Below are 115343 nucleotides of genomic sequence, written 5' to 3'. Positions count from 1 at the left end.
CGCGGAAGTCCAGGAATTCGGGCAGCTGGCGGATTCCATCAGGCAGGCTATCAGCGGGTGCGAGCTGTCCCTGGCGGCAAACCAGCACGTAGTGCTTGCCGCACAGTACCCGCTGGCCCTGCTCGCCCATGAGCTGCGCCATGAACCGGCAATGCAGCGCCTGCCTCAGCAGGTGCTCGCCCCCATCCTGGCCTTGGAGCCTGCCCGGCGCACCGAATGCCTGCGGGTGCTCCAGGCCTATCTGGTGTCGCCGACCAACCGCTCCCAGGCGGCTACCCGCTGCCAGCTCTCCCGATCGGTGTTCTACCAGCGGCTCGGGCTGCTCGAGTCCCTGTTGGCGATGGATCTGAATGATGCGCAGTCCCTGACCATCTTGTCGCTGGGCCTGGCCGTCTACCAGCAGAGCGTGGCAAATTGAGGGCCCAATTAGCTAGCCACGGGCGCGCGATTCGGGGAAATCCTCGGACCAGTCGCAGGGCTTGCGCAGGGCGGACACCATGTCTTCGGAAACCTGGTGGAAGCGCTGCGCGGCCACATGTGCCTCGAACCGGTCGACAACATCATTGATCAGCTGCTCTTGCGGCATGCCGGTAATGTCATAGCCGCAACCGCCCTTCACGGAGAAGACCTCCAAGCGCACCGTTTCCTCGTGCCGGCGTCCCGAGCCGTCGCCGCGGGAAACCAATTGCAGCACCGGGTAGATCTGGTAGCGGAAGGGCAGCTGCCCTTCCAACTCGATCACCAGATCGAGCTGGCGGACCCCGGTCTCGGCCACCTGCCCGGTGGCCACGGATATCCGGGTGCCGAACCCGGCCAATTCCCTGGCCACTTCCAGCAGGGCTGGCTCCGCGACCCCGTCCATGTATTCAGCCGCTTCCTGTGCGGTGCATGCCGCCACTGTTCGGGCCAGCCGCTCCCGCCATTTCCGGTGCTTGCCTCTGGACCTGGCAACTGCCGCGTCCTGCGGGACCGGAGGTTCCTGCCGCAGGGATCTGTACAGCGAGATCATGATCAGGTAGAGGATCACGGTGAACGGCAGGGCCATGATGATGGTCATGTACTGGATGGTCGCGAAGCCGCCCACGAAGAGCATCGCCAGGGTCAGACCGCCCACGGCGAGTGCCCAGAAGATCCGCGACCATTTCGGGCCGTCCTGCCCATTGTGGCTGGTGTAGGAGGTCAGGTTGCTCATCATCAATGCACCGGAATCTGCGCTGGTCACATAGAACAGCAATCCGGTGAAGGTGGCCAGGCCTGCTATGAAAGTCGCCGCCGGATATTGGTCCAGCAGCATGTAGAAGCCCTGCTCTGGCGCGTTCATCGCGATGTCCCCGAATTCTGTGGCGCCGGAGCGGACAGCATCCACCGCGGAATTGCCGAAAATCGAAATCCACAGCAGCGTGAACAAGAACGGCACCACCAGCACCCCGCAAATGAACTCGCGCAATGTCCGGCCGCGGGAGATCCGGGCCAGGAACATGCCCACAAAGGGCGACCAGGCGATCCACCAGGCCCAGAAGAACAGCGTCCAGGAGTTCATCCAGTCATCGGGCCGGTCCATGGCGAAGGTATCCAGTGCCATTCCCGGGAAGCTGGAGATGAAGTCGCCGAGATTCATCACCACGGAGTCGATGAGCATAGTCGTTTTCCCCGCTATCAGCACGTAGCCCATGAGGACCACGGCCAGCAGGAAGTTCAGCTCGGAAAGCCGCCGGATGCCCCTGTCCACTCCCGAGACGCAGGAGACCGTAGCCATGCCCACGCCCAGCAGGACCAGACCGATCTGCACGGAGACCGACTGCGGCAACCCGAAGAGGTAGGTCAACCCGAAGTTCAGTTGGATCACCCCGATGCCCAGCGAGGCGGTGAGCCCGAAGACCGTAGCCACCGTGGCCGCCACGTCGATGGCATCGCCCATCCGGCCGTGCACCCGCTTGCCCAGGATCGGGTAGATGACAGCCCGGATGCCCAGCGGCAGCTTGTAGCGGTAGGCGAAGTACCCCATGGCCGCTCCCACCAGGGCATACAGGGACCAGCCGCTGATGCCGTAGTGGAAGGTTGTCCACACCACCGATTGCCGGGCAGCATCGAGCGTTCCCCCGGGGCCTTCGGGCGGTGCCAGGTACTGCGCCACTGGTCCGGTTACCGCATAGAACATCAAATCCACGCCGATCCCTGCGGCGAAGAGCATGGCCGTCCAGGTGCCCAGCTTGTACTTGGGCCGCGAATGATCCGGCCCCAGCCGTACCGACCCGTAGCGCGAAGCGGCGATGAAGACCACGAAGCCCAGCACCACGCTGAGGGTGACGATATAAACCCACCCGAGCTTCTCCGAAGCCCACTGCACCGCACTGCCGATGACTGCCTCGGCGGACTCCGGCGCTGCCATTGCCCAGCAGGTGATGCCCAGGATCACGCCCGCGGAGGCGAGGAAGACGCGCCAGTTGGTGCGCGGCGGGGGAACTGCATCGGTCGTGCTCAGAACGGTGGTCCCGATGCTTTCAGGCTTTGCTACGCGAACAGGGGTTTTCATGGGTTGCACCTCGCTGTGGCAGGTCATTCTGGGATCGGGCCATCCGCAGCACCTGGGCGCTGCGGATGGCGGGGGAGGCAGGCTGCGCCTAGTGCGCCTGGGCCTGCGTCTGCGTCTGGTGGCGGTAGAAGTCGGCGTATTCCGGATCCATGGGAGCCTTGCCCAGGATCAGGTCGGCGGCCTTCTCCGCGAGCATCATCACCGGAGCGTAGATATTCCCGTTGGTGACATAGGGCATCGCCGAGGCGTCGACCACGCGCAGCCCCTGGACCCCGTGAACCTTCATCGTCAGCGGGTCCACCACCGCAAGCCGGTCGCTGGCCGGGCCCATCTTCGCGGTGCCGCAGGGATGCAGCGCCGTTTCCGCATCGCGCTTGACCCAATCCAGGATCTGCTCGTCGGTGCGCACTTCCGCTCCGGGAGAGAGCTCCCCTGAATTGTAGGGGCGCATGGCGCCCTGGGAGAGGATTTCACGCGAGACCCGGATGGCTTCGACCCATTCGCGCCGGTCCTGCTCGGTGGACAGGTAGTTGAACAGGATGCTCGGATGCTCGCGCGGATCGGTCGAGCGGATCTTCAGGCTGCCACGGCTATCGGAGTACATCGGGCCCACATGCACCTGGAAGCCATGCGGCGCGTCCGCCTTCTTCCCGTCGTAGCGCACAGCCAGCGGCAGGAAGTGGTACATCAGGTTAGGGTAAGCCACCTCCGGGTTGGAACGGGCGAACCCGCCACCCTCGAAATGGTTGGTCGAGGCCGGGCCCTTGCGGGCCAGCAGCCACTGGGCACCGATGAAGGGCATCCGCCAGCGGCTCAGGCTCGGCTGCTCGGAGACCGGCAGCGGACAGCCATGCTGGACGTAGACTTCCAGGTGGTCTTGGAGGTTCTCGCCGACCCCGGGCAGGTCGACCACCGGGTCGATGCCCAGGGTGCGCAAGTGCCCGGCATCCCCGATCCCGGCCAGCTGCAGCAATTGCGGGGTGTTGAAGGCGCCGCCGCACAGGATCACCTCGCCGGCCTCCACTTGGTGCTTGCGGCCGCGGCGCACGTAGTCCACGCCGGTAGCGCGCTGCTTGTCCATGCGCAGGCCGGAAACGAAGGCCCCGGTGAGCACCGTCAGATTCTCCCGGCGCCGCAGCGGATGCACGTAGGCGCGGGCGGCATTGAGCCGGCGGCCGTTGCTGATATTGCTGTCGAAGGGGCCGAAGCCCTCTTGCCGGTAGCCGTTGACGTCCTCGGTGCGCCCGTAGCCGGCCTGGTCCGCGGATTCGAAGAACGCCTGGAACAGGGGGTTCTTGGCCGGGCCGCGGCGCAGCACCAGTGGGCCGTGCTGCCCGCGCCTCGGATCATCCGGGCTGCCGGTGGCGGTTTCCATCTTCTTGAAGTAGGGCAGGCAGTGCGCGAAATCCCAGGATTCCATGCCCGCATCAGCGCCCCAGCGCTCGTAGTCCAGCGGGTTGCCGCGCTGGAAGATCATTCCGTTGATGGAGCTGGATCCGCCCAGCAGCTTGCCCCGGGCATGCTTGATCCGCCGTCCGCCCATGTGCGGTTCCGGGTCGGACTTGTAGATCCAGTCGTGGCTCTTGCGTCCGGCCGGGAACATCAGCGCCGCGGGCATCTGCACGAACAGGTCCCACCACCAGTCCTTGCGCCCGGCTTCCAGCACCAGCACCGAACGGGTGCCGTCGGCGCTGAGCCGGTTGGCCAGCACCGACCCGGCACTGCCTCCGCCGACAATGACGACGTCGTATTTCTTGGTTGCGGTATTCATCGGGTTCACGCTCCTTCTGCCTGGAACCACCGGGCGGGGGCAGGCTGGATATTCTGGTAGATATGCCGGGTCTCGCGGTATTCGTTCAGGCCCTGGATGCCGTTTTCGCGGCCGAATCCGGACTTGCCGAAGCCGCCCCATTCGGCCTGCGGCAGGTAGGGATGGTAGTCGTTGATCCAGACGGTGCCATGGCGCAGGCTTTGCGCCACGCGTTGGGCGCGGGACGCGTCATTGGTCCATACCGCGCCGGCCAGTCCGTATTCGGTGTCGTTGGCCAGGAAGACCGCTTCCTGCTCTGTGCTGAAGCGCTCCACGGTGACCACCGGCCCGAAGACCTCTTCGCGCACGATGCCCATGGTGCGCTCGCAGTCGGCGAAGACGGTGGGACGCAGGAAGTATCCGTCGGCCAGCTCAGGTTCCGGCGGCCGGTGGCCCCCGGCAACCAGCCGTGCGCCCTCGGCGATGGCCCGCTCGATATGCCCTTCCACTGCCTCGCGGTGCTCTGCGGTGGCCAGCGGGCCGCATTCTGCGGAAGGATCAAATCCATTGCCGAGCCGGATCAGCTCGGCGCGGCGGGCCAGTTCGGCGACGAAGCGATCGTAGATTCCCTCGTGCACTATCAGCCTCGAACCGGCCGAGCAGACTTGGCCGGAGTGCACGAAGGCTCCGCTCAGGGCGTTGTCCACGACTGTTTCGAAATCCGTGTCATCGAAGATGATGTTCGGGTTCTTGCCGCCCAGCTCCAGGGCCACCTTCTTGATGTCGGCCGAGGCCGCGGCCATGACCTTGCTGCCAGCTTCCAGCCCTCCGGTGAAGGAGATCAGGTCCACCTCGGGGTGCGAGGTCATGGCCGCCCCGACCCGCGAACCGGGTCCCAGCAGCAGGTTAACCGTTCCGGCGGGCAGTTCTGCCTGCTCCATGAGTTCCACGAGCTTCATGGTGGATAGCGGGGTGACCTCGCTGGGCTTGATGACCACGGTGTTGCCGGCGGCCAGGGCGGGGGCCAGCTTCCAGGAAATGGTCTGCAGCGGATAATTCCACGCCGCGATCAGCGCGCAGACCCCGACCGGCACGTACCCGATGCGGCTGATGATCTTCGGATCCCCTGCATCCACCATCCGCCCGGAGTCCAGATCCGCGGCATTGGCGAAGTAGCGGAAGGCAGAGACGGCGTCATCCACATCCAGGCGTGCTTCGCGCAGGGTCTTGCCGGCATCCAGGCTTTCGATCCGGGCCAGTTCCTCGCGGTGCTCAAGCACGATCTCGGCGATCCGGGCCAGCTTCTGGCCGCGCTCGCGGATGGGCAGTTCGGACCATTGCCCGCCGTCGAATGCGGCGCGGGCGCTGCGCACGGCATTGTCCACATCGTCGGTGGTGGCCACGCATACGGTGGCCAGGACGCTGCCGTCTGCGGGGTTGAGCACCTGGTGCGGCGGGTTCTGTCCCGAGGACCGAATCCAACGTCCGCCGATGTAGAGGTTCTCCAAACTGGTCAACAAATCTTGCATTGAATATGCCCTTCCTCACATTTGTGCACTACATTTGAAGACGAGCGTACACAAAGTGTGTACTTGTGTACAGATATTTTTTTAACAGACCGCCGCGGGCCCTGGACCCGGGGCAGGATGCGCCGTCGGGTTACTGCAGGAGCAGGCCAACGACAGCAAGAGATTGCTGAAGAGAAAGGGAGGCTACATGCCCGAGAAGACGGATCAGGGCTCACGCGCGAAGAGGGTTCGTGGACCCGGGGACCCGAACCGCCGGGTGCGCATTGCGGAGGCAGCCATCGCGGTGGCCATGACCGAGGGTCTCGATGCGGTCACCCATCGCCGGGTCGCCGCAGAAGCCGATGTCCCGCTGGGATCCACGACCTACTACTTCCGGACGATTGACGACCTGCTGGCCGTGGCCATGGAAATGGCCGCCCAACGCGGCGTCGAAGCTCTCCAGCTCTGGGAAAGCCAACTGCCGAAGGATGCGGATATGGCCGAAGCGCTCACCAGCTATGTCATGGATCTGCTGGGCGATAACCGCAGCGCCACCGACTTCGAATCGAACCTCTATGCCCTGGCCTATACTCGCCCGGCGTTGCGCAAGGCTGCCGCCGATTGGGATCTCGGATTGACTAAGGTGCTATGCCACCGCACCGATGAAGTCACCGGCAAGATGCTTGGCGTGGCCCTGTGCGGCCTTCAGCTGCAATTGGTCTTGTCCGATGAAATGCCCAAGCGGGAAGAAATCCTGAGGATCTTCCGCCGCGCATTGGCCGGAGGGCTGGACTAGGCCCGGAAGCGCAAAATAGCCCGGCCAACGGCCGGGCTATTGATGCGGGAAGCAACTAGCGCAGCACCACGGTGCGCGAACCGCTGAGGAAGACCCGGTCCTCGCAGTGCCAGCGCACCGCATCGGACAGCGCCTTGCACTCGGTATCGCGGCCGGCTGCCACCAGGTGCTCGGGCTCGTAGCTGTGGTCCACTTCCTGGACCCGCTGGGTGATGATCGGCCCCTCGTCCAGCTCCGAATTCACGTAGTGCGCCGTGGCGCCCACGGTCTTCACCCCGCGCTCGAAGGCCTGGTGGTAGGGCTTGGCGCCCTTGAAGGAGGGCAGGAACGAGTGGTGGATGTTGATGGCCCGGCCGGTGAGCTTGCGGGTGAGGTCATCGGAAAGCACCTGCATGTAGCGGGCCAGCACCACCAGGTCCACCTCGAAGCGGTCCACCAGGTCCATCAGCTTCGCCTCGGCCTCGGGCTTTGTCGCAGGGGTGACCGGAATATGGAAGAACGGAATCCCATTCCACTCGACCTGCTGCCGGTGATCCGGGTGGTTGGAGACTACGGCCGCGATCTCCACTGGCAGCTCCCCCATCCGGGCACGGAACAGCAGATCGTGCAGGCAGTGGCCGAACTTGGAGACCATCACCACCACGCGCTTTTTATTTCCGGCTGGGCGCAGGCCCCAGGTGGCCTGGTGCTCATCGGCGAGCTGGCCGAGGCTCGATTCGAGTTCCGCGATCTCGGCGGGGATATCTTCCGCCGCGGCGACCTCGAACTCGATGCGCATGAACAGCGTCCCGGAGCGCTGGTCGTCATGCTGCTTGAGCTCCCGGATGTCGCCATGGTGCTTGAGCAGCAACCCGGTCACCGCATGCACGATGCCCGGGCGCTCGGCGCAGGTGAGGGTCAGGACATATTTGTTATTCGGTTCGGTCATCGTGCCGCTCCTTGGATTCGCCGAGGTGGCGATAGCTTCGCCATGGCTCGTGGTGGTTTTTCGGGGAAATAATGCGGTTGCGCTTGGCCTCCGCGTGGTGGATTTGCGCCGCGGGATCGAAGCCGCTTCACCGGGGGTTCTTCCGGGCCCAATGCCCGGCAGCCTCTGGCCGGATACTGATATATCAATTGCTGATCACAATACTATGTGTGCCGCAGCACAGCGTCAACAACTTTTCCGGCGGTTTTCCAGACGGTTTTTCCCAACGCTGCCCGTCCGGCTTTCCGGCCTGCCGCTGGCCGGCATCCCAGGGCCTGTTGGGCGCATTGGCGCCGTAAAGGCGCCCAAATAGGAGACGGGACGATACCCTTTGTTTGTCGGCAAGTGATTTTTGACCAGTGAAGAGAGCGATATGCCAAGGCCCATCGAATTGACCAGCGCTGCAGCGGAGCCAGGATCCATGGCCGCTCGCGCCTACAACGCGCTGCGCGACCGGCTGATTCTGCTCGAAATCGCCCCGACGCACCCGATCCACGAACCCCAGCTGGCCGAGGAGCTCGGCGTCGGACGCACCCCGATGCGAGAAGCCCTCAAGCGGCTGGAAACCGACCATCTGGTAGTGTCCTATCCGCGCCGCGGCACCTTCGCTACCGCGGTGGATATCCACGAGCTGAACTACATTTCGGAGATGCGCCAGGTGCTCGAGCCGCTGGCCGCCCGCAACGCCGCCGCCAACAAGGACCCGCAGATCCGCCAAGAGCTGGCCGGCTACCTGGAGCAGATCGACACCCTGGATCCCTCCCTGGACCAGCGGTCGCTGCTGCTGCTGGATGTACGCATCCACCGGCTCATCTACAAGGTGGCGGCCAATAAGCACCTGGAGGAAACCCTGGTGCGCCTGGATAACCTGGTGACCCGGATCTGGTGCCTGGTCATCGACCAGATGCCGCCGATCGCCGAGCATATTTCCGAGCATTCGGCCCTGCTGCGCGCCATCCTCGACGGCGACGCGCAGCTGGCGGCGCGGCTGGTCTCCGAGCATGTGGCCCACTTCGAGCAGGCCCTGCGCCGCGCCCCTTAGCCGAATTAGTTCCGGGCGCCCCGGACGCTAGCGTCCGGCGGCCTCGGGTTCCAGGTCCGTATCGAGCTGCGGCTGGGAGCCGCCCGGCCGGGAATCCAATTCTCCGGACACTGGTTCCGGGCGGCTGGCAGGCGGCGCCGGGGTTGCCGCGACAATGGAATTCTCCCTGGTCATCAGGCTGAACTGCTCGCCCTCATGGCGGTCGATCCCGTCGTCCACTGCCTGCTCGAGCACCTCCATGGCCACCTTGCCACGCAGCACCAGGGGGTCACGGCTCAGGTCTTTCCACAGCGCCACGCACAGCAGCAGCATCACCAGCACAAAGGGCAGGGCCGAGACGATGGTGATGTTCTTCAGGCCGTTCAGCGCCTCCGCCGGATGGTCCCCGCCGGCCAGCAGCATCACGGCCGCTACCGCGCCCACCGAAACGCCCCAGAACACCACCGACTTCTTCGAGGGTTCCTCGGCGCCGCGCTCGCTGAGCGCGCCCATCACGATCGAGGCGGAGTCCGCTCCGGTGACGAAGAAGATGGCAATCAGCACTACGGCCAGCCCCATCAACGCGAGGGAGAACCACTCGGGGAACGGCAGTGCGCCCAGCAGCTCGAAGAGCACCGAGTTGAAGTCGATATCCGGTGCCCCGTCCACCATCCTGGCCAGCGCCTGGCCCATGTCCCCGTTGCGCTCGGCTCGTTCCTGCAGGCCGATGGCGCCGCCGCCGAAAATGGCGAACCAGATCAGCGTGACCGTGGAGGGAACCAGCAGCACGCCGGTAACGAACTGGCGGATGCTGCGCCCGCGCGAGATCCGCGCGATGAACAGGCCCACGAACGGGGTCCAGGAAACCCACCAGGCCCAGTAGAAGATGGTCCACGACGAGAGCCAGGTGGCCATTTCGCCATCGCCGGAGGACGCGGTGCGCGATGCCATCTCGGGCAGGTCCGCGATGAAGGAGCCCACGGCGTTGGGGATCACGTTCAGGATGAACAGCGTCGGCCCGCCGATGAAGACGATCAGGGCGAGAATGACGGCCAGCACCATGTTGATATTGGAAAGCCACTGGATGCCGCGCTCAATGCCGGAGACGGCCGAAGCGACAAACAACGCGGTCAGGATCGCGATGATCAGCACCAGGATCCCTGAGCCCACGGACGGCAGGATGCCGGCGGACTGGATGCCGCCGCCGATTTGCAGCGCGCCGAGCCCCAGCGAGCAGGCCGAGCCGAAGAGCGTGGCCAGGATGGCCAGGATGTTGATGGTCTTCCCGCCCCAGCCGTGGACTACTTTTTCGCCGAAGATCGAGGTGAACATCGAGGAGAACAGCTGCGGGCGGCCCAGCCGGAAGCTGCCGTAGGCCATGCCCAGGCCGACAATCGCGTACATGGCCCAGGGGAACAGCGTCCAGTGGAACATCGTGGTGCCCATGGCGGTGCCTACCGCGGCCGAGGTCTGCCCGCCGACGGTTTCCGGCGGCGGGGACATGTAGAAGAACAGCGGTTCGCCCACCCCGTAGAAGACCAGCCCGATGCCCATGCCGGTGGCAAACATCATGGAGATCCAGGAAACCGTGCTGAACTGCGGCTTTTCCCCGTCCTTGCCCAGCGGGATGCGCCCGAAGCTTTTGGCCGCGACCACCAGCACGAAGAGGGTGAAGACGGTCGCGGCGATCACGAAGACCCAGCCGGTATTCGTAATGACCCAGTCCAGGGCTTTGCCTGCCGCGGTTCCCAAACCGGCAGGCGAGGCGAAGCCCCAGGCGATGAAGGCCAGGGCGAGGATTCCGGCGATGCCGAAAACCCAGTAGTCCGTGCCGGAGGACAGATATCTCCTGGGCCGGCGCCGGCGGGCCGAGTGCAGCTCGCTGACCAGATCATTCACGGGTTGCTCAGTGCGTTTCATGTTGCTTTCCTTCAATAAGGGAAATAAGCGGCTGGCCTGCAGCAGAATGCGGGCACGCCGAATCAGCCGGGGTCCCCGGGGTTGATCGAATGCGGTGGCCGGGGCCGGCGAGTTGGCCGGGCCAATTGGCCGGCCGGAAGTCCGCCGTGCCGGCCAGGAGCAGTTCCTGGCCAGCACGGAGGGCAGCGGATCATCTGGGGATCAGGCGCTGATCAGCCCATGCGGGTCGAGCACGAATTTCTGCGCGGCGCCTTCATCGAAGGCCGCGTAGCCTGCCGGCGCGTCTGCCAGGGCGATGGCCGTGGCGTTGACGTTCTTGGCAATCGAGACCTTGTCCGAAAGGATCGCCTGCATCAGCCCGCGGTGGTACTTCATGACCGGGCACTGGCCCGTGACGAAGGTGTGGGACTTGGCGAAGCCCAGGCCGAAGCGCATGGACAGCGAACCGACCTTGGCCGCTTCGTCGGTGGCGCCCGGATCCCCGGTGACATACAGCCCCGGGATGCCCAGGCTGCCGCCGGCGCGGGTGATTTCCATCAGCGAATTGAGCACCGTGGCCGGCTGCTCCTTGCCGGCGTCGTGCCCGTGCCCGCGGGCCTCGAAGCCCACCGCGTCGATGCCGCAGTCCACTTCCGGCACGCCCAGGATCTGGGCGATCTGCTCGGCCGGGTCGCCCTGCGAGACATCCACGGTTTCGCAGCCGAAGCTGCGCGCCTGGGCCAGGCGGTCGGCGTTGAGGTCACCGACGATCACGGTGGCCGCGCCGAGCAGCTGGGCCGAGGTGGCCGCGGCCAGGCCCACCGGTCCGGCACCTGCCACATAAACGGTGGAACCCACAGTCACCCCGGCGCCGATGGCTCCGTGGTAGCCGGTCGGGAAGATGTCAGAGAGCATGGTCAGGTCGAGGATCTTCTCCATGGCCTGGTCGCGGTCCGGGAATTTCAGCGCATTCCAGTCGGCGTAGGGAACCAGGACGTATTCGGCCTGGCCGCCAACCCAGCCGCCCATGTCAACGTAGCCGTAGGCGGAGCCCGGACGGTCCGGGTTCACGTTCAGGCAGATGCCGGTCTGGCCGGTCTTGCAGTTGCGGCAGCGGCCGCAGGAGATGTTGAAGGGCACCGAGACCACGTCGCCGACCTTGAGGAATTCGACGTCACGGCCGACTTCCACGACTTCGCCGGTGATTTCGTGGCCGAGGACCAGGCCCTCGGGTGCGGTGGTGCGGCCACGGACCATGTGCTGGTCGGAGCCGCAGATGTTGGTGGCGATGGTCTTGAGGATCACGCCGTGGTGGACTTGGCGTCCGATGTTGGCCGGGTGGACGCCCGGGCCGTCTTTCAATTCGAACTCCGGGTACGGGGTGTCGATCAGTTCGACCTTGCCCGCTCCTGCATAACTCACTGCTAAGTTGCCCATGCCAGACCTTTCGCATGAAATATCAGTTGGATACTAATCGGATGTAGGAAAGTCTCCCCATGAGTGTGAGCCATGTCAATAGCCCGGGCGGGTAATCAACCGAAGATGTCGTGAGTCCTGCCGGGTCTATCAGTCCAGTTCTTCGGCGGAGCGCTGGGAAATAATCCCCTTGGCGGTGTCCTGCAAGATTTTCAAGGATTCCTCGATCATCGGAGAACCCAGCGAGCCCTTGCGGGTCACCGCGACAATGCGGCGTGAAGGCTTGGCCACGCCGGTGATGCGGCGGCGCACCACATTGTCCACATTGCCCAAGGTGGCCAGCCGCGGCAGCAGCCCGACCCCGAGCCCGGCGCCGATGAAGGCGATCATGGTTTCCCACTCCACCGCCTCATGGGCGATATGCGGGGTCACGCCCAGCGAGGTGAAGGCGGCGACAAACAGCGCGCGGTACACCGACTGCTCGGATTCGGTGATCCACGGGTCCTCGGCCAGCTGCTCCAGGGACACCGACTTGTTCATCGCCAGGCGATGGTCGGCCGGCAGCACCACATCCAGCGGATCATCAAGCAGCACCGTCTGCTCGAAGCGGGCCTGCACCAGGGTGCCGGTCTGCGACTGGCTGGCCACGATCACCGCCAGGTCGATGCGCTCGGAGAGCAGCAGGTTCAGGCAGCGCTGGGGCTGGGCCTCGACCAGGCGCACTTTCATCTCCGGCCGGCTGGTGCGCAGCTTCGCGGCCAGCGGGGCGAGCAGCTCGGCCGCGGCGGTGGAAAAACCGCCCAGGCCGAAGCTCGACTGCAGCTGCCCGGAGGCAGTGCGGGAGGAGGCCATCAGCAGCTCCCACTGCGTCACAATCGAGTCCAGCCCCGCCACAAAATGTCGGCCGGTGGCGGTCAGCCGCACCCCGCGTCCGTCCTTGACCAGCAGCTCGATACCGAGGGTGCGTTGCAGTTCGCGCAGCTGTGCCGAGACCGCCGAAGGTGAATAGCCGGTCAGTTCCGCGGTTCGCGCTACATTGCCGGTGGAAGAGAAGACCCTGAGGGTGCTGATGCGTGGATCGATCATGCAATTATTCTGCATGATTACATCCAAAATCTTGCGCTTTTCATGGACACTAATTCTTCCTAGTCTCGATGCATGCGGTTGATCACCCTGGTGATCCAGTTCACCGCCTAACCACATCTCAAAAAGCGCCTCGGCGCTGTGTTTCTAGGAGTAACAGATGACTGCTTCGGTAAGTGCCGCGCGGAGCACACGCGGCAAACTCTCTTCGACAGTTCAGGACCAACAGCTCGCCGAGATTACCGAACTTTTCCAGAACCGGCGCAAGGGCTACTCCCTGGAAGCACCGTTCTACACCGACCCATCCATCTTCAAGGTGGAGATGGAAGCCATCTTCGGCACCCACTGGCTCTTCGCCGCCAGCGTGGCCGAAGTTCCAGAGCCAGGCGACTACGTCACCTTGGACTACGGGCCGCACTCGCTGATCGTCCTGCGCAACGACGACGGCGGAGTCAACGTCCTGCACAACGTCTGCCGCCACCGCGGCGCCCGGGTGCTGACCGAAAATTCGGGCAGCACCGGCAACCTGGTCTGCGGCTACCACTCCTGGACCTACTCGCCCGAAGGCGATTTGATCCACGCCTCATCGCCAGGCGAAATCGACTTCGACAAGAACTGCTTCGCCCTCAAGCGCGCCCACGGCCGCATTGTCGCCGGGCTGATCTTCGTCTCCATCGCCGCCGAGCCACCCACCGACTTCGACGAGGTCTCGAAGATCTTCGAGCCATACCTGGCCCCGCATGACCTTGGCAGCGCCAAGGTCGCCTACCAGCAGGACATCATCGAAGAAGGCAACTGGAAGCTCGTGATGGAGAACAACCGCGAGTGCTACCACTGCGACGGCCACCCGGAACTGGCCTGCTCGCTGTTCCCCACCTGGGGCCTGACCGACGAGCTGGTCCCGCCGCACCTCGAAGAGGTCTGGGAGCGCAACAAGAACGCGCAGTCGGCACTGGAAGAACGCTGCCGCCGCTACTCACTGCCCTACGAGGTCGTCGAGGAGCTGGACACCCGCATCGCCGGCATCCGCATCTCCCGCGAATCCCTGGACGGCGACGGCGAATCCTTCTCCGCCGACGGACGGCGCCTGTCCAAGAAGCTGCTCGGCGATCTGCGCGACTTCCGCCTGGGCCGCTGCTCCATGCACCTGCAGCCCAACTCCTGGTTCCACTTCCAGTCCGACCATGTGATCACCTTCGCCGTCTACCCGATCAACGAACACCAGACCCTGGTGCGCACCACCTGGCTGGTGGCCGATGACGCGGTGGAAGGCCAGGACTACGATCTGGAAAAGCTGACCTACACCTGGAAGCAGACCAACCTGCAGGACAAGGCCTTTGTCGAGCTGTGCCAAACCGGCGCCGGCAGCCCCGCCTACCAGCAGGGCCCGTACATGAAGAGCGAATACCAGGTCGAGGCCTTCATCAACTGGTACACCCAGCGCGTGCTGGAGCACCTGGCATGAACAAAGGCACAATCGTCGTAGGCACCTCCACCGCGCAGCGCATCCGCGGGCTGGAAATGCCATGGAACCGGGTGCTGCGCAGCACCGAGCAGCCGGCGAACGCCGCCAAGGCTCTGGGTCCATGGCACCCGCAGGAATTCTTGGCCGAGTGCGTGCAGAACATCGAGGAAGCCGGCGGGCTGATGACCTTCGTCTTCCGCCGCCTCGACGGAGCGCCCCTGGCCTTCCGCGCCGGGCAGTACCTGAACATCGCCTTCCCGGTCTACGGCGAGGGCGAAGAGACGGTGGACCGCAGCTACTCGATCTCCTCGGCTCCGACCGTGCCGTGGACCTTCAACGTCAGCATCAAGCGCGACCCCAAGGGCCTGGTATCCAACTGGGCTCATGAGAACCTGCGCCCGGGCATGGTGCTGGATATGCTCGGACCGGTCGGCGCCTTCCATTTGGGCGACTCGGACCGCCGCGCCCGCTACCTGTTCCTTTCCGCCGGCGCCGGGATCACCCCGATCATGTCCATGGTGCGCACCATCCACTCGCTGCCGGGCCAGGCCGACGTGATCGTGCTCTGCCACGGCACCGTGCCCGGGGACTTCCCCTTCTGGCAGGAACTGGAATACATCTCCAAGGTCGATACCCGGATCAAGGTCTACTACTCGCTGGGCGACCGCGAAAAGCCCAAGAGCTGGAAGGGCTACACCGGCCGGCTCTCGGCGCAGATGATCGACGACGTCGCCCCGGATGCCAACGGCCGCAAGGTCTTCGCCTGCGGGCCGGAAGGCTACCTGAACTCCGCCACCGAGCTGCTGCGCCAGGTCGGCGTGGATGATACCTCGGTATTCATGGAGTTCTTCTCGGGCGACCGCAAGACCCTGCTGGAATACCAGCAGGAAATCGTGCTCGCCGAGTCCATCGCCGAGGAAGTGGCCGAGTCGGTGGAGGAGTTCTACGAGAGCCAGCCGCCGGAATTGGGCATGTACGAACCGGAGTACGACGAAACCGGCACCATCGAGGCCGTGGGCCAGGAGCTGATCGCGGTACCCGCCGATGCTCCGATCCCGCCACCCGAACCGGCCGGCGAGCACCTGCCGCCGGATACCTCCGGTTACCAAACCGTGGGTGAAGGCAGCATCACCATGAGCTTTGTGCGCACCGGGCTCAACGTCAAGATCAACCCCGACGAAAAGATCCTGGGTGCGGCCAAACAGGCCGGAGTGCGCATCGCCGCCAACTGCCAGGAAGGAATGTGCGGCTCGTGCAAGGTCGTCAAGCTTTCCGGCGAAGTGAATATGAACCACCAGGGCGGCATCCGCGCCCGTGAAATCACGGCCGGGAAATTCCTGCCCTGCTGTTCCACCGCCCAATCAGATCTGGTCATCGACGCCTAGCCGTCGCCCCCCATAGCCACCCAGTATTAAAAGGAGTCACCATGTCCCCCGCTTCCCCTCGGGTCATCATCATCGGCGCCGGCATCGTCGGCGCCAACCTGGCCGACGAACTGGCCCTGCTGGGCCACACCAATACCCTGGTCATCGAGCAAGGGCCACTGAACATTCCCGGCGGCTCCACCTCGCATGCTCCGGGCCTGGTGTACTCCTCCAACTCCTCCAAGTCGATGACGGAGTTCGCCCAGTACACCATCAAGAAGCTCAGCTCCCTGATCGGTGCCGACGGCACCAGCTCCTTCCTGCCGGTGGGCGGACTGGAAATCGCCACCGCCGAGGACCGCCTGGCCGACCTGCACCGCCGTGCCGGCTGGAACCGCTCCTACGGGGTCGAGGCCGAGGTCATCGATGCCGAGGCGTGCCTCAAGAAGTTCCCGATGCTCGCCGAAGGCAAGGTCCTAGGCGGCCTGTACACCCCGGGCGACGGCCTGGCCTTGGCCGCCAAGGGCACCGCGCTGGTCATGGAACGCGCCAAGGCCGCGGGCGTGGAATTCCGCGACCGCACCATCGTCACCGACATCGAGCAATCCGGTGGCAAGGTCACCGCGGTGATCTGCGGCGAAGAGCGCTTCGAAGCCGATATCGTGGTTTCCTGCGCCGGCTTCTGGGGCCCGAAGATCGGCGAAATGGTCGGCACTTCCATCCCGCTGCTGCCACTGGGCCACCAGTTCGTCTGGACCACCCCGGCTCCAACGCTCGCCGGTGTGAACGAGCTGCCCAACGGCGCCAGCCGCCCGATTCTGCGCTACCAGGACCGCGACCTCTACTACCGCGAATGGGGTGACCGCATCGGCATCGGCTCCTACGCGCACCGCCCGATGCCGGTCGATCTGGACACCCTCAAGACCTACCGCCCGGAAGAGATCACCCACGAGCGCATGCCATCCTCGCTGGAATTCACTCCGGAGGACTTCGCCGCCGAATGGGAAGCCACCCAGGAACTGCTCCCGGATCTGCGTAACACCCAGATCCAGCGCGGCTTCAACGGCATCTTCTCCTTCACCCCGGACGGCGGCTCGCTGGTCGGCCAGTCCAAGGAAGTCGACGGCTTCTACGCCGCGGAGGCCGTCTGGGTCACCCACGCGCCGGGCATTGCCAAGGCCGTGGCCGAACTGATCCTCACCGGCACTTCCAAAACCGATCTGTCCGACTGCGACCTGAACCGCTTCGAGGACGTGCAGACCACCAAGGAGTACGTCAGCGAAACCTCGCAGCAGAACTTCGTGGAAATCTACGACGTCCGCCACCCGCTGGAGCCACGCACCAAGCCGCGCGCCGTGCGCACCTCCCCGTTCTACTCCCGCCAGCAAGAACTCGGCGCTTTCTTCCTCGAAGGCACCGGCTGGGAACGCCCGCACTGGTACGAAGCCAACGCCGCGCTGCTCGAGTCGCTGCCCGAAGAATGGGCCGCACCGGAACGCGATAGCTGGTCAAACAAGTTCCACTCGCCGATCGCGGCAGTGGAAGCTTGGAAGACCCGCACCGCGGTGGCCATGTTCGACATGACCCCGCTCAAGCGCGTCGAGGTCACCGGACCGGGAGCCGGCGAAATGCTCCAGGGCTTGACCACCGCCAACATGCTGCGCGCCCCGGGCATGGTCAGCTACACGCTGCTGCTCGACGCCGCCGGCGGCATCACCAGCGACATCACCGTGGCCCGGCTCTCCGACGAGGTCTACCAGGCCGGCATCAACTCGAATGTGGATGTTGCCTACCTGAACCGCGAGGCCAAGAAGTTCAACGCGGCCAATCCGGGCCAGTGGGTGTCGGTGCGCGATATCACCGCCGGCACTTCCTGCATCGGGCTTTGGGGCCCATTGGCTCCCGAGGTCATGGCCAAGGTGTCCGCGGACGACATGAGCAATGAGGGCCTGAAGTACTTCCGCACCAAGCAGATCTCCATTGCCGGAATCCCGGTCACCGCCATGCGCCTGTCCTATGTGGGCGAGTTCGGCTGGGAGCTCTACGCATCGGCTGATGTCAGCGCCAAGCTCTGGGACGTGCTCTTCGAGGCAGGGCAGGAGCAGGGCATCATTGCCGGCGGCCGCGAGGCCTTCAACTCCATGCGCCTGGAGAAGGGCTTCCGCTCCTTCGGCACCGACATGACCAGCGAGCACGAACCCGAGCAGGCCGGCCTGGGGTTTGCGGTCAAGGCCGCCAAGAGCGTGGACTTCGTGGGCAAGTCCACCCTGGCCGAGCGCGCTGCGGCGGCTACCAAGCGCCTGCGCTGCCTGACCGTTGATGACGGGGTCTCAGTGGTCCTGGGCAAGGAACCTGTGTACGTCGAGGGCAAGCCTGCCGGCTACGTTACCAGCGCCGCCTACGGCTACACGGTTCGCAAGCCGATCGCTTACGCGTGGTTGCCAATCACTGTTGAAACCGGCGACTCGGTTCAGATCGAGTACTTCGGCAAGCCAATCGCCGCCACCGTGGTTGATGATCCGCTGTACGATCCGCAAATGGACCGCCTGCGCGGTTTGACGCTGGCCACCTCGGCCAGCTAGTCCAAGCCAGCCACGGAGGCCGGGCAGCTGTTCAATGTGGACAGCTGCCCGGCCTCCTTTTGCGTGCGCGCATCCCTATATATAGGTACAGGAATCGCACTGCGTCCAGAGGTTCGCCGTGCGCATTCCGTGTTGAAGTACTCAGGAGATTCCCGATGCCAGGTGCTGTCGTTTCCTTGCGGCAACTAGCGCCGAACTATGTGGGCATGTTCAGGAAATTAAAACCTTCCGCCGACTGCGGACTAACGCTACGGAGTATCGACACTACGGAACTGCGCGATCGATTCGCCCAGCTCCTGGAAGACGGCGTCAGCCGCGAAATAACCATCGAAGCATTGCAGTCCTTGAAGTTGCACTTTCCAGAAGGTCCGAACGCGCCGGGTCTGCTCATGGCAGGCCGCGCAGAATCAGGCCTCGGCGATCCACAGCAGGTTGCTCTCTCGACAGCATTCCTTGCAGAGGATCTACTGCAGGCCCTCGCCGAAATCGGGTTTAGCAAAGGATCGCCTGACCGCGGTAGCAGCGAGCCAGGCCGCTTCCGGTCTCCAAGTCCAGCGCCATACGCGAGAACAAACTGCGGCCCAGCTGGACGCATAAACAGGGTGTGCATGTTCAGTGCGGGAACACCTGCACGATCAACCAGCTGCCTGCCTGGGCAGGATCTTGCCGATGGCTGCAACGCAGAAAGCCGCCGCATCATCGACACTCCTATCGATGATGCGGCGGCGGCACGGCTGCATCGAACCGGCGGCAGATCCCATTTCTTGTTCCCCGTCGGCATGCACCGTGCCCATGAATCGCTTCGCCATGGCAATTGCGGTTCCGCCCTCCCGGCCCCCGCTGCATGCTGGCTTGCCTGCCGCGGATCCCGGAACGCCGGCCAGCCAGCTACCGGCGTCCGGCCATCTGCGCTCCCTTCGCCGGGGCCAGCTGCAGACTTGCCTCCGCAGCCTGCGCCGCATGAAGAACCAACAACGCCGTGGTGACCGTGCCGACTCCGCCGGGGACCGGGCTGAGGGCCCGCACCAGCGGGCGCACCGAGGCCGCATGGACATCCCCCACCAGCTTGCCTTCGGCATTGACATTGGTTCCGACATCGATCACCACGGAAGTTTCCCCAGCCTCATTGGCAGTGAGCAGGTCCGCCTTGCCCACGGCCATCACGATCACCGAGGCGGACTTGGTGATTCGTCCCAGATCGGCGGTCTTGGAGTGGCAGATGCTCACCGTAGCATCACGCTGCAGCAACAGCTGGGCCAGCGGCTTGCCTACTACCGCCGAGCGCCCTACCACTGCGACATGCTGCCCGGACAGCGGAATCCGGTAGTGCTCCAAGATCTCGATGACCGATCGCGCGGTAGCCGGTGCAAAGGCCGGCTGGCCGACGCTGAGCCGGCCCAGGCTCAGCGGGTTCGCCCCGTCGACATCCTTGGCCGTATCGATCAGCGCCACCAGCGCCGCCGCATCCACCGCTGGCGGCAAGGGGGTCTGCAAGATGATGCCGTGCACCGAGGTATCTTCGTTCAATGCGGTGATCATATCGGCCAGCTGCTGGTGCGTTGCACCGGCCAGGTCCACCACCTGACACTCCACCCCCAATTGCGCGGCGGCACGCCCGATGGAGCGCACATACCAGGCGGTGGCCTCGTTGTCAGTGGCCACCACTACCGCGACCCGGACGGTGGACCCGGCGTCGGCCAAGCGCATCACCAGTTCTGCGGTGCGGTGGCGGATCGCTTCGGCCACTGGCGCTCCAGACAGGTCCCTTGCCGTCATGCGGCCACCACCGTCCGGGCGCTAGCGCTGAGCTCTTCAGCGCGGGCGATTGCCTCGCTGGCCCGGTTGGCCACCTGCACCAGCCGGTCCCGCTGGGCAAAATCGTTGATAGCGCCAATGTTCATTTCCAAGGTGGCCAGCGCGGTGGCCAGGGCCGCCCGCGCGGCTTCGGCAGCGGCCGCCACGTCGCTGAGCACTGAACGGTTGCCAATGGGCAACAGCCGCTGGCCCAAATCGATCACCTCAATCGAGGCCTCGACGGTGGTAACCAGTGGCGTCGCCGCGGCGATGGTGGCGTCTTGGATCGCCGCACTGCGCAGCGACTTCTGCTCTGCGCCGTCCTTGGGCAGCTTGTACGCAGCGCCCAAGGCGCCGAACAGCCGCTCGTCCTCTTCGGCAGCGAAAAGTCCCTGCTGCATCATCTGCTTGGCTTGCTTGGCAATCTGCTGGGCTTGCTCCCGGACCGCCTCGTATCGTGGCCCGGAGGTGAATTCTGCAACCATGGAGATCAGGGCCGCGGCCTGCGCCGCATGCAATCCTGCGGCCGCGCCTCCTCCCGGCGTCGGGGCGCCTGAGGCAAGCCGCTGGAGATAGCTGAAGACGGTTTCATTGGAGATCAATGGGGTTTCCCCTCGCTCGGGACACGTGGCAGTTGATCCCTGCACCCTTCGGCGGGATTTCATGGCGCGCAGGACTCAGGTCCGGGCCATCGAACCCCCTTGGTATCCGACTGGTATATCAGGTTATCTTGAAGCCTAGAGCACCTCCCGAACTCGGGTCAAGGGTTTTTTGGACCTGGGGCACTCCGCGGACCCACTGGCGCAACGACCAGTATTGCGGCTAGTCGATCCAGGTCTTGCCCATATCGACGAGCAGCGTCTGGAAGGCATTTTCCGCCGGAGCACGCACCCGGTCACGGCGCTGGGCCAGCAGCACGCTACGCGAAGCCGCAGCTTCTCCCAGGGAGAGGACCTTGACCCCCGGATGATGGTTCACCACCGCGGATTTCGGGGCCAAGGCGATGCCCAGCCCCACTGAAACCATTGCCTGGGCTTCCTGGTAGTCGTTAGCCTGGAAGGAGATCTTCGGGGAAAATCCCGCCGCATTGCAGGTGCGTTCCAGCAGCTCGGCAACCGGGTGCTCGTTGGCGCGGACGATCCACTGCTCATGGGCAGTGGCCACCACATCCACTTCTTCGAGCTGCGCCAGCGGATGCTCGGCCCCAACCACGAGCACCGTGGGCTCGGTGAACAGAGTGGTCAGCTCGAAATCGTCACGTTTGAGCCGCATCCATTCGTATTCCCACAGTAGGCCCATCGAAATCTCGCCCTTGGCGAGCAGTCCAATGAGTTCGCTCAGTCGGGTACTACGCACGTCAAGCTTGATGGACGGGTACATCTTGCGGAAGCGGCTGATGACCAGCGGAATGAACGAGCTGCCCAGCGTAGGGAAAGTGCCCAGGCTCAGGCTTCCGCTTTTCAGGCCGGCCAGCTGATCCAGGTCCGCCATGGCTGCGTCCATTTGCTGCAAGATGGCGCGGGCATGGCCAGCTAGGACGTGGCCAGCATCCGTGGGCACCATGCCACGGGCATGGCGCTGGAGCAACGGCTGCCCCACTTCCTCTTCGAGCTTGCGCAGCTGCTGCGAAACCCCCGACGGGGTGTAGAACAGCTCATCGGCAGCCGCGGTGACCGAACCCCCTTCGACGACGGAGAGCAATATTTGCAATCTCTTTGCATCGAGCATGGATCCTCCTTGCAGTAGAACTTCACTATATTTCATCAAGCGCACATTTGCTGGATTCCTGCGGATGTTTGGACGAAACGCACGGCTCTGCCGTGAAGAAATCACCTGTCTGACACGCTTTTCCTCCTAGCAACAATGCTGAATTAAGCAAAGCTTCAATTTATTGAACTAAGGGTAACTACTAATTAAGTGTCGACTGTCTCATTATCGATACAGGCATAAGTGCCCGGCGTCACATCTAACGCAGGCGCTACGTTCTCGATAGATTAGGTCCGTCCAATGAAACACACGGTTAAGGCCACCTGGATGCGCGGGGGTACCAGCAAATGCTGGGTCTTCGAGCGAAGTGCGCTCGAAGTCCCAGGCTTCACCACCGACGAGGTGCTGCTGCGCCTCTTCGGCTCCCCCGACCCGCGCCAAATCGATGGTGTCGGCGGCGGCAGCTCGACGACGAGCAAGGCTGTCATCCTCAGCCCCAGCGAGGAACCCGGCGTCGACGTCGACTACACCTTCGCTCAGGTGGGCATCGAACAAGCCGTGGTGGATTGGGGCAGCAACTGCGGAAACTGCTCGGCAGTCATCGCTCCCTACGCGCTCAAGCACGGATGGGTCCACGCCGATGACGGCCAGGCCACTGTGCGCATCCGCAATACCAACACCGGGCAGTTGCTCATCGAGCGCATGAACCTGGACGGAACGCAATCCGCCGAGTTCATTCCCGGGGTCCCTTTCCCGGGTCAAGCAGTGGAGATCGGCTTCCTCGATCCGGCCGGCGGCACCACCGGCCAGCTCTTCCCAGCCAGCGAGCCGCTCAGCACCCTGCAGGTTGCCGGCAACGCTACGCACCCGGGGTTCGAGGCCGAGGCCACGCTGCTCGATGCCGGAGCTCCCCTGGTCATCATCACCGCCGCCCAGGCAGGTCTGGATGCCGCGGACTTCTCCGACTGGCCGACCCAGGCGCTGGCCGAGTCCGAACGTCTGGAGCGGATCCGCCGGGCCGGCGCCGTGGCCATGGGCCTGGCCGGCAGCGCCGAAGCCGCGCAACGGGCCATCCCGAAGCTGGCCATCGTGCAATCTCCGGGCCAGGGGGACGAGGAAAATTTCAGGGTCATGATGCTCTCCATGGGAGCGCCGCACCCGGCTTTGGCTATCACCGGCAGCGTTGGGCTGACCATGGCCGCGCGCCAGCCGGGTACAGCTGTCGCCAATCTGCTCTCCACGGAACCAGGCGAGGTCCTGTGCATGCAGACCCCTGCCGGGCAGATCCGGACCTGGCAGCGCCAGATCGAAGGCAGGACCGCGGTGGGCACCACCCGTACCGCCCGTGAGCTGGCCGAGGCGCAGCTGAGCTTCGACCCGGTCACCCACCCCGAGGCGCAGGCCACCGCATTGCTGGCTGGCGAACCGGTGCTCGCCACCGAATCCGCGCAGTTGCTCGATGATCCGCCGCCGCACAAGCGCCGAACCGTTTTCGCCTCCGTGGCGATCTTCGCGGCCTTGGGCCTGGGCGCAACGCTGGTTGGCGGCGGACTGCTGAACCCTCCGGCGACCACCACCGATGGCGACTACGCCGGGGAAACACTGCAACTGGTCATCCCGCTGGCCGAAGGCGGCGGCACCGATACCTGGGCCCGCTTCATCGGCCAGGAACTGATCCACGAGATTCCCGGCGTCCCGGGTTTCGCCCCGACCAACGAGTCCGGCGGCGAGGGAATCACCGGCAGCAACCGCTTCGCGGCATCCGCTAACGACGACGGAACCGAACTGCTGGTCAGCACCGCCACCACGGTGGTGCCGTGGGTACTGGATCGCGACGTGGTCAAGTATTCCTTCGACAAGCTGGAACCGATCATGGTCAACGGCACCGGCGGCGTGATCTACGGACGCACCGATGCCGGGCTGAAGGACGTCAAGGACCTGGTGGACCGCAAGAAGCCGCTGGTCTTCGGCGGGATCGCGGCAACCGGCCTGGATCTGACCACCCTGGTGGCCTTCGATCTGCTGGATGCCGACGTGACCTCGACCTTCGGCTTCGAAGGCCGCGGCCCGGTGAACTTGGCGCTGCAGCGCGGCGAAGTCGACCTCGACTACACCACCACCTCGTCCTACGACTCGGCGGTGCGCCCCATCGCCGAGGACGGCTCGGCGAAGATACTGATGTCCTTCGGGCAGCTGGACGGCCAAGGCGGAATCGTCCGGGATCCGAACTTCCCGGAGGTCCCGACCGTGATCGAGGCCTATGAGCAGATCCACGGCACGAAGCCCGAGGGGCCGAAGCTCGAAGCCTACCGGACGCTGCTGGGCCTGACCTATACCTACCAGAAGGGCCTGTGGGCACCGAAGGATGCGCCCGAAGAAGCGGTCCAGCTGCTGCGCGAATCGGCGCACGAGCTCTCGCAGAACGAAGAGTTCAACGAACGGGCCGAAGCGGTGCTCGGCGGCTACCCGGTAGTTGCCGACGAACAGCTTTCCCAACGGATCAAGGAAGCCTACACCGTCAGCGAGGAGACCAAGAGCTACGTCACCAGCCTGCTCAAGGACTCCTACAAGATAGAAATCAACTAAGGAGCGAACAATGCTAGATTCCGCAATGTCCGCATTGGCTTCGCTGACGGACCCCGGCTTGCTGCTGATGCTGCTCGTCGGCGTGGTCGCCGGCCTGGTCATGGGACTCATCCCCGGCCTGGGCGGCACCGCCGCCGTAGCCATCTTGCTGCCGATCACCTTCGGCATGGAGCCGGCCCCCGCGCTGGCCATGCTGATCGGCGCGCTGGCCGTGGTCCACACCTCGGATACCGTCTCCGCGGTGCTCCTGGGCGCCCCGGGTTCCGCCTCGGCATCGGTGACGATGCTCGACGGCTACTCCATGGCCAAAAAGGGGCAGGCGAAACGGGCACTGAGCCTGGCCTTCCTGTCCTCCATGGCAGGCGGCGTGATCGGCGCCATCGGCCTGACCCTGGCCATCCCGCTGGCCCGCCCGCTGGTCCTTTCCTTCGCCAGCCCGGAGCTGTTCATGCTCACCGTGCTCGGCGTGGCCCTGGCCGCCGTACTCTCCCGCGGAAATGTCATCAAGGGCCTCACCGCCGGCGTGCTCGGCCTGATGGTCGGCATGATCGGCACCTCCCCCACCACCGCCGAAGAGCGCTTCACCTTCGGTTCGCTGTTCCTCGGTGATGGGCTCTCCCTGGTCGCAGTGGCCCTGGGCGTCTTCGGCCTGGCCGAGATCGCCTCCCGCGCCAGCCAGCGCCGCGGCGACAAGCAGCAGGTCAAGGTCGATGGCGGCTGGGGTTCGGGCATCCGTGAATGGCTGACCCACTGGAGCCAGGTACTGCGCGGCGGCATCATCGGCATCTGGGCCGGGATCCTGCCCGGGGTTGGCGCCACCGCTGGCACCTGGCTGGCCTACGGACAGGCCGTTGCCACCGCGAAGGACAAGACCAAATTCGGCAAGGGCGATCCGCGAGGCATCGTCGGCCCGGAAAGCGCCAACAACTCGGTGGAAGCCGGCGACCTGATCCCGACCTTCCTGTTCGGCATCCCCGGCGGCGTACCCTCGGCCATGCTGCTTGGCATGCTGCTGACCTACGGCATCCAGCCGGGCCCGAGCATCATCAACGAGCACCTGGACCTGATGTACCTGATCATCTGGTCCTTCGCGATCGCTTCGGTTCTCGGCGCGCTATTCTGCTTCCTGACCGTGCGCCCGCTGTCCTCGCTGACCAAGGTTCCCTTCGCGGTGCTGGCGGCCGGCCTGGTTGTCGTGATGCTGCTCGGCTCCTTCCAGGACGGCGGGCAGATCGGCGACCTGTGGATCATGGTGCTGCTTGGTGTGGCCGGATGGCTGCTGAAGTCCACCGGCTTCCCGCGCGCACCGTTCCTGATCGGCTTCGTGCTGGCCATCCCGCTGGAGCGCTACTACTTCCTGACCGACAGCCTCTACGAAGGCTTCGAATGGATGCTGCGCCCGGGCACCTTGGTGTTCATCGCCATCCTGGTCCTGCCAATCCTCTGGAATGCCTTCAAGTGGTTCCGTGCCCGCCGCAAGCTCAACTCGGACGACGATCCGAAGTCCGAAAGCGCACCGGATGACGAGGCACCGCTGAAGAATTCCATCTGGTCACTGGTGACCTCCGCCGCGCTGCTGGTCATCTTCGCCAGTTCACTGGTGCTCTCCGCAGAATACTCCCCGGATGCCCGACTGGTACCTCAGCTTGTCGGCTGGATCGGCGTCATCATGACGGTCGTCCTGCTGCTCCAGGAGCTCCATTCGCGCAGGCTCGCCCTGGCCTCGATGCGCCGGATCTCGGTACATGCCACGGTCTACGCCACCGCGCCAAGCCCGGCGCTGGCGCTGGCCACGGGGGCCTCCGGCTCGGGTTCGGCCAAGCACGCTGCCGTCGGCGAAACCGCAACGCCAGATGCTGCCGGAAATGGCGGTTCCGCCGCCGGCGGCCATCGCGCTCCAGGCAGGATCGGCAGATTCGGCTGGGGCGCGGGCTGGACGCAGGATGCATCCTTCGCCTTCCGCACCTTTGGATGGATGGCCGGGTTCCTGGTGCTGACCGGGCTGGTCGGCTACCTGGCAGCCATCTCGATCTTCATTCCGGCGTTCTTGCTGCTGGTAGCCCGGGCGAAGATCAAGACCACGATCATCTACACCATTGTGTTCTTCATTCTCATGCTGGCCCTGCCTTCCCTGCTGCCGATCGACCTCCCGCAGGGGATACTGACCTCATGGATCTAGGAACACGCTGTCGAAAAGGAGAAATACATGGCAATCCTGGCTTGCTATAGCGATACCGAGTCCGGCCGAGCCGCCATCCGGCGGGGCCTGGCCGAGGCCCACAAGTCCCAAGACTCCCTGCTGGTGGCAAACCTCGAAAAAGGCCCGCTCACCGATGACCAGCTGGGCATCGATCTGGACACGCTGATGGATTTCGGCGTTCCGGTGCGGATTCTGCCTCCCACCCAGACGGTCCACGACGCGGCCGACTTCGTGCTCCAGGCCGAGCAGGAACACGCGGTGTCGCTGATCGTGCTTGGGCTGCGCAAGCGCTCCCGCGTGGGGAAGTTGCTCATGGGAAGCATCGCGCAGCGCATCCTGATCGAAGCGGACTGCCCGGTACTGGCGGTCAAGGCCAAGGACTAGGCGCTGCCCGCACAAAGCAGGAAAGCAAGACAGCCCCCGCCCGCATCGCCACCAGATGCGGGCGGGGGCTGCCTTTTGCGTCTTGGATCCAGCGGTGGTGCCCAGTCTCACGAATATTCCACAAGACACTTGTACAAGTTAATTGTATTGTGTAGCTATGGAAATTGAGCCCGAACCCGCAGACCTTCCCCAGCAGATGCTCGAGGCGCTCTCGCCGTTGCTGAACCTGATGCGCGCGGCACGATCCATTTCCCCGGGCAAACTGGAGATCCTCAACACCCTGGCCACCGAAGGCCAGGCCAGCGCCACCGGGCTGCGGCAGGCCATCGGAGTCAGCCAGCAGGCCATCTCGCTGACCACCAAGGAACTCGAATCGCTCGGGCTGATCCAGCGGCACCGGGATGAAGCCGACCGCCGCAAGCTCTGGTTCCAGCTCACCGACGCAGGCCGGCAAAAATTGGATCACGAAATCCAGCTTGGCCAGACGGCGTTGATGCAAGCCATAGGCGAGAACCTGAGCAACGAGGAGCTCTCCTTGATCCGCGCCGCCTTGCCCGTGCTCAAGAAAATCACTACGGCGGTCCGCCCATGAAGAGCACCGCAACCAACCGAAACCCGCTGGTGCCCACCTTGGTCTTTGCAGCGTTGGCCACGGCCATCGTCTCCTCGCTGGGCATGCTGCTGGTCCCCTCGATTTCCCAGCGGTTCAGCGTCGATATTGCCGCCGCCCAGTGGATGCTCACCGTGAACCTGCTGGCCGGAGCCGTGGCGACTCCCATCATGGGACGCCTCAGCGATGGTCCGCACAAGAAGCGGCTGCTCCTGGTCTCGCTGGCGGTCATGTTCCTCGGCTCGGTCATGGCGGCCTGCGCACCAACCTTTGGCGTGTTTCTTGCCGGTCGCGTGCTCCAGGGACTGTCCTACGGCATTGTTCCTGTCACCATCGCCATCGCCCGCCGCTATGTAGCGGCCGAGCACGTGCAGAACACCATATCCACCCTGTCGGTCACGGTGGCCTCCGGAATCGGCATCGGCTACCCGCTGACCGGCATCATCGCCGGAATTTTCGACTACTCGTACGCCTTCTGGTTCGGCGCAGCATTCGTGCTGGCCACCATTATCGTGGTGTGGAAAGTAGTTCCCGCGGGTCCCGACACCCTCGCAGAGAAGCGGCCTTTCGACTACGCCGGTTCCGGCTTGCTGGCCCTTGGGCTCGCTTCCCTGCTACTGACCATATCCGAGGGTCCCAAATGGGGCTGGTCATCTCTCCTCACCCTTGCGCTGGGCGTCTTTTCCATCATCGTCCTGGTCCTCTGGGTACGGATGGAAATCCGCCTTGACCACCCTTTGATCAACCTTCGCACGCTGAAGCAGGGCGAGGTCCTCTTGGCCAATATCTCGGCCATCGCCTTGGGCGCGGCACTGTATATTGCCATGTCCGTCTCGTCTCTGGTGGCCCAAGCAGATGCCGCGACAAGTTACGGGCTGAGCCTCCCGGTCTTCTGGGCCGGCTTTGTCATCTTCCCGCTCTCGGCAGGCAGCTTGGCCGCCAACCGCACGGTGCGGTTAGTGGCAAAGCGCGTAGGCATCCAGGCCATGCTTCCCATTGGAGCGATCATCATGGCAGCTGCCGGCACCATGCTCTGGTTGCTGCACTCGGCGCTCTGGGAGATCCTGCTGAGCATGCTGGTCTTCGGCATCGGCATGGGCGCCAGCTATGCGGCCATGCCGGCATTGATTGCCCGCAGCGTGGCAGCCCAGGAACTCGGCAGCTCCGTGAGTTTCAACCAGGTGCTGCGTACCGTGGGTTCATCCTTCGGCACTGCGATTGCCGCCGCCATCATCGCCACCCACCCCGGACTCCTTGGCGAAGCCAGCCCCGAAGGCATCAACATGACCTTCCTGCTCGGCGCCCTGCTTTGCATCGTCCTCGGAGCGGCGTTGCTGGCCGATTCGGCACGACGCCGGTTGAGGAAGAACAGGTAGGAAAGCCCTGGATGCAGCAAACGCCTCGGTGCCGTGATGGCAACGAGGCGTTTTCCCGATTTCGAAATGCCTAGAGCTCGACGATCTCGAATTCCAAGAGCTCAGCCCCGGACGCGACCGGCTTCTGGCCTGCGGCGCCGGAATGGGCCGCATCGGCGCGCTGCTCACGCCAGTTCTCGAAGTCCTCGCGCGTTGCCCACTGCGTGTAGACAAAGTACTTGTCTCCGCCGTTGACCGGGCGCAACAGCTTGAATCCCTCGAAGCCCGGCGAGGAATCCACCGAATGCTTGCGTGCGGCGAAGCGCTTTTCCAGTTCCGGTCCGGCGTCGCCGGGAACCGACAGGGCATTGATGACGACAATCGACATATTCAACCTTTCGTGACGGGGCTTCGTTCTGCCCGAAACCCCCGTATCCCAGCCTACGCCCGGGCCAAGGACGCTCCTGGAATTCATGACGGCCATCGCCACGCACAAGCTCATCGGCCGCTGGCACCGGCAAAGAACCATTGGCTGTTGCGCTGATTACCTGCCGGTGGCCTGCTAGCTCTCGCGGCAGATCAGCTTCCCGTTCGGCGCTTGGAAGTCCACATCATTGCCGGCAATGATCGAACGGCGCACCACGCCGTGCAGGGTCTTGCCCTGGTACGGGGAGATCGGGTTCTTGTGGTGCAGGCTCTGGACGTCCACCTCGAAGCTGTCCTCCGGGGCGAAGACCGCGAAGTCCGCATCCTTGCCCTCCTCGATGCTGCCCTTGGCGCTCAGGCCGGCGAGCTTGGAGGGATTCGCACCCATCCACTGCACAACCTGTTCCAGCTTCAATCCGCGCTGCTTCGCCTCGCTCCAGATCAGCGGCAGGCCCAGCTGCAGCGATGCCACCCCGCCCCAAGCCACGCCGAAGTCGCCGTTCTCCACGTCTTTCAGGTCGATGGTCGATGGCGAGTGATCCGAGACGATGCAGTCGATGACACCTTCTTCCAGGCCCTTCCAGAGCAGCTCGCGGTTGTCGTTCTCGCGGATCGGCGGGCAGCATTTGAAGGCCGTGGCGCCGTCGGGGATTTCCTCCGCCAGCAAGGTCAAGTAGTGCGGGCAAGTTTCCACAGTGAGTTTCACGCCCTCGGCTTTCGCCTCGCGGATCATTTCAAGCGCATCCGAACTGGACAGGTGCAGCACGTGCGCGCGCACCCCGGTGGCGCGGGCGCGCTCGATGACCTGGGCGATGGCGGTGTTCTCGGCATCGCGCGGGCGCGAATCCAGGAAGCCGGTGTATTTGCCTCCCACCGGCTGGGGCGAGCTGTCGATGATCTCGGCGTCCTCGGCGTGCACGATCATCAGCGAGTCGAAGGAGGCCAGTTCGGCCATGTCCTCTTCCATCTCGTCAACGCCCAGTGAAGGGAATTCGTCCACCCCGGAGTGCAGCAGGAAGCATTTGAAACCGAAGACCCCTGCCTCGTGCAGCTCGCGCAGATCGCTCTTGTTCCCTGGAATGGCGCCTCCCCAGAAGCCTACGTTGACATAGGCGTTCTTCGACGCGGCTGCGCGCTTGATCTCCAGCGCTTCGAGGTTCACCGTGGGCGGGATGGAATTCAGCGGCATGTCCACAATGGTGGTCACGCCACCGGCGGCCGCGGCCTTGGTGGCCGACTCGAAGCCTTCCCACTCGGTTCGTCCCGGCTCGTTCACGTGCACATGGGTATCAACGAGTCCGGGGAGCAGCACCTCGTCGGCTGCCATTTCGATCACGCGGGCACCGGCCAATCCGGTGCCGTAGGGCTCAACGGCCAGGATCTTGCCGTTGCGCACGCCGATTTCGCGCGGGGCGATGGCCTGCCCCGCCAGCACTTGCTGGCCGCGCAGCACCAGGTCATAGACGGTTTCGGTGATGGCTTCGGTCGATGTGTGGCCAACAGCTTCGTTGATGCTCATGCGGTGTTCCTACTCGTTAATAGCTAAGTGTTCTGGGGGCTTGGCAGCTCTAGGCCAAACGCAGATTGCTGTGGCGCGGGGCACACCCGAATTGGTGAACCGGTGCCCCGCGCCAAGTTTACGGGTTGCAGGTCAGCGACGACTGCCCTTTCACGCACCCACGGTAGCTGAGGCGGCCATCGGCATCAACGCGGTAGGCGCATCGCCAGGCTCCAAAGCCAGGTCTTCGAATTCATTGACGGCGTCCAGTTGCGCACCCATGGCAATGTTGGTGACCTTTTCCAGGATCACTTCCACCACGACCGGCACCTGATGCTGCTCGGCCAGCGCGTTGGCCTGCGCGAATCCGGCAGCGAGCTGGCTCGGATCCTCGATGCGCACGGCCTTGCAGCCCAAGCCTTCGGCGACCTTCACATGATCCACGCCGTAGCCCTTGGTTTCCGGGGAGTTGATGTTATCGAATCCCAGGGAGACGTGGTAGTCCATCTCGAAGGCGCGCTGCGACTGGCGGATCAAGCCCAAATAGGAATTGTTGACCACCACGTGCACGTACGGCAGCTTGAACTGCGCGCCGACGGCCAGCTCCTCGATCATGAACTGGAAGTCGTAGTCGCCGGAGAGGGCCACGACCTTTTCCCCGGGCTTGCCACGCACCACGCCCAGGGCCGCCGGTCCGGTCCAGCCCAGCGGGCCGGCCTGCCCGGCATTGATCCAGTTGCGCGGCTTGTAGACATGCAGCATCTGCGCGCCGGCGATCTGGCTCAACCCGATGGTGGACACGTAGGTGGTGTCCTGTCCGAAAGCGGCGTTCATTTCCTGGTAGACGCGCTGCGGCTTGATCGGGATGTTCTCGAAGTTGGTCTTGCGGTGCCCGGTGGACTTGCGTGCGGTGCACTCATCGGCCCACGCCGAATAGTCGGGCAGGGTGCCGGCGGCCTTGCGCTCGCGCACGACCTCCAAGATGGCGTCGATGGCGGCCCCGGCATCCGAGGTGATCCCCAGATCCGGGGAGAACACACGGCCGATCTGCGTGCCTTCGATGTCCACGTGGATGAACTTGCGTCCCGCGCGGTAGGTGGCCAGATCTCCGGTGTGGCGGTTGGCCCAGCGGTTGCCCAGGCCCAGCACCACATCCGATTCCAAGAATGTCGCGTTGCCGTACTTGGTATGGGTCTGGATGCCCACCATGCCCGACTGCAGGCGGTGGTCATCAGGGATGGAACCCCAACCCATCAGGGTCGGGGAAACCGGGATGTTCAACTCTTCGGCCAATGCAACCAATTGCCCACTGGCGTTGGCGTTGATAATGCCGCCGCCAGCGATGATGATCGGCTTTGCTCCCGAAAGGAGCAAGTCCACGATCTTCTCGGCCTGGCCCCGGGTGGCCGCCGGCTGCTGGACCGGCAATGGCTCGTAGGCGTCGATGTCGAAGTCGATTTCGGCCATCTGCACGTTGATCGGCAAATCGAGCAGTGCCGGGCCGGGCCGGCCCGAGCGCATGATCTGGAAGGCCTTGGCGAAGGTGCCCGGAACCAGTCCCGGCTCCAAGATGGTGGAGGCGTATTTGGTGACCGGCTTGGCGATGGACTCGATGTCCACTGCCTGGAAATCTTCCTTGTGCAGCACATTGGTCGGAGCCTGCCCGGTGATGCACAGCATTGGAATGGAGTCGGCGATCGCGGCATACAGCCCGGTGATCATGTCGGTGCCGGCCGGGCCGGAGGTGCCAAGACACAGGCCGATCTTGCCGGTGGCCCGCGAGTAGCCGTCGGCGGCATGGCTGGCACCCTCGACGTGGCGGTGCAGGGTGTGGCGGATTCCGCCGTGGGCCTTCATGGCCGAATACAGCGGGTTGATGGCAGCGCCTGGCAGGCCGAACGCCTCGGTGGCGCCTTCCTTGGCCAGGATCTGCACGACGGCGTCGATTGCGCGCATTTTAGGCATGGGAATACATCCTTTGGAGCAAGAGTGGGAGAAAGAAAAGATACCTGCGGCGGGAAGCCAAGGTGCATGAGTCACCACAACACCGCTTCCTTGAGCACCAGCTGCCGGCGATGAACTGGAACAAAGCCCATTGCGCGTCGGGTGCGGCGCTCCGGACTCTTGCCGTGTACCAAGGGCCAGAACGCGTCGTGCTGCAACCGATAAGTGCGCAGCCGCCAGCTGAAGAAGCGGGTTACCTCGTTGTTCCCGCCGCAGGAAGATTGGGTGGTTCTAGGCGGGGACCGGTACGTCGATCTTTCCGGCCAGGCGCTGCACGCCGCGGAATAGTCCGGAGTGGTCCAGCGCCCCGTCGCCGCTGGCTACAGTGGAGGTGACCAGCTGCGCGACCAGTGCGCCTAGCGGCAACACAACCCCGGCTTCGCGGGCCGCGGAGGTCACGATGCCCATATCCTTGTTGTGCAGGGCCAGTCGGAAGCCCGGGGCGAATTCGCGGTCCAGGATCTTCTGGGCCTTCTGGTCCAGGACCTTGGAGCCGGCCAGTCCCCCGCCGAGCACCTTGATGGCCGCGTCGGTGTCCACGCCATAGGCTTCGAGGAAGACTACAGCTTCGGACAGGGCTTGGATGTTGGCCGCGACGATCAGCTGGTTGGCCGCTTTGACGGTCTGCCCGGAGCCTGAAGGCCCGACCAGCACGATGGTCTTGCCCACCGCTTCGAGCACCGGCTTGGCCTCTTCGAAGTCCGCTGGCTCGCCGCCGACCATGATGGACAGCATGCCCTCGATGGCTCCGGCTTCGCCGCCGGAGACCGGGGCATCCAGCGGGCGCAGCCCGGCATCGCGGGCCGTGGCGGCCAGTTCGACGGCCACGTCGGGGCGGATCGAGGAGTTGTCGATCCATAGCGCGCCGGGCTTCGCGTTCGCGAAAACGCCGTCCGAGCCGAGAGCGACAGCTTGGACATCAGGGGAATCCGGGACCATCGTGATGATCGCATCCGCGTCGGCCACGGCTTCGGCGATGGAAGCGGCCTTGGTTCCGCCAGCGGCGGCCAGCTCGTTGCCCGCCTTGTCGCTGCGGTTGTAGCCAGTGACGTTGTAGCCGGCGTTGATCAAGTTCTTGGCCATCGGCAGGCCCATAATGCCCAGTCCGATGAAGGCGATGTTCTGCGACATGTGATTCTCCAAAATCTGTAGTGGGGTAGGCGGTTAGGCGTTGGCGGTGGCCAGCCAGTTGAAGGCGGTAGCCGCATCCTGCTTGTACTCCAGGGCCACCTTGCCGGTGTAGCCCAGTTCCATCGAGCGGCTGATCCACTGCTGCAGCGGCAAGTTGCCGGTTCCCGGGGCTCCGCGGCCTGGCGCGTCGGCAATCTGTATATGCCTGAAGTCCTTGGCGTGCGCTTCGATGACCGCAGGGACATCATCGCCGTTGACCGCCAGGTGGTAGAAGTCGGCCAGCAGTGCGATATTTGCCGCACCCTGCGCCTTGACCGTGTTGATGACTTCCAAGGCCTGGGCCGCGGTTTTCAGCGGATAGGCCTCGGTGCCAGAAACCGGCTCAATGAGCACCGTGCCGCCGACCTCGGCGACGCCCTGCGCTGCCGCGACCAGGTTTTCCAGGGCCAGTTCGTCTTGGGCGGCCGGGCTGGCGCCGTCGATGCGATTCCCGTATAGGGCGTTGAAGGCTTTGCATCCGGTGGCCTGGGCGATGGCCACAACCACGTCGATATTTGCCTTGAATTCCGCTTCGCGCCCAATCCAGGAGACAAGGCCCCTGTCCCCTGCCGGCATGTCGCCGGCGAAGAAGTTCAAGCCGTCGAGCTGGACGCCGGCGTTCTTGAGGGAGGCAACGAAATCGTCGACCTGCTTGTCGCTTGGTGCCGCTTCGCTAAATGGCCACCAGAATTCAACGCTGTCGAATCCCGCCTGCTTGGCGGCTTGTGCGCGCTGCAGCAATGGCAGCTCGGTGAGCAGGATCGAGCAGTTCAGAGTGTATGGCACTGGCTTTCCCTTCGAAAACAGCTTCCAAGTATTCCGCTTTATGGAAGTCCACTTTTGCTTTACGAAAACTCTAGGACGAGACGCCAATCACTGTCAAGGTATTTCAACCCCCCTTCACTCAAGCTTGGATACCAGCCCTTCCGCCCATGAATTCCATCGCTTCTTCCTTCTCGGCGCCATAGCAAAGTCCGCCACAAGCACGCCACATTGCGCAGGTTTTCCGTCATCTGCTTCATAAAATCTCTACCCAAAAAATATCGCTGGGTGAAAATCGCATATTCTATTGCGATAATGTGATGCACCGCATACAGTGGTGGCTACTCACCTGGCAAATATCTCGGAGTGCCCCCTTTAGCTCAGGAGCAGCCATCCTTTCACCACAGTGCCTCATGCGCCCCGCGCGGCACGCAGTTCGACTGCCTCGGCCAGCCATGCCCTTGCTTGGTTCGCCGGCAGAGTTCTATGTCAATTTCGGGCAGCCAATTTACCCTTAAGCGGGCCATGTCCCGGTCCAGCGCCTTCGCGCCCGGGAACAGAACGTCTCACTAACCCAAATTCCGTCACCCCGAATTCCCACTACGGCATCGCCATGTCCGGAAGCGAATCAGTGACTCTTTGACAAGGACGTCAACATGCCGCAGGCAACCCCCGAGATGCTGCCCGTTTCGCAGGCCGCACCTCAAAAGACCCCCAAAGCAATCGACCAGGCCAACCCCTTCGAGCTGAGCGCTTCGCTCTACAACAAGGACTTGGCGCCGGCTACCCGCAAGGGACGCACCTGGAACGCCTACAGCATCTTTACGCTGTGGGCCAATGACGTGCATTCACTGGGAAATTACGCATTCGCCATCGGCCTCTTCGCCCTGGGCATGACCGGCTGGCAGATCCTCGGTGCTCTGGGCATCGGTGCGGTGCTGCTCTTCGCCCTGCTGAATCTATCCGGCTTCATGGGCGAGAAGACCGGGGTGCCCTTCCCCGTAATGAGCCGTATCGCCTTTGGCATTACCGGCGCCCAGATCCCGGCCTTGCTGCGCGGAGCGGTGGCCATTGCCTGGTTCGGCATCCAGACTTATCTGGCAGCGCAAGTGCTCTCGGTCATGGTGATCGCGGTTGCGCCGGGAGCCGCGAGCCTTGAGCTGACCAGCTTCCTGGGCCTCAATACCCTCGGCTGGTTCTGCTTCGTGGCCCTGTGGGCCATCCAGCTGGTGATTGTCAGCTACGGCATGGAAATGATCCGCAAGTACGAGGCCTTCGCCGGTCCGGTCATTCTGGTGACCTTCCTGTCCCTGGCCATCTGGATGCTCTTCGAATCCGGCTTCAACGTGTCCATGAGCACCGGGGTGCCGAAGTCCGGCATCGAAATGTGGACCGCCATGTTCGGCGCCGCTGCCCTCTGGGTCTCCATCTACGGCACCTTCGTGCTGAACTTCTGCGACTTCACCCGCGGTGCCGCTACCAAGCAGGCCATCGTCAAGGGCAACTTCTTCGGCATCCCGCTGAATATGCTTTTCTTCGGAGCCATCGTCGTGGTCCTGACCGGAACGCAGTTCTCCATCAACGGCCAGGTCATCACCTCGCCGTCCGATGTTGTCGGGGCAATCCCGAATACCGTCCTGCTGCTGTTGGCTTCGGCCGCACTGCTGGTGCTGACCATCGCGGTGAACCTGATGGCCAACTTCGTTGCACCGACCTACGCGTTGACCAACCTGTTCCCGAAGAAGCTGGACTTCCGCGGGGCCGCTTTGATCTCCGGTACCATCGGCTTGGTCATCTTGCCTTGGAACCTCTACAACTCGCCGGAAATCATCAATTACTTCCTGGGCGGCCTGGGCGCGCTGCTCGGCCCGCTGTTCGGGATCATCATGGCCGACTACTGGCTGATCCGCAAGGCCCGGATCAACGTCATGGACCTGTACCGCTCGGATGCCAAGGGCACCTACTACTTCACCCGCGGCGTGAACTACCGCGCCGTGATTGCTCTGGCCATCAGCTCGGTCATCGCGCTGCTGCTGGCCTTCGTCCCAGCCATGCACGTGGTCGGTCCCTTCGCCTGGTTCCTCGGATCCGCCGCGGGCGCCTTAGCCTACCTGGCGCTGGCCAAGCGCCAGCACGACCTGGCCGACATCGATGGCGAGCCGATCGCCGTGACACCAACCCACTAGGACGGCATCATGCGAATTCTTATTTTGAATGTCAACACCACCGAATCAATGACCCGCGCCATCGGCGACTCGGCCCGCCAAGCCGCGTCCCCGGGCACCGAAATCGTGGAACTGACCCCGGATTTCGGGGCCGACTCCTGCGAGGGCAACTTCGAGAGCTACCTGGCGGCCATGGCCGTGATGGACAAGGTGATGAGCTACCGCGAGCCGTTTGACGCAGTCATCCAAGCCGGATACGGCGAGCACGGGCGCGAAGGGCTGCAGGAACTGCTCGATGTCCCCGTCGTAGACATCACCGAAGCGGCCGCTTCCACCGCCCAGTTCCTCGGTCACAAGTATTCGGTGGTCACCACGCTGGATCGCACGGTGCCGCTGATCGAAGACCGGCTGAAGCTCGCCGGGCTGACCGATCGACTGGCCTCGGTGCGTGCCAGCGGCCTGGGCGTGCTGGAGCTGGAATCCGATCCGCAGCGTGCGGTCGCCGCCATTGTCGAGCAGTCCAAGCAGGCGGTGGAACAAGACAAGGCCGAAGTCATCTGCTTGGGGTGCGGTGGCATGGCCGAGCTCGAAGAACAGGTCAAGGCGGCCACCGGCGTGCCGATCGTCGACGGGGTGCGCGCCGCGGTGACCATCGCCGAGTCCCTGGTGCGCCTGGGACTGAGCACTTCCAAGGTCCGCACCTACGCTCCCCCACGTCCCAAGAAGGTCACTGGCTGGCCGATATCTGTTGAGTCGGCGAGTCTGGCTGCCCGCTAGCTGATGCCAAGCTAAACAGCAGTTACAGCTAAGTGGAACCACAGCCTGCCGACTTAGAGTTGTAAGTACCTCATGAAGGTGCGAGTGATGACATGAGAAACCCCGATGCTTCGGCATCGGGGTTTCTTTCGTCTGAAGTTGTTTTCAAAATTTGCTGCACGCACCAGGAAAGGAATTCCACCAGCAAGCTTCGTTGGGCTGCCGGGGTCCAGGTTCCCTTGTTCAGCTCCGGATGTTGGGCAGACAACCGGTCCGGCCTCCCCGTGAATCAAGAACGCTTCGATCGTTTACCGCTCTTGCAACTCGGCTGAGCAGTGAAGCGTGTGGCTTTAGTCAGCGAAGGATGGTGGCCAGCAAATTTCGAATCGTTCCTTGATCAGTTCCCCACCGGGCTTCGTCGTTTCTTCGGGAGTCCAATCAATACCGATTGATTTCTGGGTTCGACGCCAGAACTTGTCGTGTTCACGACGCCAGTGCTCCAGTGACTGATCACCCTCGCCCTCGGCCGCGGCGAAGTCCGCATCAACGTCAAAGAAGGAAGATCGTTCCACGGAAAGCACGCGGAAGATCATTCGGGGCTGACCTTTTCCATCGCAGACGATGCAGTGGTCGCCAACCTGCGGGACACGCTCGTTATAGAAGGCATAGTCACTGGCTAAAGACGAGGTGGCACGCTTGGTTCCGTAAAGCATTTCATGCAACAGCTCATCGGCAAGCGCAGGGTTATCACCGAAGGACTCTGCAACATGGAACGGCTCCTGGTCCGTTGCAATGCCCGCGCTGGCTAGATACTCCGCCCACATCTCTTGCGAGGCTTCAGCGTTAACCGGCGGCAATTCTGCAACGGAGTTTTCAGTCATGGCTTGATCCTAGCCGGATATTCTTGTCCGCAACCGACCAATTCCTAATCCAGGAAGTGCCGAACTGCTGCAGTTCCTCGCATCTGCCCAAAAGTAGTCCGCGCTTCGGATCGCGAAGAAACCGGTGCCGGAGTTTTCTCATCGCCATCCACGGGTTCTGGAGCCAGTTCTTCCCTGCGCGCATGAGTATTGGTTGAAACAGTCCGTCGTCGCCAGTGAACATAGGTCTTGATGCCGAATATCAGGACGACGGCCAAAACGATCGCCATGATAACGACAGATACCTGCACAACTTCGCCGATCCCGAGCTTGCTGACGTCCTTGGTGACGATGGATGCTGCAGAAATCAGATTCATTTCAGGTCCCGCATTCGACTCGTTGCCCGGTCAGTTCTTCTTCTGCCTGCCAGTCTATGAAGCCGATGCGCTGGATAAAGGAAATTGAGCGAATCGATACGAGTTTGTTACCCGACTCCCAGAATTCTGCAGGCGAGGATGCGGGAACTTGATCGGACGCCGACCTGCCGTTATATCTCGCTTTGGCCCGGTTCCAGTTATCACCTATCCGGCCATCGCAAGACGTACGAAGCTTTGCCCATTCAGGGCCCAGGATGCAACCCCGAGCATCTTTGGGAGAGCACTTGTTCTCGAAGATCCGCGGGCTTTCGAACATTCCAACAGAAATTTTTGCGGTGACTGATTGCCAGGTCCAGCTGTTCTCGAACCACTACCCAGAGCATCGCACCTTGGCGAAAGTCGACCCGTGTACCCAAAATACGAGCTTCGGTGCGCCACCTGCATCGGAATCACGACCAGCAAGCGAAGGCGGATTGGCTGGATTATTCACTTACCAAGCCAAATAGCAGTTCGATCCCAGCGCGCTCACAGTGAAGGGTTCTAGAGTTAAAAGTACCTCATGAAGGTGCGAGTGATGACAAAGAAAACCCCGATGCTTCGGCATCGGGGTTTTCTTATTTCTCCGGCACTACTGACAGATCTGTGCCTTTAACACATGCTGGTGTTACGCAGAGCGTGAAGCCTTACTCTGGGCTAAACGATCGCTTCTAGGATCGGCATTCCACCGTCGTAGAAGTTCACCGTTGCCCGGCGAGCTGCGTTGTTGGCCAGCACGTGCGTGATGACCTCGGCGACATTTTCGCGCGAGGTATTCGGCGTCTCGCCCTGGGCTGGCTCGCCACTGAGGTTGCCTTCCTGATCAGCCAAGACCACCTGCTTGCTGGCCGGCTGCAGGGTCAGGACGCCTGGGCCGAGAATCGTGTAGTCCAGCTCGGTCTCGCGCAAGAAGGCATCCGCGTCATGCTTGGCCTTGGCATAGGTGTAGAAGGAATTCTGCGGATCCAGAGTATCCACATCTACCAGCGCGCGGCTATAGGAAACCATCACATAGCGCTTGACTCCTGCCTGCTGCGCGGCTTTCATCGAGCGCACGGCACCCTCGAAATCCACTGCGCGGGTGCGCTGCTCATTGCCGCCACCTGCACCGGCTGAGAAGACCACGGCGCTGGCTCCCTTGAAGACATCTGCCAGCTGGTCAATATCCGAACTTTCAATATCCAGCACTACCGGATTAGCTCCGGCAGCCTCCACTTCTGCGGCGTGCTCGGCATTGCGGATCATTGAATCCACCGCATAACCACGCTCAACAAGCTTTGGGGCGGCCAGCAAGGCTACCTTGCCGTGACCTCCAATAAGGACTACTCGATTTTCTTCAGCCACTTGGGCCTCCTTCTGATCGGTACTCGTATCTCTCACAACAGCCCTGCCTACTGCACTATTCCTCATAGCTCGGCAATCAGCACGAGTCTGGGCGCTCCCTCAATGCCGGTTAACTTTTCCATCGATGAGCGTACGCTCGGGTGCAAAGCAATCGCACCCGATGACAGGACCGGCTCATGAAGCAGAAAACCCTGAACTTGGAACTAAGCAACGACCAGTTCGCTGATCTCACAAACGCCCTGGAAGACCATCGGGAGTACTTCAAGAAACGTGCCAGCGAAGCCCTGCTGGGCTTCGGACTTGATACCGGCTATTGGCAGTCCCGCGCAGCCGAAGTCCAAGAGCTGCTGCAACTGTTGCAAAGCGCTGCCAAGCAAAAGCAGCAATCCTCAGAATAGGGATCACTGATGGCAGAGATCTTCACCGTGGGCCATTCCGATCGCACGATTGGTGAATTCATCGACTTATTGACCCAGCAGGGCATCGAGCATGTCTTGGATGTACGCAAACTTGCCGGATCCAACAAGTATCCGCATTTCAATGCGGACACCCTGGCCCAGTCGCTGGCGCAATCAAGCATCGGATATTCCCACGCCCCTAAGTTGAGCGGTCGCCGGCCGGTGAGCAAGGAGGTGGATTTCGAGGTCAATGCGTGGTGGACCAACCGCAGCTTCCACAATTACGCAGACTACGCGTTGAGCCCGGACTTCTCCGCCTCCCTTGACCAGCTCATCGAGCTCTCCGCCCAAGAACGCACGGCCATCATGTGCGCCGAGGCCGTGTGGTGGCGTTGCCACCGGCGGATCATCGCCGATCATCTCATTGCTCGCGGCCAGAACGTCCTGCATCTAATAGACGCCCATGAACCGAAACCCGCACAGCTCAGCGATGGCGCACAGCTAGATGAACAAGTGACCTATCCGCGCAAGCCATAGCCTTATTTTAGGTCCGCTCCTTTTATGACGGCCATTTCTGGCACTTTTGCATGCCGCAGCCAAATCAATTAGCGAAGACATCTGGGCGTTATTTGCTCCGAAAATCCCCCAGTCAGATGGGGTAACACTCACCAGGGAGAAATTACATAGCGATACTTTCATTCAAAACCGCTAATTCAGTGACCTAGCTAACACAACTCTGGCTTAGCCTAATTCACTCAGATAAGGCTAAGCTAATAATCAGATCACTCAATAGCGCAACCAATGAAGGTTGCAGTTCGAAGAAGGAACACATGTCCTCCATGAAGCTTCGCGCCGCAGCTCTGCTGAGCATCGCCGCACTCTCCCTGACCGCTTGCGGTTCCGCAACCGACACCGTCTCGGAGGCCAAGGCCGGCGACAGCAAGACTGTCACCATCACCGACAACGAGGGCGAGAAGAAGATCGAGGTTCCTGCGAAGTCTGTCGTAGCCACCGACAACCGCACCTTCGAAACCCTGGATGCATGGGGCGTAAAGCTGACCGCAGGCGCTGTCACCCTGATGCCGGACACCATCTCCTACACCAAGGATGAAAAGGTTCTGGACCTGGGCAGCCACAAGGAACCAAACCTGGAATCGGTCGTTACCGTTGACCCGGACCTGATCATCAACGGCCAGCGCTACGCCCAGCACGCCGAGAAGTTCAAGGAACTGGCTCCAGAAGCCACCGTCGTTTCCCTGGATCCACGCGAAGGCGAGCCATTCAACACCGAGCTGGAACGCCAGGTCACCACCCTGGGCGAAATCTTCGGCAAGCAGGCCGAAGCCAAGAAGCTCGTTGAGGACTTCGAAGCCGCTGAAAAGCGCGTCACCGATGCCTACGACAAGGACCAGACCGTCATGGGCCTGATCGCTTCGGGCGGCGAGCTGGGCTACTCCGCTCCAACCACCGGCCGCACCGTTGGCCCGATGTTCGACTTCCTGGGCCTGACCCCGGCACTTGAGCTTGAAGAGTCCTCCACCGACCACGAAGGCGACGATGTTTCGGTAGAAGCCATCGCCAAGTCGAACCCGGACTGGATCATCGTCATGGACCGCGACGCAGCAGTTGCAGCCGATGGCGCCGAGTACCAGCCAGCCAAGGAACTTCTGGAGAACTCCGAAGCCCTGCAGAACGTCACTGCCGCCAAGGAATCCCAGGTCGTAGTGATGCCAGCTGACACCTACACCAACGAAAGCATCCAGACCTACACCGAATTCCTCAACGATTTCGCTGACGCTCTGGAAGCTGCCAAGTAAGCGTCTTGGACCCCTGGCCCCTAGTGGCGAAGCCGAATTCCGGCTTCGCCACTAGAGCTATTTTCCCACCACATATTTCCACGGCGGCATTATGACAAGCATGACCTCCCCGGCCAGAACCAAGAGCAAGGTTCTCACGGGCAAACTCGCACTGGGCATCCTCGGGGTGCTGGCGCTGCTGGCGATCTCCCTGTTCACCGGCGTCTACGACATCTTCGGCAAGGAAGACGGGGCGACGATGTTCGCCGTTACCCGCATTCCGCGCACCATTGCATTGGTGCTGGCGGGCGCGGCGATGGCCATGAGCGGATTGGTCATGCAGCTGCTGACCCAGAACCGCTTCGTGGAACCCACCACCACCGGCACCACCGAATGGGCCGGCTTGGGCCTTTTGACCATGCTGGTGCTCTTCCCCACCGCCTCGCTGCTGGCCAAGATGTCCGTGGCGATCCTCTTCGCCTTCATCGGCACCATGATCTTCTTCCTGTTCCTGCAGCGGGTTTCGCTCAAGGCCTCGCTGACCGTGCCGATCGTGGGCATCATGCTCGGCTCCGTCGTCGGCGCCTTCTCCACCTTCTTCGCCCTGTCCACCGACAAGCTGCAGTCCATGGGCATCTGGCTGGCAGGATCCTTCACCTCGGTGATCCGCGGGCAGTACGAGGTGCTGTGGATCGTGGCCATCGTGGCAGTGGCCATCTACATCGTCGCCGACCGCTTCACCGTAGCCGGGCTGGGCGAGGAAATCGCCACCAACGTCGGGTTGAACTACCGCCAGGTGATGCTGCTGGGCACCGCGCTGATCGCGGTAGCCACCGGCGTGGTCACCGTGGTCATCGGCAACCTGCCGTTCCTCGGGCTGATCGTGCCGAACATCATCTCGATGGTCCGCGGCGACGACCTGCGCAGCAACCTGCCGTGGGTCTGCCTGCTGGGCATCGCGATCACCACGGTCTGCGACCTGATCGGCCGCACCATCATCATGCCGTTCGAAATCCCGGTCTCGCTGATCCTGGGCGTGCTCGGCGCGGTCGTCTTCATCTTCCTGCTACTGAGGCAGCGTAAAGTTGGCTAATCTCATGACTCACCCCGCCTTGGGCACCCATCACGCCGGACGCTCGGCAGGGCCGCTTCCCACCAAGCAGGTCCGCAAGCGCTACTGGATCACCCTGTCCATCATGATCGGGCTGGCCCTGTTCTTCGGCATCGGCCTGCTCGCGTGGGATAACCCCATGCCATTTGGCTCCGACGGCTTCTGGATCATCGCCAAGCTGCGCGCCAGCAACATCCTGACCATGGTGATCGTGGCGGCCTGCCAGTCCATCGCCACGGTCGCCTTCCAGACGGTCACCAACAACCGCATCATCACACCCTCGATCATGGGCTTCGAAGCCCTGTACCGCGTGGTGCAGACCGGTGCGATCTTCGTGCTGGGCGTTGCCGGGGTGACCTTCTTTACCGGGGTCAGCCAGTTCGTCCTGCAGGTGGCGATCATGGTGGGTCTGTCGGTGGCGCTGTACGGCTGGCTGCTGTCCGGCAAGCTGGGCAACATCCAGATCATGCTGCTGGTGGGCATCATCATCGGCACCGGGCTGGGCTCGATCTCGACCTTCATGCAGCGCCTGCTGACCCCGAGTGAATTCAACGTGCTCACCGCACGCCTGTTCGGCTCGATGGCCAACGCCGACATGAGCTACATGCCGGTGGCCATCCCGCTGGTGCTGATCGCCGGCGGCTACCTGGTGCTGTCTTCCAAGAAGATGAACATCCTCGCCCTGGGCAAGGAAACCACCATCAACCTGGGCATCAACCACCGCCGCGAGGTCATGAAGTCCCTGTTCTTCATCTCCATCCTGATGGCCGTGACCACTGCGCTGGTCGGCCCGCTGACCTTCCTCGGCTTCCTCGTGGCCACCTTGGCCTACCAGCTGGCCGACACCTATGACCACCGCTTCATCTACCCGATGTCGTTCCTCATCGGGTTCGTGGTCCTGGCCGGCGCCTACTTCATCATGAAGAACATCTTCTACGCCGATGGCGTGGTGGGCATCATCATCGAAGCCGTCGGCGGCATTACATTCTTGATCTTCATCCTGCGAAAGGGCCGGCTGTGATTACCCTCAAATCCGTCAGCAAGAAGTACAGCGACACGGTCTCCATCGGCCCGGTTACCCTGGAAATCCCCACCGGCGGCATCACCGCGCTGGTGGGACCCAACGGCGCCGGCAAGTCCACCATGCTCACCATGGTCGGCCGCCTGCTGGGCATCGATGAAGGCTCCATCGAGGTCGCCGGCTACGACGTGTCCAAGACCAGCTCGAAGAACCTGGCCAAGATCGTCTCGATCCTGCGACAGGAGAACCACTTCGTCACCCGCCTGACCGTGCGCCAGCTGGTGGGCTTCGGCCGCTACCCGCACTCCAAGGGACGGCTGACCCAGGCCGACGAAGAAATCATCTCGCGCTCCATCGACTTCCTGGATCTTGGCGAGCTGGAAGGCCGCTACCTCGATGAGCTTTCCGGCGGCCAGCGCCAGCGCGCTTATGTGGCAATGGTCCTGGCCCAGGACACCGATACGGTGCTGCTCGATGAGCCGCTGAACAACTTGGACATGAAGCACTCGGTAGTGATGATGCAGCACCTGCAGCGTGCTGCCCGCGAGCTGAACCGCACCATCGTGATCGTGCTGCACGATATCAATTTCGCCGGGCACTACGCTGACTACATCTGCGCCATGAAGCAGGGCAAGGTGGTGCACTTCGGCACCCCGACGCAGATCATGCAGGACGAGATCCTCAGCGAAGTTTTCGAGACCCCAGTCAACGTCGTTCCGGGCCCCAATGGCCCGCTGGCGGTGTACTACTGAGTTCGCGAAATTTCAGTACAGCAAGACCCCATGACCGTCAGTGGTCACGAGGTCTTGCTGTGTCTCGGCAACTTTGATGAGGTTCCTATGCTAAAACTCGAAGAGCCCCTTCAGCAGGAAGTCGAGTCCGTCCATTCCTCGGCCAACAGCGCATAGGCCATGGAATCCATCCATTCCCCGTTGCGGTGCAGGCTGTCCTTGCGGCCGTAGAATTCCTTGCGCATCCCCACGCGCTCCATCAAATTCCACGATGGCTCATTGGCAGCGAAGCATTCGGCAGTAACCCGGCGCAAGCCAAGAGGGCCGAAGCACAGGCCGATGGCAGCACGGATGGCTTCGGTGGCGTAGCCCTTGCCGCCGTAGGCCGGGTCGAAGCTCCAGCCGAGGTTTCCCTCAACGCCTTTGGCACTCTGCTCAACTTCGCTTTGGCCCCAGCCATCCACGATATTCAGCATGACCGTGCCAATCAGCTCGGTCCCCTGGCCGGTATCCAGTTCCACGGCCAGATCCTTCAGCGGATAGTCCTTCGCGAAGAACATGGCGCGGAAATCTTCCAGTGTCCCAGGACCAGCGGTGATCCACTGCGTAACTTCAGCAAGCTGCCGGTAGCGCCAGATTGCTTCCACATCATCCGGCGTCACCCGGCGCAAGCTCAGCCGCTCGGTGCGTACCGGCCAGCTGATCTTCTTCAGCGCATCTTCCATGTTCCAAGCCTATCCGCAGGTATTCGAGATGAGCGCTAGTCGCGACCGCTTTGCTGCACGTCCCCGTCCTCAGGTGATTTCTTTCCGCGCAGCACCGGCGAGCAAATCAGCACTACCAGACCCGCAATGGGGAAAACCAGCAGAGCCAGCCGCAACCCGATGTTCTCTGCAAGGAATCCGACCAGTGGCGGCGCGAGCAAGAAGCCCAAGCGCATGAGCCAGGAAACGATGCTCAGGCCAGTTCCCGGGGATAAGCCCGGCAGCTTGTCGGCTTGCTCCATCACCGCTGGGACCAGAGTTGCCGATCCGAATCCAGCCGCGGCGAAGCCCAGCAAGGTGCCCGGCACACTGGGGAACAGCAAAGCCAGCCCCATGCCAAGCGCTATCAGCGCTCCGCCGAACTGGGCCATGCTGCGTTGGCCAAAGCGATTGACCATCCCATCACCCAGGATTCTGCCAACGAACTGGGCACCAACCAGGGCGATGAACCCGCTGGCTGCCAGCGCCGCTGGTGCCCCGAGCTCGCCCAGATACAGTGTCGACCAGGAATTTCCGGCATCCTCGACCATAACTCCGGCTACAGAAATCAGCACCAGGGCGCTCATCATCAGCAGCATCCGGCCGCGGGATCCTGCTGGGCTCGCGGTCCGGACGGTTCCGGCAGCCGGTGGAGCAACAGGTTCGACGACTGCCTGTTCAGCGGTTCGAGGCAGGCAGAATTTCAATGCGATCAGTGCCACCACTGCAAACAGCGCCATCGATATGCCCAAATGCACCGGCAGCGACAGGTTCAGCTGGATCGCTCCGGCGGCCATCAAGCCGCCAAGCACCGCTCCTACAGACCATAAGGCGTGGAAGGAGTTCAGTATCGAACGCCCATAGCGCCGTTGCACCACCAGTCCGTGCGCGTTCTGCCCGACATCCGTAATCGAGTCCATGGCACCGCCCACAGCGAAGGCCAGCACCACCCAGACCACCTCCGCGGCGCTGCCGGCGGCGAGCAGCGCCGTCCCGGTAGCCATGGTGCCGAAGACGGCGACCCGGGCCGAACCGAAACGGCGGACCAGCGCACCTGCGGCCAACCCGGCAAGGATCGCCCCAATGGGCCACGCGGTAACCAGCAAGCCGTAGCTTGCAGTGTCCAAGCCCAGTTCCCGCTTCAACTCGGGAAGACGCGGCGCCATATTGGCAAAAAGCGCTCCATTGGTGAGGAACAGGGCAGCGACTGCTGCACGGGCGCGGGAGTTTGCACTGGATTCGGTGGCTGTCATGGGGCCTTTCACCGCAGCTGGCTGCGGACTGATCACTGGCGAATGCTGCAATGGCATCCAGCGTCGAGAGTACCAGTGCCGCTGCGGCTGCATGGCGGCACCGTGCCGATAAGCCCGGGAGTTGGATTTCTCCGGATGGTCAGCCCTCCAGCCAGCTCACCTCTCCGGTCTCCAGGTCGTAGACCGCCGGCACCACCCGGGTCCGCTGTTCTTCCACCGCCTTGCGGATGATGGCAGAGCGCTCGAGCAGCTGCTCAACCACGGCGTGGGCATTGGCCTGCACCACCGTGTCCACCGCTTCGCTTCCCGAACCCTCGACTCCTGCTGTGCGGGCTACGGGTGCAATCTGTGCTGCGAAGTCTTCCATCTCGCCAGGCAAGCGCGGATTCCCGGCGTCTTTCTCCATCGCCTTCAGCGTGCCCGTCACCGCGCCGCAGGCGGTGTGCCCGAGGATCACCAGCAGCGGTACCGAATACGGACTGGAGACAGCGAATTCCATGCTGCCCACCAAGGTGTCATCGAGCACGGCACCGGCTGTCCGGGTGACGAACAGGTCTCCGATCCCCTGGTCGAACAGGAGCTCGGGGGTGACGCGGGAATCCACGCAGCCGTGAATCAATGCGAAGGGGCTCTGATGCTCGGCTTGCTCGCTGCGCCGGTCAATTGCCTGGTTGGGGTGCTCCGGCTTGCCGGCGCAATAGCGCTGGTTTCCGGCGCGCAGCACCTGCAGCACTTCGTCGGGGGCCTGCGGCGGTTCGGCCAGATGCGCGCGGTCCGCGTCGGGGGCTTGCGGCGAAGCGCAGGCTGCCAGTCCGGCCAGGGCAAGGAGCCCGGAAGCGCCGGCGAGCAGACCGCGGCGCGAAGGGCCGGTCGAGGTTGCATCGTTGCATTTGGGGGTTGCTGATTCGGGTTGCGGCATCATGCCTTCCTGTGGCGTCTGATGAGCTGAAAAGCCGGATTATCTTTAGCTTGTCAGTAAATAACAACAAGCAGTCTATTGTTATGCATTTGATTCATGAATAGCAGGCGTCATATTTCGGCGGGATTCAATATGCCAGCAACTGGAGGCTGTGATTGACACCACAGCCGTTCTTCGGTTGGATGGAGACTGTCAATCGATTGATTGGCTTCTGAGTCACAGGGTGGTGTCCATGGAACTGGGAAAGGTCCAGCAAGCAGCCGTAGCCTGCTTTGCCCAGCGTGGCTTCGCTGCCACGGGCATCCGCGAACTGGGCAGCGCCGTGGGACTGAACTCGGCCACCCTCTACCACTACGTCGGCGGCAAGGAAGACCTGCTGCTGGGCATCATGAACGACTGCCTGTCCGCCATGATCTCCGGCGCCAAGCAGACGCTGGACGGCAGCACCGATCCGGTGCGCCAGCTCGCCTTGCTCGTTGCCTTCCACGTCGGATTCACCGCCACCAACCCCAGCACCGCACGCGTCACCGAATACGAGATGCGCGCGCTGTCACCCGCCGCCCGCGAGCAGATGCAGGCGCTGCGCGACGCCTACGAACAGCTCTTCGCTGACGCGCTGCAGGCCGGCGAGCGCCAGGGCAGCTTCAACACCGTGGATCTGGGCATCGCCCGCCTGGCCCTGATGGAAATGGGCACCGGCGTCTCGCACTGGTACCGCAAGGACGGGCGGCTTTCGCTGTCCGAGGTGCAGCTGAACTTCATCTCCCTGGCCATGCGCATCCTCGCGGTACCCGACGAATTCCCGCTGCCACCGCAGCAGCTGCCCGTACCCCAGGTAATCGCCAGCGAACCGAGAAGCAAGGACTGACTTCGTGAAGACCCTTTCCTCCCAACTGAACCCCGAGCAGTTCGAACGCAACGCCGCCGACCAGGCGCCGCTGCTGGCCGAACTGCATGAACGGCTGGAACGCGCCGCGCGCGGCGGTTCCGAGAAGTCCCGGCAACGGCATGTGGATCGCGGCAAGCTGCTGCCCCGCGAGCGGGTGGACGCGCTGCTGGATGACGGTTCGCCCTTCCTGGAAATCGCCCCGCTGGCCGCCGAGGACATGTACGACGGCGCGAGCCCCGGTGCCGGAGTAATTGCCGGCATCGGCCTGGTGCATGGGCGGCACGTGCTGGTCATCGCCAATGACGCCACGGTCAAGGGCGGCACCTACTTCCCGATGACAGTCAAGAAGCACCTGCGCGCCCAGGAAATCGCGCTGGAGAACAACCTGCCGTGCATCTACCTGGTGGATTCGGGCGGAGCCTTCCTGCCGATGCAGGACGAGGTGTTCCCGGACCGCGAGCACTTCGGGCGCATCTTCTACAACCAGGCGCAGCTTTCGGCCCGCAAGATCCCGCAGCTGGCAGCGGTGCTCGGTTCCTGCACCGCCGGCGGCGCCTACGTCCCGGCGATGAGCGACGAGACGGTGATCGTGCGCAACCAGGGCACGATCTTCCTCGGCGGCCCGCCGCTGGTGAAGGCTGCCATCGGGGAAATTGTGACCGCCGAGGAACTGGGCGGCGGCGACCTGCATGCCAAGACCTCCGGGGTGGTGGACCACCTGGCCGAGAACGACGAGCACGCGCTGATGATCATCCGCGATATCGTCTCCACCCTGCCGGCCAACCCGGCCCCAGCCTGGTGCATCGAGGAGCAGGTGGCCGAGCCGCTGTACCCGGGCAGCGAACTGGCAGGTGTGGTGCCGGTGGATGTCAACGCCCCCTACGACGTGCACGAGGTCATCGCCCGCATCGTCGATTCCAGCAAGTTCCACGAGTTCAAGGCCGAATACGGCACCACCCTGGTCACCGGCTTCGCGCGCATCCACGGCCACCAGGTGGGCATCATCGCCAATAACGGCGTGCTGTTCTCCGAATCCGCGATGAAGGGCGCGCACTTCATCGAGCTGTGCGACCAGCGCGGCATCCCGCTGCTCTTCTTGCAGAACCTCGCCGGGTTCATGGTGGGCCGCGACTACGAAGCCGACGGCATTGCCAAGCACGGGGCGAAGATGGTCACCGCGGTGGCCACCGCCCGGGTTCCCAAGCTGACCGTGATCATCGGCGGCTCCTTCGGGGCTGGCAACTATTCGATGTGCGGCCGGGCCTATTCCCCTCGCTTCTTGTGGATGTGGCCGGCTGCGCGCATTTCGGTGATGGGCGGCAATCAGGCCTCCTCGGTGCTCTCCACCATCAAGCGCGATGGCATCGAAGCGGCCGGCGGCAGCTGGAGCGCCGAGGAAGAAGAAACGTTCAAGGCGCCAATCCGCGAGCAGTACGAAACCCAGGGCAACCCGTACTATTCCACCGCCAGACTATGGGACGACGGGGTCATCGACCCCGCCGATACCCGCCGGGTACTCGGCCTGGCCCTGGATGTCTGCGCCCGCCAGCCACTGCCGGAGACCCAATTCGGCCTGTTCCGGATGTAGCGCGAGGAAATCATGATGAAGACGAAACTTTTTGATACGGTCCTGATCGCCAACCGCGGGGAAATCGCGGTGCGCATCATCCGCACCCTGCGCCGCCTGGGCATCGAATCCGTCGCCGTGTACTCCGACGCCGATGCCGGAGCCCTGCACGTGGCCGAAGCCGACCGCGCGGTGCGCATCGGCGCGGCACCGGCCAACGAAAGCTACCTGGATATCGACGCGGTGATCTCCGCCTGCAGGCGCACCGGCGCCCAGGCGGTCCACCCGGGCTATGGTTTCCTTTCCGAGAACGTGGACTTCGCTCGGGCCTTGGAAGCTGCCGGCATCACCTTCATCGGCCCGCCGGTGAACTCGATCAACCTGATGGGCGACAAGATCCGCTCCAAGAACCACGTGCTCTCCCACCAGGTGCCGGTGGTTCCCGGCATCGCCGAACCCGGCCTGGACGACGAGCAGCTGCTCGCGGCCGCCGCGGATGTCGACTTCCCGCTGCTGATCAAGCCCTCGGCCGGCGGTGGCGGCAAGGGCATGTTCGCGGTGGAATCTGCCGAACAGCTGCCCGAGGCGCTGGCCAGCGCCCGGCGCACCGCACGCAACGCCTTCGGCGATGACACCCTGTTCCTGGAACGGCTGGTGCGCAATCCGCGCCATATCGAAGTGCAGATCCTGGCCGACGCGCACGGGAACACCGTGCACCTGGGCGAACGCGAATGCTCCTTGCAGCGCCGCCACCAGAAGGTCATCGAGGAAGCCCCGGCCCCGTTGTTGGAGAACCTGGAGCGCGGCGTGCAGATCCGCGAGCGGATGGGCGCCGCCGCGGTGGCCGCCGCGCAATCGGTGGGCTACGTCGGGGCCGGAACCGTCGAGTTCCTGGTCAGCGACCAGAACCCCGACGAGTTCTTCTTCATGGAAATGAATACCCGCCTGCAGGTGGAGCACCCGGTCACCGAGGAAGTCGTGCGGGTCAATGGCGAGAAGCTGGATCTGGTCCAGTGGCAGGTGCGCATCGCGGCCGGCCAGGCGCTGGACTTCACCCAGGACCAGGTGGCGCTGTGCGGCCATGCAATCGAGGCCCGGCTCTACGCCGAGGACCCGTCCTCCGGCTTCCTGCCTTCGGTGGGCACCGTGCTGCGCGTGAGCGAGCCGGGGAATGTCCGCGTGGATTCCTCGCTGCGCGACGGACTGGAGATCAGCGCCCACTACGACCCGATGCTCTCCAAGCTCATCGCCTGGGGCGGGGACCGCACCGAGGCGCTGGCCCGGCTGGATAAGGCCCTGGCCGGCACCGTGGTGCTGGGCGTGCTGACCAACAGCGAATACCTGCGGCTGCTGCTGGCCGACGAGGATGTGGCCGCCGGGCGTCTGGACACCAACCTGATCGAGCGGAAGCTGGACCAGTTCGCCTTCCGCCAGATCAGCGAGCGCGAACTGGCACTGGCAGCTCACCTTGAGGACCAGCGGATTCCTGCGGAGAATACGCCGTGGGGCCTGCGCGATGGCTGGCGGGCCCAGCAGCGCCAGGCCAGCATCCAGCACTTCGACGCCGAGGCGGCCGAGGGCAGGACCGCGCTGCTCAGGGATCCGGATGCGAGCCGGGTGCACGTAGGCGGCGAAGAATTCACGGTGCGCCAGGAACCGGATGGAGCCCTGTCCGTCAACGGCCAGCGCACAGCACTCCAGCACGCCTTCGCCGAAGACGGCACGCTGTGGCTGTGCGAGGACGGGTGGACCGCGGCGGTGCGCAAGCTTTCCCGCGAAGAAGTCCTCGAACGCCAGCTGGCCACCCTCGCCATCGAGTCCGGGGCCTTCTCCCCGCATGTCGAATCCCCCATGCCCGGCACCGTGATCAGCGTGCAGGTTGCCGATGGCGATGAGGTCGCCGCCGGCCAGCTGCTGCTGAGCATCGAGGCGATGAAGATGGAGCACCAGCTGATCTCCCCTGCCGATGGCATCGTTCGGATGACCGGCCTGAAGTCCGGGGATCTGGTCAAGGCCAAGCAGGTCGTGGCCACCGTGGAAGCCACCGGGACAACCAAGCCAACCGAAGCACAGCAGCAGGAGCAGGACGCATGAGCGAGAAAACCCCTACCCGCGTCGAGCAGCGCGGCCTCTACTTCGACGAGCTGCAGCTCGGGGCCACCTACGTGCACAAGCCCGGGCGCACCCTAACCGAGGCGGACAACGTCGCGTTCACGACGATGACCATGAACAACCAGGGCCTGCACCTGGATGCCGCGTGGGCTTCCACCCAGCCCTTCGGCAAGCCGCTGGTCAATTCGCTGCTGATCCTGAGCACCATGATCGGCCAGTCGGTGGGCCAGCTGACCGAAGGCACCATTGTGGGGCAGCTGGGCATCAATGACGTGCGCTTCCCGCACCCGATGTTCCACGGCGATACGCTCTACACCGAAACCGAGATCACCGCACTGCGCGAATCCAAGTCCCGCCCCGGGCAGGGCCTGGCGTCCATGACCCACACCGGCCGCAACCAGAACGGCGACATCGTGGCCACCGCCACCCGAACCTGCCTGATGTGGACCCAGCAGGCGCACCTGGATTCGCTGGAAGCCAAGGGGGAAAGCTCCAATGGCTAGCTTCCTGATGGGTCCTTCCCTGCTGTTCTGCCCGGCCGACCGGCCCGAGCGCTATGCCAAGGCGGCGCAGCGTGCCGATGCGGTCATCATCGATCTGGAAGATGCGGTGGCACCGGCTAAGAAGGAGGCTGCCCGCAGAGCCTTGGTGGAGACCCCGCTGGATCCCGAACGGGTGATTGTGCGCGTGAACCCGGTGGACAGCGAGCACTTCACCAAGGACTTCGAAGCGCTGGAGCAGACCTCCTACCGCACCGTGATGCTGCCCAAGTGCGAGTCCGCGGAGGAACCGTCCGCGCTGGCCGGATACGACGTGCTGGCGCTATGCGAAACTGCCAAGGGCATCACCAATGCCTCGGACATTGCCGGGGCGCAGAATGTCGTCGCGCTGATGTGGGGCGCCGAAGACCTGATCGCCTCGCTCGGCGGCACCTCCTCCCGTGGCGAGGACGGCAGCTACCGCGAGGTGGCGCGGTTCGCGCGATCGCAGGTGCTGCTGCATGCGGCCACCCACGGCAAGGCGGCAATTGATTCCGTGTACCTGGACATCCCCGACCTGGAAGGCCTGGGCGCAGAGTCCCGCGATGCCAAGGCCTCGGGATTCGCGGCAAAGGCCTCGATCCACCCCAACCAGATGCCGGTCATCCGCGGGGCGTTCGCACCGACCGAAGCAGAACGGGAACGCGCACGGCGGATCCTTGAAGCCGCAGAGGCAAATCCGGGAGTTTTCGCTTTCGAGGGGCAGATGGTCGATGAGCCGCTGCTGCGCCAGGCCCGGGCCACCTTGGGCAAATAAGCTGTTTCCCTCCATGGGCTAAAGTGTGTAGCAATTACAGCCGACAGCTGGCCAACGGAGGTTCACATGCCTGTCGTGAAGAAACCCGGAGCCGATACCCTGGTGTATTTCTGGTTTGCGGTTGGACTGGCCGTGTTCGGCATGGTCATCCAGCAGATCGGCGCCATCATGATGCTCAAGGGCGCGCTGGAGCTGAACATCCTGGAAGTGACCACGCTTCACCTGGTCGCATGGGGCTGCTACACCGGAGCCCTCATCTTCACCATCGTGGTCATGCACAAGGCCATTGCCATGCTGATTTACCTGGTGCATCACCATCGTCCGCTGCCGCCACGAACGGGGGCGGTGATCCGCGATGCCCCGGTAACGGCCCAGACCCCCGATACGGCCACTGCCGGGCAGGCACCCGGTGCGGCAAAGGCCATGGAAGATCCACTGGGCAAGGAAGAGCCGCCCTCCGGGGCCAAGCTAAAAACCTTTCCGCGGCAGGCGCTGGGTGCAGTGCAACCACAGGACCAGCAACAGGGCGCCAAGCACCAAAACACCCGAAACGGCAAAGACCTCGCGTAGCGAGTAAGCGGAGGCAACCAGACCCAAGACCCATGCGCCCACGGCGGTGCTCACATCCAAAGCGAAGAAGTACGTGGCGCTGGCCCTGCCGCGGGCTTCCGGTTTAGCGCTGAGTACCGAAATTGAATTCATCGCCGGGCTGACCACGCCAGCGCCGAGGCCAAAGCAGGCCCCGGCGATAATGAGCATGGCCATGGAGGCCGAAAAGTAGATCAGCGCCATCGAGCCGGCCGAGAACAGCACGCCGAAGCACACGATCGCAGTCAACGACATGCGACGGCGCAACCACCCCATGAGCAAACGGGAGATCGCCAACGCAACACCGCTGGCGACGAAGAATAACCCCACATTGCCCAGCCCTTGCTGTTGCCCATAAGCGGCCAAGAAGGTGTTCACGCAGGTCGTGCCGAACATGAAGCACAACATGACGGTGGCAGGACGCGAGGCATCCTTTTCCACCAGTTGCAAGAATCCGCGATTGGCCGCCGAGCCTGCATCGCGAATCATCCCCTTTTACGGCGAATTCGAGCTGAACCGGTAGTTCCACTGTACGCCCGCTGGCGGCAAATGGATCCCGGTGATTTTCCGCTGCTTTCGCCCCTCACCGGCACGCAGCCGCTAGTTCGGGCCGAGCACCAGGAACAGCGCAGATCCGCCCAGCGCACAAAGCGCCAGCGTGGTCATCAGCACCGCCACCACGTCCGCCTGGACCTTCTCGTGCTTGACCCCGAGGGCCATGCGCCGATACCGCGCACGCTGCGAGAGCAGGATCCCCAGAGCCATCGACGAGGACACCGCGATCAGCAGGATCATGCCGATGCCGTAGTGCGGCAGCCAACGCAGGAAAACGGCCGAGACCACGAGAAAGGAAACCATCGTGCGATTCCACGCGAAGATGGTCCGCTCGGGCTGCAGGCCCGCATCGGCGATCTCGATGGGCTCGTCTTTCACGAGCCGAGGGACCAGAAGATCATGGCGATGGCCGCCAGCGAGGCCACCACTGCACCGAAGGCCAGCAATGGGACAATGGCGGGAATCGGCAGCGGGCGCCCGGTGCGCATGCTGCGTTCCACGCGGACCCAGCGCACGGCAGCTCCTGCGGCGATCAGGATGCCGACGCCGATCACCAGCACCGCCAGCCAGGTGCGCAGCGGCGAGGGGAAGGCCTCGGCAGCGAAGGCCTCCAGCGCGGTGCCGCCCGCGAGGAATGCCAATGAGGTGCGGATCCAGGCCAAGAAGGTGCGCTCGTTGGCAAGGGTGAAGCGCGGGTCAGGTTCACTGCCCTGCGGCAATAGCCAGCGTGAAATCCGGCTGCGTTCTGGCTCGGCCATGACCCTCCTTGGTTTGCATCGTTGCTATGAGCATACCCAACCGATTATCGGTTAAACCTATTTAGTTGGTTGATAAAAACAGTTTTACGAATGTGATCCAGCGCATAAGAATGGAATGCAGCACTTGAACCAAAGAAAGGGCGCATTCCATGGCCTCCACCAATCTCAATCCCCGCGTCGTTACGCTGGGCACCGCCGGCGGACCACGCTGGTGGACCGGCGAGAACGCAGGCAAGCGCGCGGGAATTTCCACCGCAGTAGTCGTGGGCGAGAGCGTCTACCTGGTGGATGCCGGAACCGGCGTGGGCAACCAGCTGATGAAAGCCGGCTTCACCCCTGCGAACCTGCGCGGCATCTTCCTCACGCATTTGCACTCCGATCACACCATCGATCTGGCTTCGCTGGCCATCTTCGGGATGTTCACCCTGCCAGCCGGCAAGGCTCCGATTTCCATCATCGGCCCGGGCGACCGCGGCGCCCTGCCGCCAGCGTCCCCGCGCGCCGCCACCGCCCCGCGGCCGCTCTACCCGCAGAACGCGACTCCGGGAACCGCCTCGATGTTCGACCACCTGATGCAGGCCTACGCCACGGACTTGAACGACCGCGTGATCGACGCCCTGCGTCCCTCCCCGCTGGACCACTTCATCGCCTCGGACATCGAGCTTCCGGCCGGCACCGGGTACCACCCCAACGAGAACCCGACGCCGAAGGGGTTCACGCCGTTCGAGATCTACCGCGACGAGCTGGTCACGGTGACTGCAACCCTAGTCAAGCACCCGCCGATCGCTCCGGCCTTCGCCTTCCGCTTCGATACCGCAGAAGGCTCGGTGACCATTTCCGGAGACACCGCGCCCTGCCAGAACCTGGTGGCCCTGGCCCGGGATACCGACCTGCTGCTTCATGAGGCCATCGACTTCGACTGGGTGCAACGCGCCTACGGTTCGGTTGGCACCTTGGAAGCCCAGGCTTCGATGGACCACCACCGCGCCTCGCACACCTCGCCGGAGCAGGCGATCGAGATCGCGCACCAGGCCGGGGCGAGCACCCTGGCCCTGCACCATCTGGTCCCCGGAACTACGCCTTTGCAGGTCTGGGAAGCCCACGCCGCGAAATTCTCCGGCAACTACCTAGTGCCCAACGATCTGGACACGATATCCTTTTCCCGCGTCAACAGTGAAATGGCGGCAGTACGATGAGCAGCACCCTGAATAATGGCAACGGCGTGGAGGCACAGGCGTTGGTTCCCTCGCTGAAATCCCCGCAGATGCGCCGGATCCTGGCTTCCAGCTTCATCGGCAGCGCAATCGAATTCTACGATTTCATCCTCTACGCCACGGCGGCCTCGCTGGTCTTCAACAAGGTCTTCTTCGTGGGCCTGACCCCGGGCGTAGCCATCTTCGCTTCCTTTGCCACCTTGGCCGTGGGCTATCTGGCCCGACCGCTGGGCGGCATCGTGTTCGGCCACTTCGGCGACAAGATCGGCCGCAAGGGCGTGCTGATCACCTCGATGGCGATGATGGGCGGTGCATCGACACTGATCGGCCTGCTTCCTCCCACCGCGCAGATCGGCATGCTGGCCCCCATCGCACTGATCACCCTGCGCATCGTCCAGGGCCTTGCCGTGGGCGGCGAATGGGGCGGCGCCATGCTGATGGCCCTCGAGCACGCACCGAAGGAACGCCGCGGTTTCGCCGCGAGCTTCGCGAACATGGGCGGCCCGGCCGGCGCCGTGATGGCTACCTTGGCGGTCTCCGCCGTCTCCATCATGCCCAATGAGCAGTTCCTGGCCTGGGGCTGGCGGATTCCGTTCCTGATCAGTATCGCGCTGGTGGGCATCGGGCTGGTCATCCGCCTGAAGGTCACCGAATCCCCGCTGTTCCTGGCCCTTGAAGACAAGGCCGAAGAGCGCAAGACCCCATTCATGGAGGTCATCACCAAGTACCCGAAGTCCGTCATCCGCGGAACCTTGGTGGGCATGAGCTCCTACACGGTGCAGGGCCTGATGACCGTCTGGGCCATCTCCTACGTGGTCGAGGAAGTCGGCATGGACCGCACTGCGGTGCTGAACATCAAGGCCATTGGCGCCGCGTTGACCGTGGTGGGCATCTGGGTTTCATCGCGCTATTCAGACAAGCTGGGCCGCCGCCCGGTCATGATGGTCGGCATCCTCGCCGGCGCCGTGGCCGCCCTGCCGATCATGTGGATGCTGGAACTGGGCCAGCTGTGGCTGTTCGCCATCGCCCTGTTCGTGGCCAACGGCATCATCCAGGCGTTCATCTTCGGGCCGTTCGGCGCGTTCACCGCCGAGCTGTTCCCCACGCGCATCCGCTACACCGGCGCCTCGCTGGTCTACCAGCTCTCCTCCACCGTCGGCGCAGGCTTCACCCCGATGATCGTCGCCGGACTGGTACTGCTGGGCGGCGGCTCACTGTGGATCGCCGGCGCCGTCTGGGCTGGAGCGTTCATTGTCGCTGCGCTGGCCATGCGCGGCATCAAGGAAGGCCGCGATGCCGACCTCGAAGCCGAGGAGATGAGCCACTAGCCTCCTGGCTGGCTAAAGCGCGAGGCCGGTTGGAACCTACGGGTTCCGGCTGGCCTCGTATTCTTTCTCGGCCCCGGTTTCCTCGCAGAAATCCAACAAGGCGCGCAGCCGCAGGCTCGGGCGTTCCGAAGCGGTGTAGGCCACGCAGATGTCGCTGACCCCGACCTCGCCCTCGATCTCCAGCACCGACAACGGCAACCCGTCGTAGCTCAGGTTGACCGGCGGGCGCTGCACCAAAACCGTGTAGCCCAGCCCGCGGGCCACCAACCCGCGCACGGCCTCGAAGCTCTGCGAACTCCAGCGCACCTTCGGATCAAGGCCCGACATGCGCAGGTTCACCAGCTGGTTATCGCGCACCGTGGGAATGTCCAGGGAGACGAAATCGTCGTCGGCCAGCTCGGCCAGCGCGACGGATTTGCGGTTCGCCAGCCGATGATTGCCGCCTACCAGCACATAGGGGCGGCCCGACATCACCCGGCGCCAGGAAACCTGCGGCAGCAGGTGGCGGGTGTGGGTGAGCACCGCATCCAGATGGCCCTTGAGCATGCGCTCCTGCAGCTCGGCGCCGTCGCCTTCCACCAAGGTCACCTGCAGGTCCGGGTGGACATTGGTGAAGCGTTCGCAAATCACCGGGATCCAGAAGGCGGCCAGCGAGGAATAGCAGCCGATCACCAGCGGACCGGAGAGCTTGGTCTGGCGTTCGACAATCAGGTCCTGCACCTCTTCGGCATGGCGCACCAGCGCCCGCGAATCCAGCAGGAAGTCGGTGCCGACAGCGGTGAGCACCACCCCTCGCGCCCGGCGGCGCACCAGCAGCTGGGAGCCGACGGCGCGTTCCAGCTCGTCCATCGACTGCGACATGGCCGCCTGGGAAATATGGCACTGCTTCGCCGCCGCGGAAATGGAGCCGAGTTCCGCTACGGCGACGAAATATTGCAGCTGGCGCAGGGTGTAATTGATCACCCACACAGTCTAGCCAGCGGGCGATACTGCAGCGGCAAAACAGCAGGCCCGGCATCGGCAAAGGACGCTGGACCTGCTGGGGAAATGGAAACTACTTCGAGGCGCCGATCGCCCACACCCGTGGAAGCTCGGTGCCATTGACCGCCAGATCGCCAATCAACCGCGCCTTGAATACCCAAGGGTTGTGGTTGCCGGCGGTACGGGCATTGCGCCAGTGCCGGTCCAGGTTCTTGCTCACGCTCGTGGCGCTGGCAGCCAGCGCATCGAAGGCATGGGTGATGGCGTTGAGCACCAGCGGGGTCAGCACCACCTGCGCCTGGGCGCTGGCGAGTTCGGCGGCGTCATTGGCCGCTTCGTCTGCTTCCGCGCTCGCCTCTCCGGTGTGCAGTGCCAGCGCAGTTTCATAGGCTTCCTGCAATGCTGCCGAAACGCGTTGAACCGTCGCCGCGGCGGCGAAGGATGCAGCGGAGACCTCGCCGATCACCTGCAGCAGCTGCGGATCTTCGGCCGCCACATTGGCCGCTGCATGGCTGAAGGTCCGCTTGCGCGCTTTCAGCTCGGCGGCGAAGTCCCGCTCTGCCGCCTTGGCGGAGCCGGCCAGGACCGCCAGCAGCACCTGCTGGTAGAAGGCGGTCTGGTACTTGAAGCGGGTGTCGAAGTCGATCAGGTCTTCCTCGGCCACAATCGCATCGGTGAAGGTGGAGGTTCCGGTACCCGTGGTGCGCTGGCCGAAGCCATCCCAGTCATCTGCCAGCTCGACACCGGGCTGGTGGCGGTTGACCGCGGCGATCACGCGTTTTCCGGTGTCGGTGCGCTCGGCATAGGTGTCCAGCCAGTCAGCGAAAATCGAGCCGGTGGAATAGTACTTGGTGCCGTTGATCTTGAATCCGCCCTTGCCGTCCGGGGTGACCTTGGTGATCACGTCCCCGACCTTCACCGTTCCAACCTCGGTCCACGAGTTGCCCACCAGTTCACCGGCGGCGAAGCGGGCCAGCCACTTGTCACGACCCGGACCCGGCTCTGCCACCAGCCGATCCTCGACAAACGCGAAGTGCGCGCGCAGCGCCTGGGCGATATTTGAATCAGCGGCCGCGAGCTCCACGAACAACTCGAAGAGTTCGGGCAGGCTCGCCCCGGCCCCGCCGTGCGATTCAGGGACCCGGACTGCGCCGAAGCCGGCGGCAGCCAGGTCGGCCACCGCCTGGTAGGGCAATTCTCCGGTACGGTCGCGTTCGGCAGCGCCCTGCGCGATGTCCGCGAAGAGCGGGTCAAAACGGGCCTTGAGCCCTGCGAGCCGAGTGCCAGTTGCATGTACAGTCATCGTTGAATCCAATCCGTGGGAATTTCTAGGTGTAGAGCGAGAGCGGCTGGGATTCTCCGCGCAGGAAGTACGCGCCGACCTCGATCTTCTTGTAGTCCACCGGGTCATGCAGCGAGTGGGTGCGCACATTGCGCCAATACAAATCCAGGCCCACCGAGCTCGCGGTCGAGGATGATCCGGTCACCTCGAAGACCCGGTTCGCCACCTCGACGCCCACCTCGGTGGAGACCACCTTGGCTTCGGCGATTTCCACCGCCAGCGCCGCCCGCTCGGGCTGGGTGACGTCTCCGGCCTTGGACAGCAGTGCATCGAATTTCCGGCCGAGCTTCTCGACCAGCGCCGCCACTGCGGCGGTGCGGGCCTTGAGCTCCCCGACGGTGCGCTGGAAAATCGGGTCCTGCGAGTAGGTATCTGCCTGCGAGAACAGCCAGGCGTTCTTGCGGCCCAGCAGGATCTGCTTGCCGCGCTCCAGCGCTCCTTCGGCGATGCCCAGGTAGAAGTTGGCGAATGCCAGCTGGATGCCCGGGGTCAGCAAAGTGGACACCGGTTCGTCGGTGACCTCGCCCAGCAGATCCTGCGCTTCGATACGCACGTTGTGGTACTTCAGCGAGTTGGATGCACTGAGTCTCTGTCCCAGATAATCCCAATCATCAACCAGTTCCAAGCCTTCGCGGTCGCGCGGAATGACGAAAGCCAGTATCTGCCCTTGACGCTCTCCTTCGGTGACTTCAGCATTTACCACAATGACTTCACCCACGCCGGAGCCGGTCGAGAAGCGCTTGGAGCCATTCAGGCGGAAACCATCGCCCTCCGGAACGAGGGTCAGCGTTGGATCGACCGGGTTGACCGAGTCGCCCCAAAGCCATCCGCCTTCGACGGTACGTTGCCACCACAGAGCCTGGCATTCCGGGACCGAGTAGAAAGCTATCCCCGACTGGTTCACGTAGTGGTAGGCCAATAGCTGCGAAATGGAGCCATCCGCGGCGGCCAAAATGCGGACTACCTCAAAAGCAGTTTCCCAGTGAGCCCCTGCTCCGCCGCATTCTGCAGGCACCAGAAGGTTCAGCAATCCTGCTTCGCGCAACGCCTGCACTTCGGCGAAGGGCTGGGCGTTCTCGCGATCGCGCTCTAACGCGTCAGTCGCCAGATGCTCAGCCACTTGCTGGGCGACGTCACGCCAATGAGCGAGTTCTGCTTCATCGGCAGTGCCGGTGTATGGAACGCGGGGTAATTGTGTACTCAGGACAGTCATCTTCGTTCTCCTCTTGAGCTATGGATTCCGAAGGATGCAGAAAATTCTGCAGATCCATCGAACCTGGCGTTAGCACTATCTGCGGGAAGCAGACTTGCTGCGGCGTCGCGGAGCCAGGTCTCTCAGCCGCTCTGGATGGGTAGCAGTATCAGTGAAACACCGCAGGGAACATCACGGAAGGAATGCCGTCATCTGGCGGAATATCGTCATTGTTCGACATCTTCAGCGCCCTGCGAATCGGTGAAAGCACCGTCATATTTCCTCATATGTCACCGGGAGCCGAGTACTGCTTCAGGTGTTTGGCTCGCCTTTGACTCTGCTGCCGAGGCCTTTCCTGCATAGGCACCGCGGTAGGCAGCGGCCGGGTGATGGTCAGCTACCCGCGTCTTGCCGGTACCTGCCAAATATTCGCGTAGGGTGTTGCCCTCGTAACCAGCCCATGCCCGTCCGCGCTTTTGCAGTTCGGGAACCACAAGATCGGTGAATTGCTCAAAAGAACCTGGGGTGATCGCGTAGGCCAAATTGATCCCGTCTAGCCCGGACTCGTCCATCCAACGCTCGATTTCATCTGCGACCGTTTCTGCAGAGCCCACGAGCACCGGCCCGATCCCACCCACGCCAAGATAGTCGGCAATGGTGTTTGGGGTCCATTTCTGCTGTGGATTCGCAGTGGTGAAAATCGAGACAGCCGAACGGGCGGCATTGGTTTCCAAATACTGTAGCTCCGCATCGGGTGCATACCGGCTTAAATCAAGACCGGACCAGCCTCCGTAGAACGTCATGGCGCCCTCGCGCGAGGCATAGGACTGGTATTCGCGGTAGAGCTTCTCTGCTTGGGCATCCGAGTCGGCCACCACGGTGGTCATCAGCGCGTAGAACTTGGCTGCGTCCCGGGGCCTGCCCACCAGCTCGAACTCGTCACGGATGGCATCGGTCTGACGGCGGGTGACCGCAGTATTGATCGAATTCAGGAAGATGCCCTCGGCATGCTGCGCCCCAAAACGTCGCCCACGGGAAGAAGCGCCAGCTTGGAAGATCGCTGGAGTGCGCTGGATGGAAGGTTCGGACAGATGAATGCCCGGCACATTAAAGTACTCACCGTGGTGGTTGATCGGGTGCACCTTCGAGGGATTGGTGTAAACACCACGTACGCGATCCTTGATGACTGCGTCTTCTTCCCAGGACCCCTCCCAGAGCTTATAGACCACGTCCATGAACTCATCGGCCACATCGTAACGGGCATCGTGATCCAGCTGACGGGCCAACCCCAGATTGCGGGCCGCTGACTCCAGGTAGCTAGTCACTACATTCCAACCGATTCGTCCACGGGTGAGGTGGTCCAAAGAAGAGAACTTCCGGGCCAGCGCGTAGGGCTGTTCATAGGTCAGCGCGGAGGTCACGGCAAAGCCGAGATTCTTGGTGGCCGCGGCCATGGCTGAAACCTGCATGAATGGATCATTCAACGGCACCTGGTCGGCATCGAGCAGGGCTGGACCGCTGGAATTCTGGTACACGTCATAGATGCCCAGCACATCGGCGAGGAATAGGGCATCAAAGCCGCCGCGCTCCAGTGTCGTGGCCAGTTCCACCCAGTATTCGAGGGTGTTGTACTCATCGGCGCGATTCTGCGGATGACGCCAAAGTCCCGGACTTTGGTGGCTAACGCAGGTCATGTCAAAAGCATTCAGGTGGATGCGCTTGCCCATTATTCACTACTTCCTTTCACGGAGATGGTTCGCGGCTGTTGTTTGACCCCGCGTAGTAACGCGAAGACACCGGTAGCCTTTGGCCCCTTATTACGTCCAAGCACCACGGCTGCGAGCAATATCGCCAGCAGAACCAACCCGCGGGCCAGGTCCTGCCAGAAGAACGACAGACCGATCAGGTTCAGCCCGTTATCCAGTAGGCCGAAGATCACCACACCGATTAGCGTTCCCCCCACGGATACACGCCCGTAACGGCTAATAGTTGCCCCGATAAATACCGCACCGATAGCGTCCATTAAGTAGGCCTGGCCGCTGCCCGGAACATACCCATTGGAACGAGCAGCCAGCACCACTCCTGCGAATCCGGCAATCATCGCGCACAAGAGGTATGCACTGGAAATCAATGCATTAATCCGCAAACCGGAGATTTTCGCGGCGCTCGGCTGCTCGCCAGCCATGGTCAGCTTGCGCCCGTATCGGGTGATCCCAAGCAACAAGGCCACCACGCCTGCAATGGACACGGTGTTGATGATTGCGGCATCAACGTTCAGGAAGTATCCCCTCCCGATCACCGCAAAGCCGTCCGGTACCAGCGGCGCCGACAAGTAAATCGGTGCACCGCCGCTGGTGAGCAACTGTTGCACGCTGGTCCCGACAAACCACACGCTCAGCGTGGCCAGGAAAGCCGGGATCCGCAAGATCACGATCAGTAGTGCGTTCACCAGTCCCACGGCCAGAGCGAACAACAGACCGCCAACCACTGCCACCCAAGCACGATAGCCGTCATGGATTAGCCAAGCGCTGGCCAAAGCACCCAGGTCGAGGGCCACGCCAATGGACAGGTCAATGCCGCCAGCCCGCACCACCAGAGTCAACCCGATAGCGACCAAAGCAAGCAAGGCCACCTGTCCAAGGATCCCAACGAGGTTTCCAACGGTGAAAAACACCGGGCTGAGCAACGAGAAAACGATCAGGATCAGGGCCAATGTGGCCGGAGCCACGAGCCGTGACACCTTGATCGCATGACGGTTCTTCCTGCTTTCTGGCTCAGACGGGCGAGGGGCCGGAGCTGAGGGCGCGGCAAGAATTTCTGTGGCGGTCATCGGTTCTTCCTTCCGCGCAGGGTCACGCTAGCCAGTACCAGCAGGATCAACATGCCCTTGGCCGCACCAACCCACTGGCTAGCGACGCCGAGCGAGGTCAGTCCGTTATCCAGGGCGGCGATGAGCACCGCGGCCAATACGGTGCCAACTACGCTGACCAGTCTTCGACGAGAGAAAATGATGGACATGTAGGCCACCAGAATGATGTCCAGCAGAATTTGCGTACCAATGCCCGGGACTGCGGCCGAAAGCCTCGCCACCATTAGCGTTCCGGCCAGGCCAGCCAGTGCCGAGCCGAGTACATAGCTGGCTAGCCGGTATTTCCGCGGGTCAAGTCCCGCCACTTGGGCTGCGGTAGGGTTCTGACCCACGGCGTAGGAGTTCACTCCCCAGCTGGTTTTGCCATATACCCACCAGCCCAGTGCCCCGATGAGCAGCATGATCCAGGCAGCCAACGGGATCCCCAGGAACACAGTGCCCCGTGCAGTCTCAAAGAAGCCACTGGTCACCGCGATCTTCAGATTCTGGTTGAAGACTAGTTCGAGTGACGCGGCTACACCCATAGTCGCCAAGGTCGCCAGCAGCGGGCGCAGGCCCAGAGTGACCGAGAGGCCGTTGATCACGCCGATCACGGTGGCAACCAGCACTCCATAGAGCACCGCCAGCAAGCCCGGGGTTCCGGCTGATGCGGCCAGAGCGGTCACCGTTCCAGATAGTCCTGCCACCGCACCGGTGGAAAGGTCGATTCCTCCGTTGAGTACATCGTCGCCTCCAGCGATGATCACCATCGCGAGTCCCACTCCGGCAATTCCGAAGACCGAAGCCTGTGTCAGGATGGTGGCGATATTCGACGCTGTCAGGAAAAATGGTGAGCCAAAAGCAAACATCAGCAGTACCGCGGCAATGCCGGCGTAGCCGGTCCAAGCGGCCAGGTTCGGCTTTTTACGCCGTGTACCAAGCGCAGGTGCATCGTTGATAGGAGCGAGCGTGGCGCTCATGCGTTCACCTCTTCGCGTTGTGTTCCGGTTGCTTGACCGCTGGAAGCCAAATGCAAGATACTTTCGGTGCTCATCTGGTTAGATGGCAGTTCAGCGATGATTCGACCGCGATACAGCACCAAGACCCGGTCGGCAAGGCCCACTACCTCTTCAAGATCCACACTCACCAATAGCGCTGCCGCTCCCCCTCGAACCAACTCTGAAATCTGCGTGTATATGTGCGCACGGCTTCCCACATCAACACCAGACGTAGGCTGGTCCAAGACGAGAACGTCTGATCCCTTGGCCAGCCAGCGGGCCAGAACGGTCTTCTGCTGGTTACCACCAGAGAGGCCGGAAGCTACCGCTTCTGGATCGGCTGGACGGATATCCAAGCGTTGCACCAGTTCGCTGGCGGCATCCCGCTCCCTGCGAGCATCCAGCAAGCCCAGGCGCCGTCCGAGCTTTCGCAGGCTTGCAGCGGCAATATTCTCACGCACGGTGTTGCGCAAGAAGATTCCATCTTGGTGTCGATTCGATGGGACGTAGGCGCCGGCACGAGCGACAAAGTCAGCTGCAGAAGTCACCGGTCGACCGTGCAACACGGCAGAGCCCGTGTGTGAATGGAGGCCGGTGATCGCATCGGCGAGCACCTCAATACCTGATCCCACCAATCCCGTGACGGCGACGATTTCTCCGGGGGCTACCGCGAGATTGATGTTGCCCAACTTGCCAGCGACCGACAGGTCCACCAGTTCGAGGGCAGGCTCGCCCTGAACAGGACGTACCTCGTGCTTCTGATGTGAGAATTCATTGACCTGATTACCTAGCATCAAGCCGATGACATCTTCAATGCTGTCCCCGTCCGCGAAGCTGGCATCGCCGGCATTCTTGCCGTTGCGCAACACCGTGATCCGATCGGTAATCTGCTGCAGTTCTTGCAGGTAGTGCGAGATGAAAATAATTCCTACACCACGATCGCGCAGGTGGCGGATGGTGCCGAAAAGCTGTGCGACTTCGTCATTGGCCAACGGCGCGGTCGGCTCGTCCAGGATCAGCACTTTGGGTTCGGCCAACACTGCACGGGCTATTTGGATCAGTTGTTGCTGAGCAACACTCAGCTCATCAACGAAAGCCGCCGTATCCAGCTCCTGACCGGTGGTTCGCAAGATGTCGGCCCGAGCTGCTTCTTGCACGCTACGCTCACGGCGCCAGAGTCCACGGCTCTTGGTAGTTCCCAGATACAGTTGTTCGGCGACGGTCAAGCGACCGGCCAGGTGACGGTCCTGATGGATGACTTCAATGCCCAATGCTTCGGCGTCGGCCGGTCGGCGAATTTGGACAGCCTGCCCAGCAAGGTCAATCTGCCCAGAGTCTAGGGTGTACAGCCCTGTGAGGATTTTTATCAGAGTGGATTTTCCTGCGCCATTCTCGCCCACCAACCCGAGTACTTCGCCAGCCCGCAGTCGAAGTTGGACATTGTCGAGCACAGTGACGGCGCCAAAAGATTTACGTATGCCGGCCATGCTCAGCAGTTCATTAGATCCCGTTGTCATTGCGCACCTGATTCACGTTTTCCTTGTCGACGAAAATTGGCTCGACATAGCTGGTATTCGGAACCCGATCAGTTTGTCCATCAAGGAACAATGCGATATTCGCGGCCGAGGTTGTGGCCATTTGCTTGATGGGTTGGGCGACTGTGAATTGGTATGAGCTCTCTGGATTCGCGATCAAATCCAAGGCTCCAGGTTCTGCGTCCACACCGTAGAGCTTGATGTCGTTATCCGTAGGGTCTATGGCCTGCGCAGCACCAATCAGCGGCATATCCCAGCAAGACCAGATTGCGTCAATTTCACCTGCTGGCAGCCTGCGCAGCTGATCCTGAATCTGGTTTTTGGCATCTTCAATAGTGCCCTCGTACTTGTCCTGCAGTTCAGGGGAGATCTTCTCGATGTTTGGATAATCTTCGAGAACCAAGTTCAAGCTGTTGTATCGAATCCGGCAGGGAGTCACGCCGGGGAAGCCATTGAATACTAGGATCTTGCCCTTGCCATGGAGGTCCTCGGCCATGGTGCGAGCTAACGTGGTTCCTACGTTCCAGTTGTCGCTAGTGACATTGTTCTTCGAGTATTCACTCTGGAAGTCGATGGTGAACAGTGGGATCCCGGCGGCGTCCACTTTAGCCAAGGCAGGGGTGAGCGTTTGCGCATCACCCAAGATCACCACGATGACGTCTGGAGACTGGGTAATCAGGTTTTCCACGTCAGAGACGTGCTTCTCATCTTTGGCCTCGGCCTGGGTAGCGATGACTTCTCCGCCAAGCTCTTCGACTCGTTCTTGGATTTGCTGGTAGATCACACGCGAGTAGTCGTGCAGGATGTCTTTGGCAGCGATGCCAACTTTTTTGCCCTCGAGTGAAGGGACATCGTCAATACTCTGCTCCTCTTGCGGGTTGCTGCTTTGCGCCGCAACCGGCGCTAATTCTGGGCGTGGCTCCTTTAGCGAGCAACCGGTAAGCAGTGTTACTGCTGCCATGGCTGTGGCAAGAAATTTTAAGGTGTTCGGTCGAGTGCGAGTCATGCCGTCCCTCTCGTGGAAATATTGAACCGAGGGATCCCGAACAGAAGTTCACACTTCGTGGCCCGGAAGTTCCATCGATCCTGGCGTTAGCACTACCTGCGGGATGCAGGCTTGCTGCGGCGTCGCGGAGCCAGGTCTCTCAGCCGCTCTGGATGGGTTGTGCTCCGAGTCAACCACTGCCGGCAGCAGTCTTGGAAGGGCACTGTCATACGAGGGAACGGCAGGACAAAATACGTCATCTTCGAGCCTCCTGCCTGCCTGATCGATGGCAGCGCGGCCGTCATATGACCCTTGAATGACGAAATTTGAACTCGGGAACTGCTCTGCCTCCGAATAGGATGGCTGTTCACGGCGAATAGTCAGAACAGGTGGAACGTGGATCCAGCAGGCGTCATCCCCTTCATGCTCGGGTTGCTGGGCATCACTTTGGTGGCAGCGTTCCTCGCACCCATGGCCCGGGATGGAAAGCTCGCGCGCAATGCGGCCATCGGCATCAAGACGCGCCATACCTTGGCCAGCGACGAGGTCTGGCTGGCAGGGCATCGGAAGGCTGCGCCGCTGATGGCCGCGGCTTCATGGGCAGGCTGGGCCATGCTGGCCGGTGCAGCGATTCTCTGCGTGCTGGGCCAGTTCGGTTTCGCCTTCGCCACGACCGGCGCAGGTTATCTGGCCATTATCGTGTTGCTGATGGTCTCGGCTGCCAAAGCGAACAAGGCCGCGCGACGCGTCTAGCGGGCAGGCCTTCGCTCTTCGGCTACCAATTTCAGACACATGCTTAAAGCAACGGATCGCACCATCGGCAGATGGTGCGATCCGTTGCTTGCGCGGTCAGCGTCCTACTACAGCAGTACGGCTCCGAGAATCAGTACGGTCACAAACGCCGCAGTGCCTTGGATGGCGGTCGCCACGCTCAAGGTCTTATACGCGGTGATGACCGGAATCCGGCTGAGTTGCGAAACAACCCAGAAGTACGAGTCGTTTGCATGCGAAACAACCATTGCACCGGCACCGACAGCCAGCACGGTAAGCACCATGCCCAGCTGCGAATCCAAGCCAAGCGAACCGAGCATCGGGGCGACCAGAGCAGAAGTGGTCACCATTGAAACGGTGGACGAGCCCTGCGCGGACTTCAGCGCAGCAGCGATCAAGAATGGCACGGCCAGGCCCAAGCCCAGTCCGCTGAGTGAATCGGAAAGGATCGTGGTCAGGTCCGAAGCGGCCAGTACCGCGCCGAAGCCAGCGCCGGCGCCTGTGATCAGCAAGATCGGAGCGGCGGTGCGCACCGCTTCCTTCATCTGCTCATTGAAGACCGACAGCTTGTTGCCACCGCGCAACAGGAAGGTCGCGGCAAACAGGCCGAAGATCAGCGCGATAACCGGAGTACCAAGGAAGGAAAGGATCTCAAGTGCCGTTCCCTCGCCAATAGGGTGCGATGGCAGCTTTGCAATGGAGGCGGCACAGATCAGTACCAGGGGAACAAGGATCGGCATGAATGCCATCGCCGGCCTAGGCAATTTGCCGAAGCTTGCACGCAGCTGCTCGTAGTCGAGTTCGGCGATGTCATGCTCGTCGTCGCTGGGCAGCGGGGTCCACTTGGACTTGTTGAACCGGCTGGCGTAGGCCAAGCCTGCAAGGGCCGAGATCGCGGCAACTGGCAGTCCGACTGCAATGATCAAACCCAGATTCTCGGCAATGCCGATGCTTTCTGCCGCAGCCAACGGGCCCGGAGTTGGCGGCACCATCGTGTGGGTGGCATACAGGCCGGTCATCAGCGCGATAGAAGTCGCCAGCGCCGAGACACCGGTGCGCAAGGTGATGGCTTTGCGAAGGGAGTTAAGGACCACGTAGCCCGAGTCGCAGAAAACCGGAATGGAAACGATGTAGCCGATGATCGACAGGGTCAGGTTGGGGAATCGTGTACCCAGAACCTTGATCAGTGCATCTGCCATGGAGATCGCCGCGCCGGATTTCTCCAGAATGACGCCGATCATCGTACCGAAGAGAATCACCAAGCCGATATTGCCCATGGTGCTGCCGAAGGCCGTGGTGACCGTCGATGCTACTTCAGCCAGCGGGATGCGGTAGGCAAAGGCGGCAAGGATCGCGGCGCCTATGAGGGCAAGGAAGGGGCTGATCTTGAAACGTGCCGTGACCATCACGATGGCCACCACAAGGATCAGCAGAACAAGTAGTTCATACACGGTAAGTTGGCTCCTTTGCCAATATCGGTAGTTCTCTGCGTCCAACGTGCAATAGTGCAACCGGTGGATCAGCTTGATCGGCAAAGCTGCTCAAGGCTTCGCCTATTTGGCCAGATAGCTAGGGGCAATCCCGAATCCTTGGCACAAATATCGATCATTGTGCCAATACTAGGAAACGGGAACCCGAATACCTATGGGCACGCGACCATAATTGCCTGCACTCAGCAGTTGCGATATGTGCATTCAACCAAGTGTGCAGGGGCTGGGTTTGGCTGTGCGGACGAAAAGTACCGGCAAGTGCAGGGCATCGTGCGGGATTAGAAAATGTCCAATTGGCTCAGTGCCACTCGCGCATAGATTCCATGCTGCAGCTTCAGGAACTGGCTGGATTGCCGAACGTCGATACCGCTGACCTGGCTGATCCGTTCCAGCCGTTGCACCAGGGTATTTCGGTGGATATGCAGATCGGTGGCCGCTTGGCTCATCGACGCAGCAGTCGCCACGAGCAGCAGGGTTCTGGCTTGCTCCGCATTGAGTCGTTGCGCTGTAGTTGCCACATGCTCCAAACTGCGCGCCGGGGTGCGGGCAATGGCCACCGCAATTTCCCTGCTCCACATTGTGCGCTGGGAACTGCGGGGAACGAGGTTAGGGTAGCGCAGCACTGCGCGCAGCGCCTCGGTTTCAGCCATGAGTTCCGAAGCCGATTCTACGGTTGCGGACACCAAGGAACGCTCCTGGTTTGCATGTTCCGGGGCGAACGCGGGTTTGCTGGCTGCGCAGAGCCTCCAGTACGCACCAGAAAGATTGATCCACGAGGTGCGGACATGCTCCTTCGCCGGCTGCTCCAGCAGCGGCTCCTCGACGCTTCGAGGAATCCAGGCCTCAATTTGCTTCGGTCCCCGCAAGCCATGAGCGCTCAGCGAGCGGTCAATGACTTCAGGGGCAGCGCGTCCTGCAATCAAAGCCGAAATAATATCGCGGGCTTCAGTTTCACGCCGGGCACTGCGCGAGTGTTCGCGTTCTTGATTGATGAGCAGCTGGACCGTCAAGGCGATCAGCCCGGCCAAGGGCTCCACCTCATGAGGCGCACCGGTCACCCCGACCACGCCGCACAGCTGATCGTTGAGCGCGAACGGCACATTGACTCCAGGCTGGGTTCCCGCTGACCCGTCTGCTTGGCTGACCCGGATGACCTCGTCGCGCCGAATAGCTTGGGCACTGCCCTCGTGGAGGGTACCGATGCGCGCGGCATCGGTCGAAGCAATGATCACCCCATGGGCATTCATGATGTTCACATTGCGATTGATGGTCGGTGCAATGGTGTCGACGACCTTCTGCGCCAAAGCGCTAGCCAATCGAGGTTGCTCCATTTCACTCATGCCCTCATCTTATCTGTCACACAATACGTGGTGGCAGAAACACGTAAGCGGTTATTGAGGATCTGTGCCATGGCACTAATGGTGGTTATTCGAACCACTCTGCCTTAACCATCCGTGATCAGCTAGGTGTGAGCCGGGTCACGGTTCGCAGATTGACCGTCGAACGCCTCACTGCAGAAAATTTTCCTATCTGGAAAATACATTAATAGCTTGACAGTGCATTGGATCACACGCAATATGTTTATAAGATTTCGGCCAGGTTGCATCCCGCACAAATGCGTTTATTGTCCGAAAAGAACAGATGGGGAGTAGCAGTTGTGAGAAGAATCAGGTCATCCGGGGCGCTTTTGGCGCTTTTCCTTTTATTCATCTGTGCCTTTTTCGGCTACCCGCTGGCAATGCTCATTTATGGCACCTTCCGCAGCGGCCAGCCTGGCACCGAAGGATCCTTCGGCCTCGCTGGAATCGTAGATGCCTATGGTGATCCGGCAACATGGGATACGTTGTGGGCGTCGGTTATTTACGCTGTGGCAGTACAGAGCATTGGCATTATCGGCGGATTCATCTTTGCTTGGATATCCACGCGAACCAAGACTCCCGCTGGCCGATCCATCACTCCGGTCATGGTCACCATCTTCGCCATCCCGACCCTCTTCTTTGCGATCAGCTGGGGCATGATGACTTCCCCCACTGGCCTGCTGACCCTGATTTTCGGTGTTTCAGCCGATGGAATGCCCCGCCTGGATGCATACTCCTGGATGGGCCTGATCGTTGTCAGCGGCTTGAAGAGCATCTCGGTCATGTACCTGTTGCTGCTGGGTCCAGTTCGTGCGCTGAACCGTTCACTCGAAGAAGCAGCGCTGTTATCGGGTGCCAACCGGCTGCGTTTGTTCCTTGATATCAACATCCCAATCCTGCTGCCGACGCTTTCCGGCTTGGCCATCCTTGGCTTTGTTAACTCGCTCGGCCAGCTGGATGTTGCACTGATTCTTGGCGTACCGGCTGGTATCTACGTGTTCCCAACCCAGATCTACGATTTCTTGGCCACTACGCCAATCCGCTACGACTCGGCGAGCGCCTTGGCCTTGCTGCTCATCGCTATCATCTACATCTTGGTTGCCATTCGTTCCAAAGCAATCGGCAATCGCAACTTCATCACCGTCACGGGCAAGGCCTACCGCCTCGAAAAGGAAGAAATAGGTCGCTGGAAGTGGGCAGGCTTCTCCCTCTTCGCTGCCTACGTCACGATTGCGCTGGTACTCCCCCTAGTACAGCTGATCATCGGGTCCTTCCAACCCGTACTCGGCGTCGCTGGATTCACCTTCAAGCACTATATAGGGCTATTCGATTCGTCAAAGGTTGTCAGAGCGCTGGAAAACACCTTGGTCATGGGCGTTATAGGCGGCTTGTTCGCCACCATCTTGGCCGTCCTAATCAGCTACGTGGCCTTACGCAACAAGAGTCGCTGGGCACAAGTCCCGGAAATGATTGTCTGGGCTGTCGTTGCGGTGCCAGGCATCGTACTGGCACTGGCAATCACCTGGGCTTACCTCAGTGTTCCGGGCCTGAAGAACTTGTACGGTTCGATCTGGATCGTGCTGATTGCTCTGGTTATCGTAGTTACTCCAATTGCGCAGCGGGCAACCTCGGGTCCAGTTGGCCAGCTAGGTGTTGAGCTGGAAGAGTCCGCTCGCATCTGCGGAGCTTCCGCACCACGAATGATGGTCACCATCGTAGTTCCGCTGATCGGCCCGACCTTCCTAGCTTCATGGTTCATTACCGGCGTGATGGCCGCTGGCAGCTTGGATATTCCGATTCTCCTCTCCAGCGCCAAGACGGAAACCGTCTCCCTGCTCGTATACAACTACTACACGCAGCTCGGAAACGGTTCGGCCGCCGCAGCTCTCCTGCTGGTGCTCTTGGTTCTGCTGGCGGCCGGAGGCGGCCTGCTCCTGGCAGCCGGAGCGCTGTTCAAACGTCTCAATTACCGCAAGACCACCAAGCGCGGGCGGCTAGTTGACGTTGCCGCTCCATCCCAAAGCTTCGATCCTGCAAATTCCCACGCCATCGAAGTAGACAACGATCCAACTACCCTGCGTCGAGTTCCGACCTCCGCTTCCAAGTGATAGGAAATTCCATGGCACACGTAAGTATTGAGTCATTAGAAAAGAAGTACTCGCCGAAAGCTGCAGCTGCAGTGGAATCACTGGATCTGGAAATCCAGGAGGGCGAGTTCCTCACCCTGCTGGGCCCATCGGGTTGCGGCAAGACCACCACCCTGCGCTGTGTCGCCGGCCTGGAACGCCCAACCGGTGGCCAGGTCTCCATTGGCGGCAAAGTTGTGGACGCACCGGCGCAGCGCATCCATGTTGCCCCGGACAAGCGAGATATCGGCATGGTGTTCCAGAGCTACGCCCTGTGGCCGCATATGTCGGTCGCTTCCAACGTCGCCTACCCATTGAAGATGCGGAAGATCAGCGTGGACGAACGTGCTCGCCGGGTCCGCGAAGTCTTGGAAATGGTCGGGCTGGAAGAGTATGCAAGCCGGATGGCTACCGATCTCTCCGGCGGCCAGCAGCAGCGCGTGGCTTTGGCTCGCGCCTTGGTTGCAACTCCGCAGCTTCTCCTCTTCGACGAGCCCCTGTCCAACCTCGACGCTCGTCTGCGTCAGGACATGCGTTCGGAACTGCGTGAAATGCATAAGCGCGTTGGCACCACCTCCATCTACGTGACACATGACCAGGAAGAAGCGGTCTCCCTGTCCACTCGTATCGTCTTGCTCAACAAGGGCGCTATCGAACAGGTCGGCAGCCCGCGAGAGATCTACTGGCACCCGGTCTCGCACTTCGTCGCTGACTTCGTTGGATACGACAACTTCGTGAGCGCCACCGTTGTCTCCACCGATCAGTACGGAGTCAAGGTCCTGCTTGACGGAACCGATGTCCGCTTGGCTTGCCCGCCACGCAACGACGTGCATGAGGGCCAGCAGGTCGATATTGCGGTCCGCTCTTCCTCGGTGATCCTTGGGCCTCCTGCCTGCGAAAAACCAAACCGGTTCCAGGGTGTCATCACCGACGTGATGTACCTGGGCGATGACTTCATCTACGAACTGCAGTTGGGCCCGCACAAGGTCAAGGTCTCCATTCGCACCGCAGAAGTGGCCAACATCTGGCCAGTTGGCGCCCCTCGGGTCGGCGACTCCATCTCCGGAGCCATCGCTCCGGATTCGCTGGCATGCCTGCCAGCGCTCAATTCCAAGGTACCGGCCCTGGCCTAAGGCGAAGGCCTCGGGAACATCAGCCAAAAACGAAGTCACTCCTCGTCCATCATTATGAAAGGCACGACCATGGGGATCAAGAAGAACAAATTTGCAACCATCGCAGCACTCGGACTTTCCTCCGCTCTGCTGCTCAGCGCTTGCGCAGGCGGCAGCGGCGACGCTGCCAGCGAGGGTCTGGGAGAACGCGAAGGCGTCGATACCGTTGCCGCGCTGGGTGGCGAAGAAGCCAAAAAGCAGATTGAAGAGCAGTACGCCGCTGCCCTTGAAGCCGGCCAGGACTCACTGAACATCTACACCCCGCTGACGGCCACCTGGCCATCGGTTTTCGAAGCCTTTAACGAGCGATTCCCAGGCATTGAAGTTGAGCCGTTGCAGATTGTCGGCGCCGAGTTGGACACCAAGATTTCCCAGGAGCAGTCCTCCGGCCAACGCATCGCAGACATTGTCATCACCGGCGACGTGGGAGCGGTCTCGCTCGCCGATCGGGATTACTTCAGCGAGTTCCGGCCTTTCAATGCGGAAAAGGTCACCAAGGATCCACAGCTATCGCTCGAGACCGGAACCCTCACCCCGGTATCCGCATCTCCACGCGGCCTGATCTATGACACCCGTCAGGATCTGGGCAAGACGCCGGATAGCTGGCAGTCTCTGTTGGATCCTGCCTACAAGGGAAAAATCACCATGACCGATCCTGCCACCGACGGTGGCGGCATGCAATGGGCAGACCTTGTGCTCAATGACAAGGATCTGGGTAAGGACTACCTAGAAAAGTTGGCGGCACAAGATCCCATCATCTCTTCAAGCACCGCTGAGTGCCACAACGCCGTAGTACAGGGCCGCGCTTATGTCTGCCTGATGGGCGCAATGGGCAACTACCTGACCTTGACCGGTGATGGTGCGCCAGTTGAGATCTCCTACCCGATCGAGGGTGGCAACTGGGCAACCTACTGGTACGCCGGAGTCATCGATGGCGCTGAAAACGCGCAGGCCGCTGAACTGTTCATCACCTGGTTGAACTCCCCAGAGGCTAATGAAGTCAAGGCCAAGGCTGGCCACGGACCAATCGTGAACGCTGAAGATCTGGACCTTCCATTCGAAAACCCGGCAGACGTTCCACTGCTGCCGCGTCCGGATCTGGTTGATGTAACTGATCGCCAGCGCAAGGGCCAGGAAAGCGTCAGCAGCATCTTCAGCCGCTAGACATTCTCCGAACGGTGGGTATCGCAACGCGGTACCCACCGTCTTTATATCCCTGGAAGTTTTCACAATGAAAGTGGTTTTACGTTGAGTACTGGAATGACCGTTTATTCCTTGGGAACAGCCGGAGGTCCGCTCCTCCGCCGAGGTCTCGATAACGGCCATCGTCGAGGCATCGCCACAGCCGTCGTCGTAGATGGCAGCACCTATCTGATCGACTGCGGACATGGTGTGGGCATGGGGCTGGCAGACGCAGGGCTCTCGCCAACGAGTCTGCGCGCCATTTTCATCACCCATCAGCACTCCGACCATGTCATCGACCTGAATTCGGTCATGGTGCTCGGCGGCCTCGCATTCCGTGGCAACCCAGAACTACGCGTACGCGTTGTAGGTCCCGCAGATCGCGGCATGCTCCCGGAGGTCCAGCATGCCGAAAAGGATGTCCCGACGATCTACCCTCAATCACCTACTCCAGGCACCAAGGAAATGGTTGAGCTGATGCTTCGATCCCATGCCACCGATCTCAACGATCGCCGGCGGGATTCTGGAGCTCCAGACATCTCGAAAATCTTTATTGGAGAAGACATCCGGCTTCCCGAAGAAGTGGATTTCCATCCCAACACGGCAAACCATCCTGCGATGGAGCCGTTCGAAGTCTACTCGGACAAGTTTGTCACCGTTACGGCCACGTTAGTGCAGCACCAGCCGATCGCTCCGGCCTACGCCTTCCGCATTGACAGCGCATACGGCTCCGTGGTCGTTTCCGGGGATACGGCACCGAGCCAGAATCTCGTGGGCCTGGCACGAGGATGCGACCTTCTTTTCCATGAAGCCATTGATCTCGATTCCGTCATTCGCAGCTATCCCAATGCCACCAAGCAAGAGCTTGAAGCAAGCATGGGACACCACCGGCGAGCCCATACGACGCCTCTGGATGCCGGCGCAATTGCCCAGGAGGCTGGGGCATCCCACCTGGCACTTCACCATTTAGTTCCAGCATCTTCAAACCCCGAAGCCTGGCAAACAGCAATGACGCAATTCCGCGGCAAGTTGTTCGTTCCATGCGATGGTGACAGTTTCAGAATTGACGATGGGAATGTAACTCACCAATCCAACTCCTAGCCTTTTCACAGAGGCACACTGTTCCAGCTCCCTTGACTGCCTTTAACAGGATGCTAGGCTCACTGCAGCACGTTTTACCCACGGAAGGTTTGCCATGAGTTCAGCTATCAGTTACCTGACCGGCGGATTCCTGGTGTCTCTCTTAGTTGCTTTCAACCTCACGTGGAGTAAGCATCTGCCGGGTCTGTTCGGGTCCGTCGCAGTACTTGTTAGCTTCCTCGGCCTCATAAGCTGCGTTTTATATGCCATCCGGAAGACCCCGCGCTCACACAACTAAGGTCTAGCTAGACAGCATTCGAACGGCAGGCCGCCAACCATTTTCCCGGTTGGCGGCCTGCCATTCAGCTATTCGCGTGCAGACACTACTTCTTATCCTTGGCAGCGCGTTCTTTCTCAATGGCCTGAACCTGGGTGACCATATCCGGTGAGAAGGCGTAGAGCTTGCCGTCTGCCTGGTGAACCCAGAACCGTCCGCACAGATCAGTCGTGCTGGCCTGCGCGTTCTCCGGCCACCACTCCGCTTCCAAGGTACGGGTCTTGGATAGCTCTTCGGGCTTCATGTTCTTGGTGCGCGGATCAGAAGCATAGGCCTGGGCCAATTCGGCATCGGTGGGCTGTCCGGTAGTCTTCAGTGCCTTGCACTGCTCGCTATCGAGCTTGCCCTCGTAGTTCATCACGAAGATGCGTTCAGAGCCGGTATTGCGTTGAACCAGCTGCACGTCGGTGCCGCCGGCTGGCACCCAGTCGGGCAGCACGCCATCTTCAACTGCTTTCTGAGAAGTTTTGGCAGTTCGCGTGGTTGATTCGTCGAATTTATCGGAGAGTAGATCAGAAGCGCTGCAGCCGGTGAGCAGAAGTGCAAAGGGAAGGGCGAGCGCGCCAGCGGCGAGGTACTTTTTCTTAAGCATGACTCCATCGTAGAAATTCCAGCGTCCTTGGACATCAGCGATGCGAGGTAACTATCCCGCTTCCTGCTCATACCCTCGGCTGAGACTTTTCCCAGTACCCTCAACCCAAAAAAGCCGATCTCACCTATTGAAAGACTTCGCCAAGAACCACGAATCGCCATGGCGTACTGGTAAATTACCAACGAAGATAACGCTAATTAGGAGCCGTCAACGTTGACCACTTTTGACCCTGCGAGACTTGAATCGGAACTGCGCACCGCAGAAAACCAGCGCCTTTCGGCCATGCTTGCTGGTGACCTTGCGACCCTGGAGAGCCTGCTGGAGCCGGAATTGCAGTACACGCATTCCACTGGTCGGGTCGATGACCGCGATTCGTTGCTGGAGCTGCTTAGCTCAGGGACCACCGAATATTTGGCACTGAAACACGACTTCGATTCAGTCACCCAGCAGGGCGGCCTGGCGGTTGTCGAAGGCACCATGAAGATGCATCTGATTTCCGGCGGAGTGGAGAAGCATCTGGAAACGGTCAACCGCACGGTGTGGGCCAATACCGACGGACAGTCGAAACTTCGCCTCTTTATCGGGGCTAAAGCAGAATAGGACTGCACCTCAACGCTTTAAAACAGCAGGCGGCAAGTTGGATATCCAACCTGCCGCCTACTGCGTACTGGCTAACAGCTCAGGGCTTAGACCTGGCCGCCGTGGCGAGCCACGACTTCACGAGCCAAGGTCTTGCCGAACTCGGTGTGGGCAGCAAGTGCTGCCTGGGCAGCTGGAGCATCGCCGGCAGCCAGTGCCTCGGTCAGTTCGGCGACGTGGCGGTGTTCGAGCTGGCGCGACCACTGCTCAGCGGTCAATGCCTGGCGCCATACGGTGCCAATGCCCAGACGGCGGAAGGAATCAACCAGCTGGCTGGAGCCGGCAACGCCCACCAAAGCGTCGTGGTAGGCCACGTTCAGAGCCAAGAACTCTTCCAAGTCGGACTCGGAAGTCTCGCGCAGGGTGGCCAGTTTCGCGGTGATCTCACGCAGGGTGGAAATGGTTTCTGCTGAAACCTTGCCCAGGTGCGATGCGATGACACCGGACTCGATGGTGGCGCGCGAGTCATAGGCCGAATCGGTCAGCTCTGCGGTGATCGGCTTGGGCTGGTACTTGCCGTTTTCGGTGCGGAAGACCAGGTGCTCGCTTTCCAGCTTCACCAGTGCATTGGAGACATGATCGGTGTCGGCACGAGAGGCAGCGGCGATTGCATCCACATCGAGGTCTTCGCCCAGCGGGCTGGTGCGCAGCAGCACCCAGTTGCGGGTGGCCTGGTAGGCTGCCAATTCCTTGGTTGGCTCCAGACGGCCCATGGTGCCGCGGTAGTAGGCCAGTGGTTCGCGGTCGTGGGCTTCAGCGTGGCTGACCAGCCCCAAGAAGACGGTGTGGGTGCCGCCGGTTGGAGTCTCGGCTACGTGGCATACGATCGTGGCCAGGGCGCCGTCGATCAGCGGGATGCCTTCTTCGGAGAGGGTATGCGGCACGGTGGCGAACTTGTCTTCGCCCTTGCGCCCGAAGTGGAAGGCCAGCGCACCCTGGTCTTCAGCCAGGATGTTGATGCCGAAGACCCCTGATTCCACCACGCGGTCATGGGTGGAGCTGGAGCGATTCAGGCAGGCGAGCATCATTGGCGGTTCCATGGACAGCGAGGATACTGCCGAAGCAGTGGTGCCGTAGAGCTGGCCGTTGACGGCGGTGGTGATCACCGTGACACCGGAGGCGAAGTGGCCTACGACGTTGCGGAAGGTGTTCATGTCGACGGGGATGACCGATTCGAGGTTGGTGATGCTCATGAGAGTTGCTCCTGGTAATTCGGGGTGAAGTTTTCAGCTGGGTCCAGCGTTGCGATCAGATTCCTCAGATCCGGTGCGCTGGCAAGGTGTTCGAACTGGTCAAGCAACACGTCCTTGCGTGCCGCCAGTTCAGGATGCGAGAACTCGAGATTCTTCGAGAACTTCTCAACGACCTGGTCATGCTCCAGGGGTGTGCGCAAGATGTTTCCATCCGGGTGCTCCACGCGTATGTGGCGCACTTCGCCGTTGCGCAGCCGTGCGGTGATTTCTGCGGTCAGCCGCTGGCTGTTGGGCAGGGTGCCGGCCAGTTCAATGCGTCCGAGCATCTGCGCCAGTTCCTGGTCCGCCAGCGCGCTGGCGGTCAGGTGCTCGGGGCGGACCGTCCCGTGGATCAAGGCGATGGCCGCGGTGGCGTGCACCGAGAACAGCGCTGCCACAGTGCGGGTATCCCCGGCTTCGAAGCGTGCTCCGACGAATCCGTTCAGAGTCCGTTCGCTCAGGTGGACGGTGAGGCATTCGATGTCCTTGTAGTTCACCGTGCCATCGGCCACCAGTTGCGCGCAGGCCTGCAGCGATGGCTGCGCGGCGCGGCAGCTGGCAAATGGCTTGATGGTGCAATCGCCGTGGAACACCACGCCGAGGCCCACCACTGCCAGTTCCGGCTGCGCGTCGATGCCGAACTGCTGGAAGTAGCCGTGCTTGCCGGTCAGCGGATCATCCGCCGCCTGCAAGCCGGCCTTGGCCAGCTGCGCTGCGGAAATTCCGGAGCGGGCGGCGAAGGCCATGGGCAGCTTGAAGCCGTTGGCGCCATCGAAGATCGCAGCTACATTGCCCGAAGCTTGGTTGACCGCGATGCCGATGGCATGGCGTGCCTGCACCTTGCTCAAGCCCAGCATCCGGCTGGCGATTGCCGCGGCGGCCAAGGCGTTGAGCGTGCCGGTATTATCCTGGCCGGAGTACACATCGAATCCGCCGGCGATAGCCAGACGCGCGGCCAGGTCATCTCCCAGTGCCAACGCAGCCAGGGTCTCTTCGCCGTTGGCGCCGGTTGCCTCGGCCAATGCCAGGACCACCGCCACGGTGGTACCTGAAATGTGGGCGGCGACTTGCTTGCCTTCCGGCCCTTCGGCTTCCACCGGCTCGAAGTCGAAGGAGCGGATCAGGGCCGCGTTGACGAGGGCGGCCGAGGTGGCCGGGAGCTTGATTCCGGTCCCCAGTACGGTTGCTTCTTGACCGCTGCCCCAGGCGCGAGCGACCTCGATGAGCCCTGAGGCATCATCGGCACGGTGGCCTGCCACCCCAACGCCCACCGAATCGAGCAGGCGCTGGTTCACACGCTGGATCGTGGCCGTCGGCAGCTGGGAATACTGGGTTTCCAGCAGGTTCTCCAGCAGCGCATCGAGCACATCGGGTGTTGGGTTAGCCATGATTTTCTGCTTTCCTAGGCGCGCGTTGCCGCGGCGTCCAGATCCAGTCCGGCGTGTTCGGCAATGACCGGGTTGATGCCCAGCTCGGCGAACATCGCCTCGAAGGCACCGCTTTCGCCCTTCATCTGCGCCTTGCGGTGGTCCAGTCCGCGGGCACGGCCTACCGAGCCCAGGTAGAAGCGCTCGTAGAGTTCGATGCGGCTGCCCAGGGCGGATCCGGCGAAGTCCCATGCGGTGCGGAAGATCTTGGCACGCTCTTCTGGTGCGATGCCGTTGGCCCCTGGCAGGTACTTCTTGAGCAGTGGGCCCAGGCGCGGATCCTCGAAGGAGGCCGCGGTTGGGGTGGCCAGCAGGTTGTGGCTGCCCATGGACTTGATGATGTCGTTCACGCGGGCCATCCACAGCGGCATCATGGTGCGCAGCGCGGAGATGTCGTCGTGGCAGAAGAATGCTCCGCCGCCCCATTCCGAGGCGTTGACCTCGGCCGAGTGGATTACGGCGCGGGCGATGCGCAGGTAGGAGTAGATTTCGCCGAGCATCGACGCGGTTTCCGGCTTGTTGTCGGTGGCGGTGACCTTGGCCATCTGCACGCACAGGTCGTAGGCGAATTCCAGCTTCACCGAGGCGCGGATGGCAGTCTGCTGCTGGGTGTTTCCGGTAGCGGTGCCCGAGTTCAGGGAGTTGTAGACATCGAGCTGGCCGTCGATGAACACGCGGTCCCATGGAACCAGCACGTCATCGAAGATGATGACCGCATCCTGCTCGTCGAAGCGCGAGGAGAACGGCTTGTCCACTACGGGCTGGTCGACGCCGTAGTGGTCGCGGCATACCGAGACCACTCCCGGGGTGGCGACCGGGATCGCGAAGGACAGCGCGTATTCCTCGTAGCCCTTCTGGATTGGCACCGCTGGGTAGACGTAGAGTTCGTCTGCGATCGGGCCCAGGGTGGCGAGCATCTTCGCGCCGCGCACGATCAGGCCCTCTTCGGTGCGCTCCACCACGCGCAGGGTCAGCTCTTCGTTGATGCCCTGCAGTTCGCCCACCGACTTGTCGATGGCTGCGTGCACGATGGTGTGGGTCAGTGCCAGGTCGTTTTCCTGGACGTGGCGCCAGTAGTTCTCCAAGCGCTCGTAGTAGACCGGGTCGCCGGATTTGGCGAAGATGTCCGGACGCGAAGCGTGGCCGGCCAGGACGACGTTCACGTAGTCAGGGGTGCGGCCGAGCATGCCGTTGGAGTAGCGGGCCAGGCGGTCGAAGGCTCGGTGGCGGCGGGCGATATCCTCAGCGTTCTTGGGGCGCAGCAGGGAGACGTTGTGCTGCTGCCCGGTTTCTTCGTCAACCATCAGGCAGTCATCTGCGTACTTGTGCTGGTAGTCGAAGTAGGCGGCCATGCCGTTGATCGAGCCTGCAAATGCAGGATGCTCGGTCACGTCGATGCGCTGGTCGCCTAGCCAGACCTCACGGGAATCCTTGAGCCCTGCCAGGTACTGCTCTCCAGTGCGTGCACTCATCTTTGCTGCTCCTTATCGGACGTCCCGACTAGCGGGTCAAAAATATATTCTGTGCATCAGTTTATATAACTTATGTGACCTAGATCAACCTCTGGGTTAAAGATTTTTTTAGAAAAACCGGAATTACGCGGTTTTGGCCTCAAAAGAAAATATTCCTAGTCATAAAATGCGTAAAAAGTAGACAGGATCAGTGAAATGGGCCACTATGGCTTAAGTCACAAACCGCGATCAGGAAAGGTTCCCAACGTGTCCGACTCGCAACAGAACCAGCCAGTGCCGGCATCGAAGCCGAACGACTCCCTCAACACCAAGGACCTGCGCCGCATTCTCGGATCCAGCTTCCTGGGCAGCGTTATCGAGTACTACGACTTCATCCTTTACGCCACCGCCGCGTCGCTGATTTTCGACAAGGTCTTCTTCGGCAACCTCAGTCCAGGCCTGGCCCTGTTCGCTTCTTTCGGAACCCTGGCAGTCGGCTATATAGCCCGTCCGCTGGGCGGCATCATCTTCGGCCACTACGGCGATCGCTTGGGACGCAAGAAGATGCTGGTCCTTTCCATGATGATGATGGGCTTTGCCACGATCGCCATCGGCCTGCTGCCAACCACCGCAACCATCGGCATGGCAGCACCGATCATCCTGATCCTGCTGCGCGTCATCCAGGGTGTTGCCGTTGGCGGCGAATGGGGCGGTGCCACCTTGATGGCACTTGAACACGCACCGGCTTCCAAGCGCGGCTTCGCCGCTTCCTTCGCCAACGCAGGAGCTCCTGCCGGCGGCCTGCTGGCAACCTTCCTGGTTTCCTTCGTCTCCTTCTCTACGGGCGATGCCTTCTTGGAATGGGGCTGGCGCATTCCGTTCGTCTTCTCGGCAGTATTGATCATCATCGGCATGGTTATTCGCCTGAAAGTGGCCGAAACCCCGATCTTCCAAGAGCTCGACGCGAAGGCCGCGAACCGCAAAGAAGAACGCAAGACCCCTATCGCACTGGTGCTCAAGAACCATTCCCGTACCGTGATCATCACCCTTGTTGCTTCGCTTGGCTTCTACACCTGCCAGGGCGTATTGACCTCCTGGGGCGTCTCCGAAGCAGCCGCCCAGGGCGTGGACCGCTCCTTCGTTCTGAATACCAAGGGATACGCGGCCATCGTCACCATCCTGGTTTGCTTCTTGGCCGCCAAGCTTTCTGACAAGTACGGCCGCAAGGCGATCCTGACCGTTGGCGGTACCGCCGGCATCCTGTGGGCCTTCCCTGCCGTCTTCTTGATGAGCAATGGCACCGGATGGGGCTTCGCAGTTGCCGTCATCGTCGGCAACGGCGTCATCCAGGGCATCCTGGCCGGACCAATCGGCGCCTATATCTCCGAGCTGTTCCCCGCCGACGTCCGCTACACCGGCGCTTCGCTGGCCTACCAGGGCTCCTCCACCGTTGGTGCCGGCTTCACTCCAATGATCTGCACCGCGCTGGCTGTCAGCTTCGGCATCACCGCGGTAGGCATCTTCTGGGCAGCCATCTTGGTTATTGGCCTGATCGCCATCCGCATGAGCCCCGAGGGTGCGGCGCTGCCAGCCAAAGGTGCTGCAAAAACCAAAGAATTCTTGAACGCCTAAACTTCAGCACGGTCCGCGTATCACTTGGTGCGCGGACCTGCTTTTACCAACTAACATCAATTTTTCTGAATTCTAAAGTGCAAAAGTTCTCTATTTACGACTTAAGGAACTCTTGAAAGCATGGATTCAGTGCTTCCCGTCACATTCGCAGGAAAGGATAAGTTTCAATGACTCCCAAGAACCCCCAGCACATGGTGCTCACGACCTTCATGCTCCCCGCCGGCTACCACAAGGACTCGTGGCGCATGGACGGCTCGCGCTCCGAAGAGCTGGCAAACCTGGACTTCGTCTACGACCTGACCAAGATGGCTGAAGACGCCAAGCTGGACGCCATCTTCTTCGGCGACATCGTCCACGCCAACACCGTGATGCGCGGCGATATCAAAATGAACGGCTTCTACGAGCCGATCTCGGTGCTTTCCGCTCTGGCAGCGCGCACCAAGAACATCGGCCTGATCGGCACCGTTTCCACTTCCTTCTCCGAGCCATACAATCTGGCTCGACAGATGGCAGGACTGGACCACATGTCCGGTGGCCGCGCCGGCTGGAACATCGTGACCAGTTCCGATGGCTTCGCCAACTTCGGCATGGATTCCGCGCCGGATCCAGCCACCCGCTACCGCCGCGCCACCGAGTTCGTCGAGGTCGCCAACCAGCTGTGGGATTCGTGGGAAGACGACGCCGTCACCAACGACAAGGAATCGGCTTGGTACGTCAACACCGACAAGATCCACCCGATCAACCATGAGGGCGAATTCTTCAAGGTGCAGGGCCCGATCAACATGCCGCGCAGCCCGCAGGGCCGCCCGGTGCTGGTCCAAGCCGGCTCCTCGGGACCGGGCATGGAACTGGGCTCATCGGTGGCCGACGGCATCTACACCGCGCAGCCGTTGAAAGAACCATCTGTGGAGTTCTACGCCAAGTTCAAGGCCATGGCAGCTGCCAAGGGCCGCAACCCCAACGACATCAAGATCATCCCGGGCATCCTGCCGATCCTCGGCGACACCCAGGCTGAAGCAGATGAGCTGGCCGAAGAGCTGGCCAACCACATCCACCTGGAAAACGGTCGCGTGCAGGTCGGCGCGGATCTGAAGATGGACCTGTCCTCGCTGGACTTCAACGAGAAGATCCCTGCCGAATGGTTTTCCGATGATCCGGCTCTGGGTTCGCGCTACCAGATCTACCGCCGCAAGTCGGTGGACCAGGGCATGACCCTGCGCGAGCTGATCGTTGACCTGGCCCGCTCTACCGGACACCAGTGGATGGCCGGCACCGCTTCGGCAGTGGCTGACCGGATGATCGACTGGTTCGATTCCAAAGCCTGCGACGGCTTCAACCTGAACGCCCCATTCAACCCGGGTGGGTTCAAGCTGATCTGCGACAAGCTGGTCCCGGAATTGCAGAACCGCGGCTACTTCCGCACCGAGTACGAGGGCACCACCCTGCGCGATAACTTCGGGCTGTCCTACCCGTCCTCGATCCGCGCGCGCGTCTAGCCGCTAGCTGCGCCGGCCGGCATCCTCGAAGAGCTCGGCAGCTACTTCCACCCACGCTTGGGCACGGGAGTTCAGCCGAGAGCTGCGGGGCCAAGCCACTGAAACTGGAACTACAGCGATATTCTCCTCATCAAGTTTCAGTGGCTTGAGCACCACGTTCAACTCTTCATAGGGTGCTTCCAGGGCCGGCTGCTGGAACAGGACCGCCACCCCACGGCCGGTACTGACCAGCGAGCGAACCGTTGCATAGGAACGCGAACGGTGCCGGATAACCGGCTCCAGCCCGCTACCTTGGTACAGCCCCAAGATGCGCTGGGTGATCGGTTCGGATTCGAAAAGCACCAACGGATCCGTAGAGATTTCACGCAGTGACACCGACGGGCGTGCGGCCAGCGGATGATCCGAAGGAAGCAGGATCTGGGCTTCGGCCATCGCCACGGTGGCCGAACGCAGCGCCGGAGAAATCTCCGAACCGTAGAGGAAGGCGACGTCGATGGAACCATCGAGCAGCGCATCCTGCATTTCCTGGTGGAACCCTTCCAAAAAGTCGACCTCTACCTTGGGGCACTGCTGGGCAAAGGCACTGAGCATGGGAGGGATGATGATCGGCCCCAGAGGCATGAAGCAGCCAACGGTCAGCGGGCCGGCCAGCTCTTCACGGGTTCCCTGGCCCATGGTTTCCAGATCGTGGGCGCGTTCGAGCAGTTCGCGGGCCTGGAGCAGCACGGTCTTGCCGCTGGCGGTCAAAGTCAGCCCCTTGGCTCGGCGCTTGATCGCCAGCTCGGCACCGACGATGCGCTCGAGTTCAGCAATGGACATGGAGATCGCAGAAGGGGCCAGATGCAGCCTGCGGGCAGCTTCGGCCATGGTTCCGGCTTCGGCGGCAACAACGAAGTGCCAAAGCTGGCGCAAGGTCAGCTGCGGGTGGGACACAAGATTCATGTCATCAAGCATATTGATGACGGTGAGAAACAAAGCAAATTTTTTAGATTAAGACAGTGAGGCCGCGGCACTAGCCCGCAGCCAGTGGAAGGGTGAATCATGGATCGTCGTGAAGAATTTCTTCAGGCAGCCAAGGAAATCGTTGGCGCAGAAAACGTTGTTTCATTGGGAGATTCCGAGGGCTATCTTGATCCCTACCCGCTGAACCCGGGACGCACCCCGTGGCCGGGCATCCGCCCGGCAAATACAGAAGAAGTCCAAGCCGTCGTCAAGCTGGCTACCGAGCACGAAGTTCCGCTGTGGACCTTCTCCTGCGGCAAGAACCTGGGCTACGGCGGCCCGGAACCACGCGACACCGGTATGGTGGCACTGGACCTGAGCCGTATGAACCGCATCATCGCCGTGGATGACCGCCTGTGCTACGCGGTAGTGGAACCCGGGGTCACCTTCTTCGACCTCTTCGAATACATCAAGGAACGCGGCCTGAAGGTGTGGATGTCGGTGCCGGCCTTGGGCTGGGGCTCGGTGATGGGCAACATGCTCGACCGGGGCTACGGCATGACACCGCTGGGCGACCACGTGAAGTCCTTGTGCGGCATGGAAGTAGTCATGCCCGATGGCGATCTGGTCCGCACCGGCATGGGTGCCATGGACGGAACCGAGCTGGGACCGATCTTCCAGGGCGGCTTCGGTCCGACGCTGGACGGGCTGTTCACGCAGTCCAATTACGGCGTGGTCACCCAGGTCGGCCTGTGGCTGATGCCCGCGCCGCACACCTACGTCAACGGCGACATCTTCGTTGACGATGAAGTGCACCTGCCGCAGCTGATCGATATCCTCACCACCCTGCGCCGCGAGGAGATCGTCCAGAACAACGCGCTGTGCGGCAACGTTGTCCGCGCCGCGACCATGCGCGGATCCCGTGCCGATTTCTGGGATGGAGACGGCTCCATTCCCGACTGGCGGCTCGAGGAAATGCGCAAGGAATTCGGCATTGGCCAGTGGAACTGCAAGTTCGCGTTCTACGGCGACCGTGAACTATGCGAGCGCCGCCTGCAAATCGTCAAGGACCGGATCAGCGTGATCCCCGGTGCCCGCGTTGATGCACGCTTCTACTCGGGTGAAGAAGGCCTGGCCCTGCAGCATGATGACATCGCCACCCAAGACCGTACCCAGATGGCCGGCGTCCCGACCCTGAAGCCACTGTCGACCGTGGGCTGGGCTGCCGAAAACGGGGGCCATATCGACGCCGCTCCGATCATTCCGGCACGCGGCGAATTGGTGGCCGAGTTCTACCAGGAAGCCAAGAAGCTCTACGAAAAGCACGGCTTCGACCTGTACATCGGCTACCACCTGTATCCGCGGCACATGGTCCACGTGACCATGATCTTCTTCGAACGGGGCAATGAAGAGATGCTCAAGCGCGCCCGTGCCCTGTACTCGGAACTGCTTGATGCGGCCCGTGCCCGCGGCTACGCTCCGTACCGCAGCCACGTTGACTACATGGACCGGATTGCCGATGGCTTCGACTTCAACGACAACGCGGCACGCCGCTTGCAGGAGAAGATCAAGGACGCGCTGGATCCAGCTGGCATCCTGGCACCTGGCAAGCAGGGCGTTTGGCCTGCGCGCTTCCGCGAAGAGCGTTCAAGCGTCCAGCACCAGAACCTGGCGCACTAAGTACAGCGAATCCCCTTGCCGCAAGAGCGGCAAGGGGATTCGCTTGCCCGGAGTCGAGTCGTATCCCGTCGATATCCCAGCCGAACGCACCGAACAGAGGCATGGAAGAGTTAGGCAGAGAGGGCGCCACTAGTCGTTGGGGTCAACAACTTGGCCGCTGGCCAAGCCTGAACGCCAGTGATGCTCGAAATCCACTGCAGGCCGATATTAGACGGAACCAATTATACGGAACCGACGTACACTAAAAACCGGCGGGACAAGCAAGCAGCTGCAGCGTGGGGGAAACTGATCCGATGCCACGCACCAGAGGCTCATCGGTAACGGTCGAGCCATCTACTTCAGCCCTCCGCACGAATCAAGATGAGATGAAAGAACCAGCCGTACATAGCGAACCGTATATCTTGGTCCCGCACACGGTGACAGACCTCGAAGATTTTGTCACGCATCCCGAAAACTATCTGGTCAGCATGTTCCAGGAGCCTGACCGCGCCGCCAGCATTTGGCGGGATCGGCTGAACAGAAACCCATACGGCAGCGAAGGTTTTCTTTCGCTGTCGTACCAAGGGATCGAATTAATTCCAGGCGGGCTGTGGGATGAAGTGAGCGGGATCTGGCTCGAGTTGATTGAACTGGTCGAGGATTATCTGCACAAGGGATCGGCTGAACGGCTGTTCCCAGGCCAACCCGTGCCGCTTCGGCTGGAGACGAAGGGACGGTCAACATTCTTCGCCGTGTACCAGCGGAAGCACCGTGTGGATCCCAGCGATTTCATTCCGGGAATCCTGGATGAAGCCCAGCGCTACTTCACATGGGTCGAAGAAAACATCGGCACCGGCGAAGGCCAAGCGCTCCAAGCCGTTGATTCCTTGCGCACCAGTTTCTTGAATAGGCGCATTCCCACGTGGCACTCTCGATCCTGAGCTCTGAAGCCGAGCTTGCTCGAATGGCGGCGGTCCAATTCTTGCCCTGGCTGCGCCGCGAAACAGGTTCCGGCTACTTCAGCAGCTTTACGTGCGGCAGGCAGGCCAAGCCCACCTCGCCGCCATTCTTGACGGCGCTGAGCGTGGTTTCGTAGTGCGCACGCAGCAGCTGCCCAGCCAATTCGGCATTGCGGTCCAAAGCGGCGTTCAGGATGTCGCGGTGCTCCTTATCCAGATCGCGCTTGGCATCGCGGGTTGCTGGCCCGGCCCAGCGCCCGTAGAGCTGGATGAGATCCGACAGCGTTCGCGTCATCTCGGTTAGCAGTGGAACTCCGCAGGCTTCGACGAGCTTGTCGTGAAAGGCTTGGTGCGCGTGGTTCCATTCCGGGGTGTGGTTGTCCGGGTCTTCGTCCGAACGTCGCGGGGTGCGCTCCAGGGTGTGGTGCGCGGCCATGAGCTCGCTTTCCCACTCCAATGGCGCGCGTTCGAAGCCCAGCGAGAGCGCCAGCTGCTCGTTGACGCAACGCATCTCCACGATATCGGTCAACTCTGCCAGCGACAGCTCGGGCACGAAAAAGCCCTTGTTCGGGCGAAGGGTGACCAGCTTGTCCCCCACCAGCCGGGTCAGTGCTTCACGAATGACCGTGCTCGAGGTTTCGTAATGCTCGGACAGGTGAGTGAGCTGCAGCCGGGCACCTGGTTCCCAGCGCCCATCGAGGATATCGGTGCGCAGGGTGTCGCGGATGTGCTTGGACATCGTCTCTGAATCGGTGCGTTTCGCCATGACCTAGATCATACCAAAGTCGATAAAGAATACATTTTTATTTGACTTATGCATAACTTGCCGGTGACACTGGTTACATGACGCGTCTGCTGGCCCTTGCCGCGCACGGCCCGAAATGACTTGCTAGGAGCAACCAATGAGCGAATCACTGATCGAGACCGCCACCACCAAACAGGTAGATGACCTGTACTGGCGTGACAACTACTCGGCGATCACCGAAAGCGACGAGCAGCTGCGCCAGATCGTCGCAAGCACCGAGCTGCCACCGCTGATGGTGGCCCTGGCCGCGGCAACCGGCGATTACTCGATCCTTCGCGATGAGCTGCGCCCGCCGCAGCCACCGGTTGACACTGTTGGCCAGCCCCACGGCGGCATGGACGCCGCCGCCCAGGAAGCGGCCCGCGAGCTGGCCTTCGAGGCACTGCGCAAGATCCGCGACGAGAAGATCACCTCGGTGGACACCTTGAGCGATGAGCAGGCCACCGTCATCCTGGACTGGATCACCAATCAGGCCACCACCGATTACCACCAGATGCTCAAGCACGACATGGCGCTGGTTCCAGAAGTCAGCGGCGCACCGGCCTTCACCAAGGACCAAGTAGCCCCAACCCGCGACTTCACCGTTGCCGTGATCGGCTCGGGCGTGGCCGGCATGGCTGCCGCCTACCGCCTGAAGCAGGCCGGCTTGGACTACACAGTCTTCGAGAAGGGCCACGAAGTCGGCGGCACCTGGTGGAAGAACACCTACCCGGGCGTGCGCCTGGATACCCCCAACTACGCGTACTCCTTCTCCTTCGCGCAGCGCGATGACTGGCCACAGCAGTTCTCCGAAGGCGCCGAAATCCACAAGTACACCCGCGACGTGGCAGAACGCGGCGGCATCACGCAGAACATCCAGATGGGCGCCGAAGTGCTGTCTGCGACCTGGGATGAAGAAGATGGCCGCTGGGTGCTGTCCATGATCGTGGACGGCGGCGAAGTGGAAGAACGCCGCTTCAACGCGGTACTTTCGGCCGTAGGCCAGCTGGACCGCCCGAAGTTCCCAGATACCCCGGGCCACGACAAGTTCGCCGGCATCCACGTGCACTCGGCCGAATGGAAGCCGGGCATCGATTTGAAGGGCAAGAAGGTTGCCGTCATCGGTACCGGTGCCAGCGCCTACCAGATCGTTCCAGCCATCGTGGATGAGGTCGAAGAGCTGAAGGTCTTCCAGCGCTCCTCCCCATGGATGCTACCAACCCCGTTCTACTACGAGGACATGCCTGAATCGGTGACCTACCTGGTCGAGCACCTGCCTCAGTACGGCCAGTGGCTGCGCTTCTGGCAGCACTGGCTGGGTGTCGAGGGCCGCCAGCACACCACCGCTGCCGACCCGAACTGGACCAAGGAAGGTTCGGTCTCGGCGATCAACGAGCGGGTGCGCCAGCAGCTGACCGAAATGCTCAAGGAACAGTACGCCGACCGCCCGGATCTGCTGGAGAAGGTCACCCCGGATTACATCGTGGGCGGCAAGCGCATGCTGCGCGATAACGGTGTCTGGGCCGAGAGCCTGAAGAAGCCGCAGACCAGCCTGATCACCTCGGGCATGAGCGAGATGACCGAAGCGGGCATCGTCGACGGTGAAGGCAACCTGCACGAGCTGGACGTGATCATCTACGCCACCGGTTTCCAGGCCTCGGAGTTCCTCGAGCCGTTGCGCATCACCGGACGCGATGGCAAGGATATCCACGAATACTGGGGTGGCAACGCCACCGCATATGCTGGCGCCACCGTGCCAGGCTTCCCGAACCTGTTCATCGTCTCGGGCCCGAACACCGGACACGTGGTCAACGGCTCGCTGTTCTCGATGATCGAGTACGGCCTGACCTACATCCTGGATGCGCTGAACATCGTGCTGGAAAAAGACCTCAAGGCACTGGATCTGAAGCAGGAAGTGCTGGACACCTTTGTGGCAGATCTCGACGCCGCCAACGAGCAAAAGGCCTGGGGCCACCCGGATGTGCACACCTGGTACAAGAACAAGTTCGGCCGCGTCTCGCAGATCTGGCCTTACCCGATCGTCGAGTACTGGAACATCACCCGCGCGGTCGACCAGTCGCAGTACACGGAGATCCGCTAAGCATGAGCGTTTACAGCTACGCGCAGCGCGGCGCTGGCCGCTTCGGTGAGCTCGGTGAAGTCACCGAGCTCACCGAAGCGGCACCGGCCATCTTCCCGCAGACCCCGGGCTCGCTGGATTGGCTGCTGGGCCCGGCCCTGCAGGAACTGCCGCAGTCAGAAGATGCGTTCCAGGTTGCAGTTTTCGCACCCGAGGGCGCCAAGGGCCTGCCGGTGATGGTTTTCCTGCCCGGCGGCGGCTTCGTTTCCGGTGCGGGTACCGTGCGCTGGTACGACGCGCAGAACTTCGCCGAAAAGCAGAACTGCGTTGTCGTCATGGTCAACTACCGCATTGGCTTGCTGGCCCATCGCCAGCAGGTAGGCGGCGGCAACCTGCCAGTTGAGGAACTGCTGCTGGCGCTGAAATGGGTGCAGCGCAATATTTCCCAGCTCGGCGGTAACGCGCAACAGGTCACCTTGGCCGGGCAGTCCGCGGGTGCTTTCTGGGCCCTAGTCTTGGCTCAGCTCGATGAGACTCGCGGCCTATTCCAGCGCTTGTACCTCGGCTCACTGTCCTACCAACCGCCAATGAACCAGGTCATGGCCGATGAACGCAATGAGGTGATCGCCCAAGCACTGGGCGAGACCACCTTGGAGCAGGCGAGCACCGAGCAGCTTCTGGCTGCCGGCGGTGCGGTGGCCAAGGCCTGGGCAGGGCGCGGTCTTGGCCTCTACCCGAGCGCTGGCGATACTGTTCCGGCTAATCTCTTCGAGGTCCGCCAGGCAGTTTCCCGCCTGCATGTGGAGCAGGTGCTGCTTTCGCATACCGCTGATGAGGCCAGTGCCTTTATCGGTATGGCTCCCGAGCAGGCATTCAGCTTCGATGCCGTCCGCGGATTCATCGCAGGGAACTTCACCCAGCCCGAGGGCGTCTTCGAGGCGCTCTTGGCTGATGCGCCCGCGGCCACCGGCAAGCAACTGATGATCAAGGTGATGAGCCTGCACCAGATCCAGCTCTACGCCACCGAGTTCGCCGACGCGGCCGCAGGCAACGGCACCCAGGTGCAGTTGCTGGGTTTCGAAGTCCGCTCGCCGTTGCCCAACGCGGGCAGCGCGCACTGCTTCGAACTGCCGTTCCTCTTTGATAATCGCGATGCCTGGCACGATGCACCGATGCTCAACGGCCTGCCGGAAGAAACCTTCAATGCCGCGGCGGCTCAGCTCAGCGGTGCGGTGGGCTCATTCGTGCGCAACGGAACGACCAGGAACACAGCCGGGAGGGCACTACCGGTCCATGAAGCCGGCGCCGCCTCGATGACTGCGTTGGCCGAATCCGGGCTGGTTGAACGCCAGATCGATCGCCGCTTTGCGGCCAAGCGCCAGGTTATGGCCTAGCCTTTGCGAGTCCGTTCTGCGATTTTCCAATTCAGCCGAGCGGGCGCGCAAAGTTCTTTCGCAGGAACACTAGACAATCTAACTTAAAGCAAATAATCTAATTATTTAGAAGACAATATTTTGTAGACTCGGGAGGGATCCGCCATGGCTTGGGGATTAATCAGGGAAATGGGCCATGTGTCCATCCAGACCAATGACATCGAAGGATCCATCTTCGACGCCACGCAGCTGCTCGGCCTGCGCGTCACCGAACGCACCGATAACGAGGTCTACCTCGCAGCGAACTCCGTGCATCACGAGCTGACCTACGTCGAGTCCGATGTCAACGGCATCCACTCCCTGGGCCTGATCGCCCAGAACGGCGACGCGCTGCGCGAGATCCGCAAGCGCGTAGCCAGCGAGAATTTCCGCATCGTCTCCGAAACCCCGGTCTCCGCCGGCGTGCAGGACGGCTTCTCGTTCATCGGCCCCGAAGGCTGGATCTTCGAGGTCTACACCGGCATGCAGCATAACGACCGCGGCCTGCTCTCCTTCGGCCCGGACCGCTACGGCCACATCAACTTCCACCCTCGCGACGTGCGCGGCATGATGGAATTCCTGCGCCGCATCTTCGACTTCCGCCTCTCGGATGTCATCGGCGATGACTTCGCCTACTTCATGCGCTGCAACCCGGACCACCACGGTATCGCGCTGATCAAGGGCCAGGGAACCTTCCACCACCACGCCTGGCAGGTCCAGTCCATCAACGACCTGGCCAAGCTCGGGGATCGGCTGGGAGCTGCCGGACGCGAACTGATCTGGGGACCGGTACGCCACGGCGCCGGCCACAACATCGCCGCCTACTACGTGGAAACCTCCGGAGCGGTCGTAGAGCTCTACACGGATCTGGAACAGATCTACGATGACGAGCGCGAACCGATGATCTGGGGCGAAGACGAGAACTGGTGGAATATGTGGGCCAACCGCCGCACCGACGACTTCCGCACCTACGGCATCCGCACCGTCACCGAACTGAAAACCTTCATCTAGCTTCACCGCTTTCAAGCACTCTCGAAAGGCACCACCACCATGCAGTACGTATCCTTCAAGGCAGCTGACGGCACCGAGACCTGGGGCGTGTCCGTTGACGGCACCGTTTACGACCTGGGTCCCACCGGCAAGAACCTGGCAACCAGCACCCGCAACGCCATCGAAAAGGGCATCTTCGGCACCGACCTGGACCTGGCCGGCGCGCCAACCATCGCCGAGACCGGCATCGACTTCCTGCCCGCAGTCACCAACCCGGGCAAGATCATCTGCATCGGCGTGAACTACCTGGCCCACCAGGAAGAGTCGGGCAAGACCGGGCAGACCGCACCGACCGTCTTCACCCGCTTCGCCGACTCGCAGATGGGCCATCTGGCCCCTGCAGTGAAGCCGACCACCACCACCAAGTTCGACTACGAAGGCGAAATGGCCCTGGTCATCTCCAAGGAAGCCTTCCACGTCGAAAAGGAAGACGCGTGGGAGCACATCGCCGGCTACGCCTGCTACAACGACTTCTCGGTGCGCGATTGGCAGAAGGCAGCCAGCCAGTGGATCCCGGGCAAGAACTTCCCAGGCACCGGCGGCTTCGGCCCCTACCTGGTTCCAGCAGCCGACCTGGGCGACATCACCACCGCGGTGCTGGAAACCCGCGTGAACGGCGAAGTGCGCCAGCAGGCACCGGTTTCCAACCTGGTCTTCGACATCCCGACCCTGATCAACTACGTCACCGGCTTCACCAAGCTGAACCCGGGCGATGTCATCGTCACCGGCACCCCGGGCGGCGTCGGCCTGTTCTACGGCCCAGAAGGCCTGATCAACCACGGCGACGTCGTCGAGGTCGAAATCACCGGTCTGGGCATCCTGCGCAACACCGTAGCTGACGAGGCTTCGCTGCTGGCCGACGCGCAGGCCACCGCCGGCGCCACCGCCTAACGCGCAGCCGCGCACAGTTAATAAAAGAAGCACAAAGGAAGCAGCGGGCAGTGGCACAGTCTCATGAAATCGACGTCTTGGTCATCGGCTCAGGTCCCACCGGCCTGACCGCCGCCAACCTGCTGGCCGACTCCGGCCTGCAGGTGGCACTGATCGAGAAGAACCCGGGCAGCGGCGACGAACCGCGCGCCATCAGCGCCACCGACGAGAGCCTGCGCATCATGGAGCAGCTGGGAATCATGGGGCAGCTAGGCCCGGAAATGCTCATGGACACCGGTGCCCGCTACTTCGGCTTGGGCGGCAAGGTCATTGCCGATGTGCGCCCGGGCAACCCGCGCCTGGGCCAGCCAGGCAAGAGCCAGTTCGACCAGCCGATCCTCGAAGGCCTGCTCTACGAGGCGGCCACCCTGCGGCAGAACCTGGATCTGCACTACAACACCTCGGCCACCGCGATCGAGCAGCACGCCGATCACGTCATCGTGCACGCCACCCGCACCGGAGAGCACACTACCGGGTTCAATGGCGCGAAAACCGGCGACAGCGGGCATGATCCCTACGCCGCCGCATCCGGCGAAGACACCGCACTGGAATTCAAGGCCAAGTGGGTGCTGGCCTGCGATGGCGGCAAGTCCTTCACCCGCCGCGAGCTGGGCATCGGCCTGCAGGGTTCCACCCAGACCGAACGCTGGATCGTGGTGGATCTGCTCGATGTCCCAGGCAACCCGGAACCCTTCGCCTCCTTCCACTGCAACGGGCACCGCCCGGCAGTGGTGGTCCCCGGGGTCAACGGCCGCCGGCGCTACGAATTCATGCTCTTCGACCACGAAGACGGCGAGCAGATGAGCTCGCCCGAATCCATCACCAAGCTCGTTTCTGAATTCCAGGACACCGAGGTGGTCACCATCCGCCGCGCCGCGGTCTACACCGCGCACCAGCGCATCGCCGAACGCTACCGCAAGGGGCGGGTGCTGCTGGCCGGCGACGCCGCGCACCTGATGCCGCCTTTCGCCGGACAAGGGCTGAACGCCGGCATCCGTGATGCCGCGGCCATCGCCTGGCGCCTGGCCGCGGTCATCACCGGCGAGGCCGACGAATCGATCATCGATGACTACGAGGCCGAGCGCCGCCCGCACGCGGCCGCAATGGTCAAGCTCTCCAAGCGCATCGGCGCGGTGGTCATGAACACCAACCCGCTCGTCACCCGCATCCGCGATGCAGTGGTCATCGGCACCCGGATCATCCCGCCGCTGAACCGCTGGCTGACCGGCATGCGCTTCCTCAAGCAGCCGCACTACACCACCGGCACCGTCGCTTCCCCGCTGCCCGGGGTTCCGCATCTGGCCCAGGACTTCGTCGGACGCATGCTTCCGCAGCCCGAGGTGAACGTCAACGGCGCAATTACCAAGCTCGATGACCTGCTCGGCGCAGGTTGGAACACCATTGAGGCGGCTGCCGGGAACCAGCTGGTCTTCACCAACCAGGATGGCGGCACCGTCACCGCCACGGATTCCTCGCGCGTCTTCGATACCGCCACCGGCACCGTTTTGCTGATCCGCCCGGACTACTATGTCGCAGGCATTGCACCATCCAAGGACCGCGACAAGCTGCTCGGGGAACTGAGCGCCAAGGCCACCGTGCTGGCTGGCTTCGGGACGGCAAAGCAAGGAACCCGTGGCTAGGCCGGCCGAAGCAGCGCTATCCGGAATCCGCGAAGCCATCCTCGATGGCGCGTGGATGCCCGGCGAGCGCCTCGCTCCCCCGCCTCTGGCCCAGCGCTTCTCCACCAGCACCACCGTGATCCGCGAGTCGCTGACCCGCCTGTCCGGCGAAGGACTGGTGGCGGCGATCCCCAACCGCGGATTCTTCGTTCCGGAACTGAACTTGCGCCAGCTGCGCGACCAGACCGAGCTGCGTTGCGTCACCGAAGAGCTGGCCGCCACGCTTGCGATCGAGCGCGGCGACCTGGAATGGGAATCGGCGCTGATTGCCGCGCACTACAGGCTGGCCAAGGCGCCGCGTCGCCAGGCCGGGAACCCTGCGCAATTCACCGCGCAATGGGGCAAGGCGCACCGTGACTTCCACCAGCTGCTGCTCGCCCCTTGCGCCTGCCCGCCGATTCTCGATCTGTCGGCCAACCTGGCCAATTCCACCCTGCTCTACCGCCGCTGGGCCGCGGCTTCCGAAGCGGCCACGCATCGGAATGTGGAGGCCGAGCACGGAGGCCTGCTCCAGGCGGCCTTGGATCGCGATGCCCAGCTGCTCGGCGAACGCCTGCGCCAGCATTACGAGGCGTCGGCCCAGGTCATCTTGGATGCCGGGCTGCTGAAGCTGGAGAATTCCTAGCCGCAAGGCCTCGACTGGCACCTATCGCAGGACCACCTAGGAAGTGTTGTGCCATGGCGCCCGAGGAAAAAATTGCAGTCACCGGTTCTACCGGAGCCCTTGGCTCGCTGGTAGCCCATCACCTTGCCGAACTCGGCGTGCCCCAACGGCTTCTGGTCCGCGACACCTCCCGCGCACCCCGGCTGCCTGGCGCTGCCGCCCGATCCTTCGACTACGCCGACCGGACCGCGAGCATCAAGGCATTAGAGGGCATCGAAGTGCTGTTCATGGTTTCCGCCCCGGAGAGCGAGCACCGGATGCAGCTGCACTCCACCTTCATCGATGCCGCGGTGGCGGCCGGCGTCAAGCACGTGGTCTACACCTCCTTCAGCGCCGCGTCCACCGAGGCGGAATTCACCCTGGCTCGCGAGCACTACGCGACCGAAGAGTACCTTCGCGCCTCGCCTGCGCGCTTCACTTTCTTGCGCGACAGCTTCTACCTGGATTTTTTGCCAGATCTGGCTGGCAAGGACAGGGTCATCCGCGGACCCGCCGGAAGAGGGCACTTCGCCCCGGTCGCCAGGGCGGACGTTGCGCGTACTGCGGCAAGAATTCTGGCCACGGCCTCCGAGCATGCCAGCGCAACCTACGAGATGACAGGCCCGCAATCCTTGGACATGTCCGACGTGGCACAGATCCTGGGCACCGCGCGCGGCGAGAACATCACCTTCCTCGATGAAAGCATCGATCAGGCCTATGCTTCGCGCGCCGGCTACGGCGCCCCGCAGTGGCAGCTTGACGCCTGGGTGAGCACCTACACAGCTATCGCCAGCAACGCCATGGCCAAGGTCAGCGACCATATCGAGATCATCACCGGCACTGCGCCGATGTCTTTCCAGGACTATTTGCGCAGGTAGGTTCGTGCCACGCTGAAGGCGGTGCGCTGAACCAGTGCGAGGGCATCGGTCGAAAGCTCCGACAGCGTGGCAGGACCAGGCGCGATGGAGTACGCGGCCAGTATTCCGGATTCCTCAAGCTGCGCATCATCCAGGTCCACCGACCCTGCAATGACAATCACGTCGCAGCCCGGCCCCGAGGCAGCCAGCACCCCGGAAACCACCTTGCCGTCCAGCGACTGCGAATCCAGCCGGCCTTCCCCGGTGAGCACCACGTCGGCACCGTCCAGGATCTCGTGGGCGCCGAGTACTTTGGCGACCAGCTCCCAGCCGGGCACCAGTTCCACGTCGAAGTAGGATCCGAGGCTCAGGGCCAGGCCACCGGCCGCGCCCATGCCGGGCTGCTCGCGCAGCACTCGTCCGGTGGCATCCTCCAGCACCTCGGCCAGCTGGCCCAATGCGCCATCAAGGTGTTCCACCTGCGCTTGGCTGGCGCCCTTTTGCGGGCCGAAGATCGCGGCCGCTCCCTTGGCGCCAAGCAGCGGATTGGTGACATCGCACGCGATCTGCCATTGCACCGTCGCTGCCCGCGGATCCAGCTCGGAAATATCAATGCTGGCCAGGTTCTCCAGCGCCCCGCCGCCAGCAGGCAACTGGTCGCCGTTGGCGTCGACGAATTTCGCGCCGAGCGCGGAGAGCAGGCCGGTGCCGCCGTCGGTGGTGGCCGAACCGCCTAGGCACAAGATGATCTGCGAGACACCGAGGTCCAGGGCGTGCGCTACCAGCGCTCCCAGCCCGTAGGTGGTCGCGTCCAATGGCTGGCGGGCCACGTCGCTGACCTGCGGAAGGCCAGCTGCCTCGGCGGCTTCGACAATGGCGATCTGCTGGTCGGCAGACAGGCCGAGCCGCGAGAGCACCCGGCGGCCCAGCGCGTCGGTGGTCTGGACCTCGATCGCTTCGGTCCCCCAGACGTCGATCAGTGCTTCAAGGGTGCCTTCCCCGCCATCGGCAAAAGGCACCGCGGTAATCTCCACCTCGCATGCACGGCTTGCCGCTCCCTTGGCGAATCCCTCGGCCATTGCGGCGGCGACTTCGCTGGCACGGGCACTGCCCTTGAACGAATCGGGCACGATCGCCACGTTCAAGGCATGGGTAGTTTCTGGCACTGGATTCTGCACTGAAGTCATGTCTCCCAGCTTAGGGAAATTCGCTTCCGGCTCCTATGGTCGAATGACCGCAGTTACGTCGAGGACGCAGGTGAATCTATGTGCAATACGACTGCCCCGCCCGGCAGGCAACCTGTGCCAATACATGAAGAATGCGTAGCCGAACCAAAGGGATGGCACAGAAAGCACCAGTAGCGTTAAAAGCACCTCCTGAAGGTGCGAGTGATGATCGTGAAAGTTCCCGTTGGATATTGCCCAACGGGAACTTTTCTTTAATCTTGCTTGGAGTCGCTGTATTCTTCGATCGCGTTGTTGAAGCGATTCAGGAACTTTGCGAACTGCTCGACTTCTTCATCGTTCCAGTCCCCCATGATGTGCTCCAGCGCGTTGATCGAGATGGCGCGGGCCTCGGCCAGCTTTTCAGATCCCCGAGCAGTCACCATGATTTTCCGGGCCGCATTTCCCTGCGGGTCCACGATGCGTTCCAGAAAGCCATCCTTGATTGCGACGGTGACTTGGCGTTGCAGCGTGGAGCTGTCCAGGCGCAGGGCATGGCTCAGTTCTGCGATGGACATTGGCCCTTGGCTGTCGATGCGGCTCATCAGCAGGTACACGCTGCGATCCAGTCCACCTGCCTGCCGCTGCTGGGCAATGGTGTAGCGGCTGAGCATCATCTGCTCGTATTCGACATCTGCGATGCGGCGCTTCATTCTGGCCTTTCTTTCCGATTGTTTCACCATCATACCTTTGATGTGTATGATGCACATTGTATGTAACTTACATATTATCCTCGGAAGGCCCCGTGTCCCCTACCGCCCCGGCCGGAAAATCCACGCCAGGATTCATCGTCGGCATTCTTGCCACAGCAGGCATCGCCTCCTCGCTGACCCGGACAATGGTGGCGCCACTGATCCCGCAACTCCCCGAAATCTTCAGCACTTCGCCGGTAACACCGCGTGGATCATCACCGCAACGCTGCTCGCGGCGGCTGTGGTCATGCCGATTTCGGGCCGCCTAGGCGACATGTTCGGCAAGCGGCGCGTACTGCTCTCGCTGGCCATTCCCCTGATCCTTGGCGGCCTGATTTGCGCGCTGGCACCGAATGTGACGGTCATGATCATCGGACGCGCCTTGCAAGGGCTTCGGCTCGGGCATGGTCCCGCTGGGCATCGCCATGCTGGGCGACCTGGTCGACAAGGAACGCCTGCCCTCGGCCATTGCAACGGTCTCGGCCACCTTGGGCGTGGGTGGCGCCATCGGCTTGCCGCTCTCGGCGGCCATCATCCAGTTCTCCTCCTGGCGCGTACTGTTCTACATCGGCGCGGGCGTCACCTTGGCAGTAGCCCTGATGATCCTCAAATTCATTCCCGTCGTGGCAAACGACGGCAAGAAGAGCCGCTTCGGCTGGATTGACGCCATCGACTTGGCCATCGGCCTGATCTGCCTGATGCTTGGCGTATCCAACGGATCAACTTGGGGCTGGAATTCTCCCCAGATCCTTGCGCTGCTGATCGGCGCCGTAGCAATTCTGCTGCTTTGGGGCTTCTGGGAACTGCGCACTACCGAACCTCTGGTGGATCTGCGCATTGCCGCCATCCCGCGGGTCCTGTTGACCAACCTCGCTTCGATCTTCGTGGGCTTCGGCATGTACTCCAGCTCGCTGGTCATGCCCCAGATTCTGCAGATGCCTGCCGAAGCCGGCTACGGTCTGGGCCAAAGCGCGCTGGCCGCCGGGCTGTGGATGGCCCCGGCAGGTTTGATGATGTTATTCCTATCTCCGGTGGGCGGACGCTTGACCAGTGCAAGGGGACCGAAGTTCACCCTGATTCTGGGCATTCTCATCATGGCTGCCGGCTACGCACTCGGCCAGATCGGCATGGGCACCACTTGGGGCCTGCTGGTGACCAGCTTGGTCATCAACAGCGGCGTCGCCTTTGCGTATGGCGCCATGCCCACCATCATCATGTCAGCGGTTCCGCGAAGCGGAACCGGTGCGGCCAACGGCTTTAATACCCTGATGCGATCCTTGGGCACCACGACCGGCGCCGCCGTTATCGGCCTGGTCCTTGCCGACTTGACCATCGACTTCCATGGCACCATCTTGCCTTCTGAAGCAGGCTTCCATCTCACATTGTGGCTCGGTGCGGGCATGTGCTTGGTGGCCGCGCTGAGCGCAGGCTGCATTCCTGCACCAGCCAAGGCCAAGCCTGAAGAACTGGAGCAACCGGTGACAACGGCGAATGCGCAATAGCCTGCCCCATGAAGGCGTGCTTGATTAACGAAAGATTCCCGCTGGGCAGCCAGCGGGAATCTTTCGTTATCCGGCATCGGGCTCATCCGCGCCACGGCGCTTACTTGGCCAGATATCCACCGTCCACCGGAAGCGAGGTTCCGGTGACGTAGCTGTTGCGCGGGTCCGCGAAATAGGCAACGGCACCGGCCACGTCTTCGGGCAGCGCCACTCTGCCCAGCGGAATGGCCGAGGAGACGTTGCGCTCGGTTGCCTCGGGGTCCGGTTGCGAGGCCAGCCAGTCCTTGAACATCTGTGTCCTGGTCATGCCTGGGGCTACCGCGTTGACGCGGATATCGTGTTCGGCAAGTTCCACCGCCGCCGCCTTGGTCAGCGCGAGCATCGCACCCTTGCTGGCGCTGTACAGGCTCATCGTGGGAACCCCGATGCTGGCCAGCCGGGAGGTTATGTTGATGATGGACCCGCCGCCGGCCTCGCGCATGGCCCGAGCGGCGGCCTGCAGGCAGTAGATGGCCGCGAAGGTATTGGTCTCGAAGGTCTCGCGGATTTCTTCTTCGGGCGTCTCCAAGATCCAATTGATGTGGTCGATGGCCGCATTGTTGACCAGCACGTCCAATCTGCCTGCCTGTTCGACAACCGCGTCGACCAGGCGCTGCGGCTCCCCGGACTGAGTGAGGTCGGCTCGGATGAAACAGCCGTTCTCCCCGAGTCCGGCTGCCACCTCGGCACCGCGTTCGGTGTTCCGTCCGCTGATCACGACGTAGAACCCGTCTTGTATCAGGCGCCGGGCAATCGCGATCCCGATTCCCGAGGTGGCGCCGGTTACCAGAGCCACCTGCTGCTTCAATTCCATCGTTGCTTCTCCTTTTTGAATCCGTGTAGTGCCTGCAGTTCGATCAGCTCAGCGCTTGCTGCGGCCGATCAGGGCTTCCCCGCGCTCGCGGCGCAGCTGGTCATCGCTGCCCGGAATCACATTGCCGCGCAAAGACCGTCCGGCGGTTTCGCGGAAGGTCCACACCGAGACCAGCCCGATGATGCCCGCTCCCATCAGGTACCACCCCGGGGTCAGCTCGTTTCCGGTAGCTGAGATGATGGCTTCATTGGCCACCGCCGCGGTTCCGCCGAAGACCGCGGTGGACAGGTTGTACCCGATCGCGAATCCCGAGTACCGCACCGAAGTCGGGAACAGCGCGGGCAGGGTGGAGGAAATCGTGGAAAGCAAGACCACCAGCAGCAGCCCCAGGGTGCCGATCCCGGCGATCTGGCCCCAGAGCCCTCCCGATTGCATCAGCTGCACGGCCGGAACCGAGAGCAGCACGAAGCCGAGGCTGGAAGCCAGGAGCAGCGGCTTTCGACCGATCCTGTCGCTCAGCGCTCCCAGCGGGACAATCAACGCGATCATGATCAGCTGGATGAGCACCAGCGTCAGGTTGGCCTGGGTAGCGTCATGGCCCAGGGTGGCCGTCAGGTAGCTGGGCATGTAGGTCAGCACCAGGTAGAACGCCACATTGACCAGCACGATGAAACCGAAGAGCTTGAGCAATTGCCCCGGATACTGGACCAGCAGCGAGCGCAGGGCCTGCGGAGCGGACTGCACTGCGGTGTCCTTTGCCGAGTCGTCGGTGAACGTCTCGGATTCCTGCAGGTGCCGCCGCATCCACAGGGCAATGCCGCCCAGCACCAGGGTCAGCGCGAAGGGCAGCCGCCACCAGCCGGCCATCATGCCTTCCTCGCCCACCGCCATGGTCAGCACGGTGCACAGGATCGCTGCCGCGCTGAAGCCGGCCAGTGTGCCGAATTCCAGGAACGAGCCGTACTTGCCGCGCTTGTTATCCGGCGCATGCTCGCTCATGAACACCGCCGCACCGGCGTATTCACCCCCGGCGGAGAAGCCCTGGATCATGCGCAGCAGCACCAACAGCACCGGCGCCAGGTAGCCGGCCTGCTCGAAGGTCGGAAGCACCGCGATGCACGCGGTGGACACGCTGATCATCACGATGGTGAAGATCAGGATGGTGCGTCGGCCGATCCGGTCCCCGAGCGGGCCGAGCACCATGCCGCCCAGCGGACGCACGAGGAACGAGATCGCGAACGTGGAGAACGCCAGGATCCGCGGCATCGCCCCGTCGTTGGCGCCGAAGGTGAAGAACAGCTGGGAAATGTAGACGATCAGGTATCCGTAGATTCCGTAGTCGAACCACTCGATGGCATTGCCGATGGCCGAGCCGGCCACCGATTTGCGGGCCTGCTTCTTCTCGTCCGCAGTGAAGTCCGCTTCGCAGCGGATCGCGGGCAGTTGTGCGTGGGTGGTCATTGTCTGGTCCTTAGCTCTGGAACTGTTCGTTCTGGCGCAACGCGATCAGCGCATAGGCGCAGGCTGCGGTGTGCAGATCGGTGATGGACACGCTTTCATTGGGTTGATGGGCCTGCGTGTTGATTTCGCCGGGCCCCAGCACCACGGTGGGCACGTTGTGATGCCTGGCGATGAAGCCTCCCTCGCAGGAGGCCGTCCAGATGCCGTGCTCGCCGGCAGCCCCGGCATCTTGCAGCGCCGTGCGGATCCGGCCCACCAGCGGCGCTTCGGGGTCGGTGAGGAATCCGGGCATGAACATCTGCACCGAACCGCGCAATTCCAGTCTGCCGGCATCGATGGCCGACGCGGCCTGGAACTGCTCGCGGGCTTGGGCCAGCAGGTTCTCGAGCACCTGTTGCGGGTCTTCTCCGGGCAGCAACCGGCGGTCGATGCCCAGCTGCGCGGCATCCGGGACGATGGAAGTCCCGTGTCCTGCGTGCAGGGTTCCCACATTCCAGGTGGCCGGCCCGAGCACCGGGTGCGGCTGCGCCGCGAGCCGCTGCTTGTCCTGGCCGATCAGAGCTACCAGCGACGCGGCGGCCTCGATGGCGCTGGCGCCGTCGGAGGGGCGTCCGGCATGGGCACTGGCTCCGCTGATCCGCACCTCGAGGTTGGCCGCGGCCCGGCAGCCGATGATGGCCACCAGATCGGTTGGCTCCGCGACGATGCACGCGGAATACGGCGTGCCCGCTGCGGTGCTGACATAGTGCTCGACTCCGAGTGCATCGGCTTCCTCGTCCACCGTGCACAGCAGGGTCATCGGGATCTGCGGTGCCAGACGGTTCACGGCGGCCATTGCTGCGATGACTGCAGCCAGGCCGCCCTTCATGTCGGTGGCACCGCGGCCAATTATCCGGTCCCCTTCGCGCCGGGCGGCGAAAGGATCAGCATCCCAGCCTTGGCCCGCTGGGACCACGTCACTGTGGCCCAGGAAGAGCAATCCGCCCCCGGCGTTGCCGCCTCCCAAGTGCGCTACCAGGTTGGGCCGGCCCGGTGCCACCTGCTGCAGGTGCACCGAAGCGCCCAGGCGTCCAAGCATCCGCTGCAGCAGCAGCACGGTCCCCTCCTCGGTACTCCCCGGATTCTCGCTGGGCGCCGCGATCAGTTCCGCGCACATTCCGGCCACTTGGTCGCGGTCGATCAGTGCCAGCACCGATTGCTCCAGCTTGCTGGTCCCGGCCATCACCGGGCTCATGCCGCCGCACCGCGCTGGAGCATCGCTTCCAACGCATCGTGCAGGCGCTGCACGCCCTGCTCGATCCGCGCCGGGGTGGAGGTGGCGAAGCACAGGCGCAGCGCGTCGGTGAATGCCCCGGAGTCGGCGAAGGCCGGTCCCGGGATGTAGGCGACCCCGTATTCCAGGGCCACCGGGAAGAGCTCTTCGGTGTTGATCTGCGCGTAGCGTCCCTTAAGCGTCAGCCACAGGAAGAAGCCGCCTTCCGGATCTGTGGTCTCGACTTGGTCGCCGAAGCTATGCCGCAGCGCGCGGACCATGGCCTGCTTGCGCTCGGCGTAGACGCCGCGCAGCGTCTGAAGGTGGCTTTCCAGCCGGCCCTGGGCCAGGTAGTCGGCCACCAGCTGCTGCAGCGGTGCATTGGTGCAGGTGTCCATGGACTGCTTGGCGCTGATCGCCAGGGCGCGCAGCGCCGGATCCAGTTCCATCCAGCCCACGCGCAGCCCCGGGGCGAGCACCTTGGAGAAAGTGCGCACCGAGACGATGCGCGGATTATCCGGGCTCAGCTCGTCGAAGCCGGGCACATGCTCGCCGGCGAAGCGCAGGGCGCCGTAGGGATCGTCGTCGATGATGAAGGCATCCCACTGCTCGGCCAGCTCGATCAACCGCTGCCGGCGGGCTTGGCCCATGGTGCGCCCGGAGGGGTTCTGGAAGTTCGGGATCACGTAGATGACCTTCGGCGTCTTCCCGGTGGCGGCTACCAATTCGGGCAGCGCCTCGACCACCAGCCCGTTATCGTCCACCGGGGCTTCAAGGATTTGCCCCTGGTAGCTGAGCGCCGTGGCGATGCCGTTGGTGTAGGTCGGCGATTCGACGATCACCAGGTCTCCGGGGTCCACCATGAGCTTGAAGGCGATATCCAGCCCCTGCATGCCGCCGGTGGTGACCAGGATCCGCGCCGGGTCCACCTGCCGCGACTGGGTGGCCTGGAAGGCCACGATCTGCTCGATCAGCTGCGGGTTTCCCTCGGTAGCCGCGTAGTCGTAGCGGCCTTCGGCCGGCTGCCCGTAGAGTTCGGCGAGCTCGGCTTCCGGAATCAGTTCCGCATTCGGCGCGCCCATCGCAAAGCGCACGATGTCGTGGCTCTGGCTGGCCAGCAGCGAGGTCGAGGAATCGATCACCGAGCCCTTAAGCTGGCTGGCTCGGGCGGCAAGACGCGTGGACATCGGTGCGAGGAAGGATTGGGTAGTCATCTGAAGCGCTCCTTGGGTTAATTATGGTCAGTTCGCGGGGCAGGTCGGCCAGGAATTCCAGTCCATTGGCCGCCACCCTGATCGGTTCGGAGACCTCGAAGCCGAAGCCGTCGAGCCACATGCCCGCGATCAGGTGGAAAGTCATATTCTCTTGCAGCAAGGTGTGTTCACCTGCACGAAAGCTGATCGTGCGCTCGCCCCAGTCTGGAGGGAAACCGATGCCTACCGAATAGCCCAGCCGGGATTCCTTTTCGAACCCGCGGGCGTTGATCACTTTCGTGAAAGCGCCGGTGACTTCGTCGGGAGTCGCTCCGGGGCGGACCTGCTCGAAGGCCGCCTCAATGCCTTCGATAGTCGCCGCGGCCACCCGCTGCAGTGCGGTACTCGGTTTACCCAGCACCGCGGTGCGGGCAATCGGCGCATGGTAGCGCCGGTGCGCCCCGGCCAGCTCGATGGAGATCGGGGCGTCGGCCGGCATCGGATCCGCGTTCCAGGTCAGATGCGGGGTATCCGCCCCGGCTCCGGTGGGCAGCATCGGCACGATCGAGGGGTAGTCCCCGGCATAGCCGGTCACGCCCCGGGCCTGGGCCGCCATGATCTCGGCGGCCACATGGTTCTGCGGGCGTCCCGGAGCCAGTGCACCCAGCGCGGTGCGCATGGACTGCGAGGCGACTTGGCCGGCAATGCGCATCAGCTCGATCTCGTACGGGGATTTGACCAGCCGCACCCAATTGACAAGTTCGCGTGATTCGCGCATCTGCCACCGGACCAGGGTACCGACCAGCGCCTGGTACATGCGGACCGAGAAGAAGTGCGAATCCCCCTCGTAGCCCACCGTGCGCTCATCGCCATAGCCCAGATCCCGCAGATGCCGGGCCACCCAGTCCCCGGGGTGGGCCTCAGGCTGGTGCACCAGTTCCTCGGGATAGCCGAAGATCCGCTGCGGGTCGATCCCGAGTGCGGTTCGGTGCGCCCCGTGGGCATCCATTTGGCGCATGTAGAGCAGTGGCTGGCCTTCCATCGGCAGGACCATTACCTGGGCGGTGTAAAAGGACCAGGCGTTATAGCCGGTCAGGTAGTACAGGTTCGCGGGATCGGTGATCAGCAGCAGTTCAAGGCCCTGTTCGGCCATGCGCTGCCTGACACGTTGCTGCCGGGTTGCGAACTCGGCGATTTCCAGGCTGTCGATGCCTGCTGGGGGCTGGACCATTTCGGGCTGCGTGCTCCTTGCGAATCAATGGAATTTTTCTTGTGATCTACACCATAGAACCGGTGTCCTATCAGATAAAGTAGGTGCATCTTGTTCGTATCGTTAAGCAGAACTTACGGTTTATCCGCAAGCGCTGGCCGAGATGGAGAAACACATGCTCGACTTCAAGAGGCTGACACTGCTGCGCGAATTGCACCTGCGCGGAAGCATTGCCGGCACTGCCCGGATGCTGGGCGTCAGCCCGTCAGCCGTATCCCAGCAGCTGGCCAAGCTGGAGGCTGAAGCCGGTCTGCCGCTGCTGGAACAGGTGGGGCGCAGCATCCGGCTCACCCCGGCCGCGCAGCAGCTGATCGCCAGCGTGGACGAAGCAGTCTCATTGCTGGAATCCGCCAGCGCCGAATTGGAAACCCGGCGCAGCCGGATCCAGGGCGTCATCCGCTTCGCGGCCTTCAGTACCTTCGCGCGCACCTATCTGCCGCGCACCCTGCGCAGCATGGCGGCGATCCACCCCGACGTTGTCGTTGAATTCACCCAGCTCGAACCCAGCGAGGCGCTGGATGCGGTGACCAGCCGCCGCGCAGACATCGCCATCGTCGATGACTTCACGCATGTGCCACGCCGGACGGACTCCGGGCTGGTCCGCAACCTGGTCACCACCGACCAACTGGGCATCTACCTGCCGCACCCGGTCTCCTCTCTCGCGGCGCTGGCCGAGCTGAACTGGGCCTTCGAGCCGCGCGGCACCGATGCCCACGCGTTCTCGCGTAACTACTGCCGGGCCTTGGGCTTCGAGCCACGGGTGCTGTTCGATTCTCCCGACCCGCGCCTGCACTGCGAGCTGGTTGCCGCCGGGGTGGCCGCGGCCTTCCTGCCGCGCATGGTGTTCGGCGAGCTCGACCCTCCGCCGGGCAGCATCACCGAATTCGACCCTCCACCGGGACTCGACCTGCCCCCGATGTTCCGCGAAATCCACGCCGTGGGACGGCGCAGCAGCAATCTGCGCCCGGCCGCCAAGAGCTTCCTGCAGGTTCTGCGGGATGTCGCTGGCTGACCGCTTCACTTGATCAAGGAGAACCATGCTCGATTTGAACCGCATCCGCCTGCTGCGCGAAGTCAGCCTGCACGGCAGCATGAGCGCCGCGGCACGCAACCTGTCCTACAGCCATTCGGCAATCTCCCAGCAACTGGCCCAACTCGAACGCGAGACCGGTGTGAAGCTGCTCGAGCGCGCCGGGCGCAACGTGCAGCTGACCGGGGCCGGCCGTGAGCTGGTGCGCAATACCGAAACCGTGCTCGCCGCCCTGGAAAAGGCCGAATCCGATTTGGCGACCTCCCACCGCCGCGCCCAGGGCGCCTTCACCGTCGCGGCTTTCGCCAGCATCAGCCGCGCGGTCATCCCCGCGGCACTGGTGCGCATGGCCAACACGCACCCTGACCTCGAAGTGCGCATCCAGCGCTATGAGCCCGAAGATGCCATCGTGCGCCTGGCCTCCCGGCAGGTCGATGCAATCATTACCGATTCCTTTCCCGGCACTTCCTCGGGCAGCGCCAACGGGCTGCACACCACGATCCTGGGCCAGGACCCGATCCGCGGCTACCTTCCAGCCGGGTTGGGTCTCGATGACGAGCAGGCAGCCGCCAGCCTCCCCTGGGTCATGGAACCAGCCGAATCGGCTGCGGCGCACTGGGCCCTGCGGGTGTGCCGGGAGCGCGGCTTTGAGCCTCGCATCCAGCATGTCTCCTCCGATGTGCTTTTCCACCTGCGCATGGTCGAGGCCGGGCTGGCCGCTGCATTCCTGCCGGACATGCTTATTGCTGAAACCGGCAGCAAGCTGCAACCTAGCTCCTGGTTGCCGGCCGACCAGCGCCGCACCCTGCTGCTGATCGCTCGCAAGGGATCGGAGGAGAACCCCGCGTTGAATGCCGTGCGGCAGGCCTTGGAAACCGAGCTGCAGCACTCGCAAAACATGTAAGTAAAACTGACAGAAAGCTGTCTGAATCTTTCGCTTTTCATAACCGGTTTGGCTCCCTAGATTGGTATTCACCACCAACCACCGAATACCGGAAAGGAGCGGATCCACATGACCGTCAATGACCTGGCCCTGTCGGACTCCCCCACCAGCAGCATTCTGGACGCGCCCTCCCTGTGGCCAGCCCAGGCTCACACCCCAACCGTGGCCGGACGCCAGCTGGTCGTCGAACGCGGCGAAGGATCCTGGCTCTACACCGCCGACGGACGCAAGCTCTTCGACGGAACCGCCGGCCTATGGCACGCAAACGTCGGGCACGGCAACGCCGAACTGGCCCAGGCCGCCTACGAGCAGATGCTGCAGCTGGAGACCTACCACATCTTCGCCCGCTATTCGAATGACAAGGCCCTGGAACTGGGCGAGAAGCTGGCCGCGCTCAGCCCCATCCCGCGGGCCAAGATCATCTTGAACTCTGGCGGCTCCGATGCCATCGACGTCGCCTGCAAGCTAGCCCGCCGGCACTGGCAGCGCGAAGGCCGCCACGATAAGAAGATCATCCTCTCCCGCGAATTCGCCTACCACGGGCTGCACGCCTACGGCACCTCAATCGCCGGCCTGGAATTCAACCGCGAAGGCTACGGCAGCGACTCGCTGGTGCCGGAAACCGCCCGCGTCTCCTTCAACGACCCGGCTGCCGTCGAAGCAGCCATCGAGCGCATCGGCGCGCAGAACATCGCCGCTTTCGTCACCGAAGCCGTGCAGGGCACCGGAGGAGTCAATCCCCCGGCACCGGGCTATCTGGAAGCCATCACCCGGATCTGCCGTGAAAACGACATCCTGCTCATCCTCGATGAGGTCATCACCGGCTTCGGCCGCATGGGCACCATGTTCGCCGCCGAATACTACGGGCTGGAACCGGACATGATCACCTTCGCCAAGGGCGTGACCAGCGGCTACGCCCCGCTGGGTGGCGTGATGGTGGCCCCGCGGCTCTGGGAGCCGTTCTACGTCGACTCCCCCGACACCCCGATCTTCCGCCATGGCGCCACCTATGCCGGGCACGCCACGGCGAGCGCGGTGGCGCTCAAGCACCTGGAGATCCTGGAACGCGAGCAGCTGGTGCCGCGCGTGGCGCAGCTGGAACCAGTACTGCGGGCCGAATTGGATGCGCTGGCCGCCCGCACCGAGGCCATCATTCAGGTGCGCAGCGCCGGGCTGCTGGGCGGGGTGACCCTGCATGAATCACTGTCCGCCGACCAGGTCTGCGATGACCTGGTCGAACTGGGCTTCATCGGTCGTCCGCTGCGCGGGAACACCATTCAGATCAGCCCGCCGTTCATCGTCACCGAGCAGGAACTGTCCACCTTCATCAATGCCATCGGCGAAGCGATTTCGAATCGGAGCGGCAAATGAGCACCACCGCGCAGCAAGAGACCGGGCTGATCGCCGCCACTGCGCAACACGTCGCCGAGGCCGATGCGGCCATCGCAACCCTGCACGGGCCGACCCAGGGCATTGCGGTCCACGACCCGGCCAGCGGGCAACTGATCGCGCATGTGCCCGACTCGACCCCGGAACAAGCCGTGGCCGCCGCCAGGCGCGCCGATGCGGCCGGGACGAGTTGGGCGGAGCAAAGTCCCCGGCACCGCGCCCAAGTGCTGCACAACTGGTATGCCCTGCTCATCGAGCACGGCGAGCGGATCGCGAAGCTGATCAGCCGGGAAATGGGCAAGCCGCTGGCTGAGGCGCGCGGCGAGGTGAAGTACGGAACCGACTTCGTGCGCTGGTACGCCGAAGAAGCGGTCCGCCCCGGCGGCAACTTCCAGCCGGCACCCGACGGCGGGGCCGATATCCTCACCCGCCGCGCCCCGATAGGCCTCGCTGTGCTGATCACCCCGTGGAACTTCCCACTGGCCATGGCCACGCGCAAGATCGCCCCCGCGCTGGCCGCTGGCTGCCCAGTGCTCATCAAGCCTGCGACCGCCACACCGCTGACCACCTACTACGCGGTGCAGCTGGCGATCGAAGCAGGCGTCCCCGAGGACCTGGTCCAGGTCGTGTCCACCTCCGACTCGGCGGCCTTCAGCACCGCAGTGCTCTCGGACCCGCGGGTGCGCAAGGTTTCCTTCACCGGCTCCACCCCGGTGGGCCGCACACTGCTGGAGCTGGCCTCGAAGAATGTGCTGCGCAGCTCCATGGAGCTGGGCGGCAACGCTCCGTTGCTGGTCTTCGACGACGCCGATTTCGAACGCGCCATCGAGGGCACCATCGCGGCCAAGCTGCGCAATGGCGGCCAATCCTGCATCGGTGCCAACCGGATCTACGTGCAGTCCGGCATCGCCGATGAATTCGCCGCCGAATTGGCCCGCCGCTTCGCCCGGATCCAGGTCGGCGCCGGGCTCGGGGAGGGCACCGAGCTCGGCGCCCTGATCGATTCCCGCGCCGTCGCGCAGATGCAGGGCTTCACCGACGATGCGCTCGAAAAGGGCGCGCAGCTGCTGGCCGGAGGCCACGGCTATCCGGGCGCCGGGCACTTCTACGCGCCCACCGTGCTGGACCACGTCGATCCCGCCGCGCAGGTCAGCGGCCAGGAGATCTTCGGCCCGATCGCCGCGATCCGGCGCTTCAACACCGAAGACGAGGTCCTGGGCTGGGCCAATGACACCGAGTTCGGCTTGGCCGGCTACGTGTTCAGCCAGGATCTCGACCGCGCCCTGAACGTCGCCGACCGGCTGCAGACCGGCATCGTCGGCATCAACCAGGGCGTGCCTTCCAACGCCGCGGCTCCCTTCGGCGGCGTCAAGCAATCGGGATTGGGCCGCGAAGGAGCCAGCGAAGGCCTAGAGGAATACCAGTCCATCCGCTTCTACAACATTTCACGCCGCACCACCCACTAACCCCGGGCCGTCGTGCCCGAACCGCTACTTCAGAAGGAAGACCTCCAATGCTCATTTCAGTTGTCAAGGAAATCAAGCCGGCCGAACAGCGCGTTGCCATCACCCCTTCCGGGGTCGCGGCGCTGTTCTCCCAGGGGCATACCGTGCACGTCGAGTTCGGGGCGGGAGCCAACGCCGGCTTCAGCGACGAGCAGTACGCCGCGGCCGGTGCGATGCTGGTGGGCCAGGCCGAAGCCTGGGCCAGCGCCGAGCTGCTGGTCAAGGTCAAGGAACCCATTGCCAGCGAGTACCAATTCCTGCGCGATGACCTGGCGCTGTTCACCTACCTGCACTTGGCGGCCGACCGCCCGCTGACCGAAGCGCTGTTGCAGGCCGGCACGCTGTCGATCGCCTATGAAACCGTGCAGGACTCTACCGGTCTGCCTCTGCTAACCCCGATGAGCGAAATCGCCGGGCGCCTGGCGGCCCACGCGGCGGCCACCTACCTGACGGGCCCCGAAGGCGGACCAGGCAAGCTGCTCGGCGGCTCTCCCGGCGTAGCCCCGAGCCGCGTGCTGGTCATCGGCGGCGGCGTGGTGGGCACCCAGGCGGCACAACTGGCGTTGGGCATGCAGGCAGAAGTCACCATTCTTGAAATGTCGCCGTCACGGATCCGCCAGTTGAACGACTTGCTGGGCAACCGGGCTCGCGTGCTGATGAACGACCCATTGACCCTGGAGAACGAGCTGGCCCAGGCCGACGTGGTCATCGGCGCCGTGCTTGTTCCCGGACGCGCTGCTCCGAAAGTCGTCACCCGGGAGCAGCTGGGGCTGCTGCAGCCCGGCGCGCTGCTGGTCGACGTGGCCATCGACCAGGGCGGAGCGTTCGAAACCTCGCATGCCACCACCTACCAGGACCCGATTTTCGAAGTCGACGGCGTGCGCCACTACTGCGTGGCGAACATGCCCGGCGGCGTGCCGCAAACCTCTACCAAGGCGCTGACCAATGCCACGCTGCCGTACCTGCTGCAGCTGGCAAACCGCGGAGTTGAGGCCGCGCTGGAGGCAAACCCGGCGCTGGCCAAGGGCGTGAACACCCGGGCGGGCCACATCGTTTGCTCCGGCGTAGCCGCAGCTTTCACTGATCTGCCCAGCGTCGAAGCCGCATCCGCACTCGTCTAGCACGCCAGAATGCATGGCCTACGCGTAGTGCATGCTTATCCCATCCACAGAAAGCCAATTTAGAGTAGTAAGTACCTCTTGAAGGTGCGAGTGATGACGTTGAAACTGGCACTGTCGGTCTTGCGACAGTGCCAGTTTCTGTATCCAAAACTATTTCGCCTCGATCCAGCATCCCGCAAGCACCCGGGAACCCACCGCGATATTGATCCGCAGCTGGACTGGATCAAGTACGGGTAGTGCAAGAGCGGAATCAGGATCCTTCGACTGGAATTTCCGTCAAGACTCAGTTCATGACCTTGCATGTTTGCCCGATGCTTTCTGCCAGATCAGATCCCGATAAAAAGCACTCAT

General features: G+C 62.6%; 99 protein-coding genes, 1 pseudogene and 2 riboswitches (1 of these 102 cut by a window edge). Of the genes and pseudogenes, 52 read left to right on the top strand and 48 right to left on the bottom strand.

What is annotated here, in order from left to right; genetic code table 11:
* Positions 1–418 carry the end of a PucR family transcriptional regulator ligand-binding domain-containing protein gene (locus tag AB4Y71_RS01585; protein WP_441717469.1) on the top strand. 1121 nt of this gene lie to the left of the window's left edge, so the window shows 418 of its 1539 coding nt (coding positions 1122–1539); the start codon falls outside the window, past its left edge; the stop codon is at positions 416–418.
* Positions 419–430: 12 nt separating this feature from the next.
* Here the strand turns inward: AB4Y71_RS01585 and betT are convergent, their stop codons facing one another.
* The 3 genes from betT to AB4Y71_RS01570 all read right to left on the bottom strand — a co-directional run bounded on the left by betT (position 431) and on the right by AB4Y71_RS01570 (position 5812).
* Positions 431–2533, bottom strand: a complete 2103-nt coding sequence (gene betT / locus AB4Y71_RS01580) for a choline BCCT transporter BetT (protein ID WP_441717467.1) — start codon at positions 2531–2533, stop codon at positions 431–433.
* 88 nt (positions 2534–2621) lie between these two features.
* Positions 2622–4304 carry a choline dehydrogenase gene (betA, locus tag AB4Y71_RS01575; RefSeq protein ID WP_431493871.1) on the bottom strand — a complete coding sequence of 561 codons (1683 nt, stop codon included), beginning with the start codon at positions 4302–4304 and terminating at the stop codon, positions 2622–2624.
* Positions 4305–4309: 5 nt separating this feature from the next.
* Positions 4310–5812 carry an aldehyde dehydrogenase family protein gene (locus AB4Y71_RS01570; RefSeq protein ID WP_441717465.1) on the bottom strand — a complete coding sequence of 501 codons (1503 nt, stop codon included), beginning with the start codon at positions 5810–5812 and terminating at the stop codon, positions 4310–4312.
* 187 nt (positions 5813–5999) lie between these two features.
* Between AB4Y71_RS01570 and AB4Y71_RS01565 the strand changes: the two genes are divergently transcribed.
* Positions 6000–6587 carry a TetR/AcrR family transcriptional regulator gene (locus tag AB4Y71_RS01565; RefSeq protein WP_431493873.1) on the top strand — a complete coding sequence of 196 codons (588 nt, stop codon included), beginning with the start codon at positions 6000–6002 and terminating at the stop codon, positions 6585–6587.
* Positions 6588–6642: 55 nt separating this feature from the next.
* Here the strand turns inward: AB4Y71_RS01565 and purU are convergent, their stop codons facing one another.
* Positions 6643–7515, bottom strand: a complete 873-nt coding sequence (gene purU / locus AB4Y71_RS01560; RefSeq protein WP_431493874.1) for a formyltetrahydrofolate deformylase — start codon at positions 7513–7515, stop codon at positions 6643–6645.
* 412 nt (positions 7516–7927) lie between these two features.
* Here purU and AB4Y71_RS01555 point away from each other — a divergent pair, with 412 nt between their 5' ends.
* Positions 7928–8596: a GntR family transcriptional regulator gene (locus tag AB4Y71_RS01555; RefSeq protein WP_441717463.1), complete on the top strand. Its 669-nt coding sequence runs from the start codon at positions 7928–7930 to the stop codon at positions 8594–8596.
* A gap of 27 nt (positions 8597–8623) precedes the next feature.
* On the opposite strand, the gene AB4Y71_RS01550 is transcribed toward AB4Y71_RS01555, so the two are convergent.
* From AB4Y71_RS01550 to AB4Y71_RS01540, 3 genes are all read right to left on the bottom strand, one after another.
* Complete coding sequence (locus tag AB4Y71_RS01550; RefSeq protein WP_441717461.1) at positions 8624–10495, bottom strand: BCCT family transporter; 1872 nt, start codon at positions 10493–10495, stop codon at positions 8624–8626.
* Positions 10496–10696: 201 nt separating this feature from the next.
* The gene (fdhA, locus tag AB4Y71_RS01545; protein WP_441717459.1) at positions 10697–11911 is read right to left on the bottom strand and encodes a formaldehyde dehydrogenase, glutathione-independent; all 1215 of its coding nucleotides are present in this window, start codon (positions 11909–11911) and stop codon (positions 10697–10699) included.
* Between the two features lie 129 nt (positions 11912–12040).
* Entirely contained in the window at positions 12041–12976 is a 936-nt protein-coding gene (locus tag AB4Y71_RS01540; protein ID WP_441717457.1) for a LysR family transcriptional regulator, read from the bottom strand.
* 157 nt (positions 12977–13133) lie between these two features.
* On the opposite strand from AB4Y71_RS01540, the gene AB4Y71_RS01535 reads away from it, so the two are divergent.
* From AB4Y71_RS01535 to AB4Y71_RS01525, 3 genes are read left to right on the top strand one after another with little or no spacing between them, the layout of a single operon-like run.
* A complete protein-coding gene (locus AB4Y71_RS01535) occupies positions 13134–14438 on the top strand; it encodes an aromatic ring-hydroxylating oxygenase subunit alpha (protein ID WP_441717455.1) in 1305 nt (434 codons plus the stop codon).
* Positions 14435–15823: a flavin reductase family protein gene (locus AB4Y71_RS01530; RefSeq protein ID WP_441717453.1), complete on the top strand. Its 1389-nt coding sequence runs from the start codon at positions 14435–14437 to the stop codon at positions 15821–15823. The genes AB4Y71_RS01535 and AB4Y71_RS01530 overlap by 4 nt, the downstream gene beginning before the upstream one ends.
* Positions 15824–15864: 41 nt before the next feature.
* Positions 15865–18384: a GcvT family protein gene (locus AB4Y71_RS01525; protein WP_441717451.1), complete on the top strand. Its 2520-nt coding sequence runs from the start codon at positions 15865–15867 to the stop codon at positions 18382–18384.
* A 635-nt stretch (positions 18385–19019) separates the two neighbouring features.
* Here AB4Y71_RS01525 and AB4Y71_RS01520 read toward each other — a convergent pair.
* From AB4Y71_RS01520 to AB4Y71_RS01505, 4 genes are all read right to left on the bottom strand, one after another.
* Positions 19020–19193: a hypothetical protein gene (locus AB4Y71_RS01520; protein WP_441717449.1), complete on the bottom strand. Its 174-nt coding sequence runs from the start codon at positions 19191–19193 to the stop codon at positions 19020–19022.
* 79 nt (positions 19194–19272) lie between these two features.
* Positions 19273–20160: a bifunctional 5,10-methylenetetrahydrofolate dehydrogenase/5,10-methenyltetrahydrofolate cyclohydrolase gene (locus AB4Y71_RS01515; RefSeq protein ID WP_441717447.1), complete on the bottom strand. Its 888-nt coding sequence runs from the start codon at positions 20158–20160 to the stop codon at positions 19273–19275.
* Positions 20157–20780, bottom strand: a complete 624-nt coding sequence (locus tag AB4Y71_RS01510; protein ID WP_441717445.1) for a cyclodeaminase/cyclohydrolase family protein — start codon at positions 20778–20780, stop codon at positions 20157–20159. Before AB4Y71_RS01510 ends, AB4Y71_RS01515 begins: the two co-directional genes overlap by 4 nt.
* Before the next feature lie 220 nt (positions 20781–21000).
* Complete coding sequence (locus tag AB4Y71_RS01505; protein ID WP_441717443.1) at positions 21001–21906, bottom strand: LysR family transcriptional regulator; 906 nt, start codon at positions 21904–21906, stop codon at positions 21001–21003.
* Positions 21907–22185: 279 nt separating this feature from the next.
* Between AB4Y71_RS01505 and AB4Y71_RS01500 the strand changes: the two genes are divergently transcribed.
* The 5 genes from AB4Y71_RS01500 (at position 22186) to AB4Y71_RS01480 (ending at position 29041) form a co-directional block, all read left to right on the top strand.
* Complete coding sequence (locus tag AB4Y71_RS01500; protein WP_441717442.1) at positions 22186–24471, top strand: PrpF domain-containing protein; 2286 nt, start codon at positions 22186–22188, stop codon at positions 24469–24471.
* A gap of 10 nt (positions 24472–24481) precedes the next feature.
* Positions 24482–26650, top strand: coding sequence for a tripartite tricarboxylate transporter permease (locus tag AB4Y71_RS01495; RefSeq protein ID WP_441717441.1), 2169 nt, complete (start codon positions 24482–24484; stop codon positions 26648–26650).
* 27 nt (positions 26651–26677) lie between these two features.
* Positions 26678–27055 (top strand): universal stress protein, encoded by a 378-nt coding sequence (locus AB4Y71_RS01490; RefSeq protein ID WP_441717439.1) that lies wholly within the window; start codon positions 26678–26680, stop codon positions 27053–27055.
* A 157-nt stretch (positions 27056–27212) separates the two neighbouring features.
* Positions 27213–27647, top strand: coding sequence for a MarR family winged helix-turn-helix transcriptional regulator (locus AB4Y71_RS01485; protein WP_441717437.1), 435 nt, complete (start codon positions 27213–27215; stop codon positions 27645–27647).
* A complete protein-coding gene (locus AB4Y71_RS01480; RefSeq protein WP_441717435.1) occupies positions 27644–29041 on the top strand; it encodes an MFS transporter in 1398 nt (465 codons plus the stop codon). The genes AB4Y71_RS01485 and AB4Y71_RS01480 overlap by 4 nt, the downstream gene beginning before the upstream one ends.
* A gap of 70 nt (positions 29042–29111) precedes the next feature.
* On the opposite strand, the gene AB4Y71_RS01475 is transcribed toward AB4Y71_RS01480, so the two are convergent.
* The 5 genes from AB4Y71_RS01475 to AB4Y71_RS01455 all read right to left on the bottom strand — a co-directional run bounded on the left by AB4Y71_RS01475 (position 29112) and on the right by AB4Y71_RS01455 (position 34904).
* Complete coding sequence (locus tag AB4Y71_RS01475; protein ID WP_102599260.1) at positions 29112–29408, bottom strand: antibiotic biosynthesis monooxygenase family protein; 297 nt, start codon at positions 29406–29408, stop codon at positions 29112–29114.
* Positions 29409–29582: 174 nt separating this feature from the next.
* Positions 29583–30965, bottom strand: coding sequence for an allantoinase AllB (gene allB / locus AB4Y71_RS01470; protein ID WP_441717433.1), 1383 nt, complete (start codon positions 30963–30965; stop codon positions 29583–29585).
* Positions 30966–31115: 150 nt separating this feature from the next.
* Entirely contained in the window at positions 31116–32909 is a 1794-nt protein-coding gene (gene gcl / locus AB4Y71_RS01465) for a glyoxylate carboligase (RefSeq protein ID WP_441680429.1), read from the bottom strand.
* Positions 32910–33179: 270 nt separating this feature from the next.
* Complete coding sequence (locus AB4Y71_RS01460; RefSeq protein WP_441717431.1) at positions 33180–34079, bottom strand: 2-hydroxy-3-oxopropionate reductase; 900 nt, start codon at positions 34077–34079, stop codon at positions 33180–33182.
* Between the two features lie 33 nt (positions 34080–34112).
* Complete coding sequence (locus AB4Y71_RS01455) at positions 34113–34904, bottom strand: hydroxypyruvate isomerase family protein (RefSeq protein ID WP_441717429.1); 792 nt, start codon at positions 34902–34904, stop codon at positions 34113–34115.
* 632 nt (positions 34905–35536) lie between these two features.
* Here AB4Y71_RS01455 and AB4Y71_RS01450 point away from each other — a divergent pair.
* A complete protein-coding gene (locus tag AB4Y71_RS01450) occupies positions 35537–37066 on the top strand; it encodes an NCS1 family nucleobase:cation symporter-1 (protein ID WP_441717427.1) in 1530 nt (509 codons plus the stop codon).
* A gap of 9 nt (positions 37067–37075) precedes the next feature.
* On the top strand, positions 37076–37822 hold the full coding sequence (locus AB4Y71_RS01445) for an aspartate/glutamate racemase family protein (RefSeq protein WP_441717426.1): 747 nt from the start codon (positions 37076–37078) through the stop codon (positions 37820–37822).
* A 329-nt stretch (positions 37823–38151) separates the two neighbouring features.
* Here the strand turns inward: AB4Y71_RS01445 and AB4Y71_RS01440 are convergent, their stop codons facing one another.
* From AB4Y71_RS01440 to AB4Y71_RS01430, 3 genes are all read right to left on the bottom strand, one after another.
* Entirely contained in the window at positions 38152–38682 is a 531-nt protein-coding gene (locus AB4Y71_RS01440; RefSeq protein WP_441717424.1) for an ASCH domain-containing protein, read from the bottom strand.
* Between the two features lie 44 nt (positions 38683–38726).
* Positions 38727–39038 (bottom strand): hypothetical protein, encoded by a 312-nt coding sequence (locus AB4Y71_RS01435; protein ID WP_441717422.1) that lies wholly within the window; start codon positions 39036–39038, stop codon positions 38727–38729.
* Positions 39039–39731: 693 nt separating this feature from the next.
* On the bottom strand, positions 39732–40418 hold the full coding sequence (locus tag AB4Y71_RS01430; protein ID WP_441717420.1) for an NAD(P)H-binding protein: 687 nt from the start codon (positions 40416–40418) through the stop codon (positions 39732–39734).
* 176 nt (positions 40419–40594) lie between these two features.
* On the opposite strand from AB4Y71_RS01430, the gene AB4Y71_RS01425 reads away from it, so the two are divergent.
* The 6 genes from AB4Y71_RS01425 to AB4Y71_RS01400 all read left to right on the top strand — a co-directional run bounded on the left by AB4Y71_RS01425 (position 40595) and on the right by AB4Y71_RS01400 (position 45496).
* Positions 40595–40816 carry a hypothetical protein gene (locus AB4Y71_RS01425; protein WP_441717418.1) on the top strand — a complete coding sequence of 74 codons (222 nt, stop codon included), beginning with the start codon at positions 40595–40597 and terminating at the stop codon, positions 40814–40816.
* Between the two features lie 9 nt (positions 40817–40825).
* Positions 40826–41353, top strand: a complete 528-nt coding sequence (locus AB4Y71_RS01420; RefSeq protein WP_441717417.1) for a DUF488 domain-containing protein — start codon at positions 40826–40828, stop codon at positions 41351–41353.
* Positions 41354–41646: 293 nt separating this feature from the next.
* Entirely contained in the window at positions 41647–42633 is a 987-nt protein-coding gene (locus AB4Y71_RS01415; RefSeq protein WP_441717415.1) for a siderophore ABC transporter substrate-binding protein, read from the top strand.
* Between the two features lie 100 nt (positions 42634–42733).
* Positions 42734–43705 carry an ABC transporter permease gene (locus AB4Y71_RS01410; protein WP_441717738.1) on the top strand — a complete coding sequence of 324 codons (972 nt, stop codon included), beginning with the start codon at positions 42734–42736 and terminating at the stop codon, positions 43703–43705.
* A 4-nt stretch (positions 43706–43709) separates the two neighbouring features.
* Positions 43710–44744 (top strand): iron chelate uptake ABC transporter family permease subunit, encoded by a 1035-nt coding sequence (locus AB4Y71_RS01405; RefSeq protein ID WP_441717413.1) that lies wholly within the window; start codon positions 43710–43712, stop codon positions 44742–44744.
* The gene (locus AB4Y71_RS01400) at positions 44741–45496 is read left to right on the top strand and encodes an iron ABC transporter ATP-binding protein (protein ID WP_441717411.1); all 756 of its coding nucleotides are present in this window, start codon (positions 44741–44743) and stop codon (positions 45494–45496) included. Before AB4Y71_RS01405 ends, AB4Y71_RS01400 begins: the two co-directional genes overlap by 4 nt.
* A 110-nt stretch (positions 45497–45606) precedes the next feature.
* On the opposite strand, the gene AB4Y71_RS01395 is transcribed toward AB4Y71_RS01400, so the two are convergent.
* From AB4Y71_RS01395 to AB4Y71_RS01385, 3 genes are all read right to left on the bottom strand, one after another.
* Entirely contained in the window at positions 45607–46200 is a 594-nt protein-coding gene (locus AB4Y71_RS01395) for a GNAT family N-acetyltransferase (protein WP_441717409.1), read from the bottom strand.
* A gap of 35 nt (positions 46201–46235) precedes the next feature.
* Positions 46236–47471 (bottom strand): MFS transporter, encoded by a 1236-nt coding sequence (locus AB4Y71_RS01390; RefSeq protein ID WP_441717407.1) that lies wholly within the window; start codon positions 47469–47471, stop codon positions 46236–46238.
* Between the two features lie 139 nt (positions 47472–47610).
* The gene (locus AB4Y71_RS01385; protein WP_441717405.1) at positions 47611–48393 is read right to left on the bottom strand and encodes a carbonic anhydrase; all 783 of its coding nucleotides are present in this window, start codon (positions 48391–48393) and stop codon (positions 47611–47613) included.
* Between the two features lie 229 nt (positions 48394–48622).
* Between AB4Y71_RS01385 and AB4Y71_RS01380 the strand changes: the two genes are divergently transcribed.
* The 6 genes from AB4Y71_RS01380 to AB4Y71_RS01355 all read left to right on the top strand — a co-directional run bounded on the left by AB4Y71_RS01380 (position 48623) and on the right by AB4Y71_RS01355 (position 54824).
* The gene (locus AB4Y71_RS01380) at positions 48623–49258 is read left to right on the top strand and encodes a TetR/AcrR family transcriptional regulator (protein WP_441687501.1); all 636 of its coding nucleotides are present in this window, start codon (positions 48623–48625) and stop codon (positions 49256–49258) included.
* A gap of 4 nt (positions 49259–49262) precedes the next feature.
* Positions 49263–50867 carry a carboxyl transferase domain-containing protein gene (locus tag AB4Y71_RS01375; RefSeq protein ID WP_441717404.1) on the top strand — a complete coding sequence of 535 codons (1605 nt, stop codon included), beginning with the start codon at positions 49263–49265 and terminating at the stop codon, positions 50865–50867.
* Positions 50868–50879: 12 nt separating this feature from the next.
* Positions 50880–52940: an ATP-binding protein gene (locus AB4Y71_RS01370; RefSeq protein ID WP_441717402.1), complete on the top strand. Its 2061-nt coding sequence runs from the start codon at positions 50880–50882 to the stop codon at positions 52938–52940.
* A complete protein-coding gene (locus tag AB4Y71_RS01365; RefSeq protein ID WP_441717401.1) occupies positions 52937–53461 on the top strand; it encodes a MaoC family dehydratase in 525 nt (174 codons plus the stop codon). The genes AB4Y71_RS01370 and AB4Y71_RS01365 overlap by 4 nt, the downstream gene beginning before the upstream one ends.
* Complete coding sequence (locus AB4Y71_RS01360) at positions 53454–54254, top strand: HpcH/HpaI aldolase/citrate lyase family protein (RefSeq protein WP_441717400.1); 801 nt, start codon at positions 53454–53456, stop codon at positions 54252–54254. The genes AB4Y71_RS01365 and AB4Y71_RS01360 overlap by 8 nt, the downstream gene beginning before the upstream one ends.
* Before the next feature lie 66 nt (positions 54255–54320).
* Positions 54321–54824, top strand: a complete 504-nt coding sequence (locus tag AB4Y71_RS01355) for a hypothetical protein (protein ID WP_441717398.1) — start codon at positions 54321–54323, stop codon at positions 54822–54824.
* On the opposite strand, the gene AB4Y71_RS01350 is transcribed toward AB4Y71_RS01355, so the two are convergent.
* The 3 genes from AB4Y71_RS01350 to AB4Y71_RS01340 all read right to left on the bottom strand — a co-directional run bounded on the left by AB4Y71_RS01350 (position 54723) and on the right by AB4Y71_RS01340 (position 56155).
* Entirely contained in the window at positions 54723–55331 is a 609-nt protein-coding gene (locus tag AB4Y71_RS01350; protein WP_441717396.1) for an MFS transporter, read from the bottom strand. The genes AB4Y71_RS01355 and AB4Y71_RS01350 overlap by 102 nt on opposite strands.
* 111 nt (positions 55332–55442) lie before the next feature.
* Complete coding sequence (locus AB4Y71_RS01345) at positions 55443–55775, bottom strand: DUF202 domain-containing protein (protein ID WP_441717394.1); 333 nt, start codon at positions 55773–55775, stop codon at positions 55443–55445.
* Positions 55772–56155, bottom strand: coding sequence for a YidH family protein (locus AB4Y71_RS01340; protein WP_441717392.1), 384 nt, complete (start codon positions 56153–56155; stop codon positions 55772–55774). Before AB4Y71_RS01340 ends, AB4Y71_RS01345 begins: the two co-directional genes overlap by 4 nt.
* A gap of 149 nt (positions 56156–56304) precedes the next feature.
* On the opposite strand from AB4Y71_RS01340, the gene AB4Y71_RS01335 reads away from it, so the two are divergent.
* Both AB4Y71_RS01335 and AB4Y71_RS01330 read left to right on the top strand, forming a co-directional pair.
* Positions 56305–57351, top strand: a complete 1047-nt coding sequence (locus tag AB4Y71_RS01335; protein WP_441717390.1) for an MBL fold metallo-hydrolase — start codon at positions 56305–56307, stop codon at positions 57349–57351.
* Positions 57348–58697, top strand: a complete 1350-nt coding sequence (locus AB4Y71_RS01330; protein ID WP_441717388.1) for an MFS transporter — start codon at positions 57348–57350, stop codon at positions 58695–58697. Before AB4Y71_RS01335 ends, AB4Y71_RS01330 begins: the two co-directional genes overlap by 4 nt.
* Positions 58698–58733: 36 nt before the next feature.
* On the opposite strand, the gene AB4Y71_RS01325 is transcribed toward AB4Y71_RS01330, so the two are convergent.
* The 8 genes from AB4Y71_RS01325 to AB4Y71_RS01290 form a co-directional block, all read right to left on the bottom strand.
* Positions 58734–59660, bottom strand: coding sequence for a LysR family transcriptional regulator (locus tag AB4Y71_RS01325; protein WP_441717386.1), 927 nt, complete (start codon positions 59658–59660; stop codon positions 58734–58736).
* A 91-nt stretch (positions 59661–59751) separates the two neighbouring features.
* Positions 59752–60981 carry an acyl-CoA dehydrogenase family protein gene (locus AB4Y71_RS01320; RefSeq protein WP_441717384.1) on the bottom strand — a complete coding sequence of 410 codons (1230 nt, stop codon included), beginning with the start codon at positions 60979–60981 and terminating at the stop codon, positions 59752–59754.
* A 25-nt stretch (positions 60982–61006) separates the two neighbouring features.
* A complete protein-coding gene (locus AB4Y71_RS01315) occupies positions 61007–62233 on the bottom strand; it encodes an acyl-CoA dehydrogenase family protein (RefSeq protein WP_441717382.1) in 1227 nt (408 codons plus the stop codon).
* A gap of 51 nt (positions 62234–62284) precedes the next feature.
* Positions 62285–62375, bottom strand: a riboswitch (SAM riboswitch).
* A gap of 127 nt (positions 62376–62502) precedes the next feature.
* On the bottom strand, positions 62503–63939 hold the full coding sequence (locus tag AB4Y71_RS01310; protein ID WP_441717380.1) for an LLM class flavin-dependent oxidoreductase: 1437 nt from the start codon (positions 63937–63939) through the stop codon (positions 62503–62505).
* Positions 63939–65042 carry an ABC transporter permease gene (locus AB4Y71_RS01305; RefSeq protein ID WP_441717378.1) on the bottom strand — a complete coding sequence of 368 codons (1104 nt, stop codon included), beginning with the start codon at positions 65040–65042 and terminating at the stop codon, positions 63939–63941. The genes AB4Y71_RS01310 and AB4Y71_RS01305 overlap by 1 nt, the downstream gene beginning before the upstream one ends.
* Positions 65039–66040: an ABC transporter permease gene (locus tag AB4Y71_RS01300; RefSeq protein WP_441717376.1), complete on the bottom strand. Its 1002-nt coding sequence runs from the start codon at positions 66038–66040 to the stop codon at positions 65039–65041. The genes AB4Y71_RS01305 and AB4Y71_RS01300 overlap by 4 nt, the downstream gene beginning before the upstream one ends.
* Entirely contained in the window at positions 66037–67575 is a 1539-nt protein-coding gene (locus AB4Y71_RS01295) for a sugar ABC transporter ATP-binding protein (RefSeq protein ID WP_441717374.1), read from the bottom strand. The genes AB4Y71_RS01300 and AB4Y71_RS01295 overlap by 4 nt, the downstream gene beginning before the upstream one ends.
* Complete coding sequence (locus tag AB4Y71_RS01290; protein WP_441717372.1) at positions 67559–68554, bottom strand: substrate-binding domain-containing protein; 996 nt, start codon at positions 68552–68554, stop codon at positions 67559–67561. The genes AB4Y71_RS01295 and AB4Y71_RS01290 overlap by 17 nt, the downstream gene beginning before the upstream one ends.
* Positions 68555–68667: 113 nt before the next feature.
* Positions 68668–68758: riboswitch (SAM riboswitch) on the bottom strand.
* Between the two features lie 216 nt (positions 68759–68974).
* On the opposite strand from AB4Y71_RS01290, the gene AB4Y71_RS01285 reads away from it, so the two are divergent.
* Positions 68975–69331 carry an SdpI family protein gene (locus tag AB4Y71_RS01285; RefSeq protein WP_441717370.1) on the top strand — a complete coding sequence of 119 codons (357 nt, stop codon included), beginning with the start codon at positions 68975–68977 and terminating at the stop codon, positions 69329–69331.
* A gap of 107 nt (positions 69332–69438) precedes the next feature.
* Here the strand turns inward: AB4Y71_RS01285 and AB4Y71_RS01280 are convergent, their stop codons facing one another.
* Together AB4Y71_RS01280 and AB4Y71_RS01275 are read right to left on the bottom strand one after the other, a co-directional pair.
* The gene (locus AB4Y71_RS01280; protein ID WP_441717368.1) at positions 69439–70800 is read right to left on the bottom strand and encodes a GntP family permease; all 1362 of its coding nucleotides are present in this window, start codon (positions 70798–70800) and stop codon (positions 69439–69441) included.
* A 317-nt stretch (positions 70801–71117) separates the two neighbouring features.
* Positions 71118–72179 (bottom strand): CdaR family transcriptional regulator, encoded by a 1062-nt coding sequence (locus AB4Y71_RS01275; RefSeq protein WP_441717366.1) that lies wholly within the window; start codon positions 72177–72179, stop codon positions 71118–71120.
* A 398-nt stretch (positions 72180–72577) separates the two neighbouring features.
* On the opposite strand from AB4Y71_RS01275, the gene AB4Y71_RS01270 reads away from it, so the two are divergent.
* The 4 genes from AB4Y71_RS01270 (at position 72578) to AB4Y71_RS01255 (ending at position 77778) form a co-directional block, all read left to right on the top strand.
* Entirely contained in the window at positions 72578–74305 is a 1728-nt protein-coding gene (locus AB4Y71_RS01270; protein WP_441717364.1) for an ABC transporter permease, read from the top strand.
* A gap of 11 nt (positions 74306–74316) precedes the next feature.
* Positions 74317–75456 (top strand): ABC transporter ATP-binding protein, encoded by a 1140-nt coding sequence (locus AB4Y71_RS01265; RefSeq protein ID WP_441717362.1) that lies wholly within the window; start codon positions 74317–74319, stop codon positions 75454–75456.
* A gap of 69 nt (positions 75457–75525) precedes the next feature.
* Entirely contained in the window at positions 75526–76659 is a 1134-nt protein-coding gene (locus AB4Y71_RS01260; protein ID WP_431492580.1) for an ABC transporter substrate-binding protein, read from the top strand.
* Between the two features lie 96 nt (positions 76660–76755).
* On the top strand, positions 76756–77778 hold the full coding sequence (locus AB4Y71_RS01255) for an MBL fold metallo-hydrolase (protein WP_431492581.1): 1023 nt from the start codon (positions 76756–76758) through the stop codon (positions 77776–77778).
* A 362-nt stretch (positions 77779–78140) separates the two neighbouring features.
* On the opposite strand, the gene AB4Y71_RS01250 is transcribed toward AB4Y71_RS01255, so the two are convergent.
* On the bottom strand, positions 78141–78686 hold the full coding sequence (locus AB4Y71_RS01250; RefSeq protein WP_441717359.1) for a hypothetical protein: 546 nt from the start codon (positions 78684–78686) through the stop codon (positions 78141–78143).
* Between the two features lie 213 nt (positions 78687–78899).
* Between AB4Y71_RS01250 and AB4Y71_RS01245 the strand changes: the two genes are divergently transcribed.
* Complete coding sequence (locus AB4Y71_RS01245) at positions 78900–79286, top strand: nuclear transport factor 2 family protein (RefSeq protein WP_441717358.1); 387 nt, start codon at positions 78900–78902, stop codon at positions 79284–79286.
* 86 nt (positions 79287–79372) lie between these two features.
* Here the strand turns inward: AB4Y71_RS01245 and AB4Y71_RS01240 are convergent, their stop codons facing one another.
* The 3 genes from AB4Y71_RS01240 to AB4Y71_RS01230 are packed head-to-tail and all read right to left on the bottom strand — an operon-like array spanning position 79373 to position 83456.
* Positions 79373–80518: a flavin reductase gene (locus AB4Y71_RS01240; protein WP_441717356.1), complete on the bottom strand. Its 1146-nt coding sequence runs from the start codon at positions 80516–80518 to the stop codon at positions 79373–79375.
* A complete protein-coding gene (locus AB4Y71_RS01235) occupies positions 80515–81945 on the bottom strand; it encodes an MmgE/PrpD family protein (RefSeq protein ID WP_441717354.1) in 1431 nt (476 codons plus the stop codon). Before AB4Y71_RS01235 ends, AB4Y71_RS01240 begins: the two co-directional genes overlap by 4 nt.
* Before the next feature lie 14 nt (positions 81946–81959).
* Positions 81960–83456 (bottom strand): 4-hydroxyphenylacetate 3-hydroxylase family protein, encoded by a 1497-nt coding sequence (locus AB4Y71_RS01230; protein ID WP_441717352.1) that lies wholly within the window; start codon positions 83454–83456, stop codon positions 81960–81962.
* Between the two features lie 246 nt (positions 83457–83702).
* Here AB4Y71_RS01230 and AB4Y71_RS01225 point away from each other — a divergent pair, with 246 nt between their 5' ends.
* Together AB4Y71_RS01225 and AB4Y71_RS01220 are read left to right on the top strand one after the other, a co-directional pair.
* Positions 83703–85067 carry an MFS transporter gene (locus tag AB4Y71_RS01225; protein ID WP_441717350.1) on the top strand — a complete coding sequence of 455 codons (1365 nt, stop codon included), beginning with the start codon at positions 83703–83705 and terminating at the stop codon, positions 85065–85067.
* Positions 85068–85234: 167 nt separating this feature from the next.
* On the top strand, positions 85235–86563 hold the full coding sequence (locus AB4Y71_RS01220; protein ID WP_431492588.1) for an NtaA/DmoA family FMN-dependent monooxygenase: 1329 nt from the start codon (positions 85235–85237) through the stop codon (positions 86561–86563).
* A 3-nt stretch (positions 86564–86566) separates the two neighbouring features.
* Here the strand turns inward: AB4Y71_RS01220 and AB4Y71_RS01215 are convergent, their stop codons facing one another.
* Complete coding sequence (locus tag AB4Y71_RS01215) at positions 86567–87505, bottom strand: LysR family transcriptional regulator (RefSeq protein ID WP_441717348.1); 939 nt, start codon at positions 87503–87505, stop codon at positions 86567–86569.
* A gap of 99 nt (positions 87506–87604) precedes the next feature.
* Here AB4Y71_RS01215 and AB4Y71_RS01210 point away from each other — a divergent pair, with 99 nt between their 5' ends.
* Complete coding sequence (locus AB4Y71_RS01210) at positions 87605–89185, top strand: FAD-binding oxidoreductase (RefSeq protein WP_441717346.1); 1581 nt, start codon at positions 87605–87607, stop codon at positions 89183–89185.
* 293 nt (positions 89186–89478) lie between these two features.
* Positions 89479–90105 (top strand): hypothetical protein, encoded by a 627-nt coding sequence (locus AB4Y71_RS01205; protein WP_441717344.1) that lies wholly within the window; start codon positions 89479–89481, stop codon positions 90103–90105.
* A 73-nt stretch (positions 90106–90178) separates the two neighbouring features.
* Here AB4Y71_RS01205 and AB4Y71_RS01200 read toward each other — a convergent pair whose 3' ends face one another.
* Positions 90179–90889 carry a GntR family transcriptional regulator gene (locus AB4Y71_RS01200; RefSeq protein WP_441717342.1) on the bottom strand — a complete coding sequence of 237 codons (711 nt, stop codon included), beginning with the start codon at positions 90887–90889 and terminating at the stop codon, positions 90179–90181.
* Between the two features lie 136 nt (positions 90890–91025).
* Here AB4Y71_RS01200 and AB4Y71_RS01195 point away from each other — a divergent pair, with 136 nt between their 5' ends.
* The 7 genes from AB4Y71_RS01195 to AB4Y71_RS01165 all read left to right on the top strand — a co-directional run bounded on the left by AB4Y71_RS01195 (position 91026) and on the right by AB4Y71_RS01165 (position 99579).
* The gene (locus tag AB4Y71_RS01195) at positions 91026–93008 is read left to right on the top strand and encodes an FAD-dependent oxidoreductase (protein WP_441717340.1); all 1983 of its coding nucleotides are present in this window, start codon (positions 91026–91028) and stop codon (positions 93006–93008) included.
* A gap of 2 nt (positions 93009–93010) precedes the next feature.
* Complete coding sequence (locus tag AB4Y71_RS01190) at positions 93011–94381, top strand: carboxylesterase family protein (RefSeq protein WP_441717338.1); 1371 nt, start codon at positions 93011–93013, stop codon at positions 94379–94381.
* Positions 94382–94525: 144 nt separating this feature from the next.
* Positions 94526–95410, top strand: coding sequence for a VOC family protein (locus AB4Y71_RS01185; protein ID WP_441717336.1), 885 nt, complete (start codon positions 94526–94528; stop codon positions 95408–95410).
* A 39-nt stretch (positions 95411–95449) separates the two neighbouring features.
* Positions 95450–96340: a fumarylacetoacetate hydrolase family protein gene (locus AB4Y71_RS01180; RefSeq protein ID WP_441717334.1), complete on the top strand. Its 891-nt coding sequence runs from the start codon at positions 95450–95452 to the stop codon at positions 96338–96340.
* Positions 96341–96390: 50 nt separating this feature from the next.
* Entirely contained in the window at positions 96391–98019 is a 1629-nt protein-coding gene (locus tag AB4Y71_RS01175; protein ID WP_441717332.1) for an FAD-dependent monooxygenase, read from the top strand.
* The gene (locus AB4Y71_RS01170) at positions 98012–98683 is read left to right on the top strand and encodes a GntR family transcriptional regulator (protein WP_441717330.1); all 672 of its coding nucleotides are present in this window, start codon (positions 98012–98014) and stop codon (positions 98681–98683) included. Before AB4Y71_RS01175 ends, AB4Y71_RS01170 begins: the two co-directional genes overlap by 8 nt.
* Positions 98684–98736: 53 nt before the next feature.
* Positions 98737–99579, top strand: coding sequence for an SDR family oxidoreductase (locus AB4Y71_RS01165; protein ID WP_441717328.1), 843 nt, complete (start codon positions 98737–98739; stop codon positions 99577–99579).
* On the opposite strand, the gene AB4Y71_RS01160 is transcribed toward AB4Y71_RS01165, so the two are convergent.
* Both AB4Y71_RS01160 and AB4Y71_RS01155 read right to left on the bottom strand, forming a co-directional pair.
* On the bottom strand, positions 99564–100745 hold the full coding sequence (locus AB4Y71_RS01160; RefSeq protein WP_441717326.1) for a glycerate kinase: 1182 nt from the start codon (positions 100743–100745) through the stop codon (positions 99564–99566). The genes AB4Y71_RS01165 and AB4Y71_RS01160 overlap by 16 nt on opposite strands.
* A 251-nt stretch (positions 100746–100996) precedes the next feature.
* A complete protein-coding gene (locus AB4Y71_RS01155) occupies positions 100997–101434 on the bottom strand; it encodes a MarR family winged helix-turn-helix transcriptional regulator (protein ID WP_441717324.1) in 438 nt (145 codons plus the stop codon).
* Here AB4Y71_RS01155 and AB4Y71_RS01150 point away from each other — a divergent pair.
* Positions 101421–101816 (top strand): annotated as a pseudogene (locus AB4Y71_RS01150) (hypothetical protein); the annotation flags it as partial. The gene AB4Y71_RS01155 and the pseudogene AB4Y71_RS01150 overlap by 14 nt on opposite strands.
* Before the next feature lie 61 nt (positions 101817–101877).
* On the top strand, positions 101878–102975 hold the full coding sequence (locus AB4Y71_RS01145; RefSeq protein WP_441717322.1) for an MFS transporter: 1098 nt from the start codon (positions 101878–101880) through the stop codon (positions 102973–102975).
* A gap of 100 nt (positions 102976–103075) precedes the next feature.
* Here the strand turns inward: AB4Y71_RS01145 and AB4Y71_RS01140 are convergent, their stop codons facing one another.
* The 5 genes from AB4Y71_RS01140 to AB4Y71_RS01120 are packed head-to-tail and all read right to left on the bottom strand — an operon-like array spanning position 103076 to position 108965.
* Positions 103076–103828, bottom strand: coding sequence for an SDR family NAD(P)-dependent oxidoreductase (locus tag AB4Y71_RS01140; RefSeq protein ID WP_417365507.1), 753 nt, complete (start codon positions 103826–103828; stop codon positions 103076–103078).
* A gap of 48 nt (positions 103829–103876) precedes the next feature.
* Complete coding sequence (locus AB4Y71_RS01135) at positions 103877–105289, bottom strand: MFS transporter (RefSeq protein WP_417365505.1); 1413 nt, start codon at positions 105287–105289, stop codon at positions 103877–103879.
* 10 nt (positions 105290–105299) lie between these two features.
* Positions 105300–106523 carry a M20 family metallopeptidase gene (locus AB4Y71_RS01130; RefSeq protein WP_417365503.1) on the bottom strand — a complete coding sequence of 408 codons (1224 nt, stop codon included), beginning with the start codon at positions 106521–106523 and terminating at the stop codon, positions 105300–105302.
* Positions 106520–107755: an aminotransferase-like domain-containing protein gene (locus AB4Y71_RS01125; protein WP_441717319.1), complete on the bottom strand. Its 1236-nt coding sequence runs from the start codon at positions 107753–107755 to the stop codon at positions 106520–106522. Before AB4Y71_RS01125 ends, AB4Y71_RS01130 begins: the two co-directional genes overlap by 4 nt.
* Entirely contained in the window at positions 107691–108965 is a 1275-nt protein-coding gene (locus tag AB4Y71_RS01120) for a M24 family metallopeptidase (protein WP_441717317.1), read from the bottom strand. The genes AB4Y71_RS01125 and AB4Y71_RS01120 overlap by 65 nt, the downstream gene beginning before the upstream one ends.
* A gap of 154 nt (positions 108966–109119) precedes the next feature.
* Between AB4Y71_RS01120 and AB4Y71_RS01115 the strand changes: the two genes are divergently transcribed.
* The 6 genes from AB4Y71_RS01115 (at position 109120) to AB4Y71_RS01090 (ending at position 115229) form a co-directional block, all read left to right on the top strand.
* Positions 109120–110016 carry a LysR family transcriptional regulator gene (locus AB4Y71_RS01115; protein WP_441717315.1) on the top strand — a complete coding sequence of 299 codons (897 nt, stop codon included), beginning with the start codon at positions 109120–109122 and terminating at the stop codon, positions 110014–110016.
* A gap of 25 nt (positions 110017–110041) precedes the next feature.
* Positions 110042–110938 (top strand): LysR family transcriptional regulator, encoded by an 897-nt coding sequence (locus AB4Y71_RS01110; RefSeq protein ID WP_417365496.1) that lies wholly within the window; start codon positions 110042–110044, stop codon positions 110936–110938.
* A gap of 108 nt (positions 110939–111046) precedes the next feature.
* Positions 111047–112348: an aminotransferase family protein gene (locus tag AB4Y71_RS01105; protein ID WP_441717313.1), complete on the top strand. Its 1302-nt coding sequence runs from the start codon at positions 111047–111049 to the stop codon at positions 112346–112348.
* Positions 112345–113832: an NAD-dependent succinate-semialdehyde dehydrogenase gene (locus AB4Y71_RS01100; RefSeq protein ID WP_441717311.1), complete on the top strand. Its 1488-nt coding sequence runs from the start codon at positions 112345–112347 to the stop codon at positions 113830–113832. Before AB4Y71_RS01105 ends, AB4Y71_RS01100 begins: the two co-directional genes overlap by 4 nt.
* A gap of 47 nt (positions 113833–113879) precedes the next feature.
* Positions 113880–114992: an alanine dehydrogenase gene (gene ald / locus AB4Y71_RS01095; protein WP_441717310.1), complete on the top strand. Its 1113-nt coding sequence runs from the start codon at positions 113880–113882 to the stop codon at positions 114990–114992.
* Positions 114993–115085: 93 nt separating this feature from the next.
* On the top strand, positions 115086–115229 hold the full coding sequence (locus tag AB4Y71_RS01090; RefSeq protein WP_441717309.1) for a hypothetical protein: 144 nt from the start codon (positions 115086–115088) through the stop codon (positions 115227–115229).
* Positions 115230–115343 lie beyond the last annotated feature (114 nt).

It is taken from the genome of Glutamicibacter sp. MCAF14, assembly GCF_052114325.1.
In the GTDB taxonomy this organism is placed as follows: domain Bacteria; phylum Actinomycetota; class Actinomycetes; order Actinomycetales; family Micrococcaceae; genus Glutamicibacter; species Glutamicibacter arilaitensis.
This window is presented reverse-complemented; position numbering and strand designations above follow the sequence as displayed.

Bases quoted from the DNA above. Each gene is read 5' to 3' on its own strand.
- AB4Y71_RS01120 (WP_441717317.1), bottom strand. From the start codon at position 108,965: ATGGTCCAGCCCCCAGCAGGCATCGACAGCCTGGAAATCGCCGAGTTC.
- AB4Y71_RS01525 (WP_441717451.1), top strand. From the start codon at position 15,865: ATGTCCCCCGCTTCCCCTCGGGTCATCATCATCGGCGCCGGCATCGTC.
- AB4Y71_RS01155 (WP_441717324.1), bottom strand. From the start codon at position 101,434: ATGAAGCGCCGCATCGCAGATGTCGAATACGAGCAGATGATGCTCAGC.
- AB4Y71_RS01380 (WP_441687501.1), top strand. From the start codon at position 48,623: ATGGAACTGGGAAAGGTCCAGCAAGCAGCCGTAGCCTGCTTTGCCCAG.
- AB4Y71_RS01255 (WP_431492581.1), top strand. From the start codon at position 76,756: ATGACCGTTTATTCCTTGGGAACAGCCGGAGGTCCGCTCCTCCGCCGA.
- AB4Y71_RS01540 (WP_441717457.1), bottom strand. From the start codon at position 12,976: ATGATCGATCCACGCATCAGCACCCTCAGGGTCTTCTCTTCCACCGGC.
- AB4Y71_RS01135 (WP_417365505.1), bottom strand. From the start codon at position 105,289: ATGACCACCCACGCACAACTGCCCGCGATCCGCTGCGAAGCGGACTTC.
- AB4Y71_RS01220 (WP_431492588.1), top strand. From the start codon at position 85,235: ATGACTCCCAAGAACCCCCAGCACATGGTGCTCACGACCTTCATGCTC.
- fdhA (WP_441717459.1), bottom strand. From the start codon at position 11,911: ATGGGCAACTTAGCAGTGAGTTATGCAGGAGCGGGCAAGGTCGAACTG.
- AB4Y71_RS01195 (WP_441717340.1), top strand. From the start codon at position 91,026: ATGAGCGAATCACTGATCGAGACCGCCACCACCAAACAGGTAGATGAC.
- AB4Y71_RS01385 (WP_441717405.1), bottom strand. From the start codon at position 48,393: ATGATGCCGCAACCCGAATCAGCAACCCCCAAATGCAACGATGCAACC.
- AB4Y71_RS01570 (WP_441717465.1), bottom strand. From the start codon at position 5,812: ATGCAAGATTTGTTGACCAGTTTGGAGAACCTCTACATCGGCGGACGT.
- AB4Y71_RS01365 (WP_441717401.1), top strand. From the start codon at position 52,937: ATGAGCGAGAAAACCCCTACCCGCGTCGAGCAGCGCGGCCTCTACTTC.
- AB4Y71_RS01445 (WP_441717426.1), top strand. From the start codon at position 37,076: ATGCGAATTCTTATTTTGAATGTCAACACCACCGAATCAATGACCCGC.
- allB (WP_441717433.1), bottom strand. From the start codon at position 30,965: ATGAGCATCAACGAAGCTGTTGGCCACACATCGACCGAAGCCATCACC.
- AB4Y71_RS01335 (WP_441717390.1), top strand. From the start codon at position 56,305: ATGGCCTCCACCAATCTCAATCCCCGCGTCGTTACGCTGGGCACCGCC.
- AB4Y71_RS01110 (WP_417365496.1), top strand. From the start codon at position 110,042: ATGCTCGATTTGAACCGCATCCGCCTGCTGCGCGAAGTCAGCCTGCAC.
- AB4Y71_RS01210 (WP_441717346.1), top strand. From the start codon at position 87,605: ATGGATCGTCGTGAAGAATTTCTTCAGGCAGCCAAGGAAATCGTTGGC.
- AB4Y71_RS01435 (WP_441717422.1), bottom strand. From the start codon at position 39,038: ATGAATCTGATTTCTGCAGCATCCATCGTCACCAAGGACGTCAGCAAG.
- AB4Y71_RS01320 (WP_441717384.1), bottom strand. From the start codon at position 60,981: ATGACTGTACATGCAACTGGCACTCGGCTCGCAGGGCTCAAGGCCCGT.
- AB4Y71_RS01460 (WP_441717431.1), bottom strand. From the start codon at position 34,079: ATGTCGCAGAACATCGCCTTCATCGGACTGGGCATTATGGGCCTGCCG.
- AB4Y71_RS01490 (WP_441717439.1), top strand. From the start codon at position 26,678: ATGGCAATCCTGGCTTGCTATAGCGATACCGAGTCCGGCCGAGCCGCC.
- purU (WP_431493874.1), bottom strand. From the start codon at position 7,515: ATGACCGAACCGAATAACAAATATGTCCTGACCCTCACCTGCGCCGAG.
- AB4Y71_RS01230 (WP_441717352.1), bottom strand. From the start codon at position 83,456: ATGAGTGCACGCACTGGAGAGCAGTACCTGGCAGGGCTCAAGGATTCC.
- AB4Y71_RS01185 (WP_441717336.1), top strand. From the start codon at position 94,526: ATGGCTTGGGGATTAATCAGGGAAATGGGCCATGTGTCCATCCAGACC.
- AB4Y71_RS01215 (WP_441717348.1), bottom strand. From the start codon at position 87,505: ATGAATCTTGTGTCCCACCCGCAGCTGACCTTGCGCCAGCTTTGGCAC.
- AB4Y71_RS01180 (WP_441717334.1), top strand. From the start codon at position 95,450: ATGCAGTACGTATCCTTCAAGGCAGCTGACGGCACCGAGACCTGGGGC.
- AB4Y71_RS01520 (WP_441717449.1), bottom strand. From the start codon at position 19,193: ATGGCGAAGCGATTCATGGGCACGGTGCATGCCGACGGGGAACAAGAA.
- AB4Y71_RS01515 (WP_441717447.1), bottom strand. From the start codon at position 20,160: ATGACGGCAAGGGACCTGTCTGGAGCGCCAGTGGCCGAAGCGATCCGC.
- AB4Y71_RS01565 (WP_431493873.1), top strand. From the start codon at position 6,000: ATGCCCGAGAAGACGGATCAGGGCTCACGCGCGAAGAGGGTTCGTGGA.
- ald (WP_441717310.1), top strand. From the start codon at position 113,880: ATGCTCATTTCAGTTGTCAAGGAAATCAAGCCGGCCGAACAGCGCGTT.
- AB4Y71_RS01485 (WP_441717437.1), top strand. From the start codon at position 27,213: ATGGAAATTGAGCCCGAACCCGCAGACCTTCCCCAGCAGATGCTCGAG.
- AB4Y71_RS01190 (WP_441717338.1), top strand. From the start codon at position 93,011: ATGAGCGTTTACAGCTACGCGCAGCGCGGCGCTGGCCGCTTCGGTGAG.
- AB4Y71_RS01475 (WP_102599260.1), bottom strand. From the start codon at position 29,408: ATGTCGATTGTCGTCATCAATGCCCTGTCGGTTCCCGGCGACGCCGGA.
- betA (WP_431493871.1), bottom strand. From the start codon at position 4,304: ATGAATACCGCAACCAAGAAATACGACGTCGTCATTGTCGGCGGAGGC.
- AB4Y71_RS01440 (WP_441717424.1), bottom strand. From the start codon at position 38,682: ATGACTGAAAACTCCGTTGCAGAATTGCCGCCGGTTAACGCTGAAGCC.
- AB4Y71_RS01330 (WP_441717388.1), top strand. From the start codon at position 57,348: ATGAGCAGCACCCTGAATAATGGCAACGGCGTGGAGGCACAGGCGTTG.
- AB4Y71_RS01550 (WP_441717461.1), bottom strand. From the start codon at position 10,495: ATGAAACGCACTGAGCAACCCGTGAATGATCTGGTCAGCGAGCTGCAC.
- AB4Y71_RS01305 (WP_441717378.1), bottom strand. From the start codon at position 65,042: ATGACCGCCACAGAAATTCTTGCCGCGCCCTCAGCTCCGGCCCCTCGC.
- AB4Y71_RS01090 (WP_441717309.1), top strand. From the start codon at position 115,086: ATGACGTTGAAACTGGCACTGTCGGTCTTGCGACAGTGCCAGTTTCTG.
- betT (WP_441717467.1), bottom strand. From the start codon at position 2,533: ATGAAAACCCCTGTTCGCGTAGCAAAGCCTGAAAGCATCGGGACCACC.
- AB4Y71_RS01420 (WP_441717417.1), top strand. From the start codon at position 40,826: ATGGCAGAGATCTTCACCGTGGGCCATTCCGATCGCACGATTGGTGAA.
- AB4Y71_RS01125 (WP_441717319.1), bottom strand. From the start codon at position 107,755: ATGACTACCCAATCCTTCCTCGCACCGATGTCCACGCGTCTTGCCGCC.
- AB4Y71_RS01315 (WP_441717382.1), bottom strand. From the start codon at position 62,233: ATGACTGTCCTGAGTACACAATTACCCCGCGTTCCATACACCGGCACT.
- AB4Y71_RS01360 (WP_441717400.1), top strand. From the start codon at position 53,454: ATGGCTAGCTTCCTGATGGGTCCTTCCCTGCTGTTCTGCCCGGCCGAC.
- AB4Y71_RS01105 (WP_441717313.1), top strand. From the start codon at position 111,047: ATGACCGTCAATGACCTGGCCCTGTCGGACTCCCCCACCAGCAGCATT.
- AB4Y71_RS01355 (WP_441717398.1), top strand. From the start codon at position 54,321: ATGCCTGTCGTGAAGAAACCCGGAGCCGATACCCTGGTGTATTTCTGG.
- AB4Y71_RS01270 (WP_441717364.1), top strand. From the start codon at position 72,578: ATGCTCATTTATGGCACCTTCCGCAGCGGCCAGCCTGGCACCGAAGGA.
- AB4Y71_RS01165 (WP_441717328.1), top strand. From the start codon at position 98,737: ATGGCGCCCGAGGAAAAAATTGCAGTCACCGGTTCTACCGGAGCCCTT.
- AB4Y71_RS01160 (WP_441717326.1), bottom strand. From the start codon at position 100,745: ATGACTTCAGTGCAGAATCCAGTGCCAGAAACTACCCATGCCTTGAAC.
- AB4Y71_RS01505 (WP_441717443.1), bottom strand. From the start codon at position 21,906: ATGCTCGATGCAAAGAGATTGCAAATATTGCTCTCCGTCGTCGAAGGG.
- AB4Y71_RS01495 (WP_441717441.1), top strand. From the start codon at position 24,482: ATGCTAGATTCCGCAATGTCCGCATTGGCTTCGCTGACGGACCCCGGC.
- AB4Y71_RS01555 (WP_441717463.1), top strand. From the start codon at position 7,928: ATGCCAAGGCCCATCGAATTGACCAGCGCTGCAGCGGAGCCAGGATCC.
- AB4Y71_RS01425 (WP_441717418.1), top strand. From the start codon at position 40,595: ATGAAGCAGAAAACCCTGAACTTGGAACTAAGCAACGACCAGTTCGCT.
- AB4Y71_RS01235 (WP_441717354.1), bottom strand. From the start codon at position 81,945: ATGGCTAACCCAACACCCGATGTGCTCGATGCGCTGCTGGAGAACCTG.
- AB4Y71_RS01260 (WP_431492580.1), top strand. From the start codon at position 75,526: ATGGGGATCAAGAAGAACAAATTTGCAACCATCGCAGCACTCGGACTT.
- AB4Y71_RS01310 (WP_441717380.1), bottom strand. From the start codon at position 63,939: ATGGGCAAGCGCATCCACCTGAATGCTTTTGACATGACCTGCGTTAGC.
- AB4Y71_RS01115 (WP_441717315.1), top strand. From the start codon at position 109,120: ATGCTCGACTTCAAGAGGCTGACACTGCTGCGCGAATTGCACCTGCGC.
- AB4Y71_RS01390 (WP_441717407.1), bottom strand. From the start codon at position 47,471: ATGACAGCCACCGAATCCAGTGCAAACTCCCGCGCCCGTGCAGCAGTC.
- AB4Y71_RS01410 (WP_441717738.1), top strand. From the start codon at position 42,734: ATGACCTCCCCGGCCAGAACCAAGAGCAAGGTTCTCACGGGCAAACTC.
- AB4Y71_RS01340 (WP_441717392.1), bottom strand. From the start codon at position 56,155: ATGGCCGAGCCAGAACGCAGCCGGATTTCACGCTGGCTATTGCCGCAG.
- AB4Y71_RS01480 (WP_441717435.1), top strand. From the start codon at position 27,644: ATGAAGAGCACCGCAACCAACCGAAACCCGCTGGTGCCCACCTTGGTC.
- gcl (WP_441680429.1), bottom strand. From the start codon at position 32,909: ATGCCTAAAATGCGCGCAATCGACGCCGTCGTGCAGATCCTGGCCAAG.
- AB4Y71_RS01145 (WP_441717322.1), top strand. From the start codon at position 101,878: ATGGTCCCGCTGGGCATCGCCATGCTGGGCGACCTGGTCGACAAGGAA.
- AB4Y71_RS01100 (WP_441717311.1), top strand. From the start codon at position 112,345: ATGAGCACCACCGCGCAGCAAGAGACCGGGCTGATCGCCGCCACTGCG.
- AB4Y71_RS01200 (WP_441717342.1), bottom strand. From the start codon at position 90,889: ATGGCGAAACGCACCGATTCAGAGACGATGTCCAAGCACATCCGCGAC.
- AB4Y71_RS01130 (WP_417365503.1), bottom strand. From the start codon at position 106,523: ATGAGCCCGGTGATGGCCGGGACCAGCAAGCTGGAGCAATCGGTGCTG.
- AB4Y71_RS01530 (WP_441717453.1), top strand. From the start codon at position 14,435: ATGAACAAAGGCACAATCGTCGTAGGCACCTCCACCGCGCAGCGCATC.
- AB4Y71_RS01265 (WP_441717362.1), top strand. From the start codon at position 74,317: ATGGCACACGTAAGTATTGAGTCATTAGAAAAGAAGTACTCGCCGAAA.
- AB4Y71_RS01405 (WP_441717413.1), top strand. From the start codon at position 43,710: ATGACTCACCCCGCCTTGGGCACCCATCACGCCGGACGCTCGGCAGGG.
- AB4Y71_RS01370 (WP_441717402.1), top strand. From the start codon at position 50,880: ATGATGAAGACGAAACTTTTTGATACGGTCCTGATCGCCAACCGCGGG.
- AB4Y71_RS01415 (WP_441717415.1), top strand. From the start codon at position 41,647: ATGTCCTCCATGAAGCTTCGCGCCGCAGCTCTGCTGAGCATCGCCGCA.
- AB4Y71_RS01250 (WP_441717359.1), bottom strand. From the start codon at position 78,686: ATGCTTAAGAAAAAGTACCTCGCCGCTGGCGCGCTCGCCCTTCCCTTT.
- AB4Y71_RS01140 (WP_417365507.1), bottom strand. From the start codon at position 103,828: ATGGAATTGAAGCAGCAGGTGGCTCTGGTAACCGGCGCCACCTCGGGA.
- AB4Y71_RS01350 (WP_441717396.1), bottom strand. From the start codon at position 55,331: ATGATTCGCGATGCAGGCTCGGCGGCCAATCGCGGATTCTTGCAACTG.
- AB4Y71_RS01205 (WP_441717344.1), top strand. From the start codon at position 89,479: ATGCCACGCACCAGAGGCTCATCGGTAACGGTCGAGCCATCTACTTCA.
- AB4Y71_RS01535 (WP_441717455.1), top strand. From the start codon at position 13,134: ATGACTGCTTCGGTAAGTGCCGCGCGGAGCACACGCGGCAAACTCTCT.
- AB4Y71_RS01240 (WP_441717356.1), bottom strand. From the start codon at position 80,518: ATGAGCATCACCAACCTCGAATCGGTCATCCCCGTCGACATGAACACC.
- AB4Y71_RS01275 (WP_441717366.1), bottom strand. From the start codon at position 72,179: ATGAGTGAAATGGAGCAACCTCGATTGGCTAGCGCTTTGGCGCAGAAG.
- AB4Y71_RS01295 (WP_441717374.1), bottom strand. From the start codon at position 67,575: ATGACAACGGGATCTAATGAACTGCTGAGCATGGCCGGCATACGTAAA.
- AB4Y71_RS01395 (WP_441717409.1), bottom strand. From the start codon at position 46,200: ATGGAAGATGCGCTGAAGAAGATCAGCTGGCCGGTACGCACCGAGCGG.
- AB4Y71_RS01290 (WP_441717372.1), bottom strand. From the start codon at position 68,554: ATGGCAGCAGTAACACTGCTTACCGGTTGCTCGCTAAAGGAGCCACGC.
- AB4Y71_RS01450 (WP_441717427.1), top strand. From the start codon at position 35,537: ATGCCGCAGGCAACCCCCGAGATGCTGCCCGTTTCGCAGGCCGCACCT.
- AB4Y71_RS01300 (WP_441717376.1), bottom strand. From the start codon at position 66,040: ATGAGCGCCACGCTCGCTCCTATCAACGATGCACCTGCGCTTGGTACA.
- AB4Y71_RS01500 (WP_441717442.1), top strand. From the start codon at position 22,186: ATGAAACACACGGTTAAGGCCACCTGGATGCGCGGGGGTACCAGCAAA.